Below are 115343 nucleotides of genomic sequence, written 5' to 3' on the forward strand. Positions count from 1 at the left end.
GCTTTCCCTTTTTGGATGGATAGAAAACCGAAAATCATGCAGGTTAGGGTATTCGGGTTGATATTCATCCGTGTAACTTAATTCTGTTTTTATTTTAGTGAGCTTGAGCAGCAGGTTCAAAAGCTCCTGGTTATAATCAAATAAGTAGGTAATTTGTTTTTCATAAAAAGGCGCAAAGTCATCTTCATAAAATTCAAAATAAGCAGAGCGACGGTAGCAAGCCTGTAAGCTCTGCCAATGTAAGCGCTGCCACATAAAATCGTAGCTTATTTTTACGTCTTTAACTTTGGTATGATTTTTTGAACCTTTTATTACGGGCACAACCAATGCCAGCATACCATCGGGCGAATAGATATTAGCCCGGTTGCGATAAGTTTGTTTAGGAAAATGCTCCTCTCTTTCTATCAGTATATCAGGCTTGTACGTGTTTAACTGTACAAAATAATCTACCGGTGGAAGATAAAACATAGGTAATACAGCGCCTTTTTCAATCATATATTTTATGTTTGTGCTCAAAATTGGCGAAAATAATGATAAAAAAGGGCTTTACTAAGTTTGGTATATTAATTTTATACCTGATATCGTTGCTTCCCTTTTGGTTTTTATACATTTTATCTGATATAGCATTCGTTATTATTTACCACATTGTTCATTATCGCCGCGATGTGGTGCAGCAAAATCTCCGTAATGCCTTTCCCGAAAAAACAGATCAGGAGCGCCATGATATTGAACGAAAATACTACCGCTACCTGTCAGATTTAATGGTGGAAACCATTAAAATGATCACCGTATCAGAAAAACAAATTCAGAAAAGGGTTGTGGCTACTAACTCTGATCTGGTTTTCGAGTACTTTGCTAAAGGTAAGAGTATTATTGCAGTTGCAGGGCACTATTGCAATTGGGAAATGGCGGCCCTCAATTTTAATTTCGTTACCGATAAAAGGTTCATGATCGTTTACAAAAATCTATCGAATAAAACGTTCGATGATTTTTTTATTAAAATCCGGTCACGATTTGGCGGGCAGCCGGTAGCCATGAAGCAAACACTGCGCAAAATGGTGGAGTACCGCAAGGAACTCACTGTAACCGTACTGGTAGGCGACCAAACCCCTGTAATGCATGAGGTAAACTATTTTACCAATTTTTTAAACCAACCCACAGCTGTATTTTTGGGGATTGAAAAAATTGCTAAAACAATTGACGCGGCCGTTGTTTTTTACGACATGAAACGGGTGAAGCGCGGGTACTACGAATACACCCTGATCCCGCTTACCGAAACACCAAAAGAAACTGCCGAACACGAAATAACAGATATGCACGTGAAATACCTTGAGGGGATGATCAGGAGAGAACCACAGTATTGGTTATGGTCGCACCGGAGATGGAAGTTTAAGCCGGAGGATTTACATAGATGACCCATACACCTAAAGTTGCTGTAGTTATTTTAAACTGGAACGGCATAAAGTACCTTAAACAATTTCTTCCTTCGGTACTATCATCTACATATCCCAACCTGGAGATTGTGATGGGCGACAATGCTTCGTCTGATGATTCCGTGGCTTTTATGCGCGAAAACTACCCGTCGGTAAGGGTCATCCAAAATGATAAAAATTACGGCTTTACGGGGGGCTATAACCGTGTATTGACCCAGGTTGATGCCGATTATTATATCTTGCTTAACTCGGATGTGGAGGTTATCCCCGGCTGGATTGAACCTGTTATCGAATTAATGGAAAGCGATAGCTTAATTGCTGCAGCTGCTCCCAAAATCAGGTCATACGCTCAAAAAGATTATTTTGAACATGCCGGTGCTGCCGGTGGCTTTATTGATAAACATGGTTACCCGTTTTGCCGTGGCAGGATCTTTTACGAACTGGAAAAGGATAACGGCCAATACGAGCAATCGGGTGAGGTATTCTGGGCGTCGGGCGCATCATTGTTCATCAAAAAGAAAATATGGGATGAAGCTGGTGGCTTTGACGAAAGCTTTTTTGCCCACATGGAGGAGATCGACCTTTGCTGGCGCTTAAAAAACATGGGTTATAAAGTGATGTATTGCGCCGAATCAACTATTTTTCATGTTGGTGGTGGGACACTTAACGCAGAAAACCCATTTAAAACTTATCTTAATTTCAGAAACAACTTGTTTCTTATCAAAAAGAACCTTCCTTTTGGACGTGCGTTTTGGGTGATCTGTATCCGTTTTATAATGGATTTGCTTGCTTTACTCCGTTTTTTAATGGAAGGCAAGCGTAAAGATGCCTGGGCGGTAAGCAGGGCGCACCAAAGCTTTGTGTTAAGCCTTTTTAAGGCGAAAGGTAAAAGGCAAAAGGCGAAAGGCAACGCAGTGCAAAATACCGCAGGTATTTACAAAGGCAGTATTGTTTGGGCTTTCTTTGTGAAAAAGAAAATCCATTTTACTGATCTTGATCCTGCGGAGCTTTAGTGTCGTCTGTACCTTGTTCCGGTTCTTCAGTTTCGTTTATGCCGGGAACCTTTACTTTAATAGGTGGTAAGCCCTTTGGCCATATAACCCGCACATCCTGCTGGCGGAATGGGATATCAATGCCTTCACGATTAAATGCATCGTAAATATCGGCTAATACGCGGCTCTTAAGTTTAAGCCAGGTGTTGATATCGGCAGCCCAGAAAAATATCCTGAAATCGACCGAGCTTTCATTTAAATTATGCAGGAATACAGAAGGCGACGGCTGGGACATGATATCATCATGGTTAGTTAATAAGTTTAATAGTATTGCCTTAACCTGCTCAATATTAGATCCATATGCTACGCCGATGATCAGTTCAACGCGGCGGTTGTTATTGCTTAGCGTCCAGTTAATCACGTGGTGCGATATCAGGTCGCCGTTAGGGATAATTACCTCGGCGCCATCGGCAGTAGCTATTTTACTTGCACGGATACCGATATCCATAATGGTACCCGAGCGGCTGTCTACCTCAATAATATCCCCAACCTGTATCGGTTTTTCAAAAGCCAGTATCAAACCCGATACCAGGTTGTTTACAATATTTTGTAAGCCAAAGCCGATACCAATACCAAAGGCACTTATTATGATGGTGATCTTATCAATAGGTACGCCTGAAGCAGCAACCGCCAAAAAGAAGCCTAAAGCTATCACTCCAATGCGGATAAGCAGGGTAGAAGTACGGTTTTTTTTCTTGGCGACATCAATGTCATTGGCATGCTTGGCAGCAATATCATAAAGGTAACTGATGATTTTCGACGCGATAGACGACAGCCAGATCACCGCTACAAAAATGATCACACTTTGAAATGTGAATTGGGTATTTGTGCCGCCTATGCTTCGGTTCTTTGTCAGGAAATCGCCCAGGTAATCAAATACTGTATCCTCAATATTCAGGTTTTGGGTAAGCATCACCAGCCACAATATAGTAGCAAGTATGGTTAACACGCTCCTGAATTTGTTTTGAAGTAATTTATAGTCGATGAAAGAGGTAAGGTTGTTGCTCTTTTTACCTGCTTCCAGTTGCAGGAATAAGGCTTCCATGATGATATGCACTATGTAATACAAGGCCAGCGCGAGCCATAGGTTATACACCACGCTAACGCCGATGATCTTAGCTAAACTCACCCTGCCAAAAACATTGCATAAAAAGGATGAAGCTTGCAGAAATATAAAAACCTTAAGTATAAAACTTGTATAGGGCAGGTAATCATCCTTAGCTTTACGCACTTTTGATAAAAACCTGAAACTTAGCACAGATGCTGCAAGACCTAAAACTAAAATAGCTATTCTGTCGATATTGGTAACCTGGATATAAAGGTTGCTCAGGCTATAAATAAGGGTAATGCCAAATAATTGGAGCATGTAGCGGAACATAGGCGCCGGACAGGCCTTTTTTACCAAGTAAAGTATGGCTATCATCAATACCAGTAAAAACATCTCCAATACCACTACCGGTGGATGATCATAAAAATTAGGCAGCAGCGTAAATGCTAAAATGAGCGAGGACGCGAACGGATAGTTCACTACGTAATTGGCCTGGTCAAATACATTTTCGGGTGCATCATTATCCCGTAAGATCCTTCGGCGACTGGCACGTACCCAAGCAAAAAATGCTAATAAAACCACCAAGCCCGAAAGATGGAGCAGAATATCCCGGCCAATGAAAAAGCTAAACAGCTTGGCGTTCATGTCGGCTGTAGCTTTTGTTGCCGGGCCGAAGTCGCTGCCCTCATCGGCATTCATGTTCCAGATATTACTATATTCCTGCGACATGGCCCGGATACTGAAATCCCTGATTTTGGTATCAATTTGGTCTTTAAGGTCAAGTATGGTAATATAAACGGCAGAAGTTCGGTTTTGCAACAGCCCAATTTTTACCATCACCTTTTTATTGGTAGTATCAAGCCGGTGATATTTGCTGTCGATAGCTATTTTTTGGATGAGATACGTAGTAGCTAATGAACTATCGGCCGGCAGGATTTTCAGTACGCTATCGCGTGATATGGCATCCAGATCATTTTGATTTTGAACAAGTTTGCTATTGATATCGGCAAGCTGCTCCTGCCACAGGTCAAGCTGGTCATCGCTGCGGGTAAGCACATCTCTGATAGTGTATAGATATCTTAGTGTGCTTGATTTATCATTATCAATAAGCGATTTGATCAACGTAACTCGCCGCTCAAACGATGGCAATTTGGTGCTGATATCAGCAGTGTCTAACTTTTTTGAAAGATTGCTTTTAATCTGGTTAAAAGCAGATGTATAATACTCTACTTTTTGTAGCAAATTATTTACCGATGTGTCTGAACGTTTAAGCGCCCGCATCATCGAATCGCGCGAGAGGATAGAGGCCCGCAACGAATCTCTTACCGAATGTGTTTTTTTCTTTTTGGTTTGAGCAAACGTATTAACACTGGATAGCAGCGTAACAAAAAGTAAACTTAGCGCGGTAACTCTGAATATTTTAAGCATCTGGAACAATAAGCTAAAAGCAATGTTTAAACGCTTTTATGACAAAAGCGTTTTATTTTTTTTATCGATTACACTGATTTTTGTATAATTCCACCGATTTAGTTCGTTAAACGTTTGAAATCATCATTTAAAGTCAATGAAGATTTCATTGAATGTGAGTCAGTCAGCGCTAAATCGATAAAATCTTTTCATCTGCGAAACCGCAAAAAATCGGTGCAATCATATACAATCGGTGAAATCTCAAAAGTTTATTTAACCGACAGATTTTCAATGGCTAATCTGTAGCTATCCATTCCAAAACCTGCAATTACACCGCGGCAATTGGCTGCTATCATTGATTTATGCCTGAACTCCTCACGTTTGTGTACATTGGAAATATGCACTTCGATAACCGGCGTATTAATAGCGGCAATAGCATCGGCTATAGCGATGGAGGTATGAGTGTAAGCACCGGCGTTCATCACAATGCCATCGTAACTAAAACCAATTTCATGCAGTTTATTTATAATTTCGCCCTCAATATTGCTTTGATAATAATCAATAGTGATGTTTGCAAAGCGTTGGCGCAGGGTTTCAAGATAGGTTTCAAAGCTGGCATCGCCATAGATTGATTTTTCGCGAACGCCCAGCAGGTTCAAATTTGGGCCATTTATAATTTGTATCTTCATTAGTTCAAACTTAGCTATAAATCATCAAAACTAAAATCAATTGGATTGGCGTTCGGCAATAAAAGGTTTCCAGGCATATTTAAAGTTAGAGAAATCTCTTTCCGATAACTCTATCGAAGCTTATAGCAGAGACATAGAAAAACTATATCAATATTCAGATTCACAGATAGTTAAACTGAAACCTGAATTAATTACTTTAACTGATTTACGAGGGTTCATCAACTGGATAAATGAGTTGGGGATGATCCCTTCATCGCAGGCCAGGATCCTTTCGGGCATCAAAGCTTTTTATAAATACCTGCTGATGGAGGATATGATCAAAACTGATCCATCAGAATTGCTCGAATCGCCAAAGATCAGGCGCAAGCTGCCTGATACGTTGAGTTATGAAGAGATCAATAAAATTATAGCTGCCCTTGATCTTTCAAAACCTGAAGGCATGCGTAACAAAGCTATCCTGGAAACACTGTACGGATCAGGATTACGGGTATCCGAGCTTACCGAGCTGAAGCTCTCCAACCTATACCTTGATATTGAATTTATAAAGGTGACGGGAAAAGGCAATAAGGAACGATTGGTGCCTATAGGAAGTGAAGCTATAAAAGCAATGAAGCTCTGGATAGAGAATGTAAGGGTCCACAATCCCATCAAAAAAGGAGAGGAGGACTACGTTTTCTTAAACAGGCGTGGTACAAGGCTAAGTCGGCAGATCATTTTTTTAACCATTAAAGGCCTTGCCGAAACAATTGGGCTAAAGAAAAAGATAAGCCCGCATACATTTCGCCATTCATTCGCTACGCACTTGGTTGAGGGCGGCGCTGATTTACGTGCCGTACAGGAAATGTTGGGCCACGAAAGTATTACTACAACGGAGATTTATACGCATTTAGACCGGGAGTATTTAAAAAGTACGATAAGCCAATTTCACCCGCGGAGTTGAGGTCAGATCAGGTACTGATCAATCACATCCTGCGGAATCTTTGCACCGCGTCCGGTAGCCATATCAATCATCACGTAATCAAACCAACCATCGCAGCAGATTTTTTTTGTAGTTTTATTGGTAATGGCAAACTTTACGCGGCAGCCCTTGTCGTCGATACTTTCAATGCCGGTTTTTACAATAAAGTAATCGCCCATGGTTAGGGCGCGCTTATAGTCAACATGCGCTGTACGCACCACCCAGCCAAAGCCGCGCTCCATAAATTTTTCCATGGCCATACCGTAGCAGCGTTCCATCTGATCATAACGGGCAGCCAATACATAATCAAAATATTTGCTGTTATGCACATGCTGAAACATATCGATATCATCAGGGCGTACGCGAAACTCAGATTCAAAAGTGGAAAGTTGGAGTGGTGTATCCATGCAGCAAATATAGTAATCCTATTTAAGCGAAAGGAAGGCCTCCAGTTTCTCATTAAAAACGTTCCCGTGATCGCAATTGGTAAAAAAAACATAGCCGGATTTTCGGGCTTTATCCATCATGAAAGCAGATTGAAAATTCCCATTATTGCCCGAATGCAGGTAAACTGTACCTGATGAACTTTGCGCAATTGCTATGCCCAATCCCCAGGTTGAATAGCCTGCCTTACGAAAGTCTTCGGGAAGCGGAACATTCAGTTGCGGGCGGTACATTTCTCTAAAGCTTGCTGAACTTAATCCTTTGTCTTTCATTAACGCTATGATAAAAGCTGCGTAATCCAAAGCGTTGGTATGCAGGGAAGCTGCAGGATTAAACGTATTTGAATCTATACTTAAAGATGGCAAAATGGGCCAGTTTAATCCATTCGTAGGGTCAATATGCCCATCTTGATGTCCTTTTACCTTGTGTTCCAAAATATATGGGTTAGCAGTGTATGAGCTATGGGGCATATGCAGCAGTTGGGCCACATCTTTTTCAAATACAGGCTCCATATTTTGCAACGACCGGTTAAGCAGATGCGCAACAACTTTACCCAGGTAAAGAAAACCTTCGCCCGAATAGCCAAAGGATGTTCCTGGTTTGAAATTCAAATAAAGCGCACCCGGCTTAACATGTAAAGATGAATCGGCAGGGAAGAAGCGCCAGTTTGGAAAGCCCGATTGATGAGAAAGCACCATTCGTGCAGTAATCAGTTTGTACCTTTCATCCTGTGCGATATCTGGATACGGAAGATATTTATACAAAGGAGTATCCAGATTTAATACGCCCCGGTCAACCAGTTTCATAGCCCAGTAGGTAAATACCGGTTTAGAAAGCGAGGCGGCTTCAAAAATTGATTGTTCATCTATTGGCTTCTTCGTTTTAATATCAGTTACACCTAATGCACGGCGATAAACGATTTTGCCTTTATTGATAAATGCTATAGACAATCCGGGGAGCTTTAGTGAATCCATCTGCTTTTGCAGAAAGCTGTCCATAGAGGCGTTGCTGATGATTTCTCCGGTTGAAGTGGCTATTTGGGCTTCTGATATATTACGAAAAACAAATGAAACTAAGCAGATAAGCATAAATGATCTGCGGCATTTACGGTATAAGTATTGTATGTAATTTCTCATTGGAAGGCCGAGTATAGTGTGTATGCTAATTGAGACGCAAGCATTAACGACATGGTTACAGATTTTATCATATTTTCGCGGCCACACAACTACTAAGGCAGCACTTTCGTAGAATAAGGGTAATTTATGAGCAAACACATTGTATTAATAGAAGACGAACCCGATATCCTTGAATCTACCACGTTGCTACTTGAAAACGAAGGCTTCCGGGTGTCTGGATTTAAGGCATTTACCACCCTGGAGGAAATGGTAGCCTTACAGCCCGATTGTTTTTTACTTGATGAGAACCTGCCGATTATTAGCGGCCATATAATTTGTATTTTATTTAAATCGAAGCCCGTAACCCGGGAAATCCCTGTGGTACTGATTTCTGCCAACCCGGCAATCAAACAAAAAGCAGCCCTTGGAGAAGCAGACGCTTATATTGGTAAGCCTTTTGAAATTCAGGAACTGGTGGATGTTTTGATGAGGCTGATGATATAGTGCCATTGGCGAAAATCTCCCTTTAATATATTCTATACGGTAAAAAAGAGAGACCGGTTAAGCCTCCCTTTTTTAATAACCCCAAATAAACTTATTGATTGACTCTAAATGATTCCCAGCCACCGATAGTAGCGCGGTTACAGGTCATGGCCTGCGTGCCGTTCTCGCCTGAGATGTACTTGGCGTTATTACCTCTGAACGAAGTAGTGCCGTCGGCGTTGCTTACCCAATCAAACTGTTCCCAGGGGCCTATAGACGTGCGGTTACAGTTGATAGCCTGGGTACCGTTTTCGGATGACACATATTTACCCGAATTTAACAGGGCAACTTTACCACCGCCCGCGTCAACAATGGTAAATTGCTCCCAGCCCCCGGCAGTTGCCCTGTTACAATTCATAGGCTGTGCGCCGTTTTCACTGCTTACATAGTTATTATTTGAACCTTTAAGGATTATTGTTTGCCCTATGGGTGGTGTGGTTGGGTTGCTGCCGCCTGCCACAGGCGCCGTCGGGCGCACAGCAGTAAGTGCAATTTGTCCTTTCAGCATTCTACCGCCATCACCGGTTAACCTTAGATAATAATCGGCAGAGCAAACGGTACCGTCCTCATCCAGTGATAAAAAATTGGATCCGGCAGGCACAAATGATGAGTTTTCACTGGTTTTGGCAATCTGGTTACCTTCATTATATTCATCAAACATGGATATATATAATCCCTGCGCACCACCACGAATCAGGTTATAAAATTGTGTCCACATCATGTCGCCATGTACGCGTTGACGTAATTGCAGGTCACCTGGCAGTACGCAAGGTTGATAATCAATACCGTTGGCGTTACAATAGGTCTGATCGCCTACTTGCGTATTGTTATAGAAGTTGTTGGCTTCAGTTATGGTGCCGATCTTACCGATCATCCATGGCGAGATCATATTTAAAGCGTTAAAGGTTGGTAAAAAGTTAGGCCGTACCTCGCTGGCATTAGGATCGCGCCAATAAGCGGGCACACCTCCTATAACATAACAACCCTGGCTTTTAAACCAATTGATCACATCCAGGCAAACCGCGGCCGAAAACGGGTGATTATCGTCATTAAAACCAAAGCCCCAGATACACACTACAGGTTTCCCATTCTGTTTAGCGTAAGCCGATGAAGTGGTGTAGGCCGACATCTTGTTTGTCCAGTCGGTTTTAATTTCTGATTGCATGTTTGTCCAGCCGCCAACATCGTACATAATATAAAATTTACGGCCGGTAGCCTCAGCGGCGGTTTTAACCTTGGCAGTTATAGCATCCCTTACCGGGCCTTCGCCGCCGGTGGGGTTAAAACGCTGAAGCGCCGCGCAATCAATATTATTTTGCTGCATCCACTGAAACTGCACATTTACCGTTTGATCATTAAAAGAGGAAAACAGTTTTGCAGGGCTGCCATTGTTCAGATTGGCAAACCCAGTTTGATAAGTGCTGGTGTACTCCCGTACATCGGGCCAGGATTTTACACCGATATTATTTGAATTAGGTGCCTGGTTATTGGGGTTTGACCAGTGCCACCATAAGTTAATGGGCGAGCCATCGCCGATAGCAGCAAACCAGCCCTGGTAGCCTACTGTAATTTTACCCACAACATCGCCAACTGCCGAAGCCGCTGTTTTGATTTTTGGCTGATTATTATTCAGTGAATTGGCCTGATTGCCTGCCAGTTCTTTTTTTGAGCAGGCGCTAACAATGCCTATGATAAGCGCGCAGCTTAAAACATAAAGTTTTTTTAAGTTCATAATTTTAGATGTAATTTTTTGATAGATTGGTTTATTAAGCGGAGATACAGGAATAACCTGCAAAAACCTACGGAGGTTTAAATACGGTAACGGGCATAAATAGCAATATTGGTTTAATGGTTTAACCGCTGCCATTTAGGGAAGCATTGGTTTAATTGGTTGGGAGCAAATAAAACCGGTCGCTATTAAAAAATACTTAAAAAAAGCTTAATGATATTGTGTTATAGTTAACTTATTTCCAATCTCAATTAAAAAATATTATAAAAAAAAGCGGACGGCCATCTTACTGGTCGTCCGCTTTTAAATAGATTTACAGGTATTATCTTATTGCCACCATTTAAGCGGAAACGTTATTTTATCAACCGAGCTGGCCACCATATCTGGTTTGAAAGCATAGTGGCTCAATTGATCTTTGCTGGAAATGCCGGATAGCACAAGGATAGTTTTGTAGCCCATTTGCACGCCTCCCTGGATATCTGTTTCCATGGTATCGCCAATTACGGTTGTTTCGGCAGTTTCGAGGCCCAGGAATTTCCTAGCCGAACGCATCATCACCGGGCTTGGCTTGCCGGTTACAAATGCTTTGCGTCCGGTAGCCTCTTCAATCATGGCTGTTGTTGCTGCAATGCCTAAATTATTCCAGCCTGGTTTTTTAGGAGAGGGGTCCCTGTTAGTAGTTATGAATTTAGCGCCGGCCAGGATCATATCAACTGCACGCTGTACCATTTCCAGCGTAAAATTGCGGCCTTCGCCTAAAACAACAAACTCAGGATCTGAATCAACAAGCGTAATGCCGTTTTCGTGTAAACTGGTTAGTAGACCGCCTTCGCCTAATACAAATGCTGTACCGTTGGGGCTTTGGTCGCCCAGAAATTTGCCGGTAGCCATGGCACTGGTATAAACATGTTTTGTTTCAACAGTTATTCCCAACCTTTTAAGCTTGCGTACTACCTCAAGGCTGGTGCGCTGGCTATTGTTGGTCATAAATGTAAAGGGAATATCATTATCAATAAGATGTTTGATGAATTTATCAGCGCCATATATCAGTTCTTCGCCGCTGTAAATTACCCCATCCATATCAATTAAAAGACCTTGTTTCATGGGTATAAAGTATTTAGTTTTTGTTAGGTGAGAGGGGTTAAGCTCCTTCAAAAAAGTCTATCAGGCCACCAAAATAGCTGTCATTCCATCCGTCAACAATGTCATTATAATCATCATCGGGAATGTTGGTATGCCTTAACTCGGCCGAAGTACCCTGTTTATCAGCATGTAATTTAATGGTTACGATAGAGTTATCGCTTTGCCCTTCAAAATACCATTGCTGTACCACTTTTTTATTAGGCTCAAACTCAATGTTTTTGCCTACAATGCTGCCATCCCACATCGAAAACTCGGTGCCGGGTTCGGTCGACATTTCGGCAACCTCGCCGGTCCATAATTCAATGGTAACAGGATTGGTAATGGCCATATAGATCTCTTCGGGAGTGGCCGGTATGCTGTAATATTTTTTATAATCTTTCACCCACGCAATTTAGCTGAAATAATTTAAACCTTTACAGGGCCAATTGGCAAAACAGTTTTTCCGTAAACCTCGTTCAATACGTTGGCAATACCGGTATAAATGGCCGAAGCACCGCAAATAATACCTTCGTAACCTGCAAGGTGTTTAATACCTGTGTTACCGGTAGCATCGCCCGCTACTAACAGGAAAAATAATATGGTTAACGATGCAAAGACAAATTGCAAAGCGCGGTTAAGCCTTAACGTACCGAAAAATAAGAGGAAAGTAAATACTCCCCAGATGCTCAGGTAGGCAATCATGGCGCCTTCAGATGGTGCAGTACCCCAGCCAAGTTTGGGCATCACCAACAGGCCAACTAATGAAAGCCAGAAAAATCCGTAGGAGGTGAATGCTGTAAGCCCAAAGGTGTTGTTCTTTTTAGCTTCGATAACACCGGCAATAACCTGTGCCAGGCCGCCGTAAAATATGCCCATGCCTAATATCATGGTGTTCATTTCAAAAAAGCCTGCGTTGTGGATGTTTAATAAAACGGTGGTCATACCGAAAGCACATAGGCCAAGCGGCGCCGGATTGGCAATACCATCCTTTACCGGAACTGGTGTAGTAGGGATCATAGTAGGTTTTAGTTTATTTGGTTTGTACCGCAAGCTAACTGATTTATAAATATTAAGCAAGTTTTTCACAACCCTTAACCTACTTTTGCGTTAAGTAAATACCTATGCAAAAATTAGTATTAATACGTCATGGCGAGAGTGTCTGGAACCAGGAAAACAGATTTACGGGCTGGGAAGATGTAGACCTTTCGGCCCAAGGGTACGACCAGGCCCATAACGCAGGGAAAATCCTCAATAAAAATGGTTATAATTTCGATGTAGGCTTCACGTCGTATTTAAAACGATCTATCAAAACGCTGCATTATATTTTGGAGGAACTAGATCATCTGTGGATCCCCGTCGAAAAATCATGGCGCTTAAACGAACGCTTTTATGGTGCCTTACAAGGACTAAATAAAGATGAAACCATTGCTCAATACGGAGAGGAGCAGGTATTAAAATGGCGCCGCGATCCTAATGAGCATCCACCTGCTGTAACCAAAGAAGACCCACGATATCCGGGACATGATTTGAGGTATAAAGACCTGACCGAGCGCGAACTTCCGTTAACAGAAAACCTGAGTGAAACCATGGACAGGGTATTGCCATTTTGGAACGAAAGAATTGTAAGGGCTATGCGCCGTAATCAAAAGGTTATTGTAGTGGCGCATGGTAATAGCCTTCGGTCACTTATAAAATACATTGATAATTTAAGCGATGAGGAGGTGACGGCCCTCGAAATCCCGACTGCTACGCCATGGGTTTATGAGCTTGATGAGGGCTTGAACAAGATCAGGCATTATTACCTTGAATAATTTGTACCCCGACTAAGTGAATACTTTGCAGGCTTTAGGCTGAATGTAAAACTTGTTTACAAGTTTCAACGGGTTTACTTAACAATAAGTTAATGAAATAGAAATGATTATGAATTAACCTTTGTGCAGGTTTGCCGTATAATTCAATATTATTAACTTATACATTAAAACCTAAAAAATCATTATGCTAAAGCTTACTAATCTACGTATGTGGGTATTGGCCGCTGCCGCAACCGGCATGCTGGCAAGCTGTCAGAAAAATGGCCAGATGCCTGCATTAAAAGATGCTGATCAAACCATCACCAACAAAACAATCAAAACATTAGCTGTATCCTTAACACAGGGTTTTGAAGTTGGCTCAACCAGTCCTAAAACTGCTTATGACGTATCGCCAACCGGCTCTTCAAGTGGTGATAATGTTACCTTATCAGGCAGTTCATGGAATATGTACGATGCGCTGATCGGCAATCTGGCTGCAGATCAAAAGGCAGGTTCATGGAGTGCCCGTGTACGTAACACCGGTAAAATCACCATGCTGTTTGATGTCACTACCGGCATCAGCACTGTTACTATCAAAAGTGCCACTTACAATGGTGACAGCGCCAGTACCTGGGGCTTGTTTTATTCAACCGATGGCGGCTCATCATGGGCTCAGTCAGGTTCGGCCATTACTACTACCGCAAGCTTAACAGTTTCAACATTTACGCTTACCCAAACCGGTAATGTACGTTTAGAGATTCGTAAACTTACCGGCGGCAGCAACCGTATCAATATCGATGATATCACCATTAATGATAACGCAGGTGGTGGTACAGGTGGTGGCGGTACTGTGCTTACAGGCAAAAAATTCCTGTTTGATGCAAGTCACCTTGAAAACGCGGGCAGTGCCGACTGGCAAATAGATGCCGATGGTACCGAGCAGGTTGCTATTTATACCGGTGGCACAACTACCGAAACCAAAGCACAGCGTATCCCTACGCCATCATATACAGGTATTACTTCGTCTACTTCTGAAACCTATTGGAAAGGCGCCCTTTCAGCATGGGCTGTAGAACTGGTAAAACGCGGCGAACTTGTTGAAACATTGCCTGTAGGTACAGCAATTACCTATGGTGGTGGCGGTGCCCAGGATTTGAGCAACTACGACGTATTTGTTGTTTGCGAACCAAACCGTTTGTTTACTGCTGCCGAAAAAACTGCCCTGATGAACTTTGTGGCTAACGGTGGTGGTTTATTCATGATAGCTGATCACACCGCGGCAACAACTGCCGGTACCGATGCAAATGGTTACAATCCATCTGATCGTGACGGCGATGGCTATGATTCACCAAGGGTTTGGAATGATTTGATGACCAACAATGGTATCAACAACAACAATCCTTTCGGCTTTAACATTAATTATGTTGATATCAATGAAAGCCCATCAACCAACGTTTACACCGGCTCAAATGCCGATGCTCAAAAAGTATTGAACGGTGCAGCCGGTGCGGCTTCAAAAATGGCATTCTATGATGGCTCAACTGCAACCTTATACCCAGCCAACAATTCAAGCGTACAGGGGTTGTTCTGGCGTAACAGCGCTACCAACGGCGGCACAGCCAATGCTATGGCATTATTGGCGACCTATGGCAGCGGTCGTGTGGTTTGGATCGGTGACAGCTCAGATGCTGACGACGGTACAGGTGATACCGGCGACAATTTATTTAATGGCTGGTCTGGCGATGCTCCGTCAGGATATACTTCTCACTCAGCATTTCATTTAAATGCTTCATTGTGGCTTGCTAAAGCTCAATAAGTATCATAAGCTTTTATCCTTAAGGGTAAGTTTCAATTGTTAGTTTAAGTCCTGTTGCCGGTGGCAGCAGGACTTTTTTATTTCCCTGCTTCAAACAAGTCGGTTGCTTTTGCAGTTGTAATAATAAAATGGCTGATGAGGCCGACTACTGTTTACCTATACAAAAAACATCACCATGAAAAATTATGAAACCTTAGTGGATGCCACTAATGACCTCCTGAAAAGGGGATATACAGCCAACCTTAGTCTGGATGGCGATACCATTGACGATAAGGAAAAAGATATCCATATGACTGCCGATGATTTTGAGATTGATGAGTTTTACCGCTTTGAGGGTGCCAGCAATCCATCGGATATGTCGATTGTATACGCCGTATCATCATCAAAATATAACTTAAAAGGCGTGCTGGTAAATGCTTACGGCACCTATGCCGATGACAGTTCATCGGCCGTGGCGGCAAAATTGCACCATGGGCAGGTGAGCCACAACCTGCATGGCGAAGACAGGCCTACTGCGTAAGTCGGCAGTCTTAAGTCGAAAATCTTAAGTTAAAAGTCGGCGACAAATATTTCTGTAGGGACAGCGGGATATTGGTTGTCGGCTTTTGGCTTTTTAAAGTCTCCCCTTTAGGGGAGATTTAGAGGGGTTTAACTCCTTCATCATTTTCCTCCCTGCCGATTGAATTGCTGGCGTACCATTGCGCATCAAAAATTCCAGTTGTGCCGGCAGTTCTTCGGCTATCCATGGATAACGAGATCTTAAATTGAGTAAGGCCCAGCCTGCAAATACTTTCACTGCAATTTTTACCTTGGGATCTATCATCCAGTCAAAAAGCTGCTCAACCACAGGTTCAAGATCAAGGCTGTTCAGTTTTTGTTTTACCGGCGATTGTTCCTTTTCGTCGGTAGCGTGCATCAGTATTTTCGTGTAATGCCTTTGACATCCCGGGTTAGTGACCTGTGGTAACCGTGCAATCAGGTATTCAAGATTATTGGTAAAAACCTCAGGATCTTTTAAAAACATATTCTCCAATAGCCAGGCTGCACGAAAGCCGAGGGGCTTATCGGCATGAAAGGTAATGTCGATCAAATCGCGCAAATCAAACTGCTGTTCGGTCAAAATAAGACTTAGTTCAAGCACTTTGAGTTTGCCTATGGTATTCGCTATTTTTTGGGTAAGTTCGTCGCGGGTCATTGGTAGCCTAAAAGTAAAAAAATACCGGTGCCTAACCTAAAACACTTGTTCATTTTTGGCATGCACTTTCAATGTCATCAAAAGTTATACATTTGCTGTCCGTATTAAAAAACTTAATATATACATGGTTAAATTCAACCGATTCACACTTGACAATGGCCTCAGGGTTATTGTGCATGAAGATAATACCACACCTATGGCCGTGCTCAATATTTTATATGATGTTGGTGCACGCGATGAAGATCCCGAACAAACCGGTTTTGCTCATTTGTTTGAACACCTGATGTTTGGCGGCTCTGTAAATATTCCTGTTTATGACGAACCCCTGCAGAGAGTAGGAGGCGAAAACAATGCCTTTACCAGCAACGATATTACTAACTATTACATCACCTTACCATCGGCTAACCTGGAAACCGCCTTTTGGCTGGAGAGTGACCGGATGTTAAGCCTTGCGTTCAGCGAAAAAAGCCTTGAGGTACAGCGCAACGTAGTTATAGAAGAGTTTAAACAACGCTACCTGAACCAGCCATATGGCGATGTTTGGCTAAAGCTTCGTCCGCTGGTTTATAAAACGCACCCATATCGCTGGGCAACCATCGGCAAAACCATCAAACATATTGAAGATGCCAGGATTGAGGATGTAAAAGCGTTCTTCAAAAAACATTATAACCCGCAAAATGCCATTATGGTAGTAGGGGGGAACGTAACGACAGAACAGGTAAAAGAGCTTTCTGAAAAATGGTTTAGCCCGATACCTGCCGGCGAAAAGTATCACCGCAACCTGCCGCAGGAGCCGGAACAACAGGAAGCCCGCCGTGAAACGGTGACTGCAAAGGTGCCGCTTAATGATGTGTATATCGCTTTTCAGATGGGAGCCCGTACAGACGAAGATTATTATGCCGTTGAATTGCTTTCGGATATCCTTTCGAGAGGCAATTCATCACGGTTGTACAAATCGCTGATTAAGGAAAAACAGATCTTTAGTGAAGTACATGCCTATATCACAGGTAGTTTGGATAAAGGCATGTTTGTGTTGGAGGGCAAGCCGCTTGAGGGTATCAGTATTGAGCAGGCAGAAGCGGCGTTATGGGATGAGCTGGAGAAAATAAAAACAGAAGAGATTCCGGCAGATGAGCTTACCAAAGTTCAGAACAAAACCGAATCGACAATGATATTTTCAGAAATGTCATTATTGGATAAGGCAATGAACCTGGCCTCGTTCGAGTTGCTTGGCGATGCAGACCTCATCAACCATGAAACAGCTAAATACATTGCTGTAACTGCTGAACAAGTGAAAGCCCAGGCCAGTAAACTGTTCAGAAAAGATAATTCATCAACGCTTATTTATTTAGCAGAGAAGTAAATCGTCTGAATCAGAATTTACAGAATTTAAGAATTAGCTGAATTTGAAATTACATTCTGCGAATTAAAAAAAATCTGTAAATTCTGATTCAGATTAACAATATTCATATGATCAACAGACAATTAGCTCCCGAGTTTAGGGCTATCGATAATATAAGCCTTATCAGGCCGGAGCATCAACAGCTTGGTAATGGCGCCAACGTTTTTAGTTTTAACTCCGGCGATCAGGAACTGGTACGTATTGAGTGGATCTTCGGCAACCTTAGCTTTGATCCGGCAAAGCCATTGCTTAACATGGCTGTAAATTCCATGCTTACCGATGGCACCACAACTTTAACAGCTGCCCAAATAGCCGATAAAATTGATTTTTACGGTGCTTTTTTACAGGTAGACTATGGGTATGAAAACTCGCAGGTTACGCTTTATACCCTGAACAAACACCTGCAGCACACTTTACCGGTTATTGCAGATATACTCCAAAACTCCATCTTCCCCGAAAAGGAGCTGGAAACCTTTAAGCGTAATCAGCGGCAAAAACTCCAGGTTAGTCTTCAAAAAAATGATGTAGTGGCGCGCCGCGCGTTTAACAGGGCTGTTTATGGCGCTACTATTTTTGGTTATGCATCAGAAATGGCCGATTATCAGACCCTTCAGCATGATGATATGCTGGCCCATTACAAAAAAATGTACCAGCCTTCTAATTGTACCATCATTGTAGCCGGTAAAGTTGAGCCCGAAACGCTGACGCTGTTGGCAGAAACATTTGACAAAAACTGGACGAGCACAGCGGCCCCGGCAATTACAAGCCAACCGGATATTAAGGCAGCTACCGATCTTTTTTATTTTACAGAGAAACCGGAGGCATTGCAGTCGGCAATCAGGATAGGTACGCCTATCATCAACCGTTCGCATGCCGATTTTCAATCATTACAGGTTTTAAACACGGTATTTGGCGGCTATTTTGGATCGCGGTTAATGGCCAATATCCGTGAAGATAAGGGGTACACGTATGGTATAGGTTCCGGACTGGCCTCATTTAAACAAGTCGGTTCATTTTTTATAGCAACTGAAGTTGGGGCAGATGTTTGTAAGCTGGCGGTTGCTGAAATTGAAAAGGAAATAAATGTTTTAAAAACTGAATTAGTGCCCGAAGAGGAGCTATCCCTGGTACGTAACTACATGCTTGGATCATTACTTGGTAGTTTGGAAAATGTGTTTTCACATGCCGATAAATTCAAAACCATCTATTTTGCAGGTTTGGATTATGATTATTACGACAGGTACACCGCAAATGTAAAAAATATCACTTCAGATAAGCTGATCCAACTGGCTAATACCTATTTCAACTTCGATCAGTTTTATAAAGTGATTGTAGGGAAATATTAATTTGATTTCGGATTTGGGAATTTCGATTTCGGATTTGTTTTTATTTTGGATTTGAGATGTTCGCTTCGTACCCTCGGAGACTGGATATCCCAAATCTAAATTATTAAATGTCTAATTATAAAATCCGAAATCGAACATCCGAAATCTCAAATCCCGAATTATCATCCCAAGGCAATTTTAAATAAATCCGAAATCGAAATTCCGAAATCCGAAATATTTTATTACCTTTGCCCGGCAAATAATAACTCCAAAATAATTATTTGCTATGCAGTTAGACCCATCAAAATTTGTTGCCGAAGGATTAACTTACGACGACGTTTTACTACTCCCGGCTTATTCAGAAGTGTTACCACGCGAAGTGAATACCGGAACTTACTTAACTAAAAGCATCCGGTTAAACATTCCCATCATCTCGGCCGCCATGGATACCGTTACCGAGGCTGATTTGGCTATTGCCATTGCTCAGGCCGGTGGCATAGGCATGCTACACAAAAACATGACTATACAGGCACAAGCTGATGAGGTACGCAAGGTTAAACGCTCAGAGAGCGGCATGATCCAGGATCCTGTTACTTTGCGCGAAGATGCTTTACTGGCAGATGCTTTTCAACTGATGAAAGAATTTAGCATTGGCGGTATCCCGGTTATTGATGCAGACCAGAACCTGAAAGGTATCATCACCAACCGCGATCTTCGTTTCCAAAAGGACATGAGCGTTCCCGTAAGTGAAGTAATGACCAAAACAAACCTGATCACTGCGCCGGAAGGAACTACCCTAACCGATGCTGCTAATATTTTGCAAAGTAATAAAATTGAGAAACTACCGGTTGTTAATAAAGATGGGAAGCTGGTAGGCCTGATCACATATAAAGACATTCAGAAAGTTAAAAACTTCCCTAACGCCTGTAAAGACGAATACGGCCGCTTACGTGTAGGTGCTGCTGTTGGTGTTGCTGCAGATAATATCGACCGCGTAACTGCCCTGGTTAATGCAGGTGTTGACGTAATTACGGTTGATACAGCTCACGGCCATTCAAAAGGAGTTATTGATATGGTTAAGGCGGTTAAGAAACTCTATCCTAACCTGCAGGTAATTGCCGGTAACATTGCAACGGGAGATGCTGCTATTGCACTTGCCGATGCAGGAGCTGATGCTGTTAAAGTAGGTATTGGCCCGGGCTCAATTTGTACAACCCGTATCATTGCCGGTGTAGGGGTGCCTCAATTATACGCGGTATACGAGTGTGCCAAAGCGCTTGAAGGCCGTGGTGTACCTGTAATTGCCGATGGTGGTATCAAACAAACCGGTGACATTGTTAAAGCTATTGCTGCCGGTGCAAGCTCTATTATGGCTGGTTCATTATTTGCAGGTGTTGAAGAATCGCCAGGTGAAACTATTATATACGAAGGCCGTAAATTTAAATCGTACCGTGGTATGGGCTCGGTTGAGGCTATGGCTAAGGGCTCAAAAGATCGTTATTTCCAGGATGAAACAGATGTGGTTACCAAACTGGTACCTGAAGGTATTGTTGGTCGCGTGCCGTTTAAAGGCAGCATGGCCGAAGTTATTTTCCAGTACATTGGTGGTTTACGTGCCGGGATGCACTACTGTGGTGCCGCCAATATCGAAGATTTACAACGTGCTAAATTTGTACGCATCACCGCTGCCGGTATGCGCGAAAGCCATCCGCACGATATTACTATCACTAAAGAAGCGCCTAACTATACAAGCAGGTAATTCTTAACATAAACTGCATAAAATAAAGCGTCTGAAAGATATTATCTTTCAGACGCTTTTGTTTTTAACGGCCTTATTGGCCGGTCACGGATGATGACTTTGAAATTAAGCCGTTGGCGGTGATGATCTTTAATGCCTGGTCATAATTGAAACCTACTTTAACCAGCGCATCAAAATAGTCTTTATTTAGTTTAGCTATTTCGGCTATTTTGCCAGGCTGCTTAAAATATGCAAGCTGGGCATCGAGCACTGATTTCGCCATCGATGCGTACATCGGCCCCATAGAGCTCATGGCATTTTGCATATCATTGGAAGGGCCTCCATAAAATAGATCTGTGGAAGCAGCCGTATCTGCGGCAACCGGCGGAGGCGGAAGTAATACTACATCTGTTATCTTGACATGCTTGCTTGTGTTAGCTTGTTCCGTTAAACTCACATTATAAAAATTAAAGTAACTGATTCCGGATTTGTGTAAGCCTGCATGTTCAATAATGTCAATTGATTTTGCGGCAGCAGGTATTTTTTTAAAATAAACTTTAAATTCAAGCTTATCGCCGACCTTTTTTAAGATGTCTTTATTGGGCACTATGGCTATATTTTCCGACTTAACATAGTCATAATGCGCGTTGCTTAAATCAGTTTGAATAAAGATCTCTTTATTGAGCTGCACCCATGCATTATCCTGGTAGGCGTAGTTTTCAAAAGTTACAATAGTATACTGACTATTGGTTTCAATTTTTTTGATGATTGTTGACTGATCATCTTTTTGCTCTACATTAGGAGTAGTGATGTTTTGTGCGAATGCCTGCGCCGCAACAATAAAAAAAGTGATAATGGTTAAAATAGGTTTTTTCATGTGATAATTTTTTCTAAATATATCAATATTGAAGTAATGCAATCAACACATAACAAAACCTTAATAGGCTAACGAACAAATTTTACTATCATTGAGCATGAAATCTATTTGTGTATTCTGCGGTGCTAATTTCAACGGCGATCCTGTATTGAAACAAGCCATTGAACTATTGGCAGAGGTTATGGTAAGCCGTAATATCACCCTCGTGTTTGGCGGCGGTAAAGTTGGCGTTATGGGCTTAATGGCCGATGCGGTGTTAAGCCGGGGTGGTAAAGCTATCGGTATAATTCCGCAGTTTTTGATGGATAAGGAAGTTGGACATACTGGTTTAACGGAGTTGCACATCGTAGAAAATATGCACCAGCGTAAGCAAATGATGAATGACCTTAGTGAGGGCATCATTACGCTTCCGGGAGGCTGGGGTACTCTTGAGGAGTTTTTTGAGGTTTTAACCTGGCTACAATTGGGTTTACACAATCATCCTATTGGTTTATTAAACGTGAACGGCTTTTATGATCTGTTGCTTAAACAAATGGATGTAATGGTTGAACAACGTTTCCTGAAACCAACCAACCGCGAACTCATCCTTACCTCCGGCGATCCGATAGAATTGGTGAACCTGATGGATAATTTCAACGCCAAACCAGACGAAGTATGGTTTAAAGACAGAAACCTTACGTAAGTGTTATCCAGTGGGGCTCTTTTCTATTCGAAACCATTTTTTATAGTTATTGAAGCTCCTGGCTTAAAATCAAGGTTTAAGAAACCCGGTTCAGATTGATTTATAGTTACATTTTTCCGTGCGCTGGTGAACCATGTTTTAAAAGGGAGTTTCAATTTGGTTTTACTCCCTTTTTCGGAAACTATCTTTACTTCTGAAACCTGACCTTCTGATTTCTTAACACTTACCAGGAAAGCACCCTCGGTACGTAAATTATCAAATGCCACGTCTTTCCAGGCAGCCGGTATTGCCGGTAACACCTCGATAAATCCTGCATAGCTTTGTATAAGCATTTCCTGTAAGCCAGACGCAAAGGCGAAGTTGCCCTCAAGCGTAAAAGGGCGGTACTGAAATTTTGAATATCCGGATTTGGTTTGATCGCCGTTAAGGTGAAAACTATTTACAGAACAAAATGCTTTGGCAAAAATAGTAAGGTCTTTTGCCGCTCTTTCACCGTCTTTAGCCCTTGCCTTCATATTTGCAAGCCAGGAGTAAGAATAACCACACCAATAGGCCGGACCAACACTATCAAGCAGGTGAATAGAGTTTTTAATGATAGATTGTGCCCTGGGCCCGTCTTCCCATTTAATGAGCCCCAAAGGATGGATGCTCATCATGTTAGAAAAATGACGGTGCGATTGATTATAAGGCGTCCCCGGCGCAAACATTAACTCATTTGCAGCAGTGAGGGCAAAGTCATTATATTGTGATGATATCTTTTTCCAGTGCGATGCTTCTGTTTTAAGGCCAAGTTCATTAGCCATTTCGGCTGCGGCCTTGAAAATAAATTTCATAAGCGACAGGTCATAATTGGTGTTTTGATGAAACCAGGCCGAGATATCATTATCATTAATTTCGGGGCTTGAGCTAATTGGCAACTTACGGTGCCCGGTGTTATCCAATACCGTTATATTTTCAATAAATGTAGCTGCGTCCTTAACCCATGGGTAAGCCCTTTGCCGCAGAAAACTCCTGTCCATACTATATCGCCATTGCAGGTAGTAATGCTGGCCCAACCACGCAGATACTGTAGGCGATAGCGAATATTGGATCCAGCCGCCCATTTCGGTACCGTCGAGGGTAGTAACGCCAGGTACTGCCAGGCCGGTTTTGCCAAAATACATTTTGGTGTACCGTTTGTAATTGGCTTTGTTTTGATCAAGGTGATCAAGATATGCCATGCTTTCATTTAAATGGTTGGCGCTGTAACCTGGCCAATAACTCAATTGCGTATTTAGGTCATGATGAAAATCGCCTTTCCATGGCGGCAGGCGGCCATTATCGGCAGTCCACACGGCCTGAAGCGAGATAGGAGGTGCCTCCGGCCTTGAAGCGGCGCCAAATTTATATTGTTCTAAATACCATTGCTTTTCAAGCAAAGCATCGGGGATGTGAATGGCCGATTTGCTCCAGAAGTTTTTCCACCAGGCACTATGCGATGTGTAATCTTTATCATATCCTCTAACCAACGCTTTCTCATTAGTGACAGCGGCAATAACGTTCCTTTTCTGATCCGGATATTGGGAAGAAATGCTCCAAACACCTTCAACGGTATGTAAACCCTTTTTATGCCAGCTTACATTAATTTGATAAGAAAAGCCATTCCAGCCTTTTTGTATGTAGGTGATATTATCCCCCTGCCTTGTAATGGTTCCCTGAGGATAGCCTAGTCTTGAAAGGTCATCGCCACCAACCGGGTCGCCGGATACTTTTACGGCCCCTTGGTATCTTGGGGCAATTATTTGCGGTATAATATCAGTATTAACATTCTCAAACCGGAACCAGCCGACCGGGGCCTTGGCATGTACAAATGTTTTAAGTATGGTGCCGTTTGCCCATTCTACACGGCAAAGCGCGTCTGCCAAATGTAAATTAACGGATAGTACCTTTCCCCACCCAAATGTATTAAACTCCAGTGCACCTCCGGGAATTTTTGACGGAGCAGGTTCATTATCATAAGGTTCGTCAAAATACTTTTGTACCGGGGTATAGTCTTTTTTATTAACGTGGTCAACAACCCATTGGTAGTTAAATTCCGGCCGGTGCAAGCCTTTCATGGGGCGCAAGTCCCAGATATCTGCCCTATCAAGCGAAAAGCGTAAATGATCCGACTTTTGCCATATCAGCGCACCTATCATGCCATTACCCAGCGGTACAGCTTCATCCCAACGTTTGGCAAGTGTGTCAAAATGCATATCGTGCTTAGCTGTCTGCGCAAATACACCGGCAGTAAGCAATATATAATAAACGAGTAATGCGTATTTTTTCATAACCTGTTCAGCGTATCAATAAAAGGGTTCATCTAAAATAAATTATTGGGTGCGCAAAACGATATAAATAACAACGCAAACGTTTGTTATCGCTTGATTTAATAATTACTTCATTTACTTCGTGCCTGTAACGACAATGCAGATGCTTTTAAAAGAAGATAGAATAAACCAATTCGTCTGTATATTTGGTTTCTGAACATGAAAGAAAGTAACTCAAATTCAATAGGTGTTAAAGAAATTGCCCGGCTTGCCAACGTTTCTATCGGTACGGTTGACCGGGTGATTCATAACCGGAAAGGGGTATCGGATGAAACCCGTAAAAAGATCAATGCTATTATTGAGGAATTCGATTTCAGGCCCAATAAAATGGCCAGTCTTTTGGCCCGGCGCAACAAGGTGAACATTGGCGTTCTTATACCTAAAACGTCGGCGGAAACCAATTACTGGTCGTACCCGCTGGCAGGTATCACACAAGCTGTTGATGAATTAAAACAGTTTGGTGTAAGTGTTATGCATTTCTTTTACGATTTAGACTCAAAAAGCAGTTTTGTTGAAGCAACTGAACAAGTCCTGGCTACTGATCTTCAGGGAATATTGCTGGCCCCGTCATTTATTGAAGAGTCACTGACGTTTACCCAAAAGCTTACCGTAGCAAATATTCCTTTTGTTTTTATAAATTCTGATCTGCCACGTCAGGAGAGCCTGAGTTATATTGGCCCCGACCTGTTTCAAAGCGGCCGGCTTGCCGCACAAATTATCGGTATGATGGTACGTGAAGCTGATGATATATTCATCGTGAACATTTCTACCGAACTGGAACCCGATCATCATTTGCTAAGAAAGGAGCAGGGCTTTCGCAGGTATTTTGAGGAACACAACATTGCCAATACCATACTCACACTCAATATCAACCATACTGACAACCAGTCGGTAAAAAAACAATTGAGCAAAGCGTTGGCCTCGGCTCCAAAAGCACGGGTATTATTTGTTACTAACTCAAGGGTAAATGTGGTGGCTGGAGTATTGGCCAATCATCCTCAAAAATTGATTCTGGCTGGATACGATTTTATCGAAGAGAATATCCTTTGCCTCCAAAATGAATCTATCTCTTTTATTATTAGTCAGCGCCCAAAAGAACAGGGCTACCGTGGTGTTATGGCGCTTTACAAACACCTGTTTGGTTTAGGCGATGCAGAGCGTATCACTTATATGCCGATAGATATCATCACCAAAGAAAACTTTCACTATTATAAAAATTAGAGGCTTGAAACTATCGTTCCCAACCGTATCGCCAGTCATTGCAGAAAATGGAACAATAGTTTCTGTTGAGCATCATCAATGCTGTAGCCAGAAATTGGCCTCAAACAATGGCTTGTTTACAATAACGATGCACTTTGCGAATCCAGGTATAGCTTAGCATTCTGGTGTTCACGCAGGATCGTCGACGGATATTTAACAGAAATGGGCTCTTTCAACGTTTTTACAACTGCCTCAGCTTTATTAATCCCCGGAACCATACAGAATATATAATCAGCGCCTAATAAAACAGGAATAGTTAGAGTAAGTGCTTTTACAGGCACATCTTCCAGCCGTTCAAAACAACCGTCGTTAACCTGTTGCCGGCGACAAACCGCATCAAGAGTAACCTTTTTTATAATTTCCGGATCATTAAAATTTGCCTGAAAGGGTTCGTTAAAGGCAAGATGGGTATTTTCTCCTATTCCCATAAAAACTATATCCGGTTTGTTATCATTCAGAAGGCTGGCGTAACGCTCCCTTTCTTTATCTGTATCTGCAGTATTGCCATTTATATAATTTACGCTCCTGAAATTAACATGCCCAAATATAGCATCCGCTAAAAAATTACCAAAGCTTTGCGGGGCATTGGCTGGCAAACCAAGATATTCGTCCATATGGAATGCGTTGACCCTTTCCCAGACGATAGAAATATCGTTTTTAAGGCTCTCCAAAAAAACCGACTGTGATGGTGCCGCTGCGAATATGATATTGATGTGTTCTTTTTTATTCAGCAGTGTTTTAATGGTTACAGCAGCATCGGCAGCAGCTTTTACGCCGAGGGCGTGCTTGTCGGTCAGGATGATAACATTTAGGTTTTGATATGCGCTTGTCATTTAATATCAGTTAAGCTTTGTAAATAGTTTGTCCTTTAACAATGGTTTGCAGTACACGGAAATCGCCGGTCATTAACACCAGGTCTGCATCTTTACCAATTGATAATGAACCTTTTTGCTGATCGACACCCATTATCTTAGCCGGATTTATCGTTATCATTTTTATGGCTTCAATTAACGGGATATCGGCCAGCTGAACCATGTTTTTAACCAGTTTATCGCAGGTAGCCACACTTCCGGCGAATGACGAGCGATCTGGCAATTTAGCTACATCGTCCTCTACAATAACTTTAAAATTATCGTCAATGGTGCCGAGATAGCTTTCGCCCGGTGGTAGTCCTGCGGCGCGCATAGCATCGGTGATCAGCGAAATATTGTCATATCCTTTTAGTTTACAAACCAGTTTAAGCAGGGCAGGGGGAAGGTGAACACCATCAGCAATGATCTCAACTGTCATATTATCCAAAAAGTAAGCAGCTTCTACTGAACCGGCATAGCGATAAGCATCTTTTCGGAATACGGTTGACATGCAGCTGTAAAAATGTGTTACATGGGTAAACCCATTATCGAAAGCTTCAACCACATCTTCAAAAACAGCATCGGTATGAGCTATGGCCGGCAATACGTTTTTGCTTTTCAGGTACCTGCCAAAATCCATTGCACCTGGTAATTCAGGTGCCGCACTCCAACGCTTTACAAAAGGGAACCGTTCAATGATCGATTTATATTCCGAAGGATCCGGATCTTTAATGTAACGGGGGTTTTGTGCCCCCTTTTGCGCCATTGAAACATAAGGGCCCTCTATATGAAAACCAATAAATTCGGCCCCCTTATCGTTAAGTCCCGAGGCTGATTTGTAGCACTCCAGAGTTTTCTCTAAATCGGAGAAGCTTGAACTGAGGCTGGTAGGGGCCATAGCGGTAGTGCCGAAGCGGGCATGCATTTCTGCTATCTTCAGATAGGCATCTGCATTATTATCCATAAAATCAAAGCCGCCCCCGCCGTGCACATGAATATCAATAAATCCGGGGCATAAAAGATTGCCACCGGCATCAATTTCGTTATCGCATGTAAATTCAGTCGGGCCGTTTTCAATGGCTTTGATTTTGCCGTTTTCGGCTATTAAAGTACCGTTTGAGTAAATGCCATTGGGCGTTACGATACGCGCGTTACTTATTTTTAAAAAACGTGACATTAGTTGTTCCTTAGCTTGTTATTTCGCGTGTACGTACACAATGCAATTTAGCGAAATTTCTATATCAAAAGATATATTTTTAAATGATGTCGATAAGGGAAACTTTCCAAAAGATCAGTTTAGCAATAAACAAACTTATAAGCATTTTAAAATCACATGGCAGAACGAACTGAGCACATGATAAAATCAACTTTAAACATAACAAAACCTCAGCATAATTTTATTGGTGCAAATATTTGGAAGATTAAAATGAACCAATTACTTTCGTTTACGTGTGCGTACACGTAAGTCACGAAAATGAAAAATCCTCGCACTAACGGTCTCAAACTCGCAAAACTTTATCTATTATTAGCCTTTTTATGTTGTGCCATAACTGTCAAAAGCTTTGGGCAGGATAATCTGAAGGTAAAGGCTTTTCATGTTGATTTGCGGATACAGGTAATGACTATGCCGGCGTTAAAGCAGTTGGCACTGAAACTTCATAGCCAGGGAATCAATACGTTAATTATGGAATGGGAGGGTTCATATCCGTACAGCACTGAAGCGGTAATATCTAATAAGTACGCCTATAAGCGGGATGAGGTTAAGGCATTTATAAAATATTGCGATGGGCTGCATATCGATGTTATCCCTTTACAACAAACCTTTGGTCATGTTGAATACATATTAAGGCATTATAAATATGCTGCATTAAGGGAGGATGATCAAAATTTTTCGCAGGTGTGCCCGAGTGAACCCGAATTAAACCGCGAATTGTTCACCAAGCTGGTTAAAGATATGATCAGTCTACATGATTCGCCTTATGTACATATTGGAGGCGATGAGACCTTTTTGCTTGGCCATTGCGAAAAATGCAAGAAAAAGGCCGCTGAAGTGGGGCTTTCACGCCTGTATTTTGACCATATCAAACTCATCTGTGATATTGTCAGCAGCCTTGGCAAAAAGCCTGTGGTATGGGCCGATATCGCCCTGAAATATCCTGACTATATTCATCTGCTGCCTAAGGAAACCGTTTTTGTGGACTGGAATTATGGCTGGAACCCCAATCTTTTTGGCGACCGCAGCAAATTACTGGCCAGCGGCTATGAGGTGTGGGGAGCGCCGTCAATCCGTAGCGAACCCGATAATTTTTACATCGAAAAATGGTTTAACCATTTCGAGAACATCCGCAATTTTGTACCGCAAATCAAATCATTGCATTATCAGGGCGTAGTGATGACATCATGGTCAACATCAGGCGTATACTCAACCGTTTTTGATTCAAATGATGATCCGGTTGCGCTATACCCAATACGCCGTGTTTATCCTTTATCTGCCTTTAATTTGCTTATCACGGCCTACACCGAAGCCGTTAAAAGTAATCAGCCGCTTGATGTAACAGCATTTATCCGCAATTATTGCAAAACAAATTATGGCTTTAACCAGTCGGATGCAGAGCTGTTTAAACAGGCACTTTTTACAGCACAATACCCGGTAGCTATGGGTAAAGTAAAAGGAAAAACAAATTTATCGCTTGATGAACTTATTGACAGTACAGGTACCGCACTTTCAACGTTGAACAAACTTAAACCGCAGAAAAATCTGCGTGAGTTTGAACATTACAGGTTAATGGCCGAAATCAGGTTATTTTATCTCCATGTATTGCAGGTAGAGGCTGCCATGAACAGCGCGCAGTTTAATGTGGCATCAAAAGATAAATATCGCCCGGCTATTATTGCCTTAAAACGACAATCGGTATTGATCGATGAAAAATTTAACAAGCTAAACGGTGGCTTCCTGAAGGCGGGTGAACTGGCAGATGAAAAAGAGCTTCGTAATGCTAAACTAAGCGAGATTTATGCTAAACTGATAAAATAACTATAGCCTCTGGCAAGGAACCATTTAGAGTATAAAATCACCTATTGCTGCACACCTTGAAGCAGGTTGTCATCAAGCTATTACAAACATTATGACCATAGATACCGGTGGAAAAGCTATGTTTGACGAAAATAGCAAGAGGTTATTGTAAATGGTAAAATATTTAAATATTAAAAACAAATGGGTTGCTGCTATCGCCATAATATGCTTTTTGACAGGCGGGACGCATGTTTTTGGGCAGGGCCGTCCCAATAAATTTCACATCGAAGGCTATTCGCAGGGAACAACTTACCAGGTTACCTATTATGCTGTCGACAGCGTAATTACACAGAAACAAACTGATAGCTTACTGGCGCAACTGGATCAATCTGTATCCTTATATAAGCCTACCTCGTTAATCTGCAGGTTTAACCTGTCAGCAAAAGGTATAGTCATTGATAGCCATTTTAAGCTGCTGGTTAAAAAAGCTTTGGAGATAAACCGTGCTACCGGCGGCGTTGTTGATATTACCGTAAAGCCCCTGGTTGACGCATGGGGTTTCGGCGTGAAAAAGCCGAAAATCTTCCCAAATGATGCGGAAGTAAAAAGTATACTTAAAGACGTAGGCAGTGATAAAATCTGGCTGAAAGGGAATTTTCTGCACAAGAAAACGCCGGGTGTACAGGTAGACCTGAACGGCATTGCCCAGGGCTATGCTGCCGACCTGCTTGGTAATTTGTGTGAACAGCACCATGTTTATAATTATTTAGCTGAAATAGGCGGCGAACTGCGCATAAAAGGCCATAAGCCAGGTGGTGAGCAATTTAAAATAGGTATTGAAGCTATTGACGGGAATGATATAAACCCCGGCCCCTTACGTAAAATTATTGAACCGGGTAATGGCGCGGTAACCACATCAGGTAATTACCGTAAGCATTTAGAGGCCGGCGGTAGGCAAATTTCGCATATCATGGATCCTAAAACCGGTTACCCAACCCAAAATGAAATGATCAGTGTTACTGTTTGGGCAAAAGACGGTATCACAGCCGACGGGTATGATAATGGCTTTATTGCCATGGGTTTAAAAAAAACACTTCGTTTTTTGAATAATAGAACAGATATTGGGGCATACATTATTTACAAAAAACCTGATGGAATGGTCGCCGATACCGTAACTGCCGGGTTTAAAAGCCATATGAAACTACAAAATGAATAGAAGAACTTTTGTTGCAAATACCGGACTGATAGCAGGAGGGTTATTATTGGGTAATATAGATTTTGCTAAAGCCGATGATGCGGAAGTAATAAAAATTGGTGTTATTGGTTGCGGGGACAGGGGCAAAGGCGTAATGCAGATAATCAACCAGTCGCCCGATAAATTTAAGATTGTTGCCATTTGTGATGTTTTGGATTTTCGCCTGTCCGAAGCACAAAAACTAAGTAAAGATAAACCTTATAAAAGCTACGCTGATTACCGGCGCCTGTTAGATGATAATTCCGTTGATGCGGTATTGGTTGCGGTGCCGCTTAATATGCACTATGCAATAGCTGTGGATGCGCTTAATGCGGGCAAACACCTGTATCTCGAAAAGACGATGACTTACAATATTGAACAAGCGCTGGAACTGGTAAAGCTGGCAAAAAGCAAGCCTAAACAAACAGTACAGATAGGGCACCAGTATCGTTATTCGCCGCTTTATTACAGGGTGAAAGAGATGATCAATAAGGGCTACCTGGGCAAAATAACCCAGATTGATTGCCGTTGGGACCGTAATGGCAATTGGCGTAGGCCGGTACCGGATCCATCGCTGGAAAGACAAATCAACTGGCGCATGTACAAAGAATATTCAGGAGGCCTGATGGCCGAGCTATTATCACATCAGATTGATTTTATTAATTGGGCATTTGATACCAATCCGTCAGATTTTCAGGCTACAGGAGGCATTGATGTTTTTAAGGATGGACGCGAAACTTACGATAATGTACAGGTTATGCTGCGATATCCCCAGCAAGGCATGATTGGTAACTTTGGTGCAACATGCGGTAACGCACGGGATGGTTTTTTGTTCAAGATTAAAGGGACACAAGGAACTGTATCCCTGCTAACCGATCAGGGCATGTTTTATCCCGAAAAGCAATTGCTAAAGGAAAAGGGCGTGGTTGATGGGGTTACCGGTGCTACCCGTATTACCTGGAATAAAGAAGGCGGCACGCCAATTTTACCCGAGCCCACCAAAGATGGCACCTGGTATGCCCTGAATGACTTTTATGAAAAAGTACGTTCAGGCAAATTACCGGATTCCAATATCTATACTGGCGCCCGGACAGCTATATGTGTCCATCTGGCTAATAAAGCTTTGTACAACAAGGAAATAGTTAGCTGGAAAAGCGAATATTCCAATATTTGATCCGGTTTATGGAACTTTCAGGTGCATTTAGCGGACTGAAGCCTGAAAACTAATGCGGGCAAGATAGGATCACCAGCAAATTCGGTAATGGTAGCCGGACTGATACATTTTGCCGGTTACATCGGCAGGGTGCACGGAATAATCATGTGTAGTTTAAAAATGGTATTGATCAATTTTTGATTGCGTTTTTTACTTATATGCGAGTTGGCTTTAGACTAATTCAGTGTTAAAATGATTGAATTCTTTTTTTAATTCATTAACCGATTGCTGTTGTGACAGGCATTCCTGATTTAAAATTTCGAACGCCTTAAGTGTGTATTCAATATTGGTTTCATCTGCTATTTCGATTGCCAGACGGGCAAGATTTTCGCGGACCCGGTTTCTCAATCTATCGATATCGTTTTTGCAAATAGTTAGCCGGTCTTTAAAATGTTTGGCTCTTTCTAAGATATCCTTGTCTGCACGGTCTTCAGCTACTTCGTCCAGTTGTTCCTGGATAAGAAACAGCTCAAAATGATAAAAATCAAGCCAGCGCAGCCATTCGTGGTGAAGGGGAGAGGTTTGTTTTACACTGATTTGTTCCATACTATAAGGGTAGCCATCAGCCCGTTTAAAAAAATGACCATCGTCACTTTTTTAATTGATTGATATCATAAAGTTTATAAATCTTTCTTGAACAAAGGATTCAATGTTAATCTTGTTATTGTTTATTTATTTGATTTTTAATTATTTATAATCTTGCTTTCTAGTTTATGTTAAGCCTGTCAACCTCATCCATTGGTATCCAATCCGGCTAAACGTGTCATGTCGAACTTGCAGAGCGTACTAAGTTGGATGTGTTTACTCCAGTTTGTTTTGGGTTTTGAATCACGCGGAATGGTGACGGAAGTCATTATCTCCACCTGCAAAAACAGGCAATTTTGTGATGTAAAACAATCACACTCAAAACATGAAAACACTGCTTGTTGCTACCGATTTTTCAGCTAATGCAAGGCATGCTGCTGAATATGGTTATGATTTGGCCAAACAGATTAAAGCTGATATGGTACTCTGTAACGCGGTAATTGTTCCTGCAGAAACACCGCAATCAGGTGTGTTGGTATGGCCTATGGACGATCATGATTTATTACTGTTTGGAAGTACCTGCGAACTCGAAAACCTTAAATCAGACCTGGAAAAAAACGCCCGGCCAGACGGGTTTAAACCGGCAATTGCACTCAAAAACGAATCCGGAACCGTAGCCGATGTAGTAGAAAGCTATGCCGAAAATAACCTCATTGACCTTGTGGTGATAGGAACGCATGGTGAGGGTATGAACAGTTTTTTATTAGGCAATCATTGTAAGAACATGATCGAAGCTACTACCAAACCTTTAATGCTCATCTCGCCGGAAACCCGTTTTGTGCCACTTAAAAAAATAGCGTTCGCTACAGATTTTACCGACCCCAAAAATGATCTTGAAAGTTTATTTCACTTAATACCTTTTGCCAGAATATTAGGTGCTGAAATTTTGCTGACACATATATATGATGGCGAAACACTGCCGGAGGAATTAAGAAAAAATATTAGTGACTTTATGACTGAGGTTTCGAATAAAGCCAATTATCCGAATATCTATTATCGCAGTGTACGAAACAGCCATGTTGAAGCTGGTTTAAGCTGGCTTTGCGAACACGGGCAGGTTGATATGCTGGTAATGGTGCATCGGCCGCATAGTTTAATTTACCGCTTATTGAAAAGCAGTCATAGCGAAAAAATGGCCGGTCGCCTCAATATTCCGCTGTTGGTATTTCCTTCTAAAAAGTAAGCCGTTCACCGTCAATCAATAAAAAGTAAAGAGATGCTGCCTAAAACAATGAAAGCCGCGGTGGTCCATCAATTTGGTCAACCGCTTCAAATTGAGGAAATGCCCGTGAAAGAACCGGGCGAAAACCAAATATTGGTAAAAGTTATGGCTTGCGGCGTATGCCACACCGATTTGCACGCCTGTGAGGGAGACTGGCCCGTAAAGCCCAAAATGCCTCTGATCCCCGGGCATGAGGCCATTGGCTATGTAGCTGCACTCGGTAACGGTGTGAAAAATGTTAAGGAAGGTGATATTGTGGGAGTGCCATGGCTGTACAGCGCCTGCGGATGCTGCGAATTTTGTATAACTGGCTGGGAAACGCTTTGCGATTCTCAACAGAACGGAGGGTACAGCGTAGATGGGGGCTTTGCGGAATATTTAATTGCGGACTCGCGTTATGTAGCCCATTTTCCCGCTAATGCAAACTTCATTGAGATGGCACCTATTATTTGTGCTGGCGTTACAGTTTATAAAGGCATAAAAGAAACAGAAGCTAAACCCGGCGAATGGATTGCCATATCGGGCATTGGCGGGTTAGGGCACCTCGCTGTTCAATATGCCAGGGCTATGGGCATGCATGTGGCTGCCATTGATATAGCAGACGATAAACTGCAATTAGCAAAAGATTTGGGTGCCGATTTAACGGTAAATGCCCTCAATCAGGATCCGGGAGAATTCCTGAAAAAAAATACAGGGGGGATGCATGGCGTGTTAGTAACAGCAGTTTCACCAGTTGCCATTAAGCAGGGGATCTCGGTGTTAAGGAAAAAAGGTACCATAGCGTTAAACGGGCTCCCCAAAGGCGATTTCGAGCTGCCGATTTTTGAATCTGTTTTAAACCGGTACACTATTCGTGGTTCTATCGTAGGCACCAGGAAAGATATGCAGGAAGCCATTGAATTTGCACTCGACGGTAAAGTGAAAGCCACTGTTCATACCGCCAATCTGGATGATATTAACCAGGTATTTGACAGGATGAAAGCAGGTGAAATAGAGGGCAGAACGGTGCTGGATATAGCCAACCCGGGGTAAGTTGAATGCTTAACTAACTCAAAAGTGACGCTATGGTCTTTATGGCAGTATCGATTTTATTGTTCCATAGCGGGCCATAGCAGGTGGCCTCTATGATTGTGGATCTTGCGTTTTTTATTGATATGAATCTTCGTTGCCGGAACCCTTTTCGGCTCCGTTTGCGCAAACACTAAGAGGATAGCGTCTGTTGTCAGGAATAGGATGAGCGCTTTTAGCAAATAAACAGACGCCTGCGAAATAAATCATTGATCAGTTGCACGTAAAAAGTAACAGGCATCACAATCATATCGCAGGTTAATCTTAGATTTGCGCCATCAGCTGTGTTTTAAATATTAATTAAATATAAAAAGTATTGATAATTATGTAAACATTTGTTCGTTTTATTCCTAATATTTGTATCGTGATCAAAAAGCTGTTTGTAACCTTTTTAGCCCTGTTGTATCTCGGAGTTTCTTCCGGGGCAACCCTGCATTACCAATACTGCATGGGCAAGCTGATCAAGGTTTCTTTATGGCACAGTCATAATGAAAAATGCCATACCTGTGGTATGCCGCTGAAGGAAAAGGCGACAAAAAAATGCTGTACGGATAAACACCAGCAGTTGAAATCCGAGAAAAGCGGCGCGGTTACTTACACCCAGGTCACTTTAGGAACAAGTGCCGTGATTCTTCCGGCATTTCCGTCTTGTGCTTGGGTCGGCTATCATTTGCCTTCGGTTACCGTTGAGTATCCCGTGAACAAGGCACCGCCACCTGTAGCGGCAATTCCCGTTTTTCTCCGCAACCGCAATTTTCGTATCTGATTTTCCTTTTTTTGATTTCTTCGTTCTGAAGAAAGATGTGACTTATATAGTTACCTAACCTGCAACAAAACTTCTTTAATCAATAATTGTCTGCCTGGCAGACAATTGATATTCACTTATTGTACTATTTCAAAACATGAAAAAGCTTCAAATTTTTGTATGCGCTTTTATCGCGCTGCTTTCAGCCATTCAAGTAAAAGCACAAACCAATGTCTCGAAAAACGCGGTATTGACCGCTTATTACGGCGTAAAAAATGCGCTGATCAGTGGTGATGCGGCCACGACCAATACCAGGGCCAAAGAATTTCAAAGTGCGGTAAATGCTGTTCCAGCCGATCAGATGACCGAGGCGCAAAAAGACAAATTACTGTTTGATGCCCGGCACATCGGCGAGAGCGATAATATTGCCCACCAGCGGGAACATTTTGCCAGCTTGTCGGAAAACCTGTATACGCTGGTCAAAAACGGTAAGTTTAACAGCGCACCGGTTTACCGCGACTACTGTCCGATGAAAAAATCGTACTGGCTCAGCGAATCTCTGGCCATCAAAAACCCTTACTATGGTAATCAAATGTTAACCTGCGGCGAAATGAAAGAAACATTGCCCGCAGCAAAATAATTTCAGAGGGCCGGGGTGCAAGCTACGGCCTTTTTTTATACTACGATGAAGAAGTTAATTTTATTCTTATTCCTTTTGCTCCTGTTGCAAAGCACCTTTGCCCAACATGCCATGATGGGCATGGGACGCAACATGAACAAAGGCAAACATCTCCCGCTTTACACCAGGATTGGGAAGCGGGAGATCTATCACCTTTATATTAATGATACCACAGTCAATTATACCGGCAAAGCGCGGCCGGCGATGGCCATTAACGGCAGCATTCCTGCACCCGCGCTTGAATTTACTGAAGGCGATACCGCCGAGATCTATGTGCACAACGAAATGATGATGGAAACCTCCATCCACTGGCACGGGCTAATCCTTCCTAATCGCTATGACGGCGTTTCCTATCTGACCACAACGCCGATCCAAGCCGGACAGACGCATTTATTTAAGTTCCCATTAGTGCAACACGGCACCTACTGGTATCATTCGCATACCATGACCCAGGAACAAAGCGGTTTGTATGGCGCGTTCATCATCCATGAAAAGCAGCCTTCACTGACGAAGGAATATACTTTGCTGCTCAGTGACTGGACCGATGAGAACCCGGAGCAAGTACAGCGCAGGTTGCATAACGCTTCTGATTGGTACGCGATCCGCAAAGGCAGTACACAGAATTATCTGCAGGCCATCCAAACCGGACATTTAAGTACAAAACTCACCAACGAGTGGAAAAGAATGACGGCTATGGATGTGAGCGATGTGTATTATGACCGCTTTTTTAGTAATGGCAAAGCTGAAAATACCGCCCGGCAATTCAAGGCGGGTGATCAGGTGAGATTGCGGGTGATCAACGGCAGTTCGTCCACTTATTTCTGGCTGGGCTGGGCTGGTGGCAAACTGAAAGTCGTAGCCAATGATGGCGAAGATGTACAGCCGGTGGAGGTTGACCGTATGATTGTGGGAGTCGCGGAAACCTACGATGTTATGGTCACCATACCCCAAGACGGCAGCTATGAGTTTCTGGCTACTCCCGAAGATCGTACTAAAAATACCTCATTGTGGTTGGGTAGCGGGCCAAAGCATCCGGCTCAGAAATTGCCGAAACTGAAATACTTCGACGGCATGAACATGATGAACAGCATGATGGACATGCACGGCAATATGAAAGAAATGGAAGGCATGAAAATGACCAACCAGGTGATGGATATGAACACCGTCATGTATCCGGAGATCGGTGAAGGCGAACCGCCGGTGACGCTGAACTACGGGATGCTAAGGGCAGTTCATACCACTACGCTGCCCGAAGGCCCTACCAAAGTGCTCAACTTTGAGCTGACGGGCAACATGAACCGCTATGTATGGTCGATCAATAATAAAACCGTTTCCGAATCCGATAAAATATTGATCAAGCAAGGCGAAAATGTGCGCATCATTTTATACAACAATACCATGATGCGCCACCCGATGCACCTGCACGGCCACTACTTTAGGGTGTTGAACGGGCAAGGAGAATATTCGCCGCTCAAGAATACGCTGGACATCATGCCGATGGAGCGTGATACCATCGAGTTCCGTGCGACCGAAAGCGGCGACTGGTTCTTTCACTGTCATATCCTGTACCACATGATGAGCGGCATGGGGCGTATCTTCAGTTACGAAAATTCGCCCGCAAATCCCGAAGTGCCCGATCCTGTAGCCGGATTTAAAAAAGTCGCGGCTGACGACCGCCGGTTTTACGCCTCCGCTAAGGCCGGTTTAGAGACGAACGGCAGTGACGGCAATGCCGCTTTGGCCAACACCCGCTGGAAATTCTCCACGATGTGGCACCTGGGCATTAATGCCACAAAGGGCTACGAAAGCGAAACCATGTTAGGGCGTTACTTTGGCCGGATGCAATGGTTGTATGCCTATACCGGCTTCGACTATCATTACAAAAAGACTAATGAACCGGAGAAAAACCTGTTCGGACAAATCAGTAACAAAAACAACCGCCATACGGTAGTCGCCGGTCTGGCTTATACGCTACCCATGTTGTTTGTCGCTGACGCGCGTATCGATGGCAATGGAAAGTTAAGGTTTCAGCTGGGGCGCGAGGATATTGCCTTAACCAGCAGGCTGAGGTTCTCTATCGTGGGCAATACCGATAAAGAATACAGCACGGGACTACGGTATATCGTAAATAAAAGCTTTTCTGTTTCCAGTCATTATGACAGCGATATGGGACTGGGCGCAGGCTTAACCCTGACCTATTAAAATAAATGAGCAATATGGAACATCCGCATGAACATCACTACGAAGAAAATACTATGGCTCACCAGCACATGGCGCACGCAGGTCATGATCATAGTAGCATGATCGCCGATTTTCGGATACGTTTTTATGTAGTATTGGTACTAACGGTGCCCATATTGCTTTTACCCCAAATGATCCGGCAATGACTGCATTTACAGATGGGTTTTCCGGGAAGCCAGTATGTCCTTTTTGCGCTCTCCGGTATTATATCGCTTATGGCGGCTACTGGCTTTCGGAAATAAGAGGCAAAAATCCGGGTATGATGACGCTGATCTGTTTTGTCATAACGGCTACCAAGGGATACAGTGCCGCCGCCGTTTTTGGGTTAAAGGGGATGGATTTCTTTGTTTGGAGCCAGGCACGCTGACCTTCATCGTGCTGCTGGGCCATTGGATCGAAATGAAATTGATGGCAGGCACTTCCCGCGAGCTCGAACAGCTGGTTCAACTGATGCCTTCTGATGTGTACATGGTGAGCATATCATGGATGTCAAAACAGACAACCTGAAGGAAAAGGACCCTGACGAACCGAAGAAACGCTGTTTTGAATTAATAGAGGCTCCAAAAACTACTAAAGGCAAACAATTGAAGGTCCCGTACCTTACAAATTTCGAACTATTTTCTATCTGATTTAAGTCTAATGGCGGATTTGGATATATGAAACGACTTGGAATGCTTAACTTAAAGATATAATACATCGGAGTGATGATGTACGTCATTTGTATAGATCAATATTGTAAATTTGGAACAGTGCCTGAACTTATTAAATAACTTGAACCCTGATATACTCCATACTGACTTTTCCCACGTGACTGCCATGGCAACCCTGTTTTCGGGATTGACGCTTGCATTGCTTTTGACTTTCGCAAAAAGGCAAGACCAAAGAGCCAATCTGTTTCTAAGTGCCGCTTTAACTGTAATTGTAATGAAGACTGGCGGGCTTTCGCCGTTTTTTTTACCGGCGCTGGGACCGTTGCTCTATCTTTATGTACGGCAGCTAACGTCTCCAAAACTAAAATTTCGCCGAAATGATCTCCTTCATTTTTGCCCTTTGTTGGTTGCATATTGGATGCCCGGCTGGCTGGTGCTAATATCTGTTGTTATTTATTTATACCTGTCGCACCAGTTAATCCAGCATTTTTATAGCCACTTGCAGCCAGTGCTAATGGATAGGTCGCGCTTTGCCTTCCGCCGATTGGAAAAGGCCATTCACCTGCTCGGCTTTCTTTGCGTGTTATGGCTGTTTAACGACGCTTCGAGTTTTATCGTTGCTTTTGTACTTATTGGCGTAGCCGCCGAAGTGATGCTAAAATGGGATAAAGGCACAGAAATGACCATGCCGCTAACAGATAGATATACTGCAAAGGAAAAAAGCCGCAGACTAAAGGAAGCTGTAGCCTTAAACCGTTTTTACGAGGATGCCGAATTGACGTTGACCACCCTGGCAGTAAAGCTGAATATCCATCCGCACGATTTATCACGAATTATTAATGTTGGAATGGGAAAAAACTTTAACGACTTTATTAATGAGTTCAGGGTTCGTGAAACTGCCCGGAAGATGCGGGACCCGGCACACGTCCATCTCACGTTACTGGGAATAGCCTACGAGTCGGGGTTTAATTCTCAACGAACTTTCAACCGCGTTTTCAAAGAGATGACCGGCAAAACCCCGGCAGAATACAAGAACGGCCTGAAGAAAGAGTTGCCAAATGATAAGTTGGCCATTCCATCACACTTGCAGGCGGTAATATTGCGTTCAGGAAGCCCGCCAAATAGGGCCCCTGTAATATTAAACCGCAATTATATGTTTAGAAACTATTTGAAAATAGCCCTTCGCACATTGGCTAAACAAAAAACGTTGTCGTTCATTAACATATTTGGCTTATCTGTTGGAATAGCCTGTTTCAGTCTATTTATGCTTTATGCCATCAATGAATTTAGTTTTGATGGTTTCCATAAAAATGCTGCTAATACCTACCTTGTTTTGGATAAAAATGGGAAGGAAAATATAAAGGCACTTGCAGGAACAATTTACACCCCAATGCCTCTGGGCCCTGCTATGAAACAGGAGCTGCCGGGAGTGGCGAACTATGTCCGTTATATTCAGCCCTATGAAACATTTATAAAAGTAAAAAATGAGGCGAGACGGGAGAACATAGCCTACGCCGATTCCTCGTTCTTCAATGTTTTTTCGTTTAAATTTAAATACGGGAATGCCAAATCGGCTATCAGTGGTTTGCACAGTATGGTTTTAACCGAAGAAACCGCTAATAGGTTATTTGGTAAAACAAATGCCATTGGTCAATCATTCCAGGTAAAGATTGGCGATGTGTTTGAAACTTTTACGGTTACGGCTATAGCTGAAAATCCGCCATCTAATTCTTCCTTTCAATACAGCATGCTTGTCAACTTTGATTGTTTTGGTAACACAAAGTCAGGGAAGATGGGTGCACATGACTGGTGGATGAACATTTTTGTCACCGTGGTTCAGCTAAAGCCCGGAAGCACACTGGCAAATAACAATAAGTTGTTGGCCAATTTCTGGCACAGGCATTTTCCAGATGCAGGATCGGGCGGGTATAACCTGATGCCAATCAAGGATGTGCACACAAGCCCGGCGTTGGTAGGTATTAAGATCCCGCCTGTCGATCCAAAATCGATTTGGATATTACTAAGTATCGCTGCCGGTGTATTATTAATCGCCTGTATTAATTTTACAACGCTTTCCATAGGCCGTTCAGCAAATCGCGCAAAAGAGGTAGGCGTCCGCAAAGTTATTGGCGGCACCAAAAAGGCTTTAGTAGTTCAGTTTTTAACAGAATCATTAATGCTCGCTTTTTTTTCGACGCTGATAGGCCTGGCACTTGCATACCTGCTTTTACCTTACTTCAATCAATTGTCGGGCAGGGAGCTGAGTTTCTCTTTTGTGCAATTCCCACAGCTAACGGGTCTCATTGCCGGCTTAGTACTAATTGTTGGTCTGCTTTCCGGATGCTACCCTGCTTTAATATTGTCAGGTTTTAATACAGTGGATGTGTTGAAGGCTAAAATCAAGTTTGGCGGAGCCAATTTTTTCACAAAGGCATTGGTCACTTTTCAGTTTGTACTTTCCGCCACGCTTATTGTTTCTGCCATAATCATCACGCAGCAATTACGCTACATGGAATTAAGAAACCCAGGTTTTAATAAACAGAATGTGCTTGTTTTGCAGACGTTAGGCGTGCCAAATACGAAACACTTGCTGCCTCTCTTTAAACAGGAAATGTCCGGATATCCCGGCGTTTCGAGCTTGACCGGCGCCGATAATGGCCTCGGTGACCATGAAGGGACGAGTTTCACAGACTTTAGTTACCAGGGCAAGCCTGTCAATACAAAACAATTTCATATCGACCCCGATTATATACCCACCCTGGGAATGCAACTGCTTGTGGGACGAAATTTTAACCCGACAATAGCTTCAGATACCGTAAACGCTGTCATTATTAATGAATCCATGATGAATGAATTGGGATGGAAGCCCGAAAACTGTACCGGCCGCCGATTGGAAGGCTATGGTGAGCTGAGCTTTAAAAATCCGACGGTGATAGGCGTTGTTCGTGATTTTAACTATGAGCCTCTTACAGATCGTGTAGCACCCGCGTTGTTTCATCAGTTTAAAAGAAGCGGGGAAAGCCCCAATTTTCTTTATGTGCGCCTTCAACCGGGTGATCAGTCAAAAACTTTGAATGTGGTACAATCCGCATGGAAAAAAATTGCGCCCGATTACCCCTTAGAATATAATTTTCTCGACGAAGATATCAACCGCTTCTATAAAGCAGAAACCAGGTTGGGAAATATTATTAGCTGGGTTAGTGGAATCGCCATCTTGTTAGGATGCCTGGGGTTACTGGGACTTTCAGCGCTTACAGTTGCCAATCGCACCAAAGAGATCGGTATCCGCAAAGTGCTGGGGGCATCTGTTTCAACTATCATCAGCCTGATTTCGAAAGATTTTTTTAGGCTTGTTGTATTAGCTTTATTTATTTCAACTCCAATAACATGGTGGTTAATGAGCAAATGGCTACAGGCCTATGCATACAGGATAACTATTGAATGGTGGTTTTTTGGTATAGGTTGCATGGCAATCATTTTTGTAGCATTGCTTACCGTTTGTTTCCAGGCGATTAAAGCAGCCATCGGTAAACCGGTGAAGAGTTTGCGGACGGAGTGAGAATCCCAATATTTATTTAGCGGCAGCGTTGGCGTTGAAATGATATTAGGAGCCGGCAATGTTAGTCGGGTATATAGTAATGTTGAATCATAAAAAAAGTTGCCGATAATATTGACAACTTGCCTAAAAAAGTGACCCTACTTTACAAATTTCGAACTATTTCCCATCTGATTTGCGTTTATTAATAGATTTAGACCTATAACCGATGCACGATTTATATGATGGTGAAATGATATCCAATTGCCCTTTTAGATTGATATTCATAACGTAGTATTCGATCATTAATTTATGATCGCACAAATTAATCATTTCTCAGGCTTTTTACAGGATTAACAATAGCGGCCCTGACTGTTTGAAGAGATGAAGCAAAGAGCCCAATAAGTAACATCCCCGTCCCGCTTAAAATAAAGATCCACCAGCTTATCGAAGTCCGGTCAGCAAAATTTTGTAACCATTTGTTCATCGCCAACCAGGCAAGTGGCGTAACCAAAATAAACGACAAACAAATCAACCAGGCAATTTCCGACAAAAGCAATCTGATTATATTCGATATTGATGCGCCCATAATCTTCCTGATGCCAATTTCTTTTGTACGCCGATTAACATTGAATAGTGTGAGCGCAAATACCCCCAAGCAACTAATCAATATTGAAAGCCCCGATGCCCAACCGAGAAGTTTGGAGGTGCGTTGGTCGTTCTGATAAAAATGAGCGATCTCATCATCAAAAAAATGGTAGTCAAATTCAACATCCGGATAAATCTCATTCCACGCTTTTTTTATACCGCTAATAGCCTCCTCCCAATCATTGCTTCCCAAAACATGAGGCTTTAACAGAATATGAAAAAAGCTGTCATTAAATCGGTAATGGGCAGCTTGTATTGAAACTGGAGCAATTGCATCCCGAATTGATGTCTGATGAAAATCTGCGACTACCCCAACAATCGTTCTTTTATTCCCTTCGTAATCAAAAGAAGCCCCAATAGCGTTTTCCGGTTTTTGAAAGCCAATGATCCGCGCATAAGTTTCGTTCACTAACACAGCTGTCATAGAATCTGCTGGCTGCAAATTTCGACCTGCCAAAAGTTTTATATTATAAACTTTAAGGTAGTTTTCATCACCATTTCTCTGCTGTACAGTTGTCTTGATTTCCTTCTTGCCATCGTTGTAACTTAACTCCCAGGTACCGATACGCTCATCCGCCGGTGGTTCACTTCCCGTACTTATCATTTCTATATGAGGTATGCTGATGATTTTATTTTTAAAGAGCTGCTGTTTATTTGTATTCCTCATATTAATAGGCGTATTCAGGTTAATGATCGCATCTTTTCTGAATCCCATATCTTTATGAAGTGCATAATAAACCTGTTTGTTAACCAATAGGCTTACCATTACAAAGAACAAAGCGATCATAAATTGAATAACCGAAAGTGATTTTCGAAACAAAGTGCTACTATTGTTCACCGAGTTTGCGTTATGCGCACCGTTCAAAACAGAAATAGGCCTATATCCTGAAAGGATGATTGCCGGATACAGACCGGCTAAAAAAGTTACTCCCATGAGCAACATGATCAAGAATAAGATCAATTTAGTGTCCAGGTAATTCAATGATATACCAACAGGAATAAAATCCGAGAAAAGTTTCAGGATTATTGGCGTTAAAATTAATGCGATAACAATAGCACCAAGCGTCAATAAAAAAGTTTCACTTAAAAACTGTATAACGAGCTGTGAACGACTGCTACCCATTGTCTTACGAATACCGATCTCTTTGGCTCTCATCGAGGCCTTTGCTGTGGAAAGATTTATAAAATTGATGCAGCCAAGCAGTAACAGGAAACCAGCAACAACTTGTAGTCCATATAATGTACTTTTGCTTGCTCGTCGCCCCTTTTCGAAATTGGCATACACGGGGTCAAAATGTAAATCGCGCAATGCCTGCAAATGTTCAATCTGTTTGTCTCCGGGTCTTAATTCATTGTTGTGCTTTTTCAAAACATCGTTAATCTGCGTTTCGATTGCGGCGACATTGGCACCTTCATTTGTTTTAATAAAAAGCTGCCATACAGCACCCGGCCATTCTGTTAGGCGGGCCATTGCCTTCATGTTGGTATTATTTAAACAAGTAGCGGAAGATATGAAATCTTTAAAATACAAATCTGTATTTTGATAAGGGGTTTGTACTATCCCAGAAACGGTAGTCTTGATACTGTCATATATGACAGTTTTTCCTAATAATTGATTAACGGGTATATTAGGGAAATATTTGCCTGCTTGCCCGGAGGTAAGAACTACCTCATTAGGATTGTGAAGAGCGGTTACTGGTGAACCGGCAAGCCACTTGTAATTGAACAGATTAAAATACCCAGCATCTGTTAGAACTATGTTACTTTCGTTCTTGAATTTTTTAGGTATTGACGTTTGCCCTGGGATCAATACATTAGTTTCTTTCATTTCCAAAAAGGATCCGATTGTTTTTATACCTGTAACTTCATCCTTGATTGCGGCGGGAAGTGGGCCGTTTACTTTCCCAAGCTGTGCTACAACTTTATCCATGAATGAGAAGTCTGTCACAACCCGATAAATCCTTTCTCCATCAGGGTGAAACTTATCAAAACCAAAATCAAACTTTACAATGACAAAAATTGCCAGTGCTGCACTTATACCGATGGATAAACCGATAACATTGATCAGTGTAAATAACTTATGCCTCCAAAATCCACGGAATGCAATCTTAAAATAGCTTTTTATCATATAGTTTCCAGTTAATGTTTCACGTGCCACCCCCAGAGGGCTTACATGGTTCAATATTAACGGCATAGATTGGTTGAAACCTCTCAAATTATAAGATGGGAGAACTTTTTGAAGATGATTTTTATATTCCAGCGGGGTTTTACCGGTAAATTGTTTGAAAACGCGGTGAAAGCTACTTTGTGAATTAAAGCCCGATTCATATGCAAGACCGAGCAAGGTAATATGATCGTAAGAGGGATCCTGCATTTTGATTACAATCTCACGCACACGGTATTCATTAATAAAATCGTTGAAGCTTTTTTTGAAAACCGAATTAATGATTCGGGATACTTCATGCGTATGCATTTCGAGTTTTTCAGCAAGCGAGGTCAGGCTTAGTTCTGCATCGCGGTAATATGCTTTATCTTTAACTTCGAGTTTTAACCAGGAACCTTTTTGCTTCAGATTTGCCGGTAATAATGGCTTTAGGTTAAAATAAGTTGTGTCGGAGGTTTCTGCTTTTAAATGACTCTTCCCTGCCAACCCAATGATGATGGATATCAACAGAAGATATAAAGGATAATAATGCTGTACGGTTAATTCATAACGATAGTAAAAAAAGTCAACAGCGGTAAACGGTATCCATAAGAGCCACCCCAAAGCTAACCCGGCAAGCAAGCGATCTAACCATAACAACCCATTGCGGTAGCGGTCTCCCGCTCGAAATTGTTTTTCCTGGTAAAAACGATCAATTTGTACGTGACATAGAAATAAATAGATAGTAATTGACAGGAATGCCAATAATTGTAAGATTAAGTTGAGGTGGTTGTAAATTACGTTATCCGTCTCAATGTTTTGTATTACAGCAAATACCTGAGCACCCAATTCCGGCACAATAGGAATGAAGTGCAGAAGATCCTTGCGTTTGAAGACATACCTGGGCCGGGTTATCTGACGCACGTAAAAGTAGATTAAAGGGCCAAAAGTCATTGGCAGCCAAAAGTTCAGACGGTTCCATAATGGAATGCGCGTCACGAGGCCAATGTCAATTGTTAAAATCCGGATTATCCACAAAGCAACAGCAACCATTAAAATTGCTAGCCAACGGTTTGCAGACTGGTTCTGGTTAGGGGCGATCCATAGAAATAACGATAGCGTTAAGCTGATAAATACAGCCCCAAAAAACGCAATATCATAAAAGGTTATATGGAGTATAAAGGGCATTAATTGAGTTTAGGCATTTTGTCGCTTTTCCAAACCTAAGAAAATATTGAAACTAATTCAATGGTTTATTGATTAAAGCTTGGGTTAGTTGTAATTGGAAACACTCCTTTATGCTCTCCTATTTATCAGAAACGAAGGCATAAAAAAAGTTGCCAATAATATTGACAACTTGCTTGAAAAAGTGACCCCGGAGAGATTCGAACTCTCGACCCAATGATTAAGAGTCATTTGCTCTACCAGCTGAGCTACGGAGTCATGTACCGGATTTTGGTAGGGTTGCAAATATGCGAATTATTTTCTTTTAAGCTGTGAAAAACAGCCTTTGTTAACAATTATTTTGATTGACTCATTGTAAAATAATTTAGCATCAGCAGTAAACTTTTGCGAATGTTATCCGGTATTTTTACTAATACCGGATCTTGCTAAATAGATTTAGTAATAACTTCATAACAAAATATTGATTTTTTTATTGGAATTTCAATGAATGCTGCTTAAATTGTAAAACTTAACATCTACTCCTTATGAAAAAAAGAAAATTACTCAAAATTAACAAGCTGCAGTATGAAAGCGTTGTTAAAGACTTTATCTCCCAAAATGGTTTAAATGTTCAATATTCTTATACCAAAGATCATTTTTACCTTTATAGTGACGAGTCTACTATCAATCAACTCGAATTCAGGCTGTTGGGGTAAACTTATGGTAAGCTATAAAATATAAAGGTCCGGTAGTGTAATACTACCGGACCTTTTCAATGTTGTATTTTTATTATACAGCAGCGTATAAGTCTTCCTGTTGTTTTTGTACCACGGGACTATTGATGTATTCATCGTAGGTCATCAACTTGTCGATGTAACCGCCCGGTGTTAATTCAACAATACGGTTAGCTACTGTTTCAACTAACTCATGATCTCGGGAGGTAAACAGTATTGTACCACGGAAGTCTTTCATGCCATTGTTAAGCGCAGTGATAGATTCCAGGTCAAGGTGGTTGGTCGGCTCATCAAACATCAAAAGGTTGGCTTGCTGCAGCATCATGCGGCTAAACATACAGCGCATTTTTTCACCACCCGAAAGTACACTGCATTTTTTCATAACCTCTTCGCCCGAAAAAAGCATCCTGCCTAAAAAGCCGCGGATAAACTGGTCATCTTTTTCGCCAGGTGAATATTCACGCAGCCAGTCGATCAGATTATCATTTTTACCATCAAAATATTCGCTGCTATCGTTAGGGATATCTGCGGCATTAATAGTTACACCCCATTTGAAGGTGCCGGTAAAATCTTTATCACGGCCTGTCAAAATATTATAGAAGGCAGTGGTTGCCAAACTATTTTGCGACAGGATGGAGATTTTGTCGCCTTTGTTTACCGTGAAGGTAATGTTGTTAAACAGCACTTCGCCATTCAATGTTTTGCCCAGATTTTCAACGGTCAGGATCTGATCGCCGGCTTCACGGCCCAGGTTGTTGAATATGATGCCAGGATATTTACGGTTTGATGGCTGGATCTCATCCAGGTTGATCTTATCCAAAGCTTTTTTACGGCTGGTTGCCTGCTTTGATTTTGAGGCGTTGGCGCTAAACCTGCGGATAAACTCCTGAAGTTCTTTAACTTTATCTTCGGCTTTCTTGTTTTGTTCAGCACGTTGTTTAAGGGCCAACTGGCTTGATTCATACCAGAAGGTGTAGTTACCGGTATAAATGGTCATTTTACCAAAGTCGATATCTACCACGTGGGTACATACGGTATCAAGGAAGTGCCTGTCATGCGATACTACCAGTACGATAGCTTCATATGAGGCCAGGAAATCTTCCAGCCAGCTAATGGTGTGGATGTCCAAATCGTTGGTAGGCTCATCCAGTAACAGAATATCTGGTTTACCAAAAAGAGCTTGTGCTAACAACACGCGTACTTTTTGCGTGTTATCAAGGTCTTTAACCAACTGGTAGTGAAATTCCTCTTTAATACCAAGGTTGCTTAGTAGGGTAGCGGCGTTGCTTTCGGCGTTCCATCCATCCATTTCGGCAAAAAGGTTTTCCAGCTCACCGGCACGTTCGCCATCGGCATCGCTAAAATCTTCCTTGAGGTAAATGGCGTCCTTTTCTTTCATTACAGCATACATTTCCTTATGGCCCATCATTACAGTTTCGAGAACTGTAAATTCGTCAAAAGCGTAATGGTTTTGACTTAAAACAGCCATGCGCTCGCCGGGAGTAAAGCTCACCGAACCGCTGGTTGGGTCAATATCGCCCGAAAGAATTTTCAGGAATGTAGATTTACCGGCACCATTGGCGCCAATAATGCCATAACAGTTGCCTTGTGTAAATTTCAGGTTAACGTCTTCAAATAAAGTACGCTTACCGTAACGTAAAGAAAGATTGGATACCGTGATCATGCTGCACCTCTAATTTGGCGCAAAAGTACGTTAAAATCTTCATTTTAACGATATCAGGTGCCGATATTATAAATGGGGAATTTTTTTGAGCAGCAATTTTCCCCATAATTTATTTCGTGGGAATACAATTACACAGAAATGATAATTGATTACAGACTAAAAGTGCGTTTCTGCCGTTTTAAAGGGACATTTCGCCAATTATTCATAATGGTACAGCCTTTGACTAATAACTGATATAACAATTACTAAAAATATTTAACAATGGTCATGGGAGCTTTAATTATAGGTTTAATTATCATCAATGTGGTAATAGCCATTAACAATACACAAAAACGCAAAGTATACTAATAAACTTTGTTATGATGCTGCAGGAGTTAACTTAAAATATTAAGCAAACTCTGTGTTTCATGGTCGGCCAGTTTTTGAAGCGGACCAGATGCCAGCATCTTCATCATCATGCTAAGTTCTGCATTAATGGTGAATAAAATATCGGTATGGTCGTTATTGAAAGATAACGACCATTTTAGTTCAAGATTAAAAGGAGGTTTCTCCGCGGGGATAATCCTTATCAGCTCATTTGTAGTACGTTCATCAATTTTCAAAGCAAGTTTAGCCATGTTCTGAATGCTGAAACGCGCCTCATCCCGGGTAGATGTCCACTCCTGGATGTTATCGGGCATTAGCTGCTTGTGATTATTAAAATCGGCCAAAAAATTATAAACCTCTGTTAAAGGCTTGTTAATGCTGATAGTACTGGTAAATGTATTCATGAACAGATATGAGATATTAGACGTGAGATTTGAGACAGATTATACGTTTTGTAAAAAATCAACGTAATCATATAAATCTAAAAAAACTCAGCTGTATTAACTTGCTGCTATTTCGCCCCAGGTTGATGGATTTTCGCGCCATTGTTTAAGCAGGTTTACATCTTTCTCATTAATAAATTGATGCTCCTCGGCATATTTAATAAGCGCGTTGTAGTTTGACAGGGTTACATAAGGGCAATTGGCCTGTTTGAAATTTTCGTCGGCAATATCAAAGCCATAGGTAAATATGGCAGCAAGGCCGGCAACGTCATAACCAGCGGCACGCAAAGCTTCAACAGCCTGTAGGCTGCTTTTTCCGGTGGAAAGCAGATCTTCAATAACCACAACACGTTTGCCTGAGGTAGTAGGAGCATCACCCTCAATCATACTGCCGGTACCATGTTCTTTAGGTTTTGAACGCACATAAATAAAAGGAAGGCCTAATTCCTGTGCTACTAATGCACCTTGCGGAATGCCTGCAGTTGCTACACCCGCAATACAGCCAACTGATCCGAATTTATCCTGAATAGCTGCAACTAATTGCTGCCTGATATAAGTACGAATGGTTGGATGAGAAAGGGTAACGCGGTTATCGCAGTAAATTGGAGATTTCCAGCCCGATGCCCATGTAAAAGGATTATTGGGTTGTAATTTAATTGCTTTAATTTGCAGCAGGAATTCGGCTACTTGTTGTTCGATCTCATTATTAGTAAACATGGCTCAAAAATACAGAATTTATATTAACGAAAAGGTTATCCTGCTCACAGAATCTGAACCAAAGCATGCGGATAATTTTGAAAGGCTTGATGCAGAGACATTTGATCTTAAAATTATATATACCTGGATCCTCGCTAACCCCAACAAATTGTTCTATATAAAAACAGCCAATGCTAAGGTGTATTTTAAAGCTGTTAAGAAAAATATTACACTAATTGAAGCGGCAGGCGGGCTGGTTATGAACACTAAGGGGCAATATTTGTTCATTTATCGTAATGATAAATGGGATTTACCCAAAGGCAAAATTGAAAAAGACGAAAAGGTAAAAGAAGCTGCGGTGCGTGAGGTAGAGGAGGAGTGCGGCATAAAAGTAAGCGAGCTCGGCGAAAAAATTTGTAAAACCTACCATGTTTATGTTAACCGAGGCGAGGTAGTACTTAAAAAAACGCATTGGTTTGCAATGAAAAGCAAAGGCAAAGAAAAGCTAAAACCTCAAAAAGAAGAAGGTATTACCGATGTGCGCTGGTTTGAGCACCATCATATTGAACCGATAGTTGAAAATACTTTTCCATCCATCATGGATGTGCTGCATAAAGAAAAGCTGGTTACAAATAAGGTAATGCCTCTTTCGGAATAAACTGGCTTACATCGCCATTATAGCGGATGATTTCGCGCACAATGGTTGAGCTTATGGACGAATATCCTGGCTTGCTTACAATAAATATGCTTTCAATATCGGGTGCCAGCGAATGGTTCATCTGGGCTATGGCTTTTTCGTACTCAAAGTCAGATACTGTACGGATCCCTCTGATCATGTAGGCCGCACCTATGCTTTTGCAAAAATCTACGGTAAGTCCTTCGTACGCTATTACATGGATCCGCTCATCGTGCTCAAAAACAGCCCTGATCATCTGCTCCCGCTGTTCAATTGTCAAGAGGCCTTTCTTGCTGCTGTTTACACCTATGCCTATATAAAACTTATCAAACAGCTCAACAGATCGTTTTACGATATCAACATGCGCTTTTGTGATGGGATCAAATGAACCTGGAAACAGGGCTATCTTCATGCAGTAAAATTAGTGAATAGTTGATTGGGTTAGTTAAATGCACAGTTGTTTTTTATCTTTTATCTGTATTTAATTAAACCCACAGTGTATAAACCATTCACCTAATGAACAAAATCAACCCTAAACCAGGGCGGCTAATTGCGCGTATTGTAAAAGCATAATTGTTTTGGCATCTTTTATTTCCCCTGTGTGTACCATTTTCAAAGCCTGGCTAAAAGATAATTCCAAAACTTCAATATTTTCATTTTCGTGAGCGAGGCCGCCGCCATCGCTAACTTTCATTTCTTTGGTATATTCGGCTACAAAGAAGTAAAGGATTTCGGTAACCGATCCCGGCGACATATACGCTTCAAAGACTTTCTTAACATGCGTTATTTTATAACCTGTTTCTTCTTCGGTTTCCTTGCGGATGCAGTCTTCCGGATTATCCTTATCAAGCAATCCGGCACAGCATTCAATCAGCATTCCGTCGGTGTTGCCGTTAATGTAGGTCGGTAGCCTGAATTGTTTGGTTAATATCACCGATGCCTGTGCTTTATTGTAAAGCAGGATGGTTGCACCATTGCCTCGGTCATACGCTTCCCGGTGCTGTACAGATGTTTCTCCGTTTTTTTCGGTAAACTCGTAAGTTACTTTTTTAAGGGTATACCAGTTATCTGATAATATTTCAGTATTAAGAATGTTGACTTGTTTCATTTGATTGATCATTTATGATTAATAATGACTATTTTTGATCGAATTAAAACAAATAAAATGAACTTTCCTAAGAGAAAACAAAAAATAATTGAGCAGCTTAACCTTTGCGGAGAAATTGATATAAAGCAAATGGCTGCCGATTTGAATATTTCGGAAATAACCATCAGGCGCGATCTGAACCAGTTAGCAGCCGATGGGATTCTTTACCGCACACATGGAGGCGCAACAAAAGTTAACCCTCACGAAAAGCCGCACAGCTTCGCGAATAAAAGTGCCCAAAATGCAGCTGTTAAAGATGCTATTTGTCGCAGGGCAGCAGCACAGATCAACGACGGGGACATTATTTTTATGGATTGCGGAAGCACCGTTTTCAGGCTTTGCCAGTTCATTAAAAACAAAAAGATAAAGGTTATAACAAATTCACTGCCTGTAATATATGAACTTCAGGACTGCGCTGTAAGTGTGAATATTATAGGAGGGGAGCTGGACAGGGAGCGACAAGCCGTACATGGCACTACGGCTATTGAGCACATCCAAAAATACCGGGCAACCAAGGCTTTTTTAGGTATTGATGGCATTTCACAAGCAGGTTTATTTGCCAATAGCGAGCATGAAGCATCTATAACAACTGCTTTCGCGGCAAACAGCACTTACACCTATATCCTTTGCGACGCGGACAAGATAGGAAAAGAAACCTACCTTAATTTCGCTGGTTTAAACATCATCAATGCAATCATTACCGATGCTGATAACAGCAAGGTCAAAATCTTTGAGGAAAGCGGGATTGCTGTTTTAAAGGCGGATGTCTAAACCGGTCTGAAAAATGAAAAAGATGAATGCCCGTATTTTCTTTGTTCCACGAAAGCTGGATGATTGCTTAGATTTTGAAGGGATTGATGCTCGACTATTAATAAACCGTCGGGTTTAAGCAAATTCTTCTCGAAAACAACTTTTGGCAAATCGGGAATTCTGTTCAGATCATATGGGGGATCGGCAAATATCAGATCGTATTGTTCGGTTTCAACATTCAGATATTTGAACACATCTTCGCGGTAGGTTTTTATTTGTGTAAGCTTATGCTGGCGCGAAGTATCTTTAAGATAATTTACGCAGTGGATACTTCTATCCACTGATATAACCTCTGATGCCCCACGTGAGGCAAACTCAAGAGAAATGTTACCCGTACCGCTGAACAAGTCGAGCACTTTAATCCCCTCAAACTCAATTTGATTAAGCAGGATATTAAATAAAGCCTCCTTTGCCAGATCTGTTGTGGGGCGAACGGGAAGGTTTTTAGGAGGATTAAGCCTTAAGCCTTTTAAGCTGCCTCCTATGATGCGCATAATGAAAGAGCTGATATTGATAACACCCTGTGTGCAACAACTTCTGTGGGTAGTTGTAATACCCGTAAATTATTGATTTCAACTTTGCCGAAAAATTCAGCCAGGCGGTTTAAAATCTTATCATCGGCTTCAAGGTCTCCACTCAGGTATAGATTCGTGTTTATGGGTTCCAGGGCAAGCTCCTTAGTAACCAATACGGTAAAGTAAACAAGCTCATCAACCTCCTTAAACTCAAATGAATTATAAAAACGGAGTTTATCGCCTGCGAAGTAGCTTATTTCTACCTTATCTTTTTCAATATTGAGGTAAAGGTCACTGCTGCCGGGGTTATTTTGAGCAATGGCAGTTAACCATCCTTTTGATGTAAAAACGGTATTACGAATGCCAAATTCCTCAGCTGCATTTACAACAGCCTCGCTGGTTTTGTATACAATAACATTTTCCTGGTCTAACACCTGTGCTAAAACTTTACTGTCTGCCTTTACATCAAGAAAGCGGGCAAGGTTGGGAAGGCGGTCGGCGCTAAATATTTCGGCAGGCACAAGTGTAAAGCTATGTGCCGGTAAACCAATAACTATTTGCCTGTACTTAGGAGATAAGAGATCGAGCAATTCCTGCGGATCACTGAGTTCATCAAAGGGATAGTTTTCGGCCCAGGCAATTAAAGTTCCATTATTGCTTATGGCATACGAAAACGATTTGTCTTCAACCTGTATTAATAAAGTGTAATCTTCAGTTCTATCTAAACTAAAGTTATCATCATGGTAAGTGTAATTGTGTTCGTTCATACCGGTTTTAACAAAAGTAATATTTTTTAGCAGATACAGTAATTACCGCAATCCAAATTGATATGCCGTTATAAAATGCGGGTTAATATCATCAGGAAGATAAATATCAAAATTGGTAAGCCCACCGGTTTAGGATAGTAATCATTATCCGGAAAATATCTTTTGAAAAAAAACTGGCTAAGAATTAACGCGCCAATCAGTCCAAAACCTATGTTAAGTCCTGCTACTGAAAGCATTGCTGTAACCTGTGCCGGTGTTGGCTGGCCGCCTTTTGCAGTTACATTCATGGCATCAACAACCTGTTGCAGGTTAACGCCCGAATGCATGATAACAAAGTAGGAGAGATAGGAAAAAAATAAAACAAAGGCCAGTACCGCCGGAACCGCTTTTCTATAACCGGCGTTGTATAAATTGATAACTAGCAGCACCCCGCCAAATATCAGGTTAAAAAACGAGAACCAAAATATTGCCCTTTTGGAGTAAATATCTACATAATCGTCTTCGTTGTATTTTTCTTCCTCTTTGTTTTCGTCAAATTCCATGGCCCAAATGTAAAACTAATCTTACTGAATTAAATACTTATCATCATTTTTGCAGGGTGTCAAATCCCGATCATATCCGCCAGGCATTTCCGCATGAGCCAACAGGCCAGCAAACCGAGCTTTTTAGCAAACTGCATGCTTTTTTAAAAAGCGCAGAGGGCGATGAATGCTTTATCCTGAAGGGCTATGCGGGTACCGGGAAAACAACCATAGTGGGTGCGCTGGTAAAAGCGTTGAGGCACTACAATTATAAAGCTGTGCTTTTAGCCCCTACAGGTCGCGCAGCCAAGGTAATTACCAATTATTCCGGGCGTAAGGCTTTTACTATTCACAAACGCATCTACCGTAAAAAATCAGCGCTGACTATTGATGATGGCTTTGCCCTTGCCGATAACCTGGCCAGTGATACGCTTTTTATTGTGGATGAAGCTTCCATGATCTCGGATGAAGCAATGGGCAATAACCACGTATCGTTATTATTTGACTTACTCAGATACGTTTATAACGATAAAAACTGTAAGCTGATACTGGTAGGCGACACTGCACAGCTGCCTCCGGTTGGAGCTGATGATAGCCCCGCGCTCGATGGGCAGCTTATGGGTGATAAATTTGGCCTGTCAATATTCAGTTATGAGCTTACCGAGGTTTTGCGACAGCAGAAGAACTCGGGTATTTTATATAACGCCACCAATATTCGTGATCTGATACGCGAAGAGCTCATTGAGATACCTAAAATTGTAACCAAAGGGTTTAAGGACGTTTACAGAATGACCGGCGAACGATTGCCGGAAGGCTTAGAGTATGCTTATCGCAAATATGGCTATGACCGCACGCTTATCATTTGCCGCTCAAACAAAAATGCCAATTTGTACAACGGGCAAATCCGTAACCGCATCCTGTACCGGGAGGAAGAACTCACTGGTGGCGACCAGATCATGATAGTGAAGAACAATTATTTCTGGCTGCAGGATAAGGATGAGAATAGTACGGCGTTTATTGCCAACGGCGATATAGCCCGCATAGTAAAAGTGCGCCGCACTGAAGAGATGTATGGCTTTCGTTTTGCCGATGTGCAATTGGAGTTTATAGATTATGCCGAAGATCCAACGCTCGATTGCAAGGTGCTGCTTGATACGCTTTATGCCGATTCGCCTGCATTAAACCAGGAAGATCAGAAACGGTTTTACCAGGAAGTGATGAAGGACTATGAGCATTTGCCCAGTAAAAGAGTCATGCATAACGAGCTAAAGCTTAATCCATACTACAACGCTTTACAAATAAAATTTGCTTACGCCATCACCTGTCACAAAGCCCAGGGTGGCCAGTGGGATGCCGTTTTTGTTGATCAGGGGTATGTAACTGATGAGATGATCAATATGGATTTTTTGCGATGGTTTTACACAGCCCTAACCCGGGCCACTACCGAACTGTTTTTGGTTAACTTTGATAACAGGTTTTATAAGTCAAATGAAGATTAATCCGCTTTTTAAAGTTAAAGCGGATTAACCGCCGGAAGCGTGATCGTAAATGTTGATCCCAAACCCTCGGTACTGGTAACGCTGATGCTCCCTTTATGCTTTTCAATAATCTGGCGCACTATACTTAAGCCAAGCCCTGTTGATTTTTCACCGCGCAAACCTGTTCGCCCTGCTTTTGAAAATTGATTGAAGATCTCAGGCAGCATAGCAGCCGGGATGCCCACGCCATAATCCTGAACTTCGATGGTTACCACATTATTTTGTTGAGATAATCGAATATCCACCCGGTCCCTGTCTTTTGAAAATTTAACGGCATTACTGATCAGGTTATCGATAACCCGGTGGAATTTTTCATGGTTGATGAGTGCATTAACAGCACCTGCCGTATTGATGAACAGCACATCAACCTTGTTGCCTTGCTGCAATTTCCATTCGTTTACAATGCCGTTAAGCCATTGGTTAAGGTCGGTATTGCGGGTTTCAAAAACCGCTATGTTTTCATTTTGGGCTGCCTCCAGCAAATCATCAATGATACTTCGTGCTTTTACGCATGAAGCTTTCATCATATTGATATTATCCTGCGTATCTTCATCAACCTCATCAAGTTCCATCATCATGGCAATCGACTCTACTGCTGCTATTGGATTTCGGAGATCATGGGCTACCATGCCTAATACCTGGTTTTTAAATTCGCTTGCTTTTTCAATTTCCGAGTTTTTTTCGCGAATCTCGATCACCTGCAAATAATAGTTGGCTTTATAAGTAAAAAAGTATCTGGAAGTAAAATAAAATCCTGAGAGCAAAATGGCCGATATCAGCTGGTTATACAGCATATCTGTAGCGGGTGTTTGGCTGTAAAATAACAGCGAAGTAAAAAATACTTCAACTGCTACAAGCAGCAATACAGTTTCATAGTATTCAAATACAAATATTACACTAATGAGGCTCAGTGCAACAAGATACAAAGTGAGTGCATTGCTTGGATCGGACGTGGCAATAAAACTCGAATACATACCACAAACAATAATATACAGGGCAAACAAAAACACAAGCAGAGACATGCCTGTTGTTGCTTTTTTACGTCCTTTAAATCCAACTATAAAAAGATTGCTGGCTATCAGGAAAACCGGGGTTACGATAATGAAAACCCAGTTACTGAAATTAAATTCAGGGAAATTTTGTGCTTTGGTTAAACTAACCGGGAATACAAGGTAAAGGATGCGGATAATTAAATTAAGTAGCAAAAATATCATACTGGCACCCCTGATAGCCACCAGATTTTGGTAAGTATAATGATCACGGTATTGCGACCGGTATTTGATTGGAAGACTATTAAAAAAGAAATGGGTGTTCAATTATATTTTATGGATTAAACAAAATTATGAAAATATTTAAAAACAACGTAACGGAAATGTGACAAAGCACAATTAACCCTTTTTACAAATATTAGGTCAGATAACATATAAGCCTATTTTGATGAACCTTGATTGTTTTTAAAGAAAGGAAAAATATAATTTACACATCATAAAACCAAAATCACATGTTAATGAAATCTATTAAATTTATCACAATTGTTATTACTGTATTAACAACTTTTTCCTGCAGAACTGTAGAAAGGGCTAATCAGAAAGAAATTAAACCGTTTGTAGGCATTTGGAAGGATACAACCAATCCAGGATCTCAAGTCGTATTCAGGTCGGATGGCAGCTTTTATAACATTGCAAAAGAAAATAATGTACAGATTGTTACACACAGCGGTACTTTTAAAGTCCTATCCGACAGTATTTATGTATTGACGATTACAGATGCGAGGCCCAACGCCACATATGATCTCAAAGGAAGACAGTATGCCAATTATTACACGTTAAGCAGCAATAGAAAAACGATGAAGACAAGTGGCGTGGTTGACGGAAGAAATGGCGGAAAAGGACTTGCCTGGACCTGCAATTTAGTTAAAGTTGATAAATTGGATAATTAAACCCGCGCCTGGCTGACTAAACCCTCGTCACATTATAAGTCCCCATTTTACAGACAATAAGAATTGCACCCTCGCAATTATCTTTATCCGTTACACAATATTTCACTAACAGGCAAGCGCACGCCTGTCTGTTAATGAGGTGTTTGTTAAGCTCATCTGAGCTTAGCGTCCTTAAATATCTCCACTTGAGGCATACTTTTATTATTGTTTTAACATGTTAAACGACAAATTGCTTCGTACTATTGTTAATATTAACGTCTAAATTGCTAATAATCATGGCAAAGTGTCATTATAATTTGATTTTAAATGACAATTTTTCACTATGAATACTATGGCCGATAATTTGATTAACACTGAGTACTATGAATTTTAACAACTTTACCATAAAAGCTCAGGAAGCCGTGCAGAAGGCTTCTGAAATTGCTGTTGGTAACCAACAGCAGGCAATTGAGACCGCACATCTGCTTAAAGGCTTGTTACTGGTTGATGAAAACGTAATTAGCTACTTATTAAAGAAACTAAACGTTAACCTGAAAAGGTTAAATGATACTTTAGATGCACAGATTGCATCGTTCCCTAAAGTAAGCGGAAGCAATGTATATCTTTCGTCTGAGGCAAATTCGGCTTTGCAAAAAGCTTCGGGATATTTAAAAGAATTTAAAGATGAATTTGTATCGGTTGAGCATGTGCTGTTAGGTATTCTGGCAGCCGGCGGTGCGGTGAGCACTATGCTTAAGGACTCAGGTGTTAATGAAAAAGACCTGAAAAAAGCTATCATTGAATTACGCGGTGATAGCAAAGTAACTGATCAAAACGCCGAAGCTACTTACAATGCCCTTAATAAATATGCCCGTAATTTGAACGAATACGCAGGTTCGGGCAAGCTGGATCCGGTTATCGGTCGCGACGATGAAATTCGCCGTGTTATCCAGATCCTGTCGCGCCGTACCAAAAACAACCCGATATTGGTTGGTGAGCCCGGTGTTGGTAAAACAGCCATTGCCGAAGGCATTGCATTCAGGATTATTAAGGGCGATGTGCCCGAAAGCTTGAAAACCAAGGTGGTATACTCGTTGGATATGGGAGCCCTGATTGCTGGTGCCAAATACAAGGGTGAGTTTGAAGAGCGATTGAAAGCCGTTATAAAGGAAGTTACCCAAAGTGACGGGGAGATCATCCTGTTTATTGACGAGATCCATACGCTGGTAGGTGCAGGCGGGGGAGAAGGTGCTATGGATGCAGCCAATATCCTTAAACCAGCTTTAGCACGTGGCGAGCTTCGCTCCATTGGAGCCACTACGCTTAACGAGTACCAGAAATACCTGGAAAAAGATAAAGCTTTAGAACGCCGTTTCCAAAAAGTAATGGTTGAAGAACCTGATACTGCCGATGCCATATCTATTTTACGCGGACTGAAAGAACGTTATGAAACCCACCATAAAGTGAGGATCAAAGACGAAGCGATCATCGCTTCTGTCGAAATGTCACAACGCTACATTTCCGACAGATTTTTACCGGATAAAGCTATCGACCTGATGGATGAAGCCGCTTCAAAGCTTCGTTTGGAAATGGATTCGGTACCTGAAGTGGTTGACGAGCTCGAACGCCGCATCATGCAGCTGGAGATTGAGCGCGAAGCCATCAAACGTGAAAAAGATGATCGCAAGGTTGCCGAACTGAGTGAAGAAATTGCCAACCTTTCACAACAACGTGATTCGTTACGTGCCAAATGGAAAGGTGAAAAAGACCTTGTTGATGGCATTAACACCAAGGTTGAGCTGATAGAAAATTACAAACTGGAAGCTGAACAAGCAGAGAGAGCAGGTGACTATGGCAAGGTAGCTGAATTACGCTATGGAACTATAGTAGAAGCCCAGGCCGAAGTTGAAAAGCTGAAAGCTGCCCTGCTTGAAAATCAAAGCGACAGCCGCATGCTGAAAGAGGAAGTTACCGCCGATGATATTGCAGGTGTAGTAAGCCGCTGGACAGGCATCCCGGTGAGCAAAATGATCCAGAGTGAGCGCGAAAAACTGCTTAACCTCGAAGATGAGCTGCACAAACGTGTAGCCGGACAGGAAGAAGCTATCGAAGCTATAAGTGATGCCATCCGCCGCAGCCGTGCAGGCTTGCAGGATAAACGCAGGCCAATAGGCTCCTTCATATTTTTAGGTACAACCGGTGTGGGTAAAACCGAACTGGCAAAAGCTTTAGCCGAATACCTGTTTAACGATGAAGCTGCGCTTGTGCGGATAGATATGAGCGAGTACCAGGAACGGCATGCTGTGTCAAGGCTGATAGGAGCGCCTCCGGGCTATGTAGGGTATGATGAAGGCGGGCAGTTAACGGAGGCCGTTCGCCGCAAGCCTTACAGTGTGGTTTTACTGGATGAAATTGAAAAGGCCCATCCCGATGTATTTAACATCTTGTTGCAGGTGTTGGATGATGGCCGTTTAACTGATAACAAAGGCCGTGTGGTGAATTTTAAAAACACTATCATCATCATGACCTCCAATATCGGCTCCAACATTATCCAGGAAAACTTCCAGAACCTGGAAGACGAAAACCGCGATGAGCTGGTTGCAAAAACAAAGAACGAGCTGTTTAACCTGTTAAGGGTAACTATCCGTCCGGAGTTTTTGAACAGGATTGATGAGATCATCATGTTTACCCCGCTTAACCGCGACGAGATCCATGATATTGTTAAGCTGCAATTTAAACAGGTTCAGCAAACCCTTGCAGAAATGGGTGTAACTATCGAGGCATCCGACGAAGCTTTGGATTGGCTGGCACAATTAGGATACGATCCGCAATTTGGCGCACGTCCGTTAAAACGTGTGATCCAGAAAAAGATCCTTAATGAGTTGAGTAAACAGATCCTGGCCGGTACGGTGGATAAAGACAGCGTTATCAAAATCGATATGTTCGATAACCAGTTCGTGTTCCTGAACTCAGCCAAAGAAGCTGCGGAACCGGCTAAATAAGCCATAGAAATAAATTAAATGTAAAAAGGCTTCTCAAATTTGAGAAGCCTTTTTATGTTAAAAACAGCTGAAGAATCTACTAAAAAACTTCGGCTGTTTGTTTAGCTGCCGATGCTAAGCTGACCCCCGTAAGCTGATCGGCAAAGGCCACGAAGGCCTTACTTTCCGATATACGTAGTTGATTGGCGATCAGATTTTGTAAATTGATTTTTCCTATAACAAATTTGTAGTTACCAGAATAGTAGCGTTCGTTGATGTGCTCAAAATTTAACGCCTCAACCAGTTCTTCATCGTCGTAGCGCAGGTAAATGGTTAACTCAATATTATTGGTAAAATTAAGATCGGTTTTCTCTTTAGCCTTTTTGTATTCGTACTGATAGTTATAACGCAAAGCTGCTATATCCGATAATACTGCCGAACCGGTAGGGTGGCCACCGGCGCCTTTTCCGAAAAAGAATTGCTGATCGGCAAAGGCGGCTTGTACGGTTACGCCATTGTATTCGTACTCAACGTTATATAAAAACTCTTTGTCGTTCACAAATTTAGGCAATACAAACAGGGCAACATTACGGTCATCAAGTTCTTTGGCTACAGGTACCAGTTTAATTTTGAGGTTCTTTTCGCGGGCATACTGTAAATCGGCAGCTGCAAGGTTCTGAATACCCAGGTTAAATACCTCATCGGGCTGTACAACAACGCCGTAAGCGTGGGCCGCCGCTATAACCAGCTTATACTTAGCATCAAAACCGCCAACATCGCTGGTTGGGTCGGTTTCGGCAAAACCCAGGTCCTGGGCTTGCTTCAATGCACTATCGTAATCAAGCCCTTCAATAAAACCTTTCGAAAGGATATAATTTGAGGAGCCATTGAAAATACCACTTATGGAATGCAGTAACTCGTTGTCATAGTATTCTTCCAGGTTACGAATAATAGGAATACTGCCACAAACCGCACCTTCATATAATAGCGATGTACCATATTGATGCTGGATCTCGATCAGTTCTTCCAAATGCAGTGCGATCATTTTTTTGCTGGCAGATACTACGTTCTTGCCAGATTTTAACGCTCTTGAAACAATCTCAAAAGCAGCTTCAGTATCATTGATGAGTTCAACAATGGTATTGATCTCGGGGTTGTTAAGCAATTCTTCTTTGTCGGTAGTAAATAAATGCGCCGGTAAAGAACGTTTTTTATTTGGATCCTTAATAGCAAACTTTACTATCTCGATATTTAAATGCTTTGTTTTGATGATGTCATATAAACCCTGGCCTACAACTCCAAATCCGAAGAGGCCGATATTTAACTTTTTACTCATTACGCTGTACGTTGCAGTTCTATAATTTTTCCTTTTACATCCGTTTTAAAAAACGATGTAAATATGTTTGTTAATGCTTCTGTTTCAATTAAAAATCCGTCGTGCCCATAAAACGAATCCAGTTCGGCAAAGGCTGCTTTAGGGATATGTCTGAACAGATATTGCTGCTCTTCAATAGGGAATAACACATCAGATGAGATCCCGATAACCAATGTTTTTGCCTTAATCAGGCTTAATGCTTTATCAACCCCGTTACGGCCGCGGCCTACATTGTGCGAGTCCATCACTTTTGTTAAATACCAATAGCTATAGGCATTATAACGGTTTACCAATTTCTCGCCCTGATAATTTTGGTATGATGATGAGCGGAATCCGTCCTTAACGTCATCACTTTCTTCCTGTTGGGTAATGCCGTAGGTTTTATAAGTACGATAACTTAGCAGCGCGATACTGCGGGCTGCTTTTAAGCCTTTTTGGCCGCCTTCCGGTGTATTGCCATAAAAAGTACGGTCGGCACTAATGGCTAAACGTTGCGACTCGTTAAAAGCTATGCCCCAAGGCGAGTGCTTGGCATTGGTTGCTATCAGGATAAGGTTTTTAATCCGCTCCGGCTCAATAATAGCCCATTCCATAGCCTGCTGACCACCCAATGAACCACCAATCAATACACTGATATTATTGATGTTCAAATGCTGGGCAAGCAACTGGTGCGCTTTAACCATATCCCGTGTAGTAAACTGGGGATAGGAAAGATAATAAGGCTGGCCGGTAACCGGGTTAATGCTCAGCGGACTTGTAGTACCATAAGGAGAACCCAAAATATTGGCGCAAACTATAAAGTGCTCTTCCGGGTTAAAAAAATAACCCTCACCAATAAGCCCTTTCCACCAGTCAAACACGTCGCTATTAGCAGTAAGCGCATGGCAAACCCAAACAACGTTATTTTTTTCTTTATTTAACCGGCCATAAGTATGAAAGCCTATCTCTAAACCTTCAATTGTGCGGCCCGATTCAAATTCAAAAGTATCAGTGTATTTAAATATCTCTGCGTTCATTCTGTTATTTGTTATTTCAGGTGCAACCGGTATTTCCGGCTGCAACCTGCAATAACGTTTACTATATCACTTAAAAAAACTATACATTGTTAAACTAACTCACCCTCGCTTTGCTTAATTTTTGCAAAAGCCTGTTCAAAATCGGCTTTAATATCATCAATATGTTCAATACCAACAGCCACACGTAATGAAGCAGGTGTAACACCGGCAGCTAATTGTTCTTCGTCAGATAATTGCTGATGCGTGGTTGCCGATGGTTGGATGATGAGTGTTTTTGCATCGCCAACATTGGCCAAATGACTTACCAGTTTAAGGTTATTGATCAACCGGCTGGCCTGCTCTTTATTACCCTTGATCTCGAACGACAATACACCGCCAAAACCGTTCTTTAAATATTTTTTAGCCAGGTCATGGTATGGCGATGATTCCAGTCCCGGATAATTTACGCTTGCCACCTGCGGGTGCTGCTCCAACCATTTAGCTAATTGCAGGGCATTGTCAACATGGCGCTGTACACGTAATGAAAGTGTTTCCAGTCCCTGTATATTCAACCATGAATTAAATGGAGCTTGTGACGGGCCGAAATCCCTCAAGCCCTCAACACGTGCACGAATAATAAACTGGATATTACCAAACGGCCCACCGATGCCAAAAACATCGTTAAAGATCAGGCCATGATAACCTTCAGACGGTTCGGTAAATTGAGGGAATTTGCCATTGCCCCAATTGTAATTGCCGGCATCAATAATAACGCCGCCAATACTTGTACCATGCCCGCCAATCCATTTAGTGGTTGACTCAACAACCACGTTGGCACCATGCTCAATAGGGCGGAAGAGGTAACCACCCGCACCAAAAGTATTATCAACAATCAGCGGCAGATCATGTTTTTTGGCAACTTCGCTAACCTTTTCAAAATCAGCAATGGTAAAACCCGGGTTGCCGATGGTTTCCAGGAAAATAGCTTTTGTTTTATCGTCAATAAGCGCCTCGATATTAGCTGCTGTATCGTCTTTAGCAAAACGCACATCAATACCCAAACGTTTAAATGCTACTTTAAACTGGTTATAAGTACCGCCGTACAGGAAAGGGGAGGTAACAAAGTTATCACCCACCTGCAATATATTATTCAGGGCAAGGAATTGCGAGGCCTGGCCCGATCCTGTAGCCAGCGCAGCCACACCGCCCTCTAAAGCCGCGATGCGTTTCTCAAACACATCGGTTGTAGGGTTCATGATGCGGGTATAGATGTTACCAAACTCCTTTAATGCAAATAAGTTTGCGCCATGCTCGGCACTGTTAAATACGTAAGAAGTGGTTTGGTAAATGGGCACTGCGCGTGAACCTGTTGTTGGATCAACTTCCTGACCGGCATGTAATTGTAAGGTTTCGAATTTTAAGGCAGACATAGTTGTAAATTTTTAAATGTGTTTAATTTAGATTTTTAATTTTAAGATGGATTTAGTATGCCGGTTAAGATAACCGGTTAACCACACACGCGTTTTTCAGAGAGATGAAAAAGAGCGTGTTAAGCATCAACAGCAGCAACACATACAAATACAGCCAATAGGGGAGCCAATATATTGTACGTTACCGTTTGCGGTGTAAAAAGTGTTGCGTTGCGTAAATTTAATTAAACTTTTCATGGTTATAAATTTATATTCCCCGGTGTTATTTGCCGGGACAGGAATTGGCACCTTCTTCAACATTGAAGGGTTGCCAGCGGGTCATTGAGCCTGATCTCTCGCCGCTTCTTTATAAATCAAAACCCGAACTACGTGCGGAGTATTGATCGACCTTGGTATTGCTACCAAATAATGTTGCGAATATAAGGGATTATGGGATAATGCACCAAATTTTATTTTCGAAAGCTGCATTTATTAATACAAATGAAAACTTTATACCTTAGCAGATATTTTTTATGCCTATCCCTTATGCAGGAAACTATGCTTCGAAAATCATTTATAATCGTTCTGTTTTTATCTATTTTTTATACAGAGGGTTTTGCGCAAATAGATAATTCTACTCTTTCGAAAAAAGTAATTGTAAATAATATCTGTTTGTGTCAAACTACAATTGCTGATTTAAAAAAGTCAGATTCGGACTTGAAAGACACGGTGCTTGAAGAAATGGATTTGAACGCCGTTTGTGTCGGAAATGATCCGAGATATATCGCAGGTAGCGGATATTCAACGTCAAAATATCCTGGAATGATATTCCAGCAAGATCAAAAAAATGACCTTATCAGCAAAATCAGGCTGACTAAAGCATTTGCTGGAAAACTACCTGACGGAAAGGAAATTGATCTTAGTAAGTTATTACTTAAGGACTTGTTTAAACTATATCCTGCATTTAAGGAGCAATGGTACACGAGAGGCTGTTCTGATTATTGGAATTTCTCTAACGACACTATTTCTTTTTATGTTAAGATAGATTCGGCCAAAAAATCAGTATTCCCGATAGATGAAGCGTATTATATGGATAAGCCTGTGGAAGCAGCTGATTTAATATTGTCTTGTCACGGGGCAGTAAAGGAAGATACTCAACAGTATGTTACAGGTGAGACTGAAAACAACGAACCTGTATATTTTATTGACAGTGTGCGCGTAACCGGAGAAGGCCTAAACAAGTTAAACAGTAATGATGTAGCCACGGTTTCTGTTTACAGGGGTGCAAACGCAATAATAAAATATGGCCGCGAAGCGAAATATGGACTAATTTATATAGAAACTAAAAAATTTGATATTCACCGGTTTCAAAACTATTTTAAATCGAAATCTGCTGATTACACCAAGCTAATTTCCACACCAGCAAACGCCCCCAAGATCCAATACATTCTTAATAAAAAGGTACTGACCAATAATTACGAAGGTAATTTAGCTGGGATAAATGATAAAATATTCAAGGGGCTCATAATTATAAACAAGCGTCAGCTTATGAAACAATATGGGGTCACGAATAAAGATTATGGTGTAATAATTACTGCCGATATACCGGTTAATTCATTTAATAAAGACAAGGAAAAGGAACAAGAAAAAAACAAGCACTAAGCCAAAGCCTGTTCCATATCGGCAATTAAATCATCAATATGCTCCAGTCCAACCGAAACCCTCAACAGGTTACGAGGCGTTTTAGTATCCGGACCTTCAACCGTGGCACGGTGTTCTATTAAGCTTTCAACACCTCCAAGGCTGGTTGCTTTGATAAACAGTTTAAGCTTGTTGATGATATTATGCGTATCGTTCTCATCGCCTTTAACAATAAAGGATAACATGCCGCCAAACGCCAGCATCTGATCTTTAGCGATATCATGCTGCGGGTGCGATGGCAAACCTGGATACATTACCTGTTCAACATTAGGATGCTGTTCAAGGTATTCTGCCAATAGTTGTGCATTTTGTACGTGGCCTTTTACGCGGTATGGCAAGGTTTTTATACTACGTACCAAATAATAACAATCCATAGGCGAGGGGATAGCGCCGCCCATTTCCTGCACCTGGCGGATTTTTGTCCACCAATCATTCTTTTCAGAAGTGATCAAAACACCGCCCATCAGGTCGCTATGCCCGCCGAAATATTTGGTGGCCGAGTGCATCACCATATCTGCCCCTAACTCAAGCGGCCGTTGGCAAATAGGAGTGGCAAAAGTATTATCGCATAAAACTTTAATGCCTTTTGCTTTGGCAATTGCCACTACCTTTTTAATATCGGTTATTTTAAGCAAAGGGTTTGAAGGTGTTTCTATCCAGATCAAACCTGTTTCGGGCTTAATATGCTGTTGTAAAACTTCTTTGTCGTTTACATCAATAAAATCAAAGGTAAGGATGCCGTTGAACAGGGTTTTAAGCTGGTTACGCAAGCCATGATACATATCATCAGGAGCAATAATATGTGTACCTGGTTCAAGCGATTGAAATACCGACATACCTGCAGCGTTGCCCGATGAAAAAGAAGCCGCTTCATCACCGCCTTCCAGCTTAGCCAGCACATGCTCCAACGCATGGCGGTTAGGGTTTGATGAGCGACTGTAAATATACCCCGCCGGAAAGCCACCATCTTCACCACGCTCAAACGTGGTTGACATAATAATGGGTTGTATAACGGCCCTTGTTGCTTCATCAATATGATTGCCGGCATGTATGGCTATAGTTTCAGTTTTCATTGGCATTTGTGCTTATCGCTCAAAGTAAAAAAGAATATTTGTTATTAACTGTAGCGTTTTTTTCTTTTTATCCGAATAGGCTGTAAAACCTATCCAAATGAAAAGAGCCTGCATTCTTGTCCTGCTTATGATTGGCAGCTTAATTGCCTGTAAAAAAGATGCCAATGAAACCGCTTATGATAAAAGTTATAAGGCATGGCAAAGCTTTAAGATTGAAAGCAAAAACTCATATACTTATACTGTTAACGCCGGTTCGGTTTTTGGCTATGGATCCGAAACAAAAATTACTGTGCAAAACGGCGTGGTGGTAGGGCGAGATTTTCTATCATATACTTTAGAGCAAAATCCCAACAGCGCTCCCACTAAAAAAATAAGGGAACAGTGGCATGAAGATAAAACATCATTGGGGCAACATAATTCGGGTGCCGCATTACTTACGCTTGACCATGTTTATCAAAAAGCCAAAACCGAATGGCTTGCCGTCGATAGGAAAAAGAACACCATTTACTTTGAAACCAACAATAATGGTTTGATATCAGGCGCCAGTTATGTACCCAATGGTTGCCAGGACGATTGCTCAATAGGGATCTCCATCAGTGAGATCAAGGCTCTGTAACCTTAATGTAATTTACCGGATAATTTGGCCAATATATGTCATAACGCATATTACTTTTATGCTTTTTTGTACATTTGGCCAAATTTATAATGATGCAAAATTCAGATAATTTACAGGTATTGCTCCAGGATCCGAATTTATCTGCTGACTTAAAGCACATTGCCCAAAAGGTACTAAATAAACAACGCATCACTTTTGATGAAGGCGTTTTGCTTTATGAGCAGGGCGAGCTTGGATATCTTGGCACTTTAGCCAACTACATCCGCGAGGAGCGCCACGGCGATAAAACTTATTTCAACCGTAATTTTCATATTGAGCCTACCAATCTTTGCGTTTACGACTGCAAATTTTGTTCGTACTCACGCCTGCTGAAACAAAAATCAGAAGGGTGGGAGTATACCATGGATGAGATGTTCAACATGGTTACCAAATATGATGGCGAACCGGTTACAGAGGTTCACATTGTTGGTGGTGTATTACCGCAATATGATGTGCCTTTTTACCAGGAACTTTTTGCCCGCATCCGTGCCCACCGCCCGGAATTGCATATTAAAGCCCTTACCCCGGTTGAATATCACTACATCTTTAAAAAAGCCAAAATTGACTACGCCACAGGCATGCGCCTCATGCAGGAAGCAGGTCTGGATTCTATCCCTGGTGGTGGTGCTGAAATTTTTGATCCGGAAATCAGGGATCAGATCTCGAAAGATAAATGTACTGCCGATCAGTGGCTGGCTATTCATGAAGAGTGGCATAAGCTTGGCGGTCGTTCAAATGCTACCATGCTTTACGGCCATATTGAGGAATATAAGCACCGTGTTGATCACATGGAGCGCCTGCGCCGGTTGCAGGATAAAACAGGCGGTTTCCAAACATTCATTCCGCTTAAGTTCCGCAATAAAGATAACCAGATGTCGCATGTGCCCGAGGTTTCCGTGATTGAAGATTTACGAAATTACGCCGTGGCCCGTATCTACCTGGATAACTTTGATCATATCAAAGCTTACTGGGCTATGATTAGCCGTAATACCGCACAGCTTTCGCTTAACTTTGGCGTTGACGACATTGATGGCACGCTTGATGATACCACCAAGATCTACTCAATGGCCGGTGCCGAAGAGCAGCATCCGGGCATGAGCACCAAACAAGTGGTTGAGTTAATTAAACATGTAGGCCGGCAACCCATCGAACGCGATACTCTATATAATGTGGTCACGGATTATACCAACTTTGTGTTTGGTGACGAACCTAAGCCCCAGTATTATAAGTTACCGGTAATTAATTAAGTTTTTAAGCTAAAAGCCGAAGGCTGAAAGCTTAAAGCAAAAATAAAATGATTCAAAAAGCAAGAAAGCTTTCGGCCTTCGGCTTTAGCTTTCAGCTCAAAAAAATGGTACAAAAAAACTTATACATAGTACGCCACGGCCAAACCGAGTATAATAAACTTGGTATTATACAGGGCCGTGGGGTTGATACCGATTTAAATGCCGAAGGGCGCAAACAGGCCTGCCAGTTTTTTGAGGCTTACAAAACCGTTCCGTTCGATAAAATTTACATATCGGCATTAAAGCGTACGCAACAAAGTATTCAGCCTTTTATTGACCTCGGCATTCCTTATGAAAAACTTTCGGGTTTGGATGAGCTGGCCTGGGGCATTCATGAAGGCCAGGCACCAACTACGGATAATAAGGCAGCCTTCCTGCAGATCATGCGTGATTGGCTGGACGGAAAACTCGACAGCAAATTTGAAGGAGGAGAAAGTCCGCTTGAGGTTGAAGTACGTCAGCGCGAGGCCATGAAGGTGATTATGAGCCATCCCGAAGAAAAAACTGTACTTATATGTATGCATGGCCGTGCTTTACGCTTGTTGCTTTGTATCCTCACCGGCAAGCCATTATCCGAAATGGATACCTTCCCGCACCAAAACCTGGTATTATATAAAGTAACCTACAACGGTGAAATATTTGAGATTACCGACTTTAATAATGCCGAACATCTAAAACATTCCGAAGAAAAGTAATAGCGCATTTGTGAACAAGATCAGAATATCAGCAGTAAGCTACACTAACACCAAACCCTTTTTATACGGCATTCAACATACCGACATCATAAATAAAATAGACCTGAGCCTCGACATCCCGTCAGATTGTGCCCAAAAGCTCATTGACGATGTGGTTGATATCGGCCTTATCCCTGTTGCAGCAGCTTTGAGCCTGCCACAATGGGAAATTGTTTCTGATTATTGCATTGGCGCGGTCGGCGCAGTTAATTCTGTCTTTATTTTTAGCAATTGCGATATTAAGGATGTAACCACTATTCAGCTTGATCCGCAGTCGCGCTCATCAAATAACCTTGCCCGCGTTTTGCTTAAAAACCATTGGCAGGTAAATCCGGAGCAGGTTACCAATGCACCGGATTATGCTCAATCAACAGATGCACACACTGCCTTTGTGCAAATAGGCGACCGTACCTTTGGAAAAAAACATCAATATAAATATGTTTATGACCTGGCCGAAGAATGGCAAAAAATGACAGGTCTGCCGTTCACCTTTGCCGCCTGGATAGCCAATAAACCTATTCCGCAAGAATTTATGGATGAGTTTAATGCGTCATTAAAATACGGCCTCGACCACCGGGAAGACCTGTTCAAGGAACTACCAATGCGTGAAGACTTTGACCTTGTTGATTATTTGATGGTTAAAATAGATTACGAGCTTACTGTGGATAAGAAGAAAGCCTTATATATGTTTCATGATTATATAAAGGCCTTGTAATCTGAACCATGATTTATGGGATTAAAGGATCCCCGGATTTATAAAGCAGAAATCTTAATCCTGTAATCCAGTAAATCTACCCAAATCCCGGTTCAGAAAAAACAATTACGCTCTCAATTCAATTGCTTATCTTAAACACAAAAATGTTTATCTATGAGCAATACCCCCCAACTATTAAAAGGACAAGCAGCTTTAATAACCGGTGCCGATAGTGGCATTGGCAAAGGCGTTGCATTAGCCATGGCCGAAGCAGGCGCAAAATTGCTGATCAACTACGCGCATAACAAGGCCGCGGCCGATGATGTAGTTAGCCAGATCAAATCTTCCGGTGGCGAAGCATTTGCATTTCAGGCCGATGTGAGCCACGAAGATGAAGTAAAGGCCATGTTTGCCGAAATATTTAAGCAATACGGTACCGTGGATATTCTGGTGAATAACGCCGGGTTGCAGAAAGATTCCAAATTTGTTGATATGACAATTGACGACTGGAACAAAGTGATCAGTATTAACCTTACCGGTCAGTTTTTGTGCGCCCGGGAAGCTGCTAAAGAATTTATTAAAAGAGGTGTTGTTGAAGACAAAAGCAAGGCGGCCGGTAAAATCATTTGCATGAGCAGCGTACATGAAGTTATCCCATGGGCAGGCCATGTAAACTATGCTGCCAGCAAAGGCGGTATCATGATGTTCATGAAAAGCATAGCGCAGGAGCTCGCCCCGCATAAGATCAGGGTAAACGGTATAGGGCCGGGCGCTATACAAACACCTATTAATAAGGACGCCTGGGATACGCCAGAAGCCCTGGATAAATTGCTGACACTCATTCCTTATAACCGGATAGGACAACCGGCGGATATCGGAAAACTGGCCGTTTGGCTGGCTTCTGATGAGTCGGATTACATTACAGGGGTAACAATTTTTGCAGATGGGGGCATGACTTTATACCCGGGCTTTGCAGATAATGGCTAAATGACATTTTTATGACAACATAAATCGGTTTAGCATTATAAAAACGCCATTAATTGGCGTTTTTTCTTTTAGATATTGTAAAATATACACTAAGGTCATTGATAAAATTTAAATTTTGAGGCTATAAAAGGCTATAATTATTAAATATTCATAAAAGTTTCAGAAAATTTTAAATATTGATAAGTACACTGTATTTTTGTTGCAGGATTTAAAATTTAAACGAACATGAAAAAGATATTTTTAACAATAGCAACCGCAGCATTATTTACCGTTAACGCTTTCGCCGATGGTGGCAAAAAATCTGACGGTGGTACCAACGTTTCTTACATTGCTTTACACGGCTTTACTGCTGATTTTGCTGAAGCTACCAATGTTAACTGGACTGTAACTAAAAACGTTCAAAAAGCTACTTTCACTGTTGATGGTGTTCAAAAAACTGCTTTCTACAACCTGCAAGGTGAATTTTTAGGTACAACTCAACGTGTTGACAACAAAGCTATCCCCGCAAAAGCTCTTCAACAAATTAACAGCGATTACAAAGGTTACGAAGTAGGCGAAGTTATCGTTTACCAGGCTAACACTTCAATCAATGACGCTATCGAGCCAACTTCATACTTTGTTGACTTGAAAAACGACAAACACGAAGTTTTAGTAAGGATCACTCAACAAGCTAACATTGAGTTTTTCCAACAAGTAAAATAATTCCGAAAAATTATAACAATTGAAAGCCGTCCTGATATTTAGGGCGGCTTTTTTTATGGTTAAAAATCACGTTTTTATGTCATAAAACGCCATTTTATAAAACAAAACCGCTGTTTTTGCCTTTTAAATATTAATTAATATTTAGTTAGTATGTCGAAAACAATAATTGTATCAAACCGCTTACCTGTTAAAATTTCCAAAACTGATGGTGCTTACCATTCATCACCAAGCGAGGGAGGATTAGCTACCGGTTTAGGTTCAATATATAAACAGGGCGATAATGTGTGGATAGGGTGGCCCGGAATAGAAATAGCCGAACAAGAGGATAAAGATCAGGTTACCAAAGAATTAAAGGAATTAAGCCTGATCCCCGTTTTTTTAGACCAGGAGGAGATCAATCAATATTACGAAGGTTTTAGTAACGAGGTTTTATGGCCCGTTTTTCATTACTATGCTTCAACGTACGCGGCTTACAAGCAATCAAACTGGGATTATTATAAAGCAGTAAATAAAAAATTCAGGGATATGATCCTGAGCATTGCCGAACCCGGCGATGTGATCTGGATCCATGATTACCAGTTATTATTACTGCCGGCCTTGGTTAGGCAGGAGTTGCCCGATGTTTCCATAGGTTTTTTCCTGCATATCCCATTCCCTTCAAATGAGATGTTCAGGTTGATTCCCTGGCGGTCAGAACTTTTGGAAGGTATGCTCGGTGCCGATTTGATTGGTTTACATACTTTTGATGATGTGCGGCATTTTTTAGGAGCGGCTACGCGCTTGCTCCCGGTATCATCAAGTGCCAATATCATCAGTAATGGTGAACGTTCTGTTGTAGTCGAATCGTTCCCAATGGGTATCGATGAAAAACGTTATTCTTCGTTACCGCTGCAAGATGAGGTAAAGGAACAGATTGGCTTAATTAAAGAGAATTTTCAAAACAAGAAGCTGATCCTTTCTATCGACAGGCTTGATTATAGCAAAGGTATTTTACAAAGGCTCGAAGCTTTTGAACTTCTGCTTGAGCAATGTCCGGAATGTATCGAGCATATCACGCTTTACATGATCGTTGTTCCATCGCGGGATACCGTTCCGCAGTATGCTCACCTTCGTGATGAAATAGATAAAAAAGTGGGTAAAATCAATGCGCTCTATCGCACTATGGACTGGAGCCCAATTCATTATTACTACCGCTCGTTTCCAATCGAGACACTCTCGGCGCTGTATTATTCGGCCGATGTTTGTTTGGTTACCCCCATGCGCGATGGCATGAACCTGGTAAGCAAGGAATATGTTGCCAGCAGAATCAACAACGATGGTGTGTTGATTATGAGCGAGATGGCTGGCTCATCTAAAGAGCTTATTGATGCTATTATTGTAAACCCCAATAACACCGGCGAAGTGTGCCGCGCTATTCTGCAAGCCATCAATATGCCGCTGGAAGAACAACGAAGGCGCATGATCCCGATGAGGCAGCTGGTTGCGAAATTCAATACATCGCACTGGGTTAAGATCTTTATGGACCGCCTGAAAGAAGTGAAATTGATGCAACGCTCCATGCAGGCCAGGCACGTAAGCAACACAACTGAGCAAAGTATCATTAATCGTTATATCAAAACTAAAAAGCGGATCATCTTTTTAGATTATGACGGCACGCTGGTAAATTTCAAGTCAAATATCGACCAGGCCAGTCCTGATAAAGATTTATACAATATCATTAATAAACTTGCGGAAGACCCTGCAAATCAACTGGTTTTGATAAGCGGAAGAAAACATGAAAACCTTGATGAGTGGTTTGCCGGGAATGATATTTACCTTATAGCCGAACATGGCTCATGGTTTAAACAGCCGGGTACTTCGTGGCATAAAATAGGCGGTCTTAGTGATCAGTGGAAGCATGATATATATCCTATACTGGAAACCTATGTAGATCGTACACCGGGCTCGTTTATTGAAGAGAAAACATACTCATTAGTTTGGCATTACCGCAAAGCCCAGGCCGGCTTAGGCGAGCTTAGAGCTAACGAGTTGATGAACAATCTCAAATACCTTGCGAGTGATAAAGGATTGCAATTGTTGGCAGGGGATAAGGTGCTGGAAGTGAAGAACATGGATATCAACAAGGGTAAAGCAGCTTTAACGCTTACCGAAGGCCGTGACTATGACTTTATTATAGCATTCGGCGATGATTATACCGACGAAGATATTTTTAAAGCCCTGCCCGAAAGCGCCATAACCATCAAAGTAGGCAGCAATCTTTCGGCAGCGAAATTTTATTTGCGGAATCCGGGAGAAGTGAGAAAGCTGCTTACCAGTTTTGCGAAGTATACGCCGGTAGAGGAAACGGCAGACAAGTAAGTGGTGGGTTTTAGTGGCGGTAATTTTAAAAATTTATTAGTGCCTGCGGTTTAGCCGCGGGCATTTTTTATATTCGGTTCATTATACGTAACTTGCTATGAAGAAAATTAGCCTGCTTGCTTTTGCCTTGATGCTTTGCTGCCATATCATTTATGCGCAAACCCCAAACTATAAAATTTATGCTGTAAAATTCGCCGAATCCGGATATCCATTTAAAGTGGGCGATTGGGCATTGAATGGCGCCAAAAACGAACCTGTTAAAATTGATTTTATGGTATGGCTCATTAAAGGTAGCAACGGGAAAAACATTTTGGTTGACGCTGGTTTTTTGGGCGATATTGAAGATGCTAAGGAATTTAAACTAAAAACTTATCAGCGTCCCGATTCAGCACTTTTAAAGTTGGGTGTTAAGGCCGGCGATATAACCGATATTATTGTAAGCCACCCGCATTGGGACCATATCGATGGTTTAAGCCTTTTCCCGAAAGCAAAAGTTTGGATGCAAAAGCTGGATTATGGTTTTTTTGTAGGATCGGCCTGGCAAAAGCCTGGTGAGGCTGGCGGCTACGCAAAACGGGATGTTGTTAATATGGTAAATTTAAATTTGGCTGGCCGGCTTAAATTGGTTGATGGTGATGACAAAGAGATCATTAAAGGCATAAAAGTTTATACCGGTTCAAAGCATACCTATAATTCGCAATATGTGTTGGTGCAAGCAGGAAAAAACAGGGTGGTAGTAGCGTCGGATAACATTTGGATCTATTATAGCCTTCAGCATTTGGTGCCGCCTTCACAAGGTGGAACGCTTGATCCGGCAGGTTATGTAAAGGCTATGAAACGAATGAAAATGCTTGCCAGTAATGTTAAATTTATAATCCCGGGGCATGATGGAAAACAGCTTGAGATCTTTCCCAAGGTTGCGGATGGTGTGGTGGAGATAAGGTAAATATTAAACATTTATTTGACCGCGATTGCTTACAGTGTAAGTGAATAATGTAGTTTTGTATTCTAAAACCCTATCACATGATATTCTTTTTTGGCTCCGCATTTTACGGTAAAGTTGGTACCTACAACGATCAATGGATTGAAAGCAAGTTTTTTCACTTTATGTTTATCCCGCTTTTCCCTGTAAGTTCAATATATGTCACCCGGTCTGATTTCAGGAGCAGAAGCGGATTAGATATCGGCACAAACAGTAAAAGCATACGTGCAGCTTATGCACGGTTATTTACTGCCGCTATCGCGGTAATAACATTTTATTTAGGATTTCTGCCTGATATTTTTGATACAAACTTTAAGCTATTAATGTTAACTATATCGGTTATAGCGGCAGTTTTGTGGGTTTATTTCTGCTTTTTTTATGGCAAGGCAAAAAAAAGTGAATATGCCATGCGCGATAAAGTAGGTAGTATTACCGGTTTTTATGCGCTGCCGCATATGTTTGACCATGCCTATCTGTTTACGAAGTTCGAAGACTTTGAAAAAAAATATCGGATACTATATCCCGGAGGCAATTGGAAAACTGATTTAATGATGGACGGGGGTGATCCCGAAAGGTATAAGATTTTTTACGCATTAGCATTGTTTAATTTTATGGTTCATGATGAGCCTGAAAATGACACACTTTACGCTAAAGCTGATGCCCTGTACGAGATATAATGATAACACCAACAACGGAGCGGCAAAAAAAACAAAGCCCGATTGGTTTAAAAGATCAATCGGGCTTTTCTGTGTAGAAAAAACGGCTTTAATAAATAAAATGCGAAAATGGACGGGCAGGGGACGATCCGTGAGGACACGGATCGGGAGATATTGTTGTTGTCCCCCGTGCCCGTGTCCTTACGGGCACTTACAAAAATATCGGCCTGTCCAATTTCATAGCTATCCGGTAGGCCGCATTCATTAAACCTACGTGGCTGTAAGCCTGGGGGAAATTGCCCCATTGGCTGCCATCTTCCTCATCAACATCCTCGCTAAACAGCAACAGGTGATTAGAATATTGCAGCAGGTTGCCAAACTCCCGCTGGGCATCATCCAGCCGGCCAACAGTTGCCAGGGCCTCTACGTACCAGAATGCACAGATCAGGAAAGTGGTTTTAGGTTTGCCAAAATCATCAGCATATAAATACCTGTAAAATAATCCATTAGGTGTCTTAAGCTCTTTTTCCAGTGCAGCTAAATGGTCTTTTGCTTTTTGTGAGCTTGGATCAAGGTAGTTCATCATGATAAGCTGTAAAGTACTGGCATCAAGGTTACTGCTCCCGGCAGAATTGGTGTAAACCTTGCGCACCGGGTCATAGCAGCTTTCAATATGTGCTGCTGCGCGCTCTTTAAGGGCTATGGCCCTATCAATTAATTCCTGATTTTGAATGGTGCGTGCCATTTTTTCAGCAGCAGATGCGCCTGCCCACTGAAACAGGTTGCTGTAACAATGGATATTAGCCATATTCCTGAATTCCCAGATCCCGGCGTCTTTTTCGTCGATGGTATGCTCTATCTTATTTAACAAAAACTCTACCCAGCGAACGGAGTCTTTTCGCTCTGAAAACACAAATCGATGATCTGTATACAATGGCAGCAGAGAAATAAGCACCTGGCCGTAAATATCATTCTGAATATGTTCAGATGCCTGGTTACCGATGCGCACAGGCTGATTGCCCATATAGCCCACCAAATCGGTCAAAATATTTTCAACAAGGTCCTTTTTACCGGTGATGCTATACAGTGGCTGGTACCGTTCCATTTCGGAGAAGGTGATATCGGTAACATAGCTGAAATACTTTTCCATCTCTTCAAAATGGCCGATGTGGTTAAGCGCAGTTATTACATAGTAGGTATCGCGCAGCCAGCAATACCTATAATCCCAGTTACGGCCGCTTCCCGGCGATTCGGGCAAACTTGTGGTACTTGCAGCTATAATGGCGCCCGTGTCTTCAAACTGGTGTATTTTAAGGGCCAGGGCCGAACGGATAACAAAAGGCTGAAAATAAGTTGCAATTGATGAGTGTTTGATCCAGGTACGCCAGTATTGCACTGTTTCGGCCAAAAAACGATCGGCGGTGCTGATGAGCGGGGCCTCAAGCGGCTCACCGTAGGTCATGGCCAGGTACTTGGTTTCGTTAAGCACAAATGCCTGCTCATCAAAAATATAACTTATAGGGATATTGGTTGTAAGGCGGATGTTTTCTTCGCCCCCCTGGTATTGGATGTGGTTACTGCCGCGGTTTACGTTCAACTTAATAGTGCCATATTCAGATACGGGCGCGCATTTAACAATGATCCTTGGCGAGCCTTCAATAGCCTCAATCTTCCTGATCAGCATCAATGGTTTGTAGTAACGCTGATGCTGGTAGAAACGTGGCGCAAAATCAGTTATCCGGTATTTGCCACCGCTTGCCGGGCTTATTTCTGTAATTAAAATATTGGTGTTTTCCAGGTAATGTTGTTGGGAAGTATAATCACCCTCCGGGCGGATGGAGAACTCACCTCCTTTATCTTTATCAAGTAAACCGCCAAAAATAAAGGTGCTGTCAAAACATGGCCAGCAAAGCCAGTCGACATTGGTATTTTTATTAATATGGGCTAAAAAGGCGCAATTGCCAATTATCCCGGTATCATAGGTGTGTTTGCTCATGGATAGCTGTTATTTGTTTCAAACTTCAACAACACAGCCTTTGTAATGTTGGCGTAAATAATATGATTATTTAAAGTTTGTTTGCATTTGTTTAACAATGTATAGTAACTTAGTAGTATTAATTTAAAACAAAAATTCTATCAACTATGAGTTTAAGACTGGGCGATAAAGCGCCAAATTTCAAAGCAAAAACATCAGAAGGCGAAATTGACTTTTACGAATATTTAGGCGATAGCTGGGGTGTATTATTCTCACATCCTGGCGATTATACACCTGTATGTACTACTGAACTTGGCAAAACTGCCGCTTTAAAAGACGAATTCACCAAACGTAATGTTAAAGTATTGGCACTTAGCGTTGACTCGGTAGAATCGCACCATGGCTGGATCCAGGATATTAACGAGACACAGGGCGTTGAGGTTAACTTCCCGATCATTGCCGATGAAGACCGCAAAATTTCTGAAGCTTATGATATGATCCACCCAAATGCATCGGTAAATGCAACTGTGCGTTCCTTATTCATTATAGGCCCTGATAAGGCGGTAAAGCTGATCATCACTTACCCAGCATCAACCGGCCGTAATTTCCAGGAGATTTTAAGGGTGATTGATTCACTGCAGCTAACCGCTAATTACAGCGTAGCTACGCCGGCCGACTGGAAAGAAGGGGAAGACGTAGTTGTAGTACCTGCAATCAAGACTGAAGATATCCCTGCCAAATTTCCAAAGGGTTTTACTGCGGTTAAGCCTTATTTGCGCCTGACACCGCAACCAAATAAATAATTTTATTTGGTTTATTTAATAATTTTATATATTTGAGGGAAGCGGGATATCTATTCCTTCTGAACATATAAACCTATTTTATTTTTCAGTTTGGTTTTAGTTGATCTTAACACGAATTTTTTATTACGATTATTATAATTATGAAAACTGGAAAAGTAAAATGGTTTAACACGCAGAAAGGTTATGGCTTTATTATTACCGAAGAAGGTAAAGATCTTTTTGTACACTTTAAAGACGTTCAGGGCGGTGTAAATGCTATAAAAGACAACGACAGCGTAACGTACGATGTTGAAGAAGGAAGAAAAGGATTACAGGCAGTTAACGTGAAAAAGGTATAAAAATATATAAAGTTATTGAACAACATTTACTCACAGAACCTCTGACTCAACAGGGGTTTTTTTTGTGTTCATTTTTTTGCTTTTATCTGCGTAAATGCCCTACATTAGCCAACCAATTTTTATAGTTTATGACCGACGCTGCTAATGCCAAAGTTACAAGGAATGCCGTTTTTTTAGTACTTGTTGCTTCTCTGGGCTATTTTGTTGATATATATGACCTTCTGGTCTTTTCGATAGTACGGATCCCCAGCCTTAAAGATATTGGTTTAAATGCGCAGGAAATAACTGACAAAGGCCAATTCATTATCAGCATCCAGATGTTTGGATTATTGCTTGGCGGTATCATATGGGGTATTGTTGGCGATAAGCTGGGGCGTATTAAAGTGCTTTTTGGTTCGATATTACTTTACTCTGTGGCCAACTTTGCCAACGGCCTTGTGCATGATGTAAATACCTACGCAATTGTACGATTCATTGCCGGTCTTGGCCTGGCAGGTGAGCTTGGTGCAGGCATTACTTTGGTTAGCGAAACATTGAGCAAGGAAAACCGTGGTTACGGAACCATGATGGTGGCTGTTATTGGCTTGTTTGGAGCTACTGCTGCTTATGCAGTAGCTAAATTTGGATGGCGTAATGCTTATTTTGTAGGTGGAGGTTTAGGAATTTTATTGCTGCTGCTTCGTGTTGGTACCTTTGAATCGGGTATGTTCAAAAATGTCGAGAACAGCGATGTATCCAAAGGCAACATGCTCATGTTGTTTACTAATTGGGAACGATTAAAAAAATACCTTTTCTGTATCCTGATAGGCGCACCATTATGGTATGTGGTAGGTGTATTGATCAGTTTTTCGGATAAGTTTGGCGCTGCCTTAGGGGCCAAAACACTGATTAAGCCCGGCGACGGTATTTTTTACAGTTATATAGGGATCGCAATTGGAGATATTGTGGCGGGCTTGCTTGCCCAGGTTACCAAATCGCGGAAATTAACCATGGCTGTATTTCTAATACTTTCATTAGTAAGTGTGCATTTTTATCTAGGCAGCTACGGCATTACCCCCGAAAAATTTGCTGTATTAAGCTTTTTTATGGGCTGTACAGTAGGTTATTGGGCAACATTTGTTACCATTGCCTCCGAGCAGTTTGGCACCAATATCCGCTCAACAGTTACCACTACAGTGCCAAACTTTGTACGCGGCTCATTGATCCCTATAACTGTAGCATTTAATGCTTTCAACGCAAAATATGGATATATCAAATCGGGATATATCATGATGGGCATACTTACCGCGGTAGCGCTATTATCCTTAAGCCAGCTAAAGGAAACTTTTGGCAAGGATTTGAATTATGTCGAAATAAGTTAAAATCGGCCGGGTGTTCAATTTTCAAAAAACGGGTGTTCAAAAAGCTTCTGCTTAGTCTAAAATTAAAAATACAGGCATTGACTATCAGTTACTTATGTTTTTGATAGCAAAATAATGAACATGTAAATCATTGATTGTCAATTAATTTTATTTTAGCAAGTGTTCACGCCTGAAAAAATTGAACACTTTCCATTATCACGTGTTTGATATAGGTAGCCACAGGACTACACGTTGAAAAAGGTCATCTGCGGCAATTCCTAAAATTCATTACTTTTACGGCCTATGATCAGCAAAGAACAAATAGCCGAAGATTATAAGCAGATACAGGATGAGATCTGTGCCGCACTTGAGCAATTAGATGGCGCAGCAAAATTTGAGGAGGAGCTTTGGGAGCGCGAGGGTGGAGGTGGAGGCCGTACCCGGGTTATCCAAAACGGAAACATCCTTGAAAAAGGCGGAGTTAACTTTTCGGCGGTTCACGGTCATTTGCCCGATACCATGAAGCGGGCTTTGCAGGTTGAGCAGGATGATTTTTTTGCCACCGGTGTATCTATTGTGATCCATCCCAATCATCCGTTGGTGCCAATCATCCACATGAATATCCGTTACTTTGAAATGCCCACTACTATGGGCGATAGTCAAAAGCCTGTTCGTTGGTTTGGCGGAGGCATTGATTTAACCCCTCACTATGTAATTGAAGATGATGCCCGGTTTTTTCATAGTGGCTTGAAAGCTGCGTGCGATCAATACTATGCCGATTTTTATCCCCGCTTCAAAAAATGGGCCGACGATTACTTCTTCATCAAACACCGTAACGAAACCCGTGGTATAGGCGGCATATTTTATGACAGGCTCACTGCCAACGATGACTTGAGTTGGGAGGATATCTTTGAGTTTTCAAAAACGGTTGGCCGTTCTTTTGCACCAATATACTCCGAACTGGTGAGCCGTAACCGGGATAAATCATTTACCGAAGCGCAGCAGCTTTTTCAATACCAGCGTCGCAGCCGTTATGCCGAATTTAACCTGGTTTATGATGCCGGCACCAAATTCGGGCTGGAAACCAACGGCAGGATTGAGTCGATACTGATGAGCTTGCCGCCTACAGCCAAATGGGTTTATGACTATCATCCGGTAACCGGCAGCGAAGAGGAAAAAACACTATCTTTACTAAAAAAAGGTATTAACTGGGCTTAATCAAAATTTAGTCCGGTACAAACATCATCTATGCAAAAGCTTTTTTTACCTGTGGCAGTGATACTGCTGTTATGCTCTTTTAATTCCGCTGATAGTCCGCTGAAAGGCAGCTGGGAATATCGCGGAGGGATAATTAATGGTAAACTTGATGCTGCTCCCACAGCTTATAAATTACAAAGGGATTATGACAATGAGCACTATAAAGCCAAAGTGATTGAGGAGGGGGAGAAGACCCAGATATATGAAAAGGGCGATTATCAGTTGAAAGACGATACGTGCTTTGAAACCCAAACATACTGCATGCAGGAGTCAAAGCTGCTTAACAAAACCATAAAATACAACTACACAATCAGTAACGATACACTTAAACTGCTTTCCGTTTTACCCAACGGCAACAAGGTTGAAGATTACTGGGTGAAACTTAAATAAACCCTGATTAACGTAACAAAATTGTTGGTTCTGCAGCAATAAGCAGCATGGTTTATTGTTACTAAATTGGTGCAATCCCAAGTATTTTTTTAACTTCGCAGGTCGTTGAAAAATCAATTTTAACACGCAATTATAAGAGAAGGTTCTACAAATAATAAAAAATGGCTGAAGGAACAGAAAACGATAATTCACACGCAGAAGACAGGATAATTTCGATAAATATTGATGAGGAAATGCGATCGGCGTACATTGATTATTCAATGTCGGTGATTGTTTCCAGGGCGCTGCCCGATGTCCGCGATGGACTGAAACCCGTACACAGGCGCGTACTTTACGGTATGCTCGACCTTGGTTTAACAAATAACAAGCCCTACAAAAAGTCTGCCCGTATTGTGGGTGAGGTAATGGGTAAATATCACCCGCATGGTGATAAATCGGTGTATGACACCATGGTACGTATGGCCCAGGAGTGGAGTTTGCGCTACTTGCTGGTTGAAGGCCAGGGTAACTACGGTTCTGTTGATGGCGACGAACCGGCGGCGATGCGTTATACGGAAGCGCGCTTGCAAAAGCTTGCCGAAGAGATGCTTGCCGATATCAATAAAGATACCATTGATTTCCAATTAAACTTTGACGACTCGCTGCAGGAGCCAACAGTATTGCCATCTAAATTCCCCAACCTACTGGTTAACGGAGCTTCGGGTATTGCAGTAGGTATGGCTACCAATATGGCGCCGCACAACCTTTCGGAAGTTATTGATGCTACCATGGCATTGATTGATAACCGCCAGATTGAGGTTGCCGAGTTAATGAAATATGTAAAAGGCCCCGATTTCCCTACAGGGGGCATCATTTACGGTTACGATGGCCCGCGCGAAGCGCTGGAAACCGGTCGTGGCAGGGTTGTGATCCGCGCCCGTGCCGAAATCGAAACCTATAACGGCGAACGTGAACGCATCGTTGTAAGCGAAATACCTTACCAGGTAAACAAAGCTTTAATGATTGAGCGTACCGCCGAACTGGTCAATGAAAAGAAACTGGAAGGTATATCGGCTATTCGTGACGAATCGAGCCGTGAAGGGATCCGTATAGTTTACGAAATAAAACGCGATGCCAATGCAGCTATCGTATTAAACAACCTGTTTAAATATACTGCACTTCAAACATCTTTCAGTGTAAACAACATTGCCCTGGTTAACGGCAGGCCAATGCTGCTTAACCTGAAGGACCTGATCCATCATTTTGTTGAGCACCGTCATGAGGTTGTGGTTCGCCGTACTAAATTTGAGCTTAATGAAGCTGAAAAACGCGCGCACATCCTTGAAGGTTTATTGATTGCTTTAGATCATCTTGATGAGGTTATCCGTTTGATCCGCGCTTCGCAAACACCTGACGAAGCAAGGGAAGGCTTGATGACCAGTTTTGGTTTGACTGATATCCAGGCACGCGCTATCCTTGATATGACCTTAAGGAGGTTAACAGGACTTGAACGTGATAAGATTAAAGATGAATATGCTGCCTTAATGAAACTCATCGAACATTTAAAGAACATCCTGAGCGACGAAGGCTTAAGGATGCAGATCATTAAGGATGAGTTACTGGAAGTTAAGGAGAAATACGGTGATGAGCGCCGTACAGAGATGGTTCACTCATCTGCAGAAATGCAAACTGAAGACTTTATCGAGGATGAGGATGTAGTAATTACAATTTCGCGCGAAGGTTATATTAAACGTACCCCACTTACCGAATACCGCAGGCAGAGCAGGGGAGGTAAAGGTGCTATAGGCAGCAACAGCCGTGATGAGGATTTCATTGAGCACCTGCTTATTGCCTCGAACCACAATTACATGCTGTTCTTTACCGAATCAGGGCAGTGCTTCTGGCTCAGGGTATTTGAGATACCGGAAGGTACCCGTACATCGAAAGGACGTGCAATTCAGAATATCATCAATATTCCTAAGGAAGAAAATATCAAGGCGTATATCAAGCTGATCTCGCTTAAAGATCAAAATTACCTTGAAAACAATTTCATCATCATGTGTACCAAAAAAGGTACCATCAAGAAAACTTCGCTTGAGGCTTACTCACGTCCGCGCTCAAACGGTATCAATGCCATCAATATCAATGAAGGCGATTCATTACTTGAAGCAAGCTTAACTAGCGGCAGCAGCGAGATTGTTATGGCGCTTAAATCTGGCCGTGCTATCCGTTTCAATGAGTCAACCGTAAGACCTATGGGACGTACCGCTACTGGTGTTCGCGGTATTACGCTTGATGACGAAAATGATGAGGTAGTTGGCATGATTGCTATTGATGACGCAGAAACAACCGTATTGGTAGTATCAGAAAAGGGATACGGTAAACGTACCGATATTGAAGATTACCGTGTTACAAACCGCGGTGGCAAAGGTGTAAAAACACTTAATATTACTGAAAAAACCGGAAACCTTGTAGCCATAAAAGGTGTTACAGATAAAGAAGACCTGATGATCATTAATAAATCAGGTATTATTATCCGTATAGCTGTAAGCGAATTAAGGGTAATGGGTCGTGCCACACAAGGTGTAAGGCTGATTACACTTAAAAATAACGACGAAATAGCTTCAGTAGCCAAAATTGAGCATGACGAGGATGAAGAAGTAAAAGACGGCGACGAAAATGCTGAAGGCTCTGATAATATTGCTGCTGAAAACACAGGCAATGGTGATACGGCCGAGAATGGTGCCGAACCATCAACTGACGATACAACAGAATAACAAATATGCACTACCGCAAGATCATTTTATCGGTTTTAATTACTTGTTTTACTACATCCTTTGCGTTTGCGCAAAAGGAAGCGCTTAAGGTTGTGGTAAATAACCTGGCTTTTTATAAACAGAAAAACGACCTGAAGTATTTGGCCGCAGCCAAAAAATCTGCAGATAGTTTGATCATTACAAAGTCGGATACGGCTGATATAGAAAAGAATCTTTACAGGGCTATTGTAAATACAAGTATCCTGTATATTGATTCGCTAAACAAGCTTGGTATGCCCGCGGATATGCTGGATAAAACTACCAAACTGGTTGACAGGTTATCTGGCATGAGCAAAATTTTCAAGTACCAGTCAGAGCTTGATTACACCAAGCGGTGTTTGGCTAATGTTTATATCCGGAAAGGGTTTGAAGCTGTAAATAATTCGGATTTTGCCAATGCCAGAACTTCGTTTGAAAACGCGAAGAAGTATGCGCCGGGGATGAACCAGATCAATACTTATATTGCCTTTTCGAACAACAAAGCCGGTAATTTGCAGGATGCAGCCAGGTACTATACAACCATGCTGCAGGTTGACAGTGCCCGTACTGAGTATATCGAAACCGCATCAAATATCTACAAATCATTAGGCGATACAACTAAGGCGTTACAAATACTCCAAAAAGGTCGAAAAATTTTGCCGAATGACCGTTTTTTGCTGCTTGACGAGGCCAATATTTATAACAATAAGAAAAATTACAAGGCGTTAGAGCCCTTAATTGGCCCACTGCTTGATATTAATGCAAATAACGCCGATATTGCATTTGTAGCTGCTAATTGCTATGATCATTTAGATAAATTTGACCAGGCGGAATCTCTCTATTTACACGCCATTGAACTGAGCGGAACATATTTTGACCCGGTATTTAATTTAGGGTTATTATATTTAAAACAAAGCTCAACTACAAAAGGGGAGAGGAGCATCCAGGATCTGGGACGTGCTATACAATGGCTTGAAAAGGCTAATGAAATATCGCCCAACAACGTCAATAGCCTGCAGGCTTTGCAACTGGCATATGCCAAAACCAATAACCAGGATCAGTTAGACAGAATAAACAATAAACTAAAACAGTTAACCAATCAATAATAATCATGAAAATCAAACTTTTGATGGCGGGCCTGTTAGGCTTAGTTTCAGCAACAGCTTTTGCGCAAAAAGGTGAGTTAAATACCGCAAAAGAAGAATACGAAAAATATTCGGGTTTAAGGGGCCAGCCGGCAATGGCATCAATGGCAGGTAAAAGCCTTACCACTGCGAAAGAATCAATTGACAAAGCCTCAGTCAATGAAAAAACCGCTACATTACCGCTTACTTATGCTGTAAAAGGTTCAATTTACTCGGCGTTAGCTGTTCAGGACACTGTGCCAACCACTTCATTGCCGCTATTTACTACTGCCGAAGAAGCTTTGAAAAAAGCTAAAGAGGTTGATACCAAAGGGGAAAATAAAAAAATGATTGACGAGGCATATTTAAACCTTGCCCAATATCAGTTAACCAAAGGTGTTAAAGAATACTCTGCGGGCAAATATGATCTTGCTTACAAGTCATTTGACTTTTACCGTACGGTACTGCCTGAAGATACAAATGCTATCTATTATACAGGCCTTGCAGCCGCAAACGGAAAAAATTACCCCGCCGCAATTTCAAACTACAGCAAACTGGTAACTACTAAATATTCAAAAAATGCCGGTGTTTATCTTGATCTTTCTTCGTTATACCTTGCAAGTAAAGATACCGCAGGTGCGCTTAAAGCTGTATCTGAAGGAGTAAGCAAATATCCGGCGAACAGTGAGCTGCGTAAACGCGAAATCGAGATCAGCTTGCAAACAGGAAAAGAAAAAGAAGTTACCGATAAAATTCAGGCAGCTTTAGCCAACGATCCAAAAAACAAAACTTTGTATTATTATGCTGGTTTAACTTACTCACAAACAGCCGATAATTACGCAAGAGAAGCGGGCTCAACTAAAGATGCGGCTGCAAAAGCTAAATTAAATGCATCAAAAGCCGAAGCCTATGTTAAAGCTGGTGAGATGTATAAAAAAGCCTTAGAAATTGATCCTAACTATTTCGAAGCTAACTTAAACTACGGTTACGTAATTCTCAACCCGGCAATTGATGCTTATAATGCGGCTAATAAATTACCAGCTAACAAACAGAAAGAATATGATGCTGCTATTGCCAAAGCTAAAGCACAGTTTGAACAAGCTAAACCATATTTGGTAAAAGCCGTAGAACTTCAGCCAAAATCAATTGATGCGTTGCAAAACTTGAGAACCTATTACTTAGGTGTTAAAGATGACGCAAATGCTTCAAAATTGAAAGCGCAGATTGACGCATTACCAGCTAATCAATAATATCGAAAGATACTATAAAGAGAGGGGCCTTTTTAAAAGGCCTTTCTCCTAAATACATTATTTAACATAATGTTAATTATGAGAAATAATGTATTGCTGTTTTTTTACATGGATGCTATCAATTTTGGGGTGAAATTATATCGAATTGCACGGGTATACAGATATATATTTACAGGCGTTCACAGGTATGTAAAGTAATTGAAAGGTAGTTTACAATTTAAGAGTCAATAAAGTTGTGTGGGCTGCTGATAAGTATGAATTAAATATATTTGATATAGCAAAATGCCGCAATAGCCGACTCGTAATTATTGCTTTTTGATCGAACTACATTTGTATTAAAAAGTTTATTTAAACAATAGACCTTTCGATCAGATTGATAAGAAATGTGAGTCATATGGCGAAGCACTGTGCGATAATCGAAAAGCACGCCGGACTTTCAGTATTTATTAAAACATCAGGCTCGCCGCGACGAAAAATCCAATTTATAATACCTCTGCAAAAAATTACTTTTTATATGGTAACAGATCAGAACTTGATGGTTAGCATTTGTTGTACAACTTATAACCATAAAGATTTTATCAGTCAAACTATCGAGAGTTTCCTGATGCAGGAAACTAATTTTAGATATGAGATTGTTGTTGGCGATGATTGTTCAACCGACGGCACGACTGAGATACTGAGATCATACAAGGAAAAATATCCTGATAAAATCAAGATCATATATCCGGAAAAAAACCGCGGAGCTCATTTAAATACAATTAATACCATCAAAGCATGTGAAGGAAAATACATTGCCCTCTGTGACGGTGATGACTTTTGGACAAGCCCTCAAAAGTTGCAAAAGCAAGTCGATTTCCTGGAAAATAACCCGGAATATATTATTTGCTGCCACTATACAAGAGTAATTGACATCAACAATAATACCCTGAATATCGAGTCAAATCCTGTACCGCTTGAATATACTTATCACGATTTACTGGTTGGCCGACAGGTAGAAACTAAAACCGCTACAGTTGTATATCATAACATCCCTGAAGTGCATGAATTGTTTCAGGAACAATGGTATACCAGTTGCTATGCGGCCGATAAGTTCTTTAAAATTTTTGCCACATTTAATACCGGTCGTAAAATATATGTGATGCCCGAGGTCATGAGCTGTTATCGCAATCACGTGGGCGGCATTTGGAGTATGATCAAAAATGAAGCCAGGATGGAAATGGTTATCAGTGATTTTAATCTCATTATCAGGCGTTTTCGCTATCGCGGAATGCAAAAGAAAATGCTGCTGCTGTTGTATCTTAAAAGATATATACTATTTGAATTGGGTCGATTTCGGTTACGCAAAGCTTTCGACACAGTAAAATACCTGCTTTAAACTTCATTGCAATTTTTCTTCCTGCTGCGCTATTATCCACCTATACCGTATCGCGTACCCTTGATAAGTATTTTCATTTTAAGGCATAAACTGCCAGTATTATTGGCTAACAAGTACCCCATGCCCTACCCTCAGGGCGTATAATCAATAATTAAATACATAATTAAAAACCACTTATGAGCTATCGAAGTTTCACCATACGTAATAGAAAGGATTGGGACGAATATATAAAGCGGTCATATACACACGAGGGGTTTCATACCTGGTATTATCACTCTTTAAATAATGAAGGCGAGCCTCTTTTATTTGTTTATGAAGAAGATGTAGTTTTTATAGCATTACCCGTAATCAAAAGGAAAATCGAAGGCTCCGAATACTTCGATATGACTTGCGTGTATGGCTATTCAGGGCCTTTATCTAACATATCCCTTGAAAACCTATCAGCCGCAATAACTACACAATTTAAGGTTGCATTTACGGATTTTATGAAAGAAGAATCGGCCATTTGTATCTTTTCAAGATTACATCCGTTCCTCAATCAGCATCATCTGTTAGAAAATATCGGCGGTATTAAGGATAACGGCACAACGCTGTACATTGATCTTTTGATGTCTGAAGAAGATCAACGGAATGGCTACGATAAAAGGCTTGGCCGCCAGATAAGAAGTCTGCGAAAAATGGGCTTTGTTATTAAAGAAGCAGATACAATTCAGGAAATCGAACGTTTTGCTGAAATGTATTATAAAAACATGGATAGGCTGCATGCTTCATCTAATTATTATTTTGATGTTCAGCATTTTATCAATCTTCTTAACGAAGAATACATGAAAAATAAACTGATTTTAATTTACGATGGCCTAAACCTGATGTGCGGGGCGCTCATTTTATTATCAGATAACATAGTTAGAAACCACCTTTCTGCTACTTCTCCCGATTATTTGAGTATTTCTCCGAGTAAGTTACTAACAGACGAAATAAGTATGATTGGGAGAAGATTAGGAAAAAAGATCTTTCACCTTGGAGGCGGCGTTGGCGGAAAAGAGGATTCACTTTTCAATTTCAAAAAGCTATTCTCAAACTTGCAGGTAAAAGACCGGATCTGGTGTTATGTCAATGATGAACCTGCTTATAACGATCTTGTTTTAAGGTCGGGCGTAGAAACCAATCCGGAAATTAAATTCTTTCCATTATATCGTCATCCTAACAGAAAAACACAAGCAACTACCTCTGAGCCCGAAACCACCACAATTGACAACCTTAATTAATTGCAAAATGAAAAATAAGTTTAACTATTCCGATGCTGACCTTGCTGTATTTGACCAGGTAATGGATGAATATGGGTGGATTATATATGAAGACGCCCTGGATGATGCCTTCATTGACGAAATAAGAGATTCATTGGTGCCAGCATATGATGTGAGGCGCAAAATTCAAATTGCTAATGGTATAGGCGACAATATGAATGGAACCCTGCACCACCTTGTTGAACGGGAAAGATTTTCATTGAAGTTTCTTGAACGAAAATATTGCGCAGACCAGATGACGCACTTTTTAAAGGGAAATTACATTATCAATTCATTAGGTGCGGTAATTAATTTAAAAGATGAAAAACCTTATGTGCAGAATATTCACAGGGACATAAGGAGCTTTACCGGAGATTTTAAGGTAATGATTCAGATGATGATCACCTTAGATGAATTCACCGCTGAAAATGGGTCGACCTATTTTTTGTCAGGCTCTCATAAAAAGGATGACAAACCAGAAAGTGATTTCTTTTATCAAAATGCAGATCGCGCTAATACAAAAAAAGGCAGTATTATCTTGTTCGACTCCAATTTATGGCATGCAGCCGGTAAAAACTATACCGACGCAACAAGGCGGACTTTAACCATGGCCTTTACTAAACCTTTTTTCAAACAACAGCTTGACTATCCAAGATTTTTAGGCTATGAATTTGGTGAAGGGCTAAGTGATGACTTAAGGCAAATTTTGGGTTACAAGTCCCGTGTGCCGGAAAACCTGGATGAATATTATCAGCCGGTTGAAAAAAGAATGTATCAACCCGGACAGGGTTGAGTTTGTTTGTGTTCAATACTTCATGTCAATTGTCAGTATTGTTCAATCTTTGATTTTAATATCAGCTAATAGTTAACAACAGTGCTACACTTGTGTTATAAGCTAAAAACAAAATCATGGATCTTAAACTTAATGACAAAACCGCACTTGTAACAGGGTCAACAGCTGGCATTGGTTATGCCATTGCGAAATCACTGGCTAATGAAGGTACTACTGTATATGTAAATGGCCGCAACCAAACCAAGGTTGACGAAGTTGTAAAAAAGCTGATTGCAGAAACCGGCAATAATAAGATTAAAGGCATTGCTGCTGATTTTTCAAATATTGTGCAAGTTGAAGCATTGACAGCACAATTGCCGGAAGTTGATATCCTGGTAAACAATGTTGGCATTTTTGAACCCAAGCCATTTGCCGAAATTACTGACGACGATTGGCTGAGATTTTTTGAAGTTAATGTACTAAGCGGGGTTCGTTTATCAAGGGCTTATTTTGATAAAATGCTCAGCAAAAACTGGGGCCGTATCATTTTTATCTCCAGCGAATCAGCCTATCAGATCCCCGAAGAAATGATCCATTACGGTACTACCAAAACAGCTCAAATTGCAGTTGCACGTGGCCTGGCCGAGCTTACTAAAAGCACTGGCGTTACTGTAAATACCGTTTTGCCGGGCCCAACATTATCTGAGGGCGTTGGTGATTTCATTGAGGCTTTGGCCAAAGATCAGGGTTTAAGCAATACTGAGGTAGAAAAAGAATTTTTTACCAATGTGCGTGGCACCTCATTAATAAAACGCTTTATTACTACCGATGAAATTGCCAGCATGGTTACCTATATTGCCAGTCCGCTATCGGCGGCAACTAATGGCGCAACTTTACGCGCTGATGGCGGTGTTATAAAAACCGCATTCTAAAATTTAAAAAGAAAAACGCATAAAAAATCCCGGTCTGGTGAAATACCCGGCCGGGATTTTTTATGCATTTTTAATTACTAATGCTTCGTAGTATCTTTTTTTGCAGTGTCTGTTTTTGCCGTGTCAGTAGCAGCCGGTGCAGGTGCACTCTGGCTTGTTGAATCCATTTTTGTACTATCGGAGCCATCACCTGCTTTTTTTTCCGAACTGCAGCTTGTTGCAATGGCGCCGATCATTGCCGCGACAAGTGCGAAACTTAAAAATTGCTTTTTCATAGTTATTTGCTTTTGATTAAATGATCAATTCATGTTGAACCATACTATTAACCAAGCTTTAACCGTATTGTTTACCAGCAATTCTGGATTTTATTATCTTTTATTTTTAAACATAGGCCTGTTTGATCCACATTTGCCGCTTATTGTTTGATTTTTTTCTGATCTTTAAGCGCTATGGTAGTATCCGAAGGATTATTAAAGTGGGTAATGCGCTTCTACCCTCCTCTCCTTTTCCAGCGTATCTGGGTAGTTAAATTCAGTAAAGGTTATCGCGGCGTTAAGGTAAGGATCAGGAAGAGTTTTCTTAATAAAAACTACAATAACTCAATTTTTGGCGGTACGCTTTTCTCGGCCGCAGATCCTTTTTACCCTATCCTGTTTTATCAAATATTTAGCCATAAAGGCTATAAACTTACGGTGTGGTCAAAATCGGCAACAGTAAAATATGCAAAGCCTGCAGCAACAAATTTATCTTTTAATATCGAACTAACAGACAGCGATATAGCCCAGGCAGAGCATGTTTTAAATACAACCGGGAAATTTATTCGCTCGTTCCCTATTGACATTTACAATAAAGATGGCGAAATATGCGTATCCCTCATGATTGAGGTATACGTTCGAAACTTAAACTTTATTGATACTACTATATAACTTATACTGATGACTGTAATTATGAATGACGAAGCTTTCGAAAAAAAAGGCTTTACGATCTCAACCGATAAAAACCTGCTTAATGTTGACGTTATTTATGATTACCTCAATAATGAGTCATACTGGGCAAAAGGCATTCCGAGGCAAAAATTAGCCCGGGCTATGGAAAACTCCATGTGTTTCGGTATCTATTTTAATAATGAACAAGCAGGTTTTGCACGCGTTGTTTCTGATAATGCCACCTTTGCGTACATCTGCGATGTGTTTGTTTTGCCCGCTCATCGGGGTAAAGGCCTTTCCAAGTGGCTGGTGCAAACAATTGTTAAGCATCCCGATTTAAAAGGCTTAAGGAGATGGTCGTTGGCTACAAAGGATGCGCACAACCTGTATAGCCAGTTCGGTTTTTCACCCATCTCACGACCTGAAACCTGGATGGAGATTTTTACACCATATATTAAGCCCCAATAAATTAATAAAAAGGCTATGAGTAGAACAAATGTTAAAAAGCTGATTTTTGAAGGAGAAGGTGTAAGCGTCGACTTTAAAAAAACGATAACCAGCTGCGAAAAAATAGCCCGGACAATGGTGTCATTTGCCAACAATAAAGGTGGCAAGCTACTTATCGGCGTAACTGATGATGGCACGATAAAAGGCGTGAAATCGGAAGACGAAGAAAAGTACATGATAACAAAAGCGGCACATTTATTTTCGCGTCCCGCTCTTGAACCTACGTTCGAAGAAATTTATTTTGATGATAAGCTTGTGTTGGTTGTTGATACACCGGCAAGTGAATTGAAGCCACATTACGCCCTTGCCGAAGATGGTAAATGGTGGGCGTATGTACGTGTAAAAGATAAAAGCGTACTGGCCAGTAAAATTGTACTGGAGGTTTTGAAACGCTCATCAAATGACCAGGGCGTTTTAATTGAATATTCTGAAAACGAAAGCACCTTGCTCGGTCATTTAGAAAAGGCAGGCCGCATAACCATAAAAGAATGCAGCGAGCTACTTAAAGTTGGGCGCCGCCGTGCTCAGAATGTACTTGTTGACCTGATATTATCGGGCCTGATCAAGATCAACACAACCGAAAAGGAAGAATATTATACAGCCTGCTGACTTTTGTGTGTGCCCAAATGGTTACTTTTGCGCTCCTGTTGCCTGAGTAATTATGAGAGCCGTTTACCAAAAATACAAGCCTTATTATCTTGAAAGCCTTAAGCTGGCTATCCCGGTAATTATATCAAACGTTGGGCATACGCTTGTTCAAATGTCTGATACTATTATCGTAGGGCACTTTGCAGGCACCGTTTCGTTAGCTGCAGTATCAACGGTAAACAGCCTTTTCATGGTTCCGTTAGTTATTGGCATGGGCATCTCCTATGGGCTAACACCGCTCGTTGCTCAAAATAACGGCCGTAAAAATTATAAAGAATGTGGGCTGCTATTGTCCAATAGCTTATTTCTGAATATCCTGAGTGGGATTATCCTGTTTTGTGGAATTTACTTTGGTACGATGTTGCTTATCGGGCATCTTGATCAATCGCCGGAGGTTGTGAAAGAAGCCAGGCCTTATTTATTCTTGCTTAGCTTGTCCTTGATTCCGCTGCTTATCTTCAATACGTTTAAACAGTTTGCCGAAGGCCTGGGCTTTACCAGGCAAGCCATGATGATATCCATATGGGGTAATTTGATCAATATCTTATTGGGGATAACTTTTGTTAAAGGCTTGTTCGGTATTCAACCAATGGGCATCAGGGGCGTTGGTTACAGTACACTCATTGATAGATGTGTAATGGCTACCGTAATGGGAATTTATGTTTTCCGTTCGAAGAATTTCAAAGCCTATTTAACTGATTTCGCTATCAAAAATATCGACAGATTGCGGGGGATTCAAATCATGAAAATCGGGGCGCCCGTGGCTATGCAATATACTTTTGAGATCAGTGCTTTTGGTGGTGCGGCTTTACTGGTTGGCACCATTGGCGTGGTGGCACAGGCAGCACACCAGGTAACTATCACTATGGCGTCGATGACCTACATGATGGCCAGTGGTATCGGCGCTGCCGCCGCTATCAAATCGGGGAATTATTTTGGTGTTAGCGACCATCGCAATTTAAGGCTGGCTGCTATCTCCAATTACCATATCGTATTACTGTTCATGTGTTTTACAGCAATAGTATTTGCCCTGGCAAGAAATCTTTTACCATGGATAATTACTTCTGATAAAGAGGTAATAGTTATTGCATCACAGTTACTTATCATTGCAGCTTTCTTTCAATTATTTGACGGGGCACAGGTTGTTGGTCTGGGTATACTAAGGGGTATGGGGGATGTAAATATCCCAACTGTTATTACCTTTCTGGCTTATTGGGTGATAGGTTTACCTGTTGGCTACCTGCTCGGTATCCAATTTAACCTTGGGGTATATGGGGTGTGGTATGGTCTTGTACTTGGCCTCGGAACTGCATCAATACTTTTGTTTGCGCGCTTCAGTCTGCTTAGTAAAAAGCACAAGATTAAACCGGTAATACCTATAATTGCAAAAGACTAAAAATAGAGGTCGACAGCAACCTTGAAGGTATTACAATGCGCATCAACAATATCCTTAATTTGGGGCGAGTAACCGCCTCCCATGCTTACCTGTACCGGGATATTACGCTTAATGCACTGCTCAAAAACAAACTGATCACGGGCCTTGCATGCTTCTTTACTTAAGGCAAGCTTACCCAGCTTATCCGTTGCCAAAATATCGACACCTGACAGGTAAAAGATAAAATCCGGCCGCTGTTGTTCAATCAATCCCGGTAATGTTGTTTCGAGGATATCAAGAAATTCGTCATCGCCAACGCCGTCCTGTAAAGCAATATCCAGGTCAGATCGCTCTTTTCTGTAAGGGAAATTATTAGCCCCATGCATGGAGAAAGTGAAAACCTCCGGTTTGTTTTCGAAGATCTCGGCAGTGCCATTGCCCTGGTGCACATCTAAATCAATTATTAAGATGGATTTAGCTAATTTATTATGCAATAGATAATTAGCTGAAATTGCCTGGTCATTTAATAAGCAAAATCCCTCTCCCCAGTCGCTGCCCGCATGATGGGTTCCGCCTGCAACGTTAAAAGCAATTCCATTTTTAAAAGCATAATGGCAGCCATCAATCGTACCCTTAGCTATCCTTATTTCACGCTCCACCAGCCTTGCTGATAAAGGAAAGCCTGTGCGTCGCTGTTCTTTTGGCGGCAAAGCTAAATCACGAAGTTGATGCCAATAACTTTCATCATGTGTTAGGATGATAATATCCTCGGTAAGTAACCCCGGCGAAAACAAGTTATCTTTACTAATTACACCTTCGTGCAATAACTGCGCCGGGATTAACTCATACTTCAGCATCGGAAAGCGGTGGCCTTCGGGTAGCGGATGAGCATATATTGGATCGTAAGCTATTTTGAGCATGCCTCTTATCCTATCAACTCCCCTACGTGCTTCTGGATGTTTTCGCAAATACTATCCAAAGGCAAGTCATTAGCGTCACGACCAAAGGGATCTTCAATTTCTTCGGCCAATAACTCAATACTTGCAAAAACAAAAAGTATAAAACCAATTATCGGAATGATAAAGTATTTAAGATCAAAGGCCCAGGTAAAGGGTAGCGTCATGATATAAGTAAAGATAAATTTCTTTATAAATACATTATATGAAAACGGAATGGGTGTTTTCTTAATGCGTTCGCAAGCACCACAAATATCTGTAAAAGAAGTTATTTCGGCAGTTATGCTAAACAATTGCTCCGGGTTAATAATGCCATCTTTGTTTAACCGGTAAATGTTTTTGATCATTTCGGATGCTACCTGGTTAGGTACATGTTTTTTGGCATCGATATCAATAAAGGGTTGATCTTCGGATACATATTCATCTCTTAAATGATCACGGAGTGCCCGTGCATAACGCGGGATGATGTAATTAAAAAAAGCAAGGTCCTCCTCGCTAATCAGGTGTTTTAGCTTAATGGCAAGATTGCGGCTGTTATTAACCAGACTCCCCCAGATCTTGCGTCCTTCCCACCAGCGGTCATATGCCGAATTGATCCGGAACGCCAACAGTAATGAAAATACAAAACCAATTGTTTGATGAATAAAGATTACCTTTTTGAGTATGCTTGTATCGGGCAGATGCCAAAAATCGATCAGCAGATAAGTAACGACACCGGCATAAGCGCTCACTGCAATCATAAGCGGAAACAGCTCACGCAGCGTTTCGGCTTTGTTTATTTTAAAGATGAATGAAAACCACTCTTTAGGATTGTAATAAACCATATTTTAAATTTAAACAGCTTTTAATGCATCAGCCATCAGTTTGGCTGTTTTGTAAACATCCTCAAATGTATTGTAAAGTGGCACCGGACTCAGGCGGATTACATCAGGCTCGCGCCAATCGCTTATCACACCGTTTTGTGCAAGATAGTTGAAAATAGCTTTGGCATTTCGTTTACAAACTATCGAAAGCTGGCAGCCGCGGGCAGCCGGATCTGCTGGAGTAATAATCCTGTAAACCTCTTCGCCCTGCTCCTTATTGATCTCTCGAATTAAGAACTCCAAATAGCCCGTTAAACGAACGCTTTTTTGACGGATGGTATTTAATCCTTTCACGTCATCGAAAATTGCCATAGAGGCTTTAAATAAAGCGAGAAGCGGAATTGGGCTTGTACTTACCTGCCAACCGGCCGCACCAACCTCCGGATCAAAGCCCGGAGCCATCAGAAACTGCTTATCTCGGCGATATCCCCACCAGCCTGCAAACCTGTTAAGTTCTTTCCCGGTAAAGTGCCGCTCATGTACAAAAATGCCGCTTATCCCGCCAGGTCCGGAGTTCATATATTTGTACGAACACCAGCAGGCGAAGTCTGCACCCCAGTTGTGCAGCTGTACGGGTACATTGCCCGCAGCATGAGCCAGATCAAAACCGGCATAAGCCCCTGCAGCATGGGCCGCATCGGTTATTGCTTTCAGATCAAAGAATTGTCCGGTATAATAATTGATGCCTCCAAATAACACCAAAGCGAGCTCATTTTTATGTTGATCGATAGTTTGGATGATGTCTTCAGTTCGTAATGTAACCTCACCCTCCCGTGGGAAAATTTCAATTATTGCATCTTCAGGATCAAGATCATGGAACTTCACCTGGCTTTCCATCGCATATTGATCCGAAGGGAAAGCCCCTCCTTCTATGATGATTTTAAAACGTTTATTGTCTGGCTTATAAAAACTTACCATCAGTAAGTGAAGATTTACTGTAAGTGAGTTCATTACAGCAACCTCATTTTCCTGCGCACCAACAATGCGGGCAATTGAACCGGTAATTGATTTATGATAGTCAAGCCAGGGATCATCTCCCTGAAACCAACCTTCAACGGCAAGGTTTTTCCAGGTATTTAATTGATCGGCAAGATATTGCTGTGCCGATACAGGCTGCAATCCAAGCGAATTGCCACAAAGATAAACTGTATCTTCCCCGTTATGCTGAGGAATTAAGAAGCGGCTTCTGAAATCTTTAAGCGGGTCCTGCTCATCCTGCTGTCGGGCAAATACCAGATCGTTTTGATAGTTCATTCGCCAATATTACAAAATAGGAAGCTTATTTGTTGGGCTTGCTTACGTAAATATTGCCCTTTACATAGAAACGATAAGGTAACAAGGCATCTTCAGCAGCGTAGGCTACCCCTATCCTCGGACCGGCTTTTATCTGCTCATCAGGAAAAGTTAAACCACGATCTTCAAGCCAGATAGTATCACTTTGCAGACTAAAAGCATTGATATTACGTGAAATGCCTAAAGCCTTAGCTACGGAACCTGGCCCTGCTGTAATATTAGGCTTAAGAACCTGCATATTGCGCCGTACCTGCATGGCTTCAATCCCGTCAGTGGGTTGAATAGCACGGATAAGGATAGCCTGCGGGTGCCCTTCAACAGAAGTAACAATATTGAACATTTCATGAATACCATAACACAGGTAAACATAAGCGATGCCGCCCTGCATGAACATGGTTTTAGTCCGGGGTGTGTTGCGATTACCAAACGCATGTGATGCCTTATCTACAATACCATTATAAGCCTCTGTTTCAACAATATATCCACCGGTAATTATACCATCAATACAGGTAAATAAATACTTACCTAACAGATCTTTACTGATGCTCACCACATCATTGCCCAAATAGTAACTTTCAGGTAGCTTCATTTTTTCAGGATCCCCTTCAATAATTTATTGATCTCTTTTGCCTTATCAAAGATCATGATATGCGTGCCGCCCTTAATAATGGTAGCACCTTTTATTCTTTTATAATCAAACACCAGATCCTTATCGCCGGTAATGTGATAGAGATTGGGTGGAATAATTTCGTTTTTCCAATGCAAAATGGCATACATAGCCCATTTCATAAATACCGGTGATGACTTTTTGAGCATATCGCTAAATAACCATGCATCCTCCTGGCTCATGTGACCAAACAAAGGTTTAATCATAAAGCCCATCGAATTAAATACTTTACCCGGAATCATTTTGTAAATGGGTAGTGCGCGGAAGAGCTTAAAATACCCTGGCGCTTCATCGCTGGTCTTAATACTGGAGATCAGGACAACCTTTTCTACCGGTATGAACTTTGCCATTTCAACGGCGATGATCCCACCTAAAGAATTACCAATAAGTACAGATTTAGGCTTGATATCATTCTGATAAATAAGCCTTTGCGCATAACCAGGTAAAGTATCGTTTAAGTCGGGTTCAACCCAATCTACGGTAATTATTTCATGCTCGTCATTGAGATTGATATTATTGTAGACACGGGTGTCGGCGCCGAGACCAGCGATCAGATAGATCCTGCTCATTAAAAATTAACAAGCTTTACTATTTGCTCAAGATACTGCGCGTCTGTTTCGTTAAACTGATCAAGCAATTCGCTGTCCACATCAAGTACCGCCACAACCTTGTCATCCTTAAATACCGGCACTACAATTTCCGAGCGGGAAAGTGAACTACAGGCAATATGCCCCGGAAATGCATCAACATCGGGTACAACCAATGTTTTAGCCTGCTGCCATGCTGCGCCGCAAACACCTTTCCCCAGGCCAATGCGGGTACATGCTACGGGGCCTTGAAACGGCCCTAATACCAACTCGTTTTCTTTAACCAGGTAAAAGCCTACCCAAAACCATCTAAACTGCTCTTTTAAAGCTGCTGCAACATTGGCCATATTGGCAACGAGGTCAGGTTCGCCGTAAAGTAATGCTTCTATCTGAGGGACAAGTGTTGCGTATTGCTCCGCTTTATCGGTTGATGTATTTATTGTTAGATCTTCTGCCATGATGTAAAAGTAACTATGCTGCGTTGAAAGTAAATAAGGCAAATATCATATTTAATCTTTTATTTAGCATCTGCATGATCGTTAGCCTCACTATAATCCGCTACCGCAAACTATTTATTCCTTTTGCCCTGTTGGCAATGGCTATTCATCGTCTACCTCTGCTGATGCAAAAAGGATGTAGTTTTTACAAGCTTCTTGGCTCAGGTAAAAACGGAACTTTCGACCTTGAACCGGATTGGCAGCAATGGGGCTTATTAGCTTGCTGGGATAGCCGGGAAGATTTTGACGCGTTTTATAACCGGTCGTTCGTATCTTCCTGGTGGCAGCTTTTGGGTACAGAGAGCTGGACAGTAATTTGCCAACCCCTGCAAAGTCACGGAAGCTGGGATGGCAAAGAACCTTTTGGCAAGCCAGACGTAAGCGATATTAGCGGCCCGGTTGCGGTGCTTACCCGTGCTACTATCCGGTTTAACAGACTTAAGAATTTTTGGGCCAATGTTGATACTGTAGCAGATATAATGGCATCCGCTCCAGGCTATGTAAATTCATTTGGCGTTGGCGAAGCGCCAATGTACCGCCAGGCTACATTTTCTGTTTGGGAAAGCCTGGAACACGTAAAAGCTTTTGCATATAAAAGTCCCGAACATGCCGAAGTGATAAAAAGGACAAGAAGCGAAGGCTGGTACAGTGAAGAGCTCTTCGCCCGGTTTAAACTGGTTGCCAGCTTTGGTACCATCAATGGAAAAGATCCGTTAAACGGATTATTGGATAAATAAAAAAGACATGAGAATTATTGCAGAACTCCCCCATCCCGATTTTAAAATTTCTATCCTTAATATGAACAATAAATTTATTGTAAAGATAGAACAGGGCTCCCTTGAGCAAAGTTACAAGATCCCCGAGATGGATTTAACTGATGGTGTTAACAGTGTTTTTGAATTACTTGATGAAGAGTTTTTAAAAAAGATAGCTGCCCGGTTTATCGACATGCGTAACGATTATAAAGACGCTTATTTTAGATATAACTATTAGGATAATAATTGCAAGTATCTAATAATTAGTTATTTATAAAAAATCAAAGCCTAATACAGAATTTAATTTGGCAAATCGATTGCCTTTCGGACAGCAATTATCTTATCCTTTGGCTCTATCTAAATAGAAAGTTAACTTATTTTAAGTTAAATCACTGATATTTAAAACACTATAATACTAAACAAAATTTTATTCTGCGTTGAATATGGCAGAATAAATGCCAAGTTAAGCCAATAAAAGATCGCAATACCAAAATCCGGAAGGTTTTGAGTCCGCGGCCGAAACACAGGAATCATCGGCATTTTTCGGCGCTGCGTATTCCTTGAAAATCTTTACACCTGTTTTATAGTCGATTGGATTTTTAAATATAGGCCCTTTAAAAGTGAAGGTGTGGAACTCCCCGTTCTCCCCACATACGTCAACATCATCAGGTAAAGTATCAATCAGTTCGCGGGTAATTTCTTTACCAACTATCCTTTCCAAACGCTGTTGGGTACAAGCTATCACGGTTCCGAAACCAAGGTTCAGAAATTCATTTATCAATTCGGATGTATCTCTTTTCCATAAAGGATAAATGCCTTTGAGACCAACCTCGCTTAACCTCGCATCACGGTAATCTTTCAGGTCCTGCAAAAATATATCACCAAAAACAGAATGGGTTATACCTTCATTTTTGAAATAGGTTAAATGGTGGCGCATGACATCGTCATACTCTTTCATCCCGGGCATTTCGGGCAGGCGGATCTGGTATAATGGAATGCCGATAGCTTCGACCTGTTTGACCAATAACTCTGTTCTTACGCCATGCATTGAAATTCTGTCGGCCGCATCATTGATCGTAGTTACAAGGTAGGCGATTTCCAGGCCAGGATTTTGCAAGCAATGATATAAAGCAAGGGCACTGTCTTTGCCGCCGCTCCAGTTGAAGATACATTTCATATTTAATTGGTGATTTAGTGAGTTGGCGAATTAGTGATTTAATCTTTCAATAATTCATTTACTAATGCCGGCACACCTATGGTAGCTTTTTCCTGGATCTTAATTACAGGCCCTTTAACATTTACTGAAGGAATATTAGGATCGATAATGTATTTCGGCACCTCACGATCTACATAGCCGATAAGCCCCGCCGCAGGGTAAACGGCAAGGGAAGAACCTATAAGCATAAATACATCGGCCCCAACACATATCGCAGCTGCATGTTCAATCATCGGCACAGGTTCGCCAAACCAAACTACATGTGCACGCAATTGTGAGCCTAATTCGCAAAGTTCCCCCATTTTAATTTCCCAGCCGTCAATTGGATAAGTAAGCTCGGGTTTTATACTCGATTGCGAACGGGTAATAATACCATGCAGGTGCACTACATTAGTTGAACCCGCGCGTTCATGCAAGTCATCTATGTTTTGGGTGATGATAGTTACTTTATATTTCTCTTCGAGCGCTGCAAGTGCATAATGAGCTGCATTAGGTTTAGCTTCCAGTACTGTTTTACGGCGCTCGTTATAAAATTGCTGTACCAAAACCGGGTTATGTTCCCAGGCTTCGGGCGTAGCTACGTCTTCAATATTATAACCTTCCCACAGACCATCACTGTCCCTGAAGGTTTTTAAGCCACTTTCGGCGCTAATACCGGCACCGGTTAATACTACTAAATTTTTCATTTGATATAAATAGATGATAATTGGTTAGGCCATAAAAAAAGCGGACTGCCTTTCAACAATCCGCTTTAAATTTAAATGCATTTATATTATAAAGCCAATTGCTTTTTGTCCCGAAGAAAAGTGTACTTATTCTTAGCCAATTCAAAACCACCAAAAAGTATTGCACTAAATACCAATGTACCCAATGCCATATTTTTCTCAAACGGAATAGCTTTAATCAATGATTCGCCATAGCCTGCTAAGGTATGCGGATAAAGCGTGCCGTATAACCATGGTAGGTCGGTAATTAACCAGTGAATTAAAACTGTTGCAATTGAGCCTAAAAGCACGTTAACAACGTTTACCCTTTCAAGCAGATTGCCAACAAGCACCATTAATGCAAAGCATAAGTAAACCCATGCAGCTCCGCCGTACCACAAAGTCAGCTTTGACGTGTACAGGTAATTAATCACAATATCTGTTGTAAATAATGTAAGCAATACCGTTGCATAACCTTTCCACTTTGATGCGAAATAAGTACCACCAAATAATGCAATAGCACCCACCGGATTGAAATTACTCAATTCTTTATACTTAAATGCTAAAAGCCTGAATGCGGCAGCAACCACGATCATCAGGATCAGGAACAGGTTGCGGTTGGTGTTATCTTTTGCGGTCATGATTTTATATATGGCGTAAAATTACTTAATAATCCGAACAATAAGCAAACGCTATTTAAATTGATACCTGGCACCAAGCATGAAGTTGATACCACGTGTGTTATATCCTAACCAGTCTACGTATTTAGTATCCAAAACGTTGTTCAGGTCGCCGAAAACATTTAAGTTTTTGGTTGCCTTATATCCCAGGTGCAAATCTACCAGGTTATAGTGCTTCAATGTAATCACTTCTGATCCTGTGTTTGTAAAAGTCAAATCAGTACGGTTACCTGTATATTTGTAGTTAACACCTACCTCAAAATCACTTAAAACATCGTAGCTGATATTAGCGCCGAAAGTACTTTTAGGCCTGCGGTAAAGATTGCTGGTTTGTACACCGGTTTCATCGGTAAGCTTACCTGTTACATAAGCGTAATAGGCAGATGCGTGTATTTTGGTGTCGCGATATTTTAACTCAGTTTCAAAGCCTTTATCTTTTTGCTCTTGTCCGTTTTTATAGAAGGAGCTATACGGCGGGGCCGATTCAGAGAAAAAGTAGATCACATCTTTTGTATTACGCTTAAAAAACTGGGTATTAAATGACAGCGTGTTTTTAACAATCTCCCAATCAAAACCTGCTTCGTATGATGTGGTGATCTCAGGATTTAATTTAGGATTGCCATACTGAGAAAACAACTGATATAGCGAAGGCGACCTGAATGCTGAAGCTATTGTGCCGAAAACTTTAAACTGATCGGCAAGGAACAACGATGGATTGATGGTATAGGTAAACTTGTCGCCATATTTGCTGTGGTTGTTGTACCTGCCGCCTAACTCCATGTGGAAGATATCGTATTTGAAAAACAACGAAGTATAAGCGCTGAAGATGTTATTAGCAGCGTCGCCTGCTTTTATAATGCTTGGCACACCCGGATAGGATGTTGATTCATACAGGCTGTACTGGCTTGTGTTGCTGTATTTAAAGGCCGCGCCGCTGGTAATATCAAAATACTTATTCAATTCATAATTAAACACAGCTTCAGCATTAGTTATACGACCTGTATTTTTTGTAACCTGGTGGGTTCCGTAATTGTCAGACGGCAGGTTATTGAAATCATTTTGAACCGTATTTTGCGACAGGTTCACGTTTAGGTCACCTTTAGGCAAAATCAACTTTGCACCTACTCCGCCAAATAAAAAGGTGTTTTTATAGGTATAATCATTATCATTAGTGAAAGCACCATAAGGTAAATCGCCTGTGTTGTGACTTACCTGCAGGTTTCCGTTCAGGATAAACTTAGATGAAACATTTTGGCTCAAGTTTACACTGGCAGAGCGCTGATGAAAACCATCTTTCTTAAAACCGCCTTTGCCTGTAGTATCTGTAGCAGCGGCAAATCCCTTTGAATCGGTATTTGAAAGATTGATGGCAATATCGGTATTTTTTACACGCCCAATTAATGACGCCGATTCTTTAAATGTATTGTAGCTGCCGCCGGTTAACTGCAAGCCACCGGTTAATCCTTGCTCTTTTGCTTTTTTGGTGATGATATTGATAACGCCAGCTACAGCGTCAGAACCATACAGTGTTGAACCGCTTCCTTTTAAAATCTCGATATGATCTATCATATCCAGCGAAAAGGCATTAAGATCGTAACTGCCGTCAATGCCTGATGCATTGTTTACCGGGAAGCCATCGACAAGGATAAGGGTATTGCCCGATGACGCTCCGCGCAGGAAAACAGAAGTACTGATGCCCGGTGCGTTGTTTGCTCCTGAAAATGTTATGCCTGCAACATTATTTAATAATTGAGGCAATGATTTGCCTTGTGATTTATTGATCTCATCGGCAGAGATTATAGTAACAACGCGACCGATGTCTGACAGTTTTTTAGGCGAACGACTTGCCGTTACTACCACCGTATTTAAAGTGCGTGTGGTGTCCTGTGCATATGCAGCATTGGCTGATAAACCAACAGCTAACAAGCCGAAACCCAAAGTAATTTTAGCGTACTTTTTTTCCATGTATGATTGATAATGTATAAAATAATAATGCAGCCTGAATAGCATACACGGAAATGAGTAAAATGAAAACACGCCAATTGAAGAGCATTCACATTCAAGCTTCAATCCCCGAAAGCTATGAATAACATATAATGCCTTGGCAGGTCTTCTGACTTACTCCCCATTTGCCTGGCCTTCCCTCCTTTTTTCAGAAAGTGACCTATAGATTTGGCAACGGTTACGGAGCTTACAGCTGCGGGACAGTTACGGACTTACACCGTATTCCCTTTTAATTCATTAAAACAACTTTAATGAAACCTAAAGCGCTGCAAAAGTACAATAAGTATCTGTTAACCTCAAATCACATGACTATATTTATCGTGATGAAATATTTCTGTACTTTCTTGCTGATCATGAGCGCACTCGGCAGTTTTGCCCAGCAACCAGATACCATTTTTCTGAAGGGGTTACTACATGAACATCCTGAATTATTTTCTGGCGTGCTTAATCATCCCACGCAAAACGAGGTGCAAATACTATATACCCGGATAGACAGGGATAATAACAACACACCTCACTTTACCTCATATAGCTACCACCTTAATGCGCATCATTATTTTTACCCGGCAAGCACAGTAAAACTCCCTACAGCCATATATGCACTTGAAAAGCTAAATGAACTAAAAATAAAAGGCTTAAACCGGAAGGCAACCATGATTACCGACAGCGCATTTGCAGGCCAAACCAAAGTACAGGTGGATACATCATCAGCCACGGGTCTCCCATCCATCGAAAACTACATTAAAAAGATTTTACTGGTAAGCGATAACGATGCATATAATCGCCTGTACGAATTTGTTGGTCGTGAAGAGATCAATCAAAAGCTAAAAAAATATCACCTTGATAATACGCGTATTGTAGGCCGGCTGGCTATCGGAGATGCAGGTGAAAGTACCCGGCACACCAACCCTGTCAATTTTTATAACGGCGATAAATTGGTTTATTACAAGCCGGCATTATATGATGCTTTAAACTACCCTATGCACCTGGAAAATATGCTACAGGGCAAAGCGTATTTAGATAGCAGCGACCGGCTGGTCAACAAACCCCTTGATTTTTCTGAAAAGAACGTCTATTCACTTGCCGATCAGCAGATGGTGCTTAAGCGATTGCTATTCCCCGAAACATTTCCGGAAAAACAACGCTTTAATTTAACGGCGGACGATTATCGGTTCATTTACCGTTACATGAGTACCTTTCCTACAGAGAATACAAAGCCTACCTATAACCGACCTGAATATTTCCCGGCCTATTGCAAATTCTTATTTTATGGAGGTGATAGTACCGCTGTCATTAACGCTGATATCAGGATCTTTAATAAAGTTGGCGACAGTTATGGTTACGATATTGATAATGCCTATATCGTTGATTTTAAAAACAAGGTGGAATTTATACTCAGTGCCGTTGTGCAATCAAACGAAGATGGGATACTGAATGATAATAAATATGAATATACTACCGTGTGCCTGCCTTTCCTGAAAAACCTTGGTCAGGTGATATATCAATACGAATTAAATCGCCCTAAAAAACACCTGCCCGATTTAACTAAGTTTAAATTCACCTATAGTAAAAAGCAATAAAATTCACTTCAGAAAAACTTAGTAGCACAATAGGTGTTTTAAAAACGACAACTATTTAAAAACCTATGGCAACTACAATAGTAAAATATACCGACAACTTCCCTGTACTTTATGGTGATGACCGCATAAACCTGAACTGGCCCGAGCGCTTTACCTCTATTGCAGGCGGCATGAAACTCGGATTCTCAGGCTTTAAAAACATTTTTAAAAATCCGTTTGCAAGTATCGTAAAGATAGGAGCTGGCGGTTACCTGTTAAACCGGGGTATTACCGGGCATTGTGAACTTTACAAACGCATTGGCAAACTATCTACCAATCCCATAAATGTAAACATTCGCTCGTCATTTATCGTGAACAAACCGCGGCAAAAAGTTTATCAGTTTTGGCGCAAGCTGGATAACCTGCCGCTGTTTATGAAACACCTGGAAAGCGTAGAGGTTATCGACGCAAAATACTCGCATTGGGTTTTAAAGCTGCCTAAAAATGTCGCTACAGTTAGCTGGCATGCCGAAATTGTTAATGATGAACCCAATGAAGCTATTGGATGGAGTTCGCTACCCGATTCTATGATTAACAACGCGGGCAAAATACGCTTTCAGGATACGGTTGACGGGCAGGGAACTATTATTGATATAGTCATCAGTTATCAGCCGCCTGCAGGTGGCGTGGGTGCAGGAATCGCCAGGATATTGAACCCGGTATTCAAAAATATGGTTGATAAAGATATCCAGAATTTCAAGCAGTATATGGATATTAATAATGACCCGGACGAGTTTGTAGAAGTGATTGTGATTGAATGATCATGTGCCTTTCATTTGGCAGGCAATGCTTTTGTGAGGAACAAGAGCCAGGGAGATAAAACAAAAAAGGCCGCAATTTGCGGCCTTTTTCATGCATTTATAATGCGATATTATTTTACTGCATCAACAACTGCTTTGAAAGCATCTGGGTTGTTCATAGCTAAGTCGGCTAATACTTTACGGTTTAAACCGATTTCTTTAGCGGCTAATTTACCCATTAACTGAGAGTAAGAAATTCCGTGCTGACGGGCACCAGCGTTGATACGTTGGATCCATAAAGCCCTGAATTCTCTCTTTTTGGTTTTACGGTCGCGGTAAGCGTACTGTAAACCTTTTTCAACTGTGTTTTTTGCAATGGTGTATACCTTGCTACGTGAACCCCAATAACCTTTGGCGAGGTTCATGATCCTTTTCCTGCGTCTTCTCGACGCTACTGCGTTAACTGAACGTGGCATCTTGTGTGTTTTTTGGTAGTGAGTGCCTGCATCTCGTGTGCCGGACTTAAAACTCTAATACCTGGTTTTAAAATTTGTGAATTACTTTCCGATACAAAGCATACGTTTTACGTTACCCATGTCGGCATCAGATACTAAGCTGGTTTGACCAAGGGCACGCTTACGTTTTGTCGACATCTTGGTTAAGATGTGGCTTTTGTATGCGTTTTTTCTTGCGATTTTACCTGTTCCAGTAAGCTTAAAGCGCTTTTTAGCACTGGAATTGGTTTTCATTTTTGGCATAACTCTATTTATTTGTGTTAGATATTAACGTTTCTCAACGTTTTATTTTTAGCATCTGCACATTTTTAATTTGCACATCTGCACATTCTCATTATTTTTTTGCTGCCTTAGGTGCAAGGGTTAAAAACATCCTTTTTCCTTCAAGCTTTGGTAACTGCTCTACTTTACCAACTTCTTCCAATGCCTGGGCAAAGCGAAGTAATAAGATCTCGCCTTGTTCTTTATAAACAATGGCACGACCTTTAAAGTGTACGTAGGCTCTTACCTTTTCTCCAGATTCCAAAAACTTAATGGCATGCTTTAATTTAAATTCAAAGTCATGGTCGTCAGTATTCGGTCCGAAACGAATCTCTTTAATAACCGTTTGCTTGGCATTACTTTTTATCTCTTTAAGCTTCTTCTTCTGCTCGTAAATAAACTTATTGTAATCAGTTACTTTACAAACGGGTGGTACAGCGTTTGGAGATATTTCAACCAGATCCAGTTCCTGCTCCTGCGCTATCGCAAGGGCATCTCTTAATGAGTAAACTCCCTGCTCAACATTATCACCTACAAGGCGAACTTCCTGAGCCCTAATGAATTGATTGATATTATGTTCAGCTTCTTTTTTCTTAAAAGGAAGCCTTGGTCCTCTATTGAAAGGTTTGTTTAATGCCAAGTTATACTGTTATTTCTTTAGTTATCTGTTCTTTAAAATCTTCAATGCTCATACTTCCCAAATCACCGGTACCATGTTTACGTACAGAAACCAAGCCTTCGGCAGCTTCTTTTTCGCCCACAACCAGCATGTAAGGGATTTTTTTAACTTCAGCATCACGTATCTTTCTGCCTATTTTCTCGTCCCTGAAGTCGATTAGCCCGCAAATATCGGAATCTTTTAATATATCAGAAACTTTTTTTGCATATTCTTCATATTTTTCTGATATGGGAAGTATAATGAACTGCTCTGGCGATAACCAAAGTGGAAAATTACCTGCGCAATGCTCAATTAATACCGCTATAAAGCGCTCCATCGAGCCAAACGGTGCCCTGTGAATCATTACCGGACGATGCTTTTGATTATCGCTGCCTGTATATTCCAGTTCAAAACGCTCAGGTAGGTTATAATCAACCTGAATAGTACCCAATTGCCACTTACGGCCAAGGGCATCCTTCACCATAAAATCAAGCTTAGGGCCATAAAATGCAGCCTCGCCATATTCTACAACTGTTGGTAAACCTTTTTCGGCTGCTGCTTCAATGATTGCATTTTCGGCAAGCGCCCAATTTTCGTCGGTACCTATATATTTAGCACGGTTTTCAGGATCACGTAATGATACCTGTGCTATGTAATTATCAAAGCCTAAAGCCTTAAATACATACAATACCAGGTCAATCACTTTTTTAAATTCATCTTTTACCTGGTCCGGGCGGCAAAACAAGTGGGCATCATCCTGAGTAAAGCCACGCACACGGGTTAAACCGTGCAACTCACCACTTTGCTCATAACGGTACACAGTACCAAATTCAGCAAAACGCACCGGCAGGTCTTTGTACGAACGTGGTTTTGTTTTATAGATCTCGCAGTGATGCGGGCAGTTCATCGGTTTAAGGAAAAACTCCTCTCCTTCCTGCGGTGTTTTTATCGGCTGGAATGAATCGGCGCCATATTTTTCGTAGTGGCCTGATGTTACATACAGGTTTTTATGACCGATATGCGGAGTAATTACCTGCTCGTAACCGGCTTTAACCTGTGCTTTTTGTAAAAAGGTTACCAACCGTTCGCGCAAGGCAGTGCCTTTAGGCAACCACAATGGTAGCCCCATGCCTACTTTTTCCGAAAAAGCAAACAACTCCAATTCTTTACCCAATTTGCGGTGATCGCGCTTTTTAGCTTCTTCGATCATGTGCAGGTATTCGGTAAGTTCGCTGGCTTTCGGGAAAGTAACACCATAAATACGGGTTAACTGCTTACGGGTTTCGTCACCACGCCAGTAGGCTCCGGCAACGCTCATCAGCTTAACCGCTTTTATAAAGCCTGTATTTGGAATATGTGGCCCACGGCACAGATCGGTAAAGTTACCCTGGGTATAAAAAGTAATAGAGCCGTCGGGCAAGTCCTTGATCAGGTCCAGTTTATACTCGTCACCTTTTTCAGTAAAATATTCAATAGCATCAGCCTTGCTCACCGGTTTACGGATGTATTCCTCTTTGGTTTTAGCAAGCTCGATCATTTTATCCTCGATCTGCTTAAACTCATCAGAAGATAAAACCTTGTCGCCAAAATCAACATCGTAATAAAAACCAGTTTCAATTGCCGGACCGATACCAAATTTAGTACCCGGATAAAGGGCTTCCAAAGCCTCGGCCATTAAGTGGGCTGATGAATGCCAGAAGGTTGATTTACCATCGGCGTCATTCCAGGTTAGTAATTTAACATGGGCATCCTGCTCAATAGGGCGGCTTGCATCCCAAACCTGGCCGTCAACTTCAGCTGCTAATACGTTACGTGCTAAACCTTCAGAAATCGACTGCGCGATTTGCATAGAAGAGATCCCCTTGTCATACTGACGAACGGATCCATCGGGAAGTGTAATGTTAATCATCTACAACTATGATTTAAAGTTTTATAAAATTACGTTTAAACGGTCACCTACAAAGTGACCCTCATTTTGTGGGTACAAAAATAGAATTTTAAATAGCATTTAGCATCATACCATTTTCAAAATTTTATTGAATGACATCAGAAGGAATTAATGTGTCGAAAACAAAAAATGGGTATTCTCATTTCCACACAAACTGGAAAATAAGAACACCCATTCGGCTTTTACAAATTAAGTCTATTTAAAAGCCTCGTTTGAAGGGTTGGAGTTAACCGACGTTTCTTTAACCTTAAACTCTATCGGCTGCCCAACAAGCGTAGTTTTTATGGAGAACGGAATTTTAATACCTCCGTTTATGCCCTCGTAATTACCAAATTCAACGGAGAGGTCATTCGCCCCTTCGATGGTTTGTTTAAGTTTCAACCCTGTTTTTTGGCTGTAATAATTATGAATATGAATATCGGTGCCTATGTTAACATCAACCTCATAAGCAAGTTCACCGTTTACTACGCGTAAAATAGGCTGCAACATCATATTTTGATTTATCCGCTCGTAATCAAGCTCCGGGAACGGGCGGCTTTTAAGTCTGATCATTTTTTTACCGGCATCATCCAGCTGTACGTCCCTGTTAACCTGCTTTGCTTTTATACTATCGCCATTAAGGGTAACATGAGATACAATCATGTTATTATATGATGGCACAATTGCTTCCTGGAAATACTTATCCGGCATTTTATATCGTGTTACCAATTGAACGTCTGCACCTTGTATATTACCTATCGCCGATGTTTGCAGATCACGAATATTCTTAAGCTTGTCGGAGCCTCCAATGGCATCTAAGTACGTTTTTATAACAGAACCTGCGGTTGTGCCCTGTGGTATTGGCAATCCGCTGTATGAGTTGTTTTCGGGATTAACATCGGGCAGACTATGATCAGGATCAATAGTTGCATAGGCAATTTTCGAGGTCGATTTGTATGGGAATGTCCAGGTATCACCACGCTGCCAGATCTCGGCCGGGAGTTTTACAATACCTGTTTTTCCATTTTCTTCCTTAATCGATATGGTAACAGGTAAGGCCATTTCCTCCAGGTTTTCGAGCGTGATCATAGCGCCTTTTGAAGCATCATTATCCGGGTACGAAATATCTTTTATACTCTGATCCACTTTCCAGGTAGTAAAAAACCATTCGTTCCAAAACCAGCTCAGGTCCTCGCCGGCAACATTATCCATCGTATGGAAAAAATCCCATGGAGTAGGGTGTTTAAAGGCCCAGCGTTTGATATAGGTTTTAAAAGCATAATCAAACCGTTCTTCGCCTAAAATTTGCTCGCGTAAAATGGTTAAGCCTAATGCCGGTTTTTCATAAGCTGCAACTGCTAAAAAATCTTCCTGTATCACATCCGGCGTATTCATAATGGCCTCGGCGCCGGGGCTAAACAAATAAGCGGCGTTTTTTTGCTGATCGGGCTTTTCATAATATTCGCCCTTGTTAAACACTTTGGTATCAACGTTATTCAAAAAGGTATTAAAACCTTCGTCCATCCAGGCGTACTTGCGCTCATTTGAGCCAACAATCATCGGGAACCAGTTATGGCCAAACTCATGGTTGGTAACTTCCCATAAGCCACCGTTTTGATTGTTTGAACCACAGAATACAATGCCGGGGTATTCCATCCCGCCAACTATTCCCGCCACATTGGTGGCAACAGGATAGGTATATTCAAACCATTTGTCGCTGTACAACTCAATGGCCGCTTTAACATATTCCGTCGAGCGGCCATATGAATTATTCCCTTTAGCCTCAACCGGATAAACCGACTGTGCCAATGCTTTTTTACCGCTTGGTAGATTGATCCGCGCAGCATCCCAAATAAAGGCTTTTGACGCAGCCCAGGCAACGTCACGTGCATTTTTGCACATAAAATGCCAGGTCAGCGTTGGCTTTTTAGGATAATCGTTATTGCGTAATATATCCGTTGAATCTTTAATAGTAACTGTTTTATCGCTTTTACGAGCTTCGGCCAAACGGTTTATGGTAGTTGGTGATAATACTTCGACAGGATTAAGCAACTCACCCGATCCTGCGACAACTAAACTTGCAGGCGCGGTGATGGTATAATCAAAATTGCCATACTCCAGGTAAAACTCACTTGCGCCAAGGTAAGGTATGGTATTCCAACCCGTTACATCGTCATAAACCTCCATGCGAGGATACCATTGCGCAATTTCATAGATCCAGCCGTTTTTTGTATGCTGGCGGCCCATCCTGTCGGTACCGTATTCGGGGATATCAAAACCATATTCTATTTTAATCTGCAATTTACTTCCGGCTGCACGTAATGAATCCTTCAGTTTTATCTGCATACGAGTATCGGTGATCAGGTAGTCGGCTTTCAGCGTTTTACCTTTATTAATGATATAAACCGATTTTATTTCGGCGCCTTTGGTATATGATTTATTCGCGAACCGGCCTCCTGAAACGTTGCTTGTAGCTTCGGCACGTGAATCTTCTTTATAAATATTCTGATCTACCTGGAGCCACAAAAAAGCAAGTGCATCGGGGCTGTTATTGGTATAGGTTATTAATGTACTGCCTTCTATACGATGTTTAGCAGTATCAAGCGTAACATCGAGTTTATAGTCGGCCCGGTTTTGCCAGTATTTTGGGCCCGGGGCACCACTGGCCAGCCTGAATTCGCCACCTCTTTCGGGGTAAAACATAGGGTTAAATACTTTATGCTGATCATACTTAGGGGGTGCCTGATCTGCATTTTGCGCTTTTACTTCGAGGGCATAAAAGCCTAAAACCAATAACAACGCGGCTTTGTAGAATTTCATTAACTGTGTTTTAATTGTGAGGGAAAGATATTAAAATATATTTGACTTGAAACGTAATTGCTTGGTTACGTAGTATCAGGTTCATTTTTTTATCGCAATAATGAATAAACTATTTCGCTAAAATCCCCGTTGATACAATGTTGCA

Annotated in this window: 106 protein-coding genes, 1 tRNA gene and 2 riboswitches (1 of these 109 running past the window's edge); of the genes, 59 read left to right on the plus strand and 48 right to left on the minus strand. The window is 41.6% G+C overall.

What is annotated here, in order from left to right; translation table 11 throughout:
- Positions 1–495, minus strand: the 5' portion of a protein-coding gene (locus ACEN9X_RS26810) for a WbqC family protein (protein WP_413668055.1). Its footprint begins 117 nt before the window's first position; only the first 495 of its 612 coding nucleotides appear in the window; its start codon is at positions 493–495; the stop codon falls past the left edge of the window.
- A gap of 35 nt (positions 496–530) precedes the next feature.
- On the opposite strand from ACEN9X_RS26810, the gene ACEN9X_RS26815 reads away from it, so the two are divergent.
- Together ACEN9X_RS26815 and ACEN9X_RS26820 are read left to right on the plus strand one after the other, a co-directional pair.
- Complete coding sequence (locus ACEN9X_RS26815) at positions 531–1415, plus strand: lysophospholipid acyltransferase family protein (protein ID WP_413668056.1); 885 nt, start codon at positions 531–533, stop codon at positions 1413–1415.
- Positions 1412–2446 carry a glycosyltransferase family 2 protein gene (locus tag ACEN9X_RS26820; protein ID WP_413668057.1) on the plus strand — a complete coding sequence of 345 codons (1035 nt, stop codon included), beginning with the start codon at positions 1412–1414 and terminating at the stop codon, positions 2444–2446. The genes ACEN9X_RS26815 and ACEN9X_RS26820 overlap by 4 nt, the downstream gene beginning before the upstream one ends.
- Here the strand turns inward: ACEN9X_RS26820 and ACEN9X_RS26825 are convergent.
- Positions 2418–4961, minus strand: coding sequence for a mechanosensitive ion channel family protein (locus tag ACEN9X_RS26825; RefSeq protein ID WP_413668058.1), 2544 nt, complete (start codon positions 4959–4961; stop codon positions 2418–2420). The two genes, ACEN9X_RS26820 and ACEN9X_RS26825, sit on opposite strands and share 29 nt — an antisense overlap.
- Before the next feature lie 248 nt (positions 4962–5209).
- On the minus strand, positions 5210–5629 hold the full coding sequence (gene aroQ / locus ACEN9X_RS26830; RefSeq protein ID WP_091206618.1) for a type II 3-dehydroquinate dehydratase: 420 nt from the start codon (positions 5627–5629) through the stop codon (positions 5210–5212).
- A 40-nt stretch (positions 5630–5669) separates the two neighbouring features.
- Between aroQ and xerD the strand changes: the two genes are divergently transcribed.
- Positions 5670–6569 carry a site-specific tyrosine recombinase XerD gene (gene xerD, locus ACEN9X_RS26835; protein ID WP_413668059.1) on the plus strand — a complete coding sequence of 300 codons (900 nt, stop codon included), beginning with the start codon at positions 5670–5672 and terminating at the stop codon, positions 6567–6569.
- Positions 6570–6571: 2 nt separating this feature from the next.
- On the opposite strand, the gene ACEN9X_RS26840 is transcribed toward xerD, so the two are convergent.
- A complete protein-coding gene (locus ACEN9X_RS26840; RefSeq protein WP_091206624.1) occupies positions 6572–6994 on the minus strand; it encodes an acyl-CoA thioesterase in 423 nt (140 codons plus the stop codon).
- An 18-nt stretch (positions 6995–7012) separates the two neighbouring features.
- Positions 7013–8167 (minus strand): serine hydrolase domain-containing protein, encoded by a 1155-nt coding sequence (locus ACEN9X_RS26845; RefSeq protein ID WP_413668060.1) that lies wholly within the window; start codon positions 8165–8167, stop codon positions 7013–7015.
- A gap of 126 nt (positions 8168–8293) precedes the next feature.
- Between ACEN9X_RS26845 and ACEN9X_RS26850 the strand changes: the two genes are divergently transcribed.
- Complete coding sequence (locus tag ACEN9X_RS26850; RefSeq protein WP_413668061.1) at positions 8294–8650, plus strand: response regulator; 357 nt, start codon at positions 8294–8296, stop codon at positions 8648–8650.
- A 91-nt stretch (positions 8651–8741) separates the two neighbouring features.
- Here ACEN9X_RS26850 and ACEN9X_RS26855 read toward each other — a convergent pair whose 3' ends face one another.
- The 4 genes from ACEN9X_RS26855 to ACEN9X_RS26870 form a co-directional block, all read right to left on the minus strand.
- Positions 8742–10421 (minus strand): hypothetical protein, encoded by a 1680-nt coding sequence (locus tag ACEN9X_RS26855; RefSeq protein ID WP_413668062.1) that lies wholly within the window; start codon positions 10419–10421, stop codon positions 8742–8744.
- Positions 10422–10745: 324 nt separating this feature from the next.
- A complete protein-coding gene (locus ACEN9X_RS26860) occupies positions 10746–11522 on the minus strand; it encodes an HAD-IIA family hydrolase (RefSeq protein ID WP_413668063.1) in 777 nt (258 codons plus the stop codon).
- 37 nt (positions 11523–11559) lie between these two features.
- Positions 11560–11943, minus strand: coding sequence for an SRPBCC domain-containing protein (locus tag ACEN9X_RS26865; RefSeq protein ID WP_121225310.1), 384 nt, complete (start codon positions 11941–11943; stop codon positions 11560–11562).
- Positions 11944–11966: 23 nt separating this feature from the next.
- Positions 11967–12557 carry an acetate uptake transporter gene (locus tag ACEN9X_RS26870; protein ID WP_413668064.1) on the minus strand — a complete coding sequence of 197 codons (591 nt, stop codon included), beginning with the start codon at positions 12555–12557 and terminating at the stop codon, positions 11967–11969.
- Positions 12558–12661: 104 nt separating this feature from the next.
- Between ACEN9X_RS26870 and gpmA the strand changes: the two genes are divergently transcribed.
- From gpmA to ACEN9X_RS26885, 3 genes are all read left to right on the plus strand, one after another.
- Complete coding sequence (gene gpmA, locus ACEN9X_RS26875) at positions 12662–13351, plus strand: 2,3-diphosphoglycerate-dependent phosphoglycerate mutase (RefSeq protein WP_413668065.1); 690 nt, start codon at positions 12662–12664, stop codon at positions 13349–13351.
- A gap of 184 nt (positions 13352–13535) precedes the next feature.
- Positions 13536–15146, plus strand: coding sequence for a hypothetical protein (locus ACEN9X_RS26880; protein WP_413668066.1), 1611 nt, complete (start codon positions 13536–13538; stop codon positions 15144–15146).
- A gap of 175 nt (positions 15147–15321) precedes the next feature.
- Positions 15322–15666, plus strand: a complete 345-nt coding sequence (locus ACEN9X_RS26885) for a phosphoribosylpyrophosphate synthetase (protein ID WP_110583138.1) — start codon at positions 15322–15324, stop codon at positions 15664–15666.
- Positions 15667–15759: 93 nt separating this feature from the next.
- On the opposite strand, the gene ACEN9X_RS26890 is transcribed toward ACEN9X_RS26885, so the two are convergent.
- Entirely contained in the window at positions 15760–16341 is a 582-nt protein-coding gene (locus ACEN9X_RS26890) for a hypothetical protein (RefSeq protein ID WP_413668067.1), read from the minus strand.
- A gap of 124 nt (positions 16342–16465) precedes the next feature.
- Here ACEN9X_RS26890 and ACEN9X_RS26895 point away from each other — a divergent pair, with 124 nt between their 5' ends.
- The 3 genes from ACEN9X_RS26895 (at position 16466) to guaB (ending at position 20827) form a co-directional block, all read left to right on the plus strand.
- Positions 16466–17704, plus strand: coding sequence for a M16 family metallopeptidase (locus tag ACEN9X_RS26895; RefSeq protein ID WP_413668068.1), 1239 nt, complete (start codon positions 16466–16468; stop codon positions 17702–17704).
- Between the two features lie 107 nt (positions 17705–17811).
- A complete protein-coding gene (locus tag ACEN9X_RS26900; protein ID WP_413668069.1) occupies positions 17812–19089 on the plus strand; it encodes a M16 family metallopeptidase in 1278 nt (425 codons plus the stop codon).
- Positions 19090–19354: 265 nt separating this feature from the next.
- Positions 19355–20827, plus strand: a complete 1473-nt coding sequence (gene guaB, locus ACEN9X_RS26905) for an IMP dehydrogenase (protein ID WP_091206658.1) — start codon at positions 19355–19357, stop codon at positions 20825–20827.
- A 73-nt stretch (positions 20828–20900) separates the two neighbouring features.
- On the opposite strand, the gene ACEN9X_RS26910 is transcribed toward guaB, so the two are convergent.
- Positions 20901–21683 carry a hypothetical protein gene (locus ACEN9X_RS26910; protein ID WP_413668070.1) on the minus strand — a complete coding sequence of 261 codons (783 nt, stop codon included), beginning with the start codon at positions 21681–21683 and terminating at the stop codon, positions 20901–20903.
- A 97-nt stretch (positions 21684–21780) separates the two neighbouring features.
- Here ACEN9X_RS26910 and ACEN9X_RS26915 point away from each other — a divergent pair, with 97 nt between their 5' ends.
- Complete coding sequence (locus ACEN9X_RS26915) at positions 21781–22365, plus strand: TIGR00730 family Rossman fold protein (RefSeq protein ID WP_413668071.1); 585 nt, start codon at positions 21781–21783, stop codon at positions 22363–22365.
- 23 nt (positions 22366–22388) lie between these two features.
- On the opposite strand, the gene ACEN9X_RS26920 is transcribed toward ACEN9X_RS26915, so the two are convergent.
- Positions 22389–24674, minus strand: coding sequence for a glycosyl hydrolase family 95 catalytic domain-containing protein (locus tag ACEN9X_RS26920; protein WP_413668072.1), 2286 nt, complete (start codon positions 24672–24674; stop codon positions 22389–22391).
- Positions 24675–24872: 198 nt separating this feature from the next.
- Here ACEN9X_RS26920 and ACEN9X_RS26925 point away from each other — a divergent pair, with 198 nt between their 5' ends.
- Positions 24873–25934 carry a substrate-binding domain-containing protein gene (locus ACEN9X_RS26925; RefSeq protein ID WP_413668073.1) on the plus strand — a complete coding sequence of 354 codons (1062 nt, stop codon included), beginning with the start codon at positions 24873–24875 and terminating at the stop codon, positions 25932–25934.
- A gap of 116 nt (positions 25935–26050) precedes the next feature.
- On the opposite strand, the gene ACEN9X_RS26930 is transcribed toward ACEN9X_RS26925, so the two are convergent.
- On the minus strand, positions 26051–26806 hold the full coding sequence (locus ACEN9X_RS26930) for a 6-phosphogluconolactonase (RefSeq protein ID WP_413668074.1): 756 nt from the start codon (positions 26804–26806) through the stop codon (positions 26051–26053).
- 10 nt (positions 26807–26816) lie between these two features.
- Positions 26817–28001: an N-acetylglucosamine-6-phosphate deacetylase gene (gene nagA, locus ACEN9X_RS26935; protein WP_413668075.1), complete on the minus strand. Its 1185-nt coding sequence runs from the start codon at positions 27999–28001 to the stop codon at positions 26817–26819.
- A 297-nt stretch (positions 28002–28298) separates the two neighbouring features.
- Here nagA and ACEN9X_RS26940 point away from each other — a divergent pair, with 297 nt between their 5' ends.
- From ACEN9X_RS26940 to ACEN9X_RS26950, 3 genes are all read left to right on the plus strand, one after another.
- A complete protein-coding gene (locus ACEN9X_RS26940) occupies positions 28299–29858 on the plus strand; it encodes a family 20 glycosylhydrolase (RefSeq protein WP_413668076.1) in 1560 nt (519 codons plus the stop codon).
- Between the two features lie 151 nt (positions 29859–30009).
- The gene (locus ACEN9X_RS26945) at positions 30010–31053 is read left to right on the plus strand and encodes an FAD:protein FMN transferase (RefSeq protein WP_413668077.1); all 1044 of its coding nucleotides are present in this window, start codon (positions 30010–30012) and stop codon (positions 31051–31053) included.
- Positions 31046–32245, plus strand: a complete 1200-nt coding sequence (locus tag ACEN9X_RS26950) for a Gfo/Idh/MocA family protein (protein ID WP_413668078.1) — start codon at positions 31046–31048, stop codon at positions 32243–32245. Before ACEN9X_RS26945 ends, ACEN9X_RS26950 begins: the two co-directional genes overlap by 8 nt.
- A 210-nt stretch (positions 32246–32455) precedes the next feature.
- Here ACEN9X_RS26950 and ACEN9X_RS26955 read toward each other — a convergent pair whose 3' ends face one another.
- On the minus strand, positions 32456–32830 hold the full coding sequence (locus tag ACEN9X_RS26955) for a hypothetical protein (protein ID WP_413668079.1): 375 nt from the start codon (positions 32828–32830) through the stop codon (positions 32456–32458).
- A 364-nt stretch (positions 32831–33194) separates the two neighbouring features.
- Here ACEN9X_RS26955 and ACEN9X_RS26960 point away from each other — a divergent pair, with 364 nt between their 5' ends.
- From ACEN9X_RS26960 to ACEN9X_RS26990, 7 genes are all read left to right on the plus strand, one after another.
- The gene (locus tag ACEN9X_RS26960) at positions 33195–34052 is read left to right on the plus strand and encodes a universal stress protein (RefSeq protein WP_413668080.1); all 858 of its coding nucleotides are present in this window, start codon (positions 33195–33197) and stop codon (positions 34050–34052) included.
- 33 nt (positions 34053–34085) lie between these two features.
- Positions 34086–35123 carry an alcohol dehydrogenase AdhP gene (gene adhP / locus ACEN9X_RS26965; protein WP_413668081.1) on the plus strand — a complete coding sequence of 346 codons (1038 nt, stop codon included), beginning with the start codon at positions 34086–34088 and terminating at the stop codon, positions 35121–35123.
- Positions 35124–35523: 400 nt separating this feature from the next.
- Entirely contained in the window at positions 35524–35925 is a 402-nt protein-coding gene (locus tag ACEN9X_RS26970) for an HYC_CC_PP family protein (protein ID WP_413668082.1), read from the plus strand.
- A 136-nt stretch (positions 35926–36061) separates the two neighbouring features.
- The gene (locus ACEN9X_RS26975) at positions 36062–36544 is read left to right on the plus strand and encodes a DUF3347 domain-containing protein (protein WP_413668083.1); all 483 of its coding nucleotides are present in this window, start codon (positions 36062–36064) and stop codon (positions 36542–36544) included.
- A 45-nt stretch (positions 36545–36589) separates the two neighbouring features.
- Positions 36590–38785, plus strand: a complete 2196-nt coding sequence (locus tag ACEN9X_RS26980; RefSeq protein ID WP_413668084.1) for a multicopper oxidase domain-containing protein — start codon at positions 36590–36592, stop codon at positions 38783–38785.
- Between the two features lie 5 nt (positions 38786–38790).
- On the plus strand, positions 38791–38970 hold the full coding sequence (locus tag ACEN9X_RS26985; RefSeq protein WP_413668085.1) for a hypothetical protein: 180 nt from the start codon (positions 38791–38793) through the stop codon (positions 38968–38970).
- The gene (locus ACEN9X_RS26990; RefSeq protein ID WP_413668086.1) at positions 38967–39191 is read left to right on the plus strand and encodes a hypothetical protein; all 225 of its coding nucleotides are present in this window, start codon (positions 38967–38969) and stop codon (positions 39189–39191) included. Before ACEN9X_RS26985 ends, ACEN9X_RS26990 begins: the two co-directional genes overlap by 4 nt.
- A 360-nt stretch (positions 39192–39551) precedes the next feature.
- On the opposite strand, the gene ACEN9X_RS26995 is transcribed toward ACEN9X_RS26990, so the two are convergent.
- Positions 39552–39887, minus strand: coding sequence for a hypothetical protein (locus ACEN9X_RS26995; RefSeq protein ID WP_413668087.1), 336 nt, complete (start codon positions 39885–39887; stop codon positions 39552–39554).
- Between ACEN9X_RS26995 and ACEN9X_RS27000 the strand changes: the two genes are divergently transcribed.
- A complete protein-coding gene (locus ACEN9X_RS27000) occupies positions 39875–43033 on the plus strand; it encodes an ABC transporter permease (RefSeq protein ID WP_413668088.1) in 3159 nt (1052 codons plus the stop codon). The two genes, ACEN9X_RS26995 and ACEN9X_RS27000, sit on opposite strands and share 13 nt — an antisense overlap.
- Positions 43034–43334: 301 nt before the next feature.
- Here ACEN9X_RS27000 and ACEN9X_RS27005 read toward each other — a convergent pair whose 3' ends face one another.
- Complete coding sequence (locus ACEN9X_RS27005; RefSeq protein WP_413668089.1) at positions 43335–46988, minus strand: ABC transporter permease; 3654 nt, start codon at positions 46986–46988, stop codon at positions 43335–43337.
- 182 nt (positions 46989–47170) lie between these two features.
- A tRNA-Lys gene (locus ACEN9X_RS27010) sits at positions 47171–47243 on the minus strand.
- A gap of 266 nt (positions 47244–47509) precedes the next feature.
- On the opposite strand from ACEN9X_RS27010, the gene ACEN9X_RS27015 reads away from it, so the two are divergent.
- Complete coding sequence (locus tag ACEN9X_RS27015) at positions 47510–47680, plus strand: hypothetical protein (protein ID WP_413668090.1); 171 nt, start codon at positions 47510–47512, stop codon at positions 47678–47680.
- Positions 47681–47753: 73 nt separating this feature from the next.
- Here ACEN9X_RS27015 and ACEN9X_RS27020 read toward each other — a convergent pair whose 3' ends face one another.
- The 3 genes from ACEN9X_RS27020 to pyrE all read right to left on the minus strand — a co-directional run bounded on the left by ACEN9X_RS27020 (position 47754) and on the right by pyrE (position 50908).
- Complete coding sequence (locus tag ACEN9X_RS27020; RefSeq protein ID WP_413668091.1) at positions 47754–49382, minus strand: ABC-F family ATP-binding cassette domain-containing protein; 1629 nt, start codon at positions 49380–49382, stop codon at positions 47754–47756.
- 374 nt (positions 49383–49756) lie between these two features.
- On the minus strand, positions 49757–50152 hold the full coding sequence (locus ACEN9X_RS27025; RefSeq protein ID WP_413668092.1) for an SRPBCC family protein: 396 nt from the start codon (positions 50150–50152) through the stop codon (positions 49757–49759).
- 96 nt (positions 50153–50248) lie between these two features.
- Entirely contained in the window at positions 50249–50908 is a 660-nt protein-coding gene (gene pyrE / locus ACEN9X_RS27030; RefSeq protein ID WP_413668093.1) for an orotate phosphoribosyltransferase, read from the minus strand.
- Between pyrE and ACEN9X_RS27035 the strand changes: the two genes are divergently transcribed.
- Positions 50907–51545 (plus strand): NUDIX domain-containing protein, encoded by a 639-nt coding sequence (locus ACEN9X_RS27035; RefSeq protein ID WP_110582603.1) that lies wholly within the window; start codon positions 50907–50909, stop codon positions 51543–51545. The two genes, pyrE and ACEN9X_RS27035, sit on opposite strands and share 2 nt — an antisense overlap.
- Here ACEN9X_RS27035 and coaD read toward each other — a convergent pair.
- Both coaD and nudK read right to left on the minus strand, forming a co-directional pair.
- On the minus strand, positions 51514–51975 hold the full coding sequence (gene coaD / locus ACEN9X_RS27040) for a pantetheine-phosphate adenylyltransferase (RefSeq protein WP_114937978.1): 462 nt from the start codon (positions 51973–51975) through the stop codon (positions 51514–51516). The two genes, ACEN9X_RS27035 and coaD, sit on opposite strands and share 32 nt — an antisense overlap.
- A 120-nt stretch (positions 51976–52095) precedes the next feature.
- Entirely contained in the window at positions 52096–52671 is a 576-nt protein-coding gene (gene nudK / locus ACEN9X_RS27045) for a GDP-mannose pyrophosphatase NudK (RefSeq protein WP_413668094.1), read from the minus strand.
- A gap of 57 nt (positions 52672–52728) precedes the next feature.
- Here nudK and ACEN9X_RS27050 point away from each other — a divergent pair, with 57 nt between their 5' ends.
- A complete protein-coding gene (locus tag ACEN9X_RS27050) occupies positions 52729–53481 on the plus strand; it encodes a DeoR/GlpR family DNA-binding transcription regulator (RefSeq protein WP_413668095.1) in 753 nt (250 codons plus the stop codon).
- On the opposite strand, the gene rsmD is transcribed toward ACEN9X_RS27050, so the two are convergent.
- From rsmD to ACEN9X_RS27065, 3 genes are all read right to left on the minus strand, one after another.
- On the minus strand, positions 53478–54014 hold the full coding sequence (gene rsmD / locus ACEN9X_RS27055; RefSeq protein ID WP_413668096.1) for a 16S rRNA (guanine(966)-N(2))-methyltransferase RsmD: 537 nt from the start codon (positions 54012–54014) through the stop codon (positions 53478–53480). The two genes, ACEN9X_RS27050 and rsmD, sit on opposite strands and share 4 nt — an antisense overlap.
- Positions 54002–54802 (minus strand): DUF3822 family protein, encoded by an 801-nt coding sequence (locus tag ACEN9X_RS27060; RefSeq protein WP_413668097.1) that lies wholly within the window; start codon positions 54800–54802, stop codon positions 54002–54004. The genes rsmD and ACEN9X_RS27060 overlap by 13 nt, the downstream gene beginning before the upstream one ends.
- A 68-nt stretch (positions 54803–54870) precedes the next feature.
- The gene (locus ACEN9X_RS27065) at positions 54871–55344 is read right to left on the minus strand and encodes a hypothetical protein (RefSeq protein ID WP_413668098.1); all 474 of its coding nucleotides are present in this window, start codon (positions 55342–55344) and stop codon (positions 54871–54873) included.
- A gap of 56 nt (positions 55345–55400) precedes the next feature.
- Here ACEN9X_RS27065 and ACEN9X_RS27070 point away from each other — a divergent pair, with 56 nt between their 5' ends.
- Entirely contained in the window at positions 55401–56822 is a 1422-nt protein-coding gene (locus ACEN9X_RS27070; RefSeq protein ID WP_413668099.1) for an ATP-dependent DNA helicase, read from the plus strand.
- A 14-nt stretch (positions 56823–56836) separates the two neighbouring features.
- Here the strand turns inward: ACEN9X_RS27070 and ACEN9X_RS27075 are convergent, their stop codons facing one another.
- Positions 56837–58177 carry a sensor histidine kinase gene (locus ACEN9X_RS27075; RefSeq protein ID WP_413668100.1) on the minus strand — a complete coding sequence of 447 codons (1341 nt, stop codon included), beginning with the start codon at positions 58175–58177 and terminating at the stop codon, positions 56837–56839.
- A 191-nt stretch (positions 58178–58368) separates the two neighbouring features.
- Between ACEN9X_RS27075 and ACEN9X_RS27080 the strand changes: the two genes are divergently transcribed.
- On the plus strand, positions 58369–58800 hold the full coding sequence (locus ACEN9X_RS27080) for a hypothetical protein (protein ID WP_413668101.1): 432 nt from the start codon (positions 58369–58371) through the stop codon (positions 58798–58800).
- Positions 58801–59162: 362 nt separating this feature from the next.
- Positions 59163–61781, plus strand: coding sequence for an ATP-dependent chaperone ClpB (gene clpB / locus ACEN9X_RS27085; RefSeq protein WP_413668102.1), 2619 nt, complete (start codon positions 59163–59165; stop codon positions 61779–61781).
- Between the two features lie 79 nt (positions 61782–61860).
- Here clpB and ACEN9X_RS27090 read toward each other — a convergent pair whose 3' ends face one another.
- The 3 genes from ACEN9X_RS27090 to ACEN9X_RS27100 form a co-directional block, all read right to left on the minus strand.
- Positions 61861–63096, minus strand: a complete 1236-nt coding sequence (locus ACEN9X_RS27090) for a homoserine dehydrogenase (protein ID WP_413668103.1) — start codon at positions 63094–63096, stop codon at positions 61861–61863.
- Positions 63096–64151 carry a homoserine O-acetyltransferase family protein gene (locus ACEN9X_RS27095; protein WP_413668104.1) on the minus strand — a complete coding sequence of 352 codons (1056 nt, stop codon included), beginning with the start codon at positions 64149–64151 and terminating at the stop codon, positions 63096–63098. The genes ACEN9X_RS27090 and ACEN9X_RS27095 overlap by 1 nt, the downstream gene beginning before the upstream one ends.
- A gap of 89 nt (positions 64152–64240) precedes the next feature.
- A complete protein-coding gene (locus ACEN9X_RS27100) occupies positions 64241–65560 on the minus strand; it encodes an O-acetylhomoserine aminocarboxypropyltransferase/cysteine synthase family protein (protein WP_413668105.1) in 1320 nt (439 codons plus the stop codon).
- Positions 65561–65804: 244 nt separating this feature from the next.
- Positions 65805–65915, minus strand: a riboswitch (SAM riboswitch).
- Between the two features lie 125 nt (positions 65916–66040).
- Between ACEN9X_RS27100 and ACEN9X_RS27105 the strand changes: the two genes are divergently transcribed.
- Positions 66041–67201, plus strand: coding sequence for a hypothetical protein (locus ACEN9X_RS27105; RefSeq protein WP_413668106.1), 1161 nt, complete (start codon positions 66041–66043; stop codon positions 67199–67201).
- On the opposite strand, the gene ACEN9X_RS27110 is transcribed toward ACEN9X_RS27105, so the two are convergent.
- The gene (locus ACEN9X_RS27110) at positions 67198–68313 is read right to left on the minus strand and encodes a trans-sulfuration enzyme family protein (protein WP_413668107.1); all 1116 of its coding nucleotides are present in this window, start codon (positions 68311–68313) and stop codon (positions 67198–67200) included. The genes ACEN9X_RS27105 and ACEN9X_RS27110 overlap by 4 nt on opposite strands.
- Before the next feature lie 97 nt (positions 68314–68410).
- On the opposite strand from ACEN9X_RS27110, the gene ACEN9X_RS27115 reads away from it, so the two are divergent.
- From ACEN9X_RS27115 to ACEN9X_RS27155, 9 genes are all read left to right on the plus strand, one after another.
- The gene (locus ACEN9X_RS27115; protein WP_413668108.1) at positions 68411–68929 is read left to right on the plus strand and encodes a hypothetical protein; all 519 of its coding nucleotides are present in this window, start codon (positions 68411–68413) and stop codon (positions 68927–68929) included.
- Between the two features lie 92 nt (positions 68930–69021).
- Positions 69022–70215, plus strand: a complete 1194-nt coding sequence (mqnE, locus tag ACEN9X_RS27120) for an aminofutalosine synthase MqnE (RefSeq protein ID WP_413671164.1) — start codon at positions 69022–69024, stop codon at positions 70213–70215.
- A 47-nt stretch (positions 70216–70262) separates the two neighbouring features.
- Positions 70263–70949: a histidine phosphatase family protein gene (locus ACEN9X_RS27125; RefSeq protein WP_413668109.1), complete on the plus strand. Its 687-nt coding sequence runs from the start codon at positions 70263–70265 to the stop codon at positions 70947–70949.
- Between the two features lie 10 nt (positions 70950–70959).
- Positions 70960–71703 carry a menaquinone biosynthetic enzyme MqnA/MqnD family protein gene (locus ACEN9X_RS27130; protein WP_413668110.1) on the plus strand — a complete coding sequence of 248 codons (744 nt, stop codon included), beginning with the start codon at positions 70960–70962 and terminating at the stop codon, positions 71701–71703.
- 153 nt (positions 71704–71856) lie between these two features.
- Entirely contained in the window at positions 71857–72669 is an 813-nt protein-coding gene (locus ACEN9X_RS27135) for an SDR family oxidoreductase (protein WP_413668111.1), read from the plus strand.
- 225 nt (positions 72670–72894) lie between these two features.
- On the plus strand, positions 72895–73371 hold the full coding sequence (locus ACEN9X_RS27140) for a hypothetical protein (protein WP_176624633.1): 477 nt from the start codon (positions 72895–72897) through the stop codon (positions 73369–73371).
- A gap of 150 nt (positions 73372–73521) precedes the next feature.
- A complete protein-coding gene (locus ACEN9X_RS27145) occupies positions 73522–75729 on the plus strand; it encodes a bifunctional alpha,alpha-trehalose-phosphate synthase (UDP-forming)/trehalose-phosphatase (protein WP_413668112.1) in 2208 nt (735 codons plus the stop codon).
- A gap of 97 nt (positions 75730–75826) precedes the next feature.
- The gene (locus ACEN9X_RS27150; RefSeq protein WP_413668113.1) at positions 75827–76675 is read left to right on the plus strand and encodes an N-acyl homoserine lactonase family protein; all 849 of its coding nucleotides are present in this window, start codon (positions 75827–75829) and stop codon (positions 76673–76675) included.
- A 77-nt stretch (positions 76676–76752) separates the two neighbouring features.
- On the plus strand, positions 76753–77388 hold the full coding sequence (locus ACEN9X_RS27155) for a hypothetical protein (RefSeq protein ID WP_413668114.1): 636 nt from the start codon (positions 76753–76755) through the stop codon (positions 77386–77388).
- A 190-nt stretch (positions 77389–77578) separates the two neighbouring features.
- On the opposite strand, the gene ACEN9X_RS27160 is transcribed toward ACEN9X_RS27155, so the two are convergent.
- Positions 77579–79363, minus strand: a complete 1785-nt coding sequence (locus ACEN9X_RS27160; protein WP_413668115.1) for a glycoside hydrolase family 15 protein — start codon at positions 79361–79363, stop codon at positions 77579–77581.
- A gap of 146 nt (positions 79364–79509) precedes the next feature.
- Here ACEN9X_RS27160 and ACEN9X_RS27165 point away from each other — a divergent pair, with 146 nt between their 5' ends.
- From ACEN9X_RS27165 to ACEN9X_RS27220, 12 genes are all read left to right on the plus strand, one after another.
- On the plus strand, positions 79510–80145 hold the full coding sequence (locus ACEN9X_RS27165; protein WP_091207009.1) for a peroxiredoxin: 636 nt from the start codon (positions 79510–79512) through the stop codon (positions 80143–80145).
- A 140-nt stretch (positions 80146–80285) separates the two neighbouring features.
- Positions 80286–80483, plus strand: a complete 198-nt coding sequence (locus tag ACEN9X_RS27170; RefSeq protein WP_091207011.1) for a cold-shock protein — start codon at positions 80286–80288, stop codon at positions 80481–80483.
- A 128-nt stretch (positions 80484–80611) separates the two neighbouring features.
- A complete protein-coding gene (locus ACEN9X_RS27175) occupies positions 80612–81844 on the plus strand; it encodes an MFS transporter (RefSeq protein ID WP_413668116.1) in 1233 nt (410 codons plus the stop codon).
- 282 nt (positions 81845–82126) lie between these two features.
- On the plus strand, positions 82127–83041 hold the full coding sequence (hemF, locus tag ACEN9X_RS27180) for an oxygen-dependent coproporphyrinogen oxidase (protein WP_413668117.1): 915 nt from the start codon (positions 82127–82129) through the stop codon (positions 83039–83041).
- 30 nt (positions 83042–83071) lie between these two features.
- Entirely contained in the window at positions 83072–83470 is a 399-nt protein-coding gene (locus tag ACEN9X_RS27185; protein WP_413668118.1) for a hypothetical protein, read from the plus strand.
- Between the two features lie 161 nt (positions 83471–83631).
- Complete coding sequence (gene gyrA / locus ACEN9X_RS27190; RefSeq protein WP_413668119.1) at positions 83632–86226, plus strand: DNA gyrase subunit A; 2595 nt, start codon at positions 83632–83634, stop codon at positions 86224–86226.
- 5 nt (positions 86227–86231) lie between these two features.
- Positions 86232–87350, plus strand: coding sequence for a tetratricopeptide repeat protein (locus ACEN9X_RS27195; protein WP_413668120.1), 1119 nt, complete (start codon positions 86232–86234; stop codon positions 87348–87350).
- Positions 87351–87355: 5 nt separating this feature from the next.
- A complete protein-coding gene (locus tag ACEN9X_RS27200) occupies positions 87356–88618 on the plus strand; it encodes a tetratricopeptide repeat protein (RefSeq protein ID WP_413668121.1) in 1263 nt (420 codons plus the stop codon).
- 514 nt (positions 88619–89132) lie between these two features.
- Positions 89133–89993: a glycosyltransferase family 2 protein gene (locus ACEN9X_RS27205; RefSeq protein WP_413668122.1), complete on the plus strand. Its 861-nt coding sequence runs from the start codon at positions 89133–89135 to the stop codon at positions 89991–89993.
- Positions 89994–90169: 176 nt separating this feature from the next.
- The gene (locus tag ACEN9X_RS27210) at positions 90170–91258 is read left to right on the plus strand and encodes a GNAT family N-acetyltransferase (RefSeq protein ID WP_413668123.1); all 1089 of its coding nucleotides are present in this window, start codon (positions 90170–90172) and stop codon (positions 91256–91258) included.
- Between the two features lie 7 nt (positions 91259–91265).
- Entirely contained in the window at positions 91266–92069 is an 804-nt protein-coding gene (locus ACEN9X_RS27215) for a phytanoyl-CoA dioxygenase family protein (RefSeq protein ID WP_413668124.1), read from the plus strand.
- A gap of 116 nt (positions 92070–92185) precedes the next feature.
- Positions 92186–92980 carry an SDR family NAD(P)-dependent oxidoreductase gene (locus ACEN9X_RS27220; protein WP_413668125.1) on the plus strand — a complete coding sequence of 265 codons (795 nt, stop codon included), beginning with the start codon at positions 92186–92188 and terminating at the stop codon, positions 92978–92980.
- Between the two features lie 77 nt (positions 92981–93057).
- On the opposite strand, the gene ACEN9X_RS27225 is transcribed toward ACEN9X_RS27220, so the two are convergent.
- Positions 93058–93255 (minus strand): hypothetical protein, encoded by a 198-nt coding sequence (locus tag ACEN9X_RS27225; protein WP_413668126.1) that lies wholly within the window; start codon positions 93253–93255, stop codon positions 93058–93060.
- A gap of 174 nt (positions 93256–93429) precedes the next feature.
- On the opposite strand from ACEN9X_RS27225, the gene ACEN9X_RS27230 reads away from it, so the two are divergent.
- The 4 genes from ACEN9X_RS27230 to ACEN9X_RS27245 are packed head-to-tail and all read left to right on the plus strand — an operon-like array spanning position 93430 to position 96457.
- Entirely contained in the window at positions 93430–93906 is a 477-nt protein-coding gene (locus tag ACEN9X_RS27230) for a DUF4442 domain-containing protein (RefSeq protein WP_413668127.1), read from the plus strand.
- Positions 93907–93915: 9 nt separating this feature from the next.
- Complete coding sequence (locus ACEN9X_RS27235; protein ID WP_413668128.1) at positions 93916–94374, plus strand: GNAT family N-acetyltransferase; 459 nt, start codon at positions 93916–93918, stop codon at positions 94372–94374.
- Positions 94375–94389: 15 nt separating this feature from the next.
- Positions 94390–95022, plus strand: a complete 633-nt coding sequence (locus tag ACEN9X_RS27240; RefSeq protein ID WP_413668129.1) for a helix-turn-helix domain-containing protein — start codon at positions 94390–94392, stop codon at positions 95020–95022.
- A 52-nt stretch (positions 95023–95074) separates the two neighbouring features.
- Entirely contained in the window at positions 95075–96457 is a 1383-nt protein-coding gene (locus tag ACEN9X_RS27245) for an MATE family efflux transporter (RefSeq protein WP_413668130.1), read from the plus strand.
- On the opposite strand, the gene ACEN9X_RS27250 is transcribed toward ACEN9X_RS27245, so the two are convergent.
- The 6 genes from ACEN9X_RS27250 to ACEN9X_RS27275 are packed head-to-tail and all read right to left on the minus strand — an operon-like array spanning position 96454 to position 101260.
- Positions 96454–97356, minus strand: coding sequence for a histone deacetylase (locus ACEN9X_RS27250; RefSeq protein WP_413668131.1), 903 nt, complete (start codon positions 97354–97356; stop codon positions 96454–96456). The two genes, ACEN9X_RS27245 and ACEN9X_RS27250, sit on opposite strands and share 4 nt — an antisense overlap.
- Before the next feature lie 5 nt (positions 97357–97361).
- On the minus strand, positions 97362–98216 hold the full coding sequence (locus ACEN9X_RS27255) for a bestrophin family protein (RefSeq protein ID WP_413668132.1): 855 nt from the start codon (positions 98214–98216) through the stop codon (positions 97362–97364).
- Between the two features lie 9 nt (positions 98217–98225).
- Positions 98226–99509, minus strand: coding sequence for a kynureninase (gene kynU, locus ACEN9X_RS27260; RefSeq protein ID WP_413668133.1), 1284 nt, complete (start codon positions 99507–99509; stop codon positions 98226–98228).
- A 25-nt stretch (positions 99510–99534) separates the two neighbouring features.
- Positions 99535–100137, minus strand: a complete 603-nt coding sequence (locus ACEN9X_RS27265; RefSeq protein WP_413668134.1) for a DNA-3-methyladenine glycosylase — start codon at positions 100135–100137, stop codon at positions 99535–99537.
- On the minus strand, positions 100134–100784 hold the full coding sequence (locus ACEN9X_RS27270; protein ID WP_413668135.1) for an alpha/beta fold hydrolase: 651 nt from the start codon (positions 100782–100784) through the stop codon (positions 100134–100136). Before ACEN9X_RS27270 ends, ACEN9X_RS27265 begins: the two co-directional genes overlap by 4 nt.
- Complete coding sequence (locus ACEN9X_RS27275) at positions 100784–101260, minus strand: GAF domain-containing protein (protein ID WP_413668136.1); 477 nt, start codon at positions 101258–101260, stop codon at positions 100784–100786. The genes ACEN9X_RS27270 and ACEN9X_RS27275 overlap by 1 nt, the downstream gene beginning before the upstream one ends.
- Before the next feature lie 74 nt (positions 101261–101334).
- Between ACEN9X_RS27275 and ACEN9X_RS27280 the strand changes: the two genes are divergently transcribed.
- On the plus strand, positions 101335–102036 hold the full coding sequence (locus ACEN9X_RS27280) for a DUF3291 domain-containing protein (RefSeq protein WP_413668137.1): 702 nt from the start codon (positions 101335–101337) through the stop codon (positions 102034–102036).
- A 7-nt stretch (positions 102037–102043) separates the two neighbouring features.
- Complete coding sequence (locus tag ACEN9X_RS27285; protein ID WP_413668138.1) at positions 102044–102292, plus strand: hypothetical protein; 249 nt, start codon at positions 102044–102046, stop codon at positions 102290–102292.
- Between the two features lie 225 nt (positions 102293–102517).
- Here the strand turns inward: ACEN9X_RS27285 and ACEN9X_RS27290 are convergent, their stop codons facing one another.
- The 4 genes from ACEN9X_RS27290 to ACEN9X_RS27305 form a co-directional block, all read right to left on the minus strand.
- Positions 102518–103231 (minus strand): diphthine--ammonia ligase, encoded by a 714-nt coding sequence (locus ACEN9X_RS27290; RefSeq protein WP_413668139.1) that lies wholly within the window; start codon positions 103229–103231, stop codon positions 102518–102520.
- 38 nt (positions 103232–103269) lie between these two features.
- Positions 103270–103956 carry an SIR2 family NAD-dependent protein deacylase gene (locus tag ACEN9X_RS27295; protein ID WP_413668140.1) on the minus strand — a complete coding sequence of 229 codons (687 nt, stop codon included), beginning with the start codon at positions 103954–103956 and terminating at the stop codon, positions 103270–103272.
- An 86-nt stretch (positions 103957–104042) separates the two neighbouring features.
- A complete protein-coding gene (locus ACEN9X_RS27300) occupies positions 104043–104615 on the minus strand; it encodes a DUF6580 family putative transport protein (RefSeq protein WP_413668141.1) in 573 nt (190 codons plus the stop codon).
- Positions 104616–104666: 51 nt separating this feature from the next.
- Entirely contained in the window at positions 104667–106619 is a 1953-nt protein-coding gene (locus tag ACEN9X_RS27305) for a TonB-dependent receptor plug domain-containing protein (RefSeq protein ID WP_413668142.1), read from the minus strand.
- Between the two features lie 120 nt (positions 106620–106739).
- Positions 106740–106935: riboswitch (cobalamin riboswitch) on the minus strand.
- On the opposite strand from ACEN9X_RS27305, the gene ACEN9X_RS27310 reads away from it, so the two are divergent.
- Positions 106910–108238: a serine hydrolase gene (locus ACEN9X_RS27310; RefSeq protein ID WP_413668143.1), complete on the plus strand. Its 1329-nt coding sequence runs from the start codon at positions 106910–106912 to the stop codon at positions 108236–108238. (Overlaps the previous riboswitch by 26 nt.)
- A 65-nt stretch (positions 108239–108303) precedes the next feature.
- Positions 108304–109038: an SRPBCC family protein gene (locus tag ACEN9X_RS27315; RefSeq protein ID WP_413668144.1), complete on the plus strand. Its 735-nt coding sequence runs from the start codon at positions 108304–108306 to the stop codon at positions 109036–109038.
- A 110-nt stretch (positions 109039–109148) separates the two neighbouring features.
- Here ACEN9X_RS27315 and rplT read toward each other — a convergent pair whose 3' ends face one another.
- The 5 genes from rplT to ACEN9X_RS27340 all read right to left on the minus strand — a co-directional run bounded on the left by rplT (position 109149) and on the right by ACEN9X_RS27340 (position 115198).
- Positions 109149–109493 (minus strand): 50S ribosomal protein L20, encoded by a 345-nt coding sequence (gene rplT, locus ACEN9X_RS27320; protein WP_022829871.1) that lies wholly within the window; start codon positions 109491–109493, stop codon positions 109149–109151.
- 81 nt (positions 109494–109574) lie between these two features.
- Entirely contained in the window at positions 109575–109775 is a 201-nt protein-coding gene (gene rpmI / locus ACEN9X_RS27325) for a 50S ribosomal protein L35 (protein ID WP_090525627.1), read from the minus strand.
- A 91-nt stretch (positions 109776–109866) separates the two neighbouring features.
- A complete protein-coding gene (gene infC, locus ACEN9X_RS27330) occupies positions 109867–110433 on the minus strand; it encodes a translation initiation factor IF-3 (protein WP_091207084.1) in 567 nt (188 codons plus the stop codon).
- 1 nt (position 110434) lies between these two features.
- Positions 110435–112360: a threonine--tRNA ligase gene (gene thrS / locus ACEN9X_RS27335; RefSeq protein ID WP_413668145.1), complete on the minus strand. Its 1926-nt coding sequence runs from the start codon at positions 112358–112360 to the stop codon at positions 110435–110437.
- Positions 112361–112594: 234 nt separating this feature from the next.
- Complete coding sequence (locus tag ACEN9X_RS27340) at positions 112595–115198, minus strand: M1 family metallopeptidase (protein WP_413668146.1); 2604 nt, start codon at positions 115196–115198, stop codon at positions 112595–112597.
- Between the last annotated feature and the right edge of the window lie 145 nt (positions 115199–115343).

The organism is Mucilaginibacter sp. Mucisp86 (assembly GCF_047324315.1).
In the GTDB taxonomy this organism is placed as follows: Bacteria; Bacteroidota; Bacteroidia; order Sphingobacteriales; family Sphingobacteriaceae; genus Mucilaginibacter.

Bases quoted from the DNA above. Each gene is read 5' to 3' on its own strand.
- adhP (WP_413668081.1), top strand. From the start codon at position 34,086: ATGCTGCCTAAAACAATGAAAGCCGCGGTGGTCCATCAATTTGGTCAA.
- ACEN9X_RS27155 (WP_413668114.1), top strand. From the start codon at position 76,753: ATGATATTCTTTTTTGGCTCCGCATTTTACGGTAAAGTTGGTACCTAC.
- aroQ (WP_091206618.1), bottom strand. From the start codon at position 5,629: ATGAAGATACAAATTATAAATGGCCCAAATTTGAACCTGCTGGGCGTT.
- pyrE (WP_413668093.1), bottom strand. From the start codon at position 50,908: ATGTTTACTAATAATGAGATCGAACAACAAGTAGCCGAATTCCTGCTG.
- rplT (WP_022829871.1), bottom strand. From the start codon at position 109,493: ATGCCACGTTCAGTTAACGCAGTAGCGTCGAGAAGACGCAGGAAAAGG.
- ACEN9X_RS26845 (WP_413668060.1), bottom strand. From the start codon at position 8,167: ATGAGAAATTACATACAATACTTATACCGTAAATGCCGCAGATCATTT.
- ACEN9X_RS26985 (WP_413668085.1), top strand. From the start codon at position 38,791: ATGAGCAATATGGAACATCCGCATGAACATCACTACGAAGAAAATACT.
- clpB (WP_413668102.1), top strand. From the start codon at position 59,163: ATGAATTTTAACAACTTTACCATAAAAGCTCAGGAAGCCGTGCAGAAG.
- ACEN9X_RS26900 (WP_413668069.1), top strand. From the start codon at position 17,812: ATGATCAACAGACAATTAGCTCCCGAGTTTAGGGCTATCGATAATATA.
- ACEN9X_RS26975 (WP_413668083.1), top strand. From the start codon at position 36,062: ATGAAAAAGCTTCAAATTTTTGTATGCGCTTTTATCGCGCTGCTTTCA.
- ACEN9X_RS27105 (WP_413668106.1), top strand. From the start codon at position 66,041: ATGAAAACTTTATACCTTAGCAGATATTTTTTATGCCTATCCCTTATG.
- ACEN9X_RS27065 (WP_413668098.1), bottom strand. From the start codon at position 55,344: ATGGAATTTGACGAAAACAAAGAGGAAGAAAAATACAACGAAGACGAT.
- ACEN9X_RS27060 (WP_413668097.1), bottom strand. From the start codon at position 54,802: ATGAACGAACACAATTACACTTACCATGATGATAACTTTAGTTTAGAT.
- ACEN9X_RS26825 (WP_413668058.1), bottom strand. From the start codon at position 4,961: ATGCTTAAAATATTCAGAGTTACCGCGCTAAGTTTACTTTTTGTTACG.
- ACEN9X_RS26895 (WP_413668068.1), top strand. From the start codon at position 16,466: ATGGTTAAATTCAACCGATTCACACTTGACAATGGCCTCAGGGTTATT.
- ACEN9X_RS26950 (WP_413668078.1), top strand. From the start codon at position 31,046: ATGAATAGAAGAACTTTTGTTGCAAATACCGGACTGATAGCAGGAGGG.
- rsmD (WP_413668096.1), bottom strand. From the start codon at position 54,014: ATGCGCATCATAGGAGGCAGCTTAAAAGGCTTAAGGCTTAATCCTCCT.
- ACEN9X_RS27100 (WP_413668105.1), bottom strand. From the start codon at position 65,560: ATGTCTGCCTTAAAATTCGAAACCTTACAATTACATGCCGGTCAGGAA.
- ACEN9X_RS27235 (WP_413668128.1), top strand. From the start codon at position 93,916: ATGACTGTAATTATGAATGACGAAGCTTTCGAAAAAAAAGGCTTTACG.
- ACEN9X_RS27230 (WP_413668127.1), top strand. From the start codon at position 93,430: ATGGTAGTATCCGAAGGATTATTAAAGTGGGTAATGCGCTTCTACCCT.
- rpmI (WP_090525627.1), bottom strand. From the start codon at position 109,775: ATGCCAAAAATGAAAACCAATTCCAGTGCTAAAAAGCGCTTTAAGCTT.
- ACEN9X_RS27250 (WP_413668131.1), bottom strand. From the start codon at position 97,356: ATGCTCAAAATAGCTTACGATCCAATATATGCTCATCCGCTACCCGAA.
- nudK (WP_413668094.1), bottom strand. From the start codon at position 52,671: ATGAAACAAGTCAACATTCTTAATACTGAAATATTATCAGATAACTGG.
- kynU (WP_413668133.1), bottom strand. From the start codon at position 99,509: ATGAACTATCAAAACGATCTGGTATTTGCCCGACAGCAGGATGAGCAG.
- ACEN9X_RS27255 (WP_413668132.1), bottom strand. From the start codon at position 98,216: ATGGTTTATTACAATCCTAAAGAGTGGTTTTCATTCATCTTTAAAATA.
- ACEN9X_RS27295 (WP_413668140.1), bottom strand. From the start codon at position 103,956: ATGAAAAATTTAGTAGTATTAACCGGTGCCGGTATTAGCGCCGAAAGT.
- ACEN9X_RS27305 (WP_413668142.1), bottom strand. From the start codon at position 106,619: ATGGAAAAAAAGTACGCTAAAATTACTTTGGGTTTCGGCTTGTTAGCT.
- ACEN9X_RS27160 (WP_413668115.1), bottom strand. From the start codon at position 79,363: ATGAGCAAACACACCTATGATACCGGGATAATTGGCAATTGCGCCTTT.
- coaD (WP_114937978.1), bottom strand. From the start codon at position 51,975: ATGAAGATAGCCCTGTTTCCAGGTTCATTTGATCCCATCACAAAAGCG.
- ACEN9X_RS27275 (WP_413668136.1), bottom strand. From the start codon at position 101,260: ATGGCAGAAGATCTAACAATAAATACATCAACCGATAAAGCGGAGCAA.
- ACEN9X_RS26915 (WP_413668071.1), top strand. From the start codon at position 21,781: ATGAAATCTATTTGTGTATTCTGCGGTGCTAATTTCAACGGCGATCCT.
- ACEN9X_RS26920 (WP_413668072.1), bottom strand. From the start codon at position 24,674: ATGAAAAAATACGCATTACTCGTTTATTATATATTGCTTACTGCCGGT.
- ACEN9X_RS27090 (WP_413668103.1), bottom strand. From the start codon at position 63,096: ATGAGTAAAAAGTTAAATATCGGCCTCTTCGGATTTGGAGTTGTAGGC.
- ACEN9X_RS27200 (WP_413668121.1), top strand. From the start codon at position 87,356: ATGAAAATCAAACTTTTGATGGCGGGCCTGTTAGGCTTAGTTTCAGCA.
- ACEN9X_RS26945 (WP_413668077.1), top strand. From the start codon at position 30,010: ATGGTAAAATATTTAAATATTAAAAACAAATGGGTTGCTGCTATCGCC.
- ACEN9X_RS27165 (WP_091207009.1), top strand. From the start codon at position 79,510: ATGAGTTTAAGACTGGGCGATAAAGCGCCAAATTTCAAAGCAAAAACA.
- ACEN9X_RS27005 (WP_413668089.1), bottom strand. From the start codon at position 46,988: ATGCCCTTTATACTCCATATAACCTTTTATGATATTGCGTTTTTTGGG.
- guaB (WP_091206658.1), top strand. From the start codon at position 19,355: ATGCAGTTAGACCCATCAAAATTTGTTGCCGAAGGATTAACTTACGAC.
- thrS (WP_413668145.1), bottom strand. From the start codon at position 112,360: ATGATTAACATTACACTTCCCGATGGATCCGTTCGTCAGTATGACAAG.
- ACEN9X_RS27125 (WP_413668109.1), top strand. From the start codon at position 70,263: ATGATTCAAAAAGCAAGAAAGCTTTCGGCCTTCGGCTTTAGCTTTCAG.
- ACEN9X_RS26820 (WP_413668057.1), top strand. From the start codon at position 1,412: ATGACCCATACACCTAAAGTTGCTGTAGTTATTTTAAACTGGAACGGC.
- ACEN9X_RS27185 (WP_413668118.1), top strand. From the start codon at position 83,072: ATGCAAAAGCTTTTTTTACCTGTGGCAGTGATACTGCTGTTATGCTCT.
- hemF (WP_413668117.1), top strand. From the start codon at position 82,127: ATGATCAGCAAAGAACAAATAGCCGAAGATTATAAGCAGATACAGGAT.
- ACEN9X_RS26890 (WP_413668067.1), bottom strand. From the start codon at position 16,341: ATGACCCGCGACGAACTTACCCAAAAAATAGCGAATACCATAGGCAAA.
- ACEN9X_RS27245 (WP_413668130.1), top strand. From the start codon at position 95,075: ATGAGAGCCGTTTACCAAAAATACAAGCCTTATTATCTTGAAAGCCTT.
- ACEN9X_RS26840 (WP_091206624.1), bottom strand. From the start codon at position 6,994: ATGGATACACCACTCCAACTTTCCACTTTTGAATCTGAGTTTCGCGTA.
- ACEN9X_RS26995 (WP_413668087.1), bottom strand. From the start codon at position 39,887: ATGCAACCAACAAAGGGCAAAAATGAAGGAGATCATTTCGGCGAAATT.
- ACEN9X_RS27135 (WP_413668111.1), top strand. From the start codon at position 71,857: ATGAGCAATACCCCCCAACTATTAAAAGGACAAGCAGCTTTAATAACC.
- ACEN9X_RS27080 (WP_413668101.1), top strand. From the start codon at position 58,369: ATGAAATCTATTAAATTTATCACAATTGTTATTACTGTATTAACAACT.
- ACEN9X_RS26955 (WP_413668079.1), bottom strand. From the start codon at position 32,830: ATGGAACAAATCAGTGTAAAACAAACCTCTCCCCTTCACCACGAATGG.
- ACEN9X_RS26855 (WP_413668062.1), bottom strand. From the start codon at position 10,421: ATGAACTTAAAAAAACTTTATGTTTTAAGCTGCGCGCTTATCATAGGC.
- ACEN9X_RS27150 (WP_413668113.1), top strand. From the start codon at position 75,827: ATGAAGAAAATTAGCCTGCTTGCTTTTGCCTTGATGCTTTGCTGCCAT.
- ACEN9X_RS26960 (WP_413668080.1), top strand. From the start codon at position 33,195: ATGAAAACACTGCTTGTTGCTACCGATTTTTCAGCTAATGCAAGGCAT.
- ACEN9X_RS26910 (WP_413668070.1), bottom strand. From the start codon at position 21,683: ATGAAAAAACCTATTTTAACCATTATCACTTTTTTTATTGTTGCGGCG.
- ACEN9X_RS26815 (WP_413668056.1), top strand. From the start codon at position 531: ATGATAAAAAAGGGCTTTACTAAGTTTGGTATATTAATTTTATACCTG.
- ACEN9X_RS27290 (WP_413668139.1), bottom strand. From the start codon at position 103,231: ATGAAATGTATCTTCAACTGGAGCGGCGGCAAAGACAGTGCCCTTGCT.
- ACEN9X_RS27015 (WP_413668090.1), top strand. From the start codon at position 47,510: ATGAAAAAAAGAAAATTACTCAAAATTAACAAGCTGCAGTATGAAAGC.
- ACEN9X_RS26980 (WP_413668084.1), top strand. From the start codon at position 36,590: ATGAAGAAGTTAATTTTATTCTTATTCCTTTTGCTCCTGTTGCAAAGC.
- ACEN9X_RS27050 (WP_413668095.1), top strand. From the start codon at position 52,729: ATGAACTTTCCTAAGAGAAAACAAAAAATAATTGAGCAGCTTAACCTT.
- ACEN9X_RS26860 (WP_413668063.1), bottom strand. From the start codon at position 11,522: ATGAAACAAGGTCTTTTAATTGATATGGATGGGGTAATTTACAGCGGC.
- ACEN9X_RS27095 (WP_413668104.1), bottom strand. From the start codon at position 64,151: ATGAACGCAGAGATATTTAAATACACTGATACTTTTGAATTTGAATCG.
- ACEN9X_RS27265 (WP_413668134.1), bottom strand. From the start codon at position 100,137: ATGAAGCTACCTGAAAGTTACTATTTGGGCAATGATGTGGTGAGCATC.
- ACEN9X_RS27340 (WP_413668146.1), bottom strand. From the start codon at position 115,198: ATGAAATTCTACAAAGCCGCGTTGTTATTGGTTTTAGGCTTTTATGCC.
- ACEN9X_RS26925 (WP_413668073.1), top strand. From the start codon at position 24,873: ATGAAAGAAAGTAACTCAAATTCAATAGGTGTTAAAGAAATTGCCCGG.
- gpmA (WP_413668065.1), top strand. From the start codon at position 12,662: ATGCAAAAATTAGTATTAATACGTCATGGCGAGAGTGTCTGGAACCAG.
- ACEN9X_RS26850 (WP_413668061.1), top strand. From the start codon at position 8,294: ATGAGCAAACACATTGTATTAATAGAAGACGAACCCGATATCCTTGAA.
- ACEN9X_RS27215 (WP_413668124.1), top strand. From the start codon at position 91,266: ATGAAAAATAAGTTTAACTATTCCGATGCTGACCTTGCTGTATTTGAC.
- ACEN9X_RS26870 (WP_413668064.1), bottom strand. From the start codon at position 12,557: ATGATCCCTACTACACCAGTTCCGGTAAAGGATGGTATTGCCAATCCG.
- ACEN9X_RS27170 (WP_091207011.1), top strand. From the start codon at position 80,286: ATGAAAACTGGAAAAGTAAAATGGTTTAACACGCAGAAAGGTTATGGC.
- ACEN9X_RS26940 (WP_413668076.1), top strand. From the start codon at position 28,299: ATGAAAAATCCTCGCACTAACGGTCTCAAACTCGCAAAACTTTATCTA.
- ACEN9X_RS26930 (WP_413668074.1), bottom strand. From the start codon at position 26,806: ATGACAAGCGCATATCAAAACCTAAATGTTATCATCCTGACCGACAAG.
- ACEN9X_RS27270 (WP_413668135.1), bottom strand. From the start codon at position 100,784: ATGAGCAGGATCTATCTGATCGCTGGTCTCGGCGCCGACACCCGTGTC.
- ACEN9X_RS27315 (WP_413668144.1), top strand. From the start codon at position 108,304: ATGGCAACTACAATAGTAAAATATACCGACAACTTCCCTGTACTTTAT.
- ACEN9X_RS27195 (WP_413668120.1), top strand. From the start codon at position 86,232: ATGCACTACCGCAAGATCATTTTATCGGTTTTAATTACTTGTTTTACT.
- mqnE (WP_413671164.1), top strand. From the start codon at position 69,022: ATGCAAAATTCAGATAATTTACAGGTATTGCTCCAGGATCCGAATTTA.
- ACEN9X_RS27300 (WP_413668141.1), bottom strand. From the start codon at position 104,615: ATGACCGCAAAAGATAACACCAACCGCAACCTGTTCCTGATCCTGATG.
- ACEN9X_RS27035 (WP_110582603.1), top strand. From the start codon at position 50,907: ATGGCTCAAAAATACAGAATTTATATTAACGAAAAGGTTATCCTGCTC.
- ACEN9X_RS27210 (WP_413668123.1), top strand. From the start codon at position 90,170: ATGAGCTATCGAAGTTTCACCATACGTAATAGAAAGGATTGGGACGAA.
- ACEN9X_RS27025 (WP_413668092.1), bottom strand. From the start codon at position 50,152: ATGAATACATTTACCAGTACTATCAGCATTAACAAGCCTTTAACAGAG.
- ACEN9X_RS26990 (WP_413668086.1), top strand. From the start codon at position 38,967: ATGACTGCATTTACAGATGGGTTTTCCGGGAAGCCAGTATGTCCTTTT.
- gyrA (WP_413668119.1), top strand. From the start codon at position 83,632: ATGGCTGAAGGAACAGAAAACGATAATTCACACGCAGAAGACAGGATA.
- ACEN9X_RS27280 (WP_413668137.1), top strand. From the start codon at position 101,335: ATGATCGTTAGCCTCACTATAATCCGCTACCGCAAACTATTTATTCCT.
- ACEN9X_RS26880 (WP_413668066.1), top strand. From the start codon at position 13,536: ATGCTAAAGCTTACTAATCTACGTATGTGGGTATTGGCCGCTGCCGCA.
- ACEN9X_RS27285 (WP_413668138.1), top strand. From the start codon at position 102,044: ATGAGAATTATTGCAGAACTCCCCCATCCCGATTTTAAAATTTCTATC.
- ACEN9X_RS27220 (WP_413668125.1), top strand. From the start codon at position 92,186: ATGGATCTTAAACTTAATGACAAAACCGCACTTGTAACAGGGTCAACA.
- ACEN9X_RS27140 (WP_176624633.1), top strand. From the start codon at position 72,895: ATGAAAAAGATATTTTTAACAATAGCAACCGCAGCATTATTTACCGTT.
- ACEN9X_RS27225 (WP_413668126.1), bottom strand. From the start codon at position 93,255: ATGAAAAAGCAATTTTTAAGTTTCGCACTTGTCGCGGCAATGATCGGC.
- ACEN9X_RS27110 (WP_413668107.1), bottom strand. From the start codon at position 68,313: ATGAAAACTGAAACTATAGCCATACATGCCGGCAATCATATTGATGAA.
- nagA (WP_413668075.1), bottom strand. From the start codon at position 28,001: ATGTCACGTTTTTTAAAAATAAGTAACGCGCGTATCGTAACGCCCAAT.
- ACEN9X_RS27175 (WP_413668116.1), top strand. From the start codon at position 80,612: ATGACCGACGCTGCTAATGCCAAAGTTACAAGGAATGCCGTTTTTTTA.
- ACEN9X_RS27310 (WP_413668143.1), top strand. From the start codon at position 106,910: ATGAAACCTAAAGCGCTGCAAAAGTACAATAAGTATCTGTTAACCTCA.
- ACEN9X_RS27205 (WP_413668122.1), top strand. From the start codon at position 89,133: ATGGTAACAGATCAGAACTTGATGGTTAGCATTTGTTGTACAACTTAT.
- ACEN9X_RS27115 (WP_413668108.1), top strand. From the start codon at position 68,411: ATGAAAAGAGCCTGCATTCTTGTCCTGCTTATGATTGGCAGCTTAATT.
- ACEN9X_RS27020 (WP_413668091.1), bottom strand. From the start codon at position 49,382: ATGATCACGGTATCCAATCTTTCTTTACGTTACGGTAAGCGTACTTTA.
- ACEN9X_RS26885 (WP_110583138.1), top strand. From the start codon at position 15,322: ATGAAAAATTATGAAACCTTAGTGGATGCCACTAATGACCTCCTGAAA.
- ACEN9X_RS27145 (WP_413668112.1), top strand. From the start codon at position 73,522: ATGTCGAAAACAATAATTGTATCAAACCGCTTACCTGTTAAAATTTCC.
- ACEN9X_RS27240 (WP_413668129.1), top strand. From the start codon at position 94,390: ATGAGTAGAACAAATGTTAAAAAGCTGATTTTTGAAGGAGAAGGTGTA.